This window comes from Neorhizobium galegae bv. orientalis str. HAMBI 540, from assembly GCF_000731315.1.
GTDB classification, from domain to species: domain Bacteria; phylum Pseudomonadota; class Alphaproteobacteria; order Rhizobiales; family Rhizobiaceae; genus Neorhizobium; species Neorhizobium galegae.
The window spans coordinates 2020151-2134604 of record NZ_HG938353.1 but is presented as its reverse complement, the minus strand read 5'-3'; the positions used below and the strand labels follow the sequence as shown (position 1 = coordinate 2134604).

General features: G+C 60.2%; 103 protein-coding genes, 1 tRNA gene, 1 other RNA gene and 1 pseudogene (1 of these 106 only partly in view). 48 read left to right on the top strand and 58 right to left on the bottom strand.

What is annotated here, in order from left to right:
* Nucleotides 1-76: 76 nt before the first annotated feature.
* The 4 genes from RG540_RS10705 to RG540_RS10690 form a co-directional block, all read right to left on the bottom strand.
* Complete coding sequence (locus tag RG540_RS10705; protein ID WP_038587551.1) at nt 77-406, bottom strand: hypothetical protein; 330 nt, start codon at nt 404-406, stop codon at nt 77-79.
* Nucleotides 407-629: 223 nt separating this feature from the next.
* A complete protein-coding gene (locus RG540_RS10700) occupies nt 630-953 on the bottom strand; it encodes a hypothetical protein (RefSeq protein WP_038587548.1) in 324 nt (107 codons plus the stop codon).
* 205 nt (nt 954-1158) lie between these two features.
* Nucleotides 1159-1626, bottom strand: coding sequence for a chemotaxis protein CheW (locus tag RG540_RS10695; RefSeq protein WP_007770391.1), 468 nt, complete (start codon nt 1624-1626; stop codon nt 1159-1161).
* A 1-nt stretch (nt 1627) separates the two neighbouring features.
* A complete protein-coding gene (locus tag RG540_RS10690; protein WP_038593519.1) occupies nt 1628-3592 on the bottom strand; it encodes a methyl-accepting chemotaxis protein in 1965 nt (654 codons plus the stop codon).
* 274 nt (nt 3593-3866) lie between these two features.
* Here RG540_RS10690 and RG540_RS32360 point away from each other — a divergent pair, with 274 nt between their 5' ends.
* From RG540_RS32360 to RG540_RS10680, 3 genes are all read left to right on the top strand, one after another.
* Entirely contained in the window at nt 3867-4022 is a 156-nt protein-coding gene (locus RG540_RS32360) for a hypothetical protein (RefSeq protein WP_155414634.1), read from the top strand.
* A 120-nt stretch (nt 4023-4142) separates the two neighbouring features.
* The gene (locus RG540_RS10685; protein WP_038587545.1) at nt 4143-4742 is read left to right on the top strand and encodes an SCO family protein; all 600 of its coding nucleotides are present in this window, start codon (nt 4143-4145) and stop codon (nt 4740-4742) included.
* Between the two features lie 78 nt (nt 4743-4820).
* Nucleotides 4821-5699 (top strand): 50S ribosomal protein L11 methyltransferase, encoded by an 879-nt coding sequence (locus RG540_RS10680; RefSeq protein ID WP_038587542.1) that lies wholly within the window; start codon nt 4821-4823, stop codon nt 5697-5699.
* A gap of 210 nt (nt 5700-5909) precedes the next feature.
* Here RG540_RS10680 and RG540_RS32840 read toward each other — a convergent pair whose 3' ends face one another.
* Entirely contained in the window at nt 5910-6083 is a 174-nt protein-coding gene (locus RG540_RS32840; protein WP_038549294.1) for a hypothetical protein, read from the bottom strand.
* Between the two features lie 256 nt (nt 6084-6339).
* Between RG540_RS32840 and RG540_RS10670 the strand changes: the two genes are divergently transcribed.
* Nucleotides 6340-8172, top strand: coding sequence for an aminopeptidase P family protein (locus RG540_RS10670; RefSeq protein WP_038587539.1), 1833 nt, complete (start codon nt 6340-6342; stop codon nt 8170-8172).
* Between the two features lie 15 nt (nt 8173-8187).
* On the opposite strand, the gene RG540_RS10665 is transcribed toward RG540_RS10670, so the two are convergent.
* From RG540_RS10665 to pncA, 3 genes are all read right to left on the bottom strand, one after another.
* Nucleotides 8188-8502: an AzlD family protein gene (locus RG540_RS10665; RefSeq protein ID WP_038587536.1), complete on the bottom strand. Its 315-nt coding sequence runs from the start codon at nt 8500-8502 to the stop codon at nt 8188-8190.
* Nucleotide 8503: 1 nt separating this feature from the next.
* Nucleotides 8504-9223 (bottom strand): AzlC family ABC transporter permease, encoded by a 720-nt coding sequence (locus RG540_RS10660; RefSeq protein ID WP_038587533.1) that lies wholly within the window; start codon nt 9221-9223, stop codon nt 8504-8506.
* Nucleotides 9224-9342: 119 nt separating this feature from the next.
* Entirely contained in the window at nt 9343-9969 is a 627-nt protein-coding gene (gene pncA / locus RG540_RS10655; RefSeq protein ID WP_038587531.1) for a bifunctional nicotinamidase/pyrazinamidase, read from the bottom strand.
* A 765-nt stretch (nt 9970-10734) separates the two neighbouring features.
* Here pncA and RG540_RS33005 point away from each other — a divergent pair.
* A complete protein-coding gene (locus RG540_RS33005) occupies nt 10735-12105 on the top strand; it encodes a DUF2778 domain-containing protein (protein WP_051909341.1) in 1371 nt (456 codons plus the stop codon).
* A gap of 27 nt (nt 12106-12132) precedes the next feature.
* Here the strand turns inward: RG540_RS33005 and RG540_RS10645 are convergent, their stop codons facing one another.
* The 3 genes from RG540_RS10645 to RG540_RS10635 form a co-directional block, all read right to left on the bottom strand.
* A complete protein-coding gene (locus tag RG540_RS10645) occupies nt 12133-13278 on the bottom strand; it encodes an amidohydrolase (protein WP_038587528.1) in 1146 nt (381 codons plus the stop codon).
* Nucleotides 13279-13359: 81 nt separating this feature from the next.
* On the bottom strand, nt 13360-14361 hold the full coding sequence (locus RG540_RS10640) for a zinc-dependent alcohol dehydrogenase family protein (protein WP_038587525.1): 1002 nt from the start codon (nt 14359-14361) through the stop codon (nt 13360-13362).
* Between the two features lie 156 nt (nt 14362-14517).
* Complete coding sequence (locus RG540_RS10635; RefSeq protein ID WP_038587522.1) at nt 14518-17001, bottom strand: ATP-dependent helicase; 2484 nt, start codon at nt 16999-17001, stop codon at nt 14518-14520.
* A gap of 286 nt (nt 17002-17287) precedes the next feature.
* Here RG540_RS10635 and RG540_RS10630 point away from each other — a divergent pair, with 286 nt between their 5' ends.
* A complete protein-coding gene (locus RG540_RS10630) occupies nt 17288-18568 on the top strand; it encodes an efflux RND transporter periplasmic adaptor subunit (RefSeq protein ID WP_038587520.1) in 1281 nt (426 codons plus the stop codon).
* Nucleotides 18565-21771, top strand: coding sequence for an efflux RND transporter permease subunit (locus RG540_RS10625; protein ID WP_038587517.1), 3207 nt, complete (start codon nt 18565-18567; stop codon nt 21769-21771). The genes RG540_RS10630 and RG540_RS10625 overlap by 4 nt, the downstream gene beginning before the upstream one ends.
* A gap of 113 nt (nt 21772-21884) precedes the next feature.
* Here RG540_RS10625 and RG540_RS10620 read toward each other — a convergent pair whose 3' ends face one another.
* On the bottom strand, nt 21885-22721 hold the full coding sequence (locus RG540_RS10620) for an NAD(P)-dependent oxidoreductase (protein WP_038587514.1): 837 nt from the start codon (nt 22719-22721) through the stop codon (nt 21885-21887).
* 323 nt (nt 22722-23044) lie between these two features.
* Between RG540_RS10620 and RG540_RS10615 the strand changes: the two genes are divergently transcribed.
* From RG540_RS10615 to RG540_RS10605, 3 genes are all read left to right on the top strand, one after another.
* A complete protein-coding gene (locus tag RG540_RS10615; protein ID WP_038543470.1) occupies nt 23045-23248 on the top strand; it encodes a hypothetical protein in 204 nt (67 codons plus the stop codon).
* A gap of 717 nt (nt 23249-23965) precedes the next feature.
* Complete coding sequence (locus tag RG540_RS10610) at nt 23966-25381, top strand: FAD-binding oxidoreductase (protein ID WP_038587511.1); 1416 nt, start codon at nt 23966-23968, stop codon at nt 25379-25381.
* A 75-nt stretch (nt 25382-25456) separates the two neighbouring features.
* On the top strand, nt 25457-29164 hold the full coding sequence (locus RG540_RS10605; protein ID WP_065814418.1) for an AsmA family protein: 3708 nt from the start codon (nt 25457-25459) through the stop codon (nt 29162-29164).
* Between the two features lie 20 nt (nt 29165-29184).
* On the opposite strand, the gene RG540_RS10600 is transcribed toward RG540_RS10605, so the two are convergent.
* The 12 genes from RG540_RS10600 to RG540_RS10555 all read right to left on the bottom strand — a co-directional run bounded on the left by RG540_RS10600 (nt 29185) and on the right by RG540_RS10555 (nt 36103).
* On the bottom strand, nt 29185-29394 hold the full coding sequence (locus RG540_RS10600; RefSeq protein WP_038587507.1) for a ribbon-helix-helix domain-containing protein: 210 nt from the start codon (nt 29392-29394) through the stop codon (nt 29185-29187).
* A 114-nt stretch (nt 29395-29508) separates the two neighbouring features.
* Nucleotides 29509-29703: a DUF4169 family protein gene (locus RG540_RS10595; protein WP_038543464.1), complete on the bottom strand. Its 195-nt coding sequence runs from the start codon at nt 29701-29703 to the stop codon at nt 29509-29511.
* 21 nt (nt 29704-29724) lie between these two features.
* Nucleotides 29725-30231, bottom strand: a complete 507-nt coding sequence (locus RG540_RS10590; RefSeq protein ID WP_038543462.1) for an SspB family protein — start codon at nt 30229-30231, stop codon at nt 29725-29727.
* Nucleotides 30232-30351: 120 nt separating this feature from the next.
* Nucleotides 30352-30733, bottom strand: a transfer-messenger RNA (tmRNA) gene (gene ssrA, locus RG540_RS31395).
* Nucleotides 30734-30931: 198 nt separating this feature from the next.
* Nucleotides 30932-31216, bottom strand: a complete 285-nt coding sequence (locus RG540_RS10585; RefSeq protein ID WP_038587504.1) for a copper-binding protein — start codon at nt 31214-31216, stop codon at nt 30932-30934.
* 21 nt (nt 31217-31237) lie between these two features.
* Nucleotides 31238-31714, bottom strand: coding sequence for a cupredoxin domain-containing protein (locus tag RG540_RS10580; protein WP_038593511.1), 477 nt, complete (start codon nt 31712-31714; stop codon nt 31238-31240).
* A gap of 30 nt (nt 31715-31744) precedes the next feature.
* On the bottom strand, nt 31745-33103 hold the full coding sequence (locus RG540_RS10575; protein WP_038587501.1) for a multicopper oxidase family protein: 1359 nt from the start codon (nt 33101-33103) through the stop codon (nt 31745-31747).
* 14 nt (nt 33104-33117) lie between these two features.
* Nucleotides 33118-34578, bottom strand: coding sequence for a TolC family protein (locus RG540_RS10570; RefSeq protein ID WP_038593508.1), 1461 nt, complete (start codon nt 34576-34578; stop codon nt 33118-33120).
* A 5-nt stretch (nt 34579-34583) separates the two neighbouring features.
* On the bottom strand, nt 34584-34802 hold the full coding sequence (locus RG540_RS31625; protein WP_080724913.1) for a hypothetical protein: 219 nt from the start codon (nt 34800-34802) through the stop codon (nt 34584-34586).
* Between the two features lie 88 nt (nt 34803-34890).
* Entirely contained in the window at nt 34891-35277 is a 387-nt protein-coding gene (locus RG540_RS10565; RefSeq protein ID WP_038593506.1) for a hypothetical protein, read from the bottom strand.
* Nucleotides 35278-35439: 162 nt separating this feature from the next.
* Nucleotides 35440-35688, bottom strand: a complete 249-nt coding sequence (locus RG540_RS10560; protein ID WP_038587498.1) for a hypothetical protein — start codon at nt 35686-35688, stop codon at nt 35440-35442.
* Between the two features lie 142 nt (nt 35689-35830).
* Nucleotides 35831-36103 carry a hypothetical protein gene (locus RG540_RS10555; protein ID WP_038587494.1) on the bottom strand — a complete coding sequence of 91 codons (273 nt, stop codon included), beginning with the start codon at nt 36101-36103 and terminating at the stop codon, nt 35831-35833.
* Nucleotides 36104-36328: 225 nt separating this feature from the next.
* Here RG540_RS10555 and RG540_RS10550 point away from each other — a divergent pair, with 225 nt between their 5' ends.
* Together RG540_RS10550 and RG540_RS10545 are read left to right on the top strand one after the other, a co-directional pair.
* Entirely contained in the window at nt 36329-37006 is a 678-nt protein-coding gene (locus RG540_RS10550; RefSeq protein ID WP_038587491.1) for a winged helix-turn-helix domain-containing protein, read from the top strand.
* Nucleotides 36993-38342 carry a sensor histidine kinase gene (locus RG540_RS10545; RefSeq protein ID WP_038587488.1) on the top strand — a complete coding sequence of 450 codons (1350 nt, stop codon included), beginning with the start codon at nt 36993-36995 and terminating at the stop codon, nt 38340-38342. Before RG540_RS10550 ends, RG540_RS10545 begins: the two co-directional genes overlap by 14 nt.
* A 71-nt stretch (nt 38343-38413) precedes the next feature.
* Here RG540_RS10545 and RG540_RS10540 read toward each other — a convergent pair whose 3' ends face one another.
* Entirely contained in the window at nt 38414-40315 is a 1902-nt protein-coding gene (locus RG540_RS10540; protein WP_038587485.1) for a multicopper oxidase domain-containing protein, read from the bottom strand.
* Nucleotides 40316-40567: 252 nt separating this feature from the next.
* Here RG540_RS10540 and RG540_RS10535 point away from each other — a divergent pair, with 252 nt between their 5' ends.
* From RG540_RS10535 to RG540_RS10510, 6 genes are all read left to right on the top strand, one after another.
* Nucleotides 40568-41461, top strand: a complete 894-nt coding sequence (locus tag RG540_RS10535) for an NAD-dependent epimerase/dehydratase family protein (RefSeq protein WP_038587482.1) — start codon at nt 40568-40570, stop codon at nt 41459-41461.
* Nucleotides 41462-41561: 100 nt separating this feature from the next.
* Nucleotides 41562-42356, top strand: a complete 795-nt coding sequence (locus RG540_RS10530; RefSeq protein WP_038587479.1) for a thymidylate synthase — start codon at nt 41562-41564, stop codon at nt 42354-42356.
* Nucleotides 42353-42883 (top strand): dihydrofolate reductase, encoded by a 531-nt coding sequence (locus tag RG540_RS10525; protein ID WP_038587475.1) that lies wholly within the window; start codon nt 42353-42355, stop codon nt 42881-42883. Before RG540_RS10530 ends, RG540_RS10525 begins: the two co-directional genes overlap by 4 nt.
* A gap of 140 nt (nt 42884-43023) precedes the next feature.
* A complete protein-coding gene (gene hflK / locus RG540_RS10520; protein WP_038587472.1) occupies nt 43024-44121 on the top strand; it encodes an FtsH protease activity modulator HflK in 1098 nt (365 codons plus the stop codon).
* The gene (gene hflC, locus RG540_RS10515; RefSeq protein ID WP_038587470.1) at nt 44118-45068 is read left to right on the top strand and encodes a protease modulator HflC; all 951 of its coding nucleotides are present in this window, start codon (nt 44118-44120) and stop codon (nt 45066-45068) included. The genes hflK and hflC overlap by 4 nt, the downstream gene beginning before the upstream one ends.
* 222 nt (nt 45069-45290) lie before the next feature.
* On the top strand, nt 45291-46937 hold the full coding sequence (locus RG540_RS10510) for a Do family serine endopeptidase (protein ID WP_038587467.1): 1647 nt from the start codon (nt 45291-45293) through the stop codon (nt 46935-46937).
* Between the two features lie 17 nt (nt 46938-46954).
* Here the strand turns inward: RG540_RS10510 and RG540_RS10505 are convergent, their stop codons facing one another.
* The 4 genes from RG540_RS10505 to serB form a co-directional block, all read right to left on the bottom strand.
* Entirely contained in the window at nt 46955-47536 is a 582-nt protein-coding gene (locus RG540_RS10505) for a GNAT family N-acetyltransferase (RefSeq protein ID WP_038593504.1), read from the bottom strand.
* Nucleotides 47537-47559: 23 nt separating this feature from the next.
* The gene (locus tag RG540_RS10500; RefSeq protein WP_038587463.1) at nt 47560-47847 is read right to left on the bottom strand and encodes a BrnA antitoxin family protein; all 288 of its coding nucleotides are present in this window, start codon (nt 47845-47847) and stop codon (nt 47560-47562) included.
* Nucleotides 47848-47883: 36 nt separating this feature from the next.
* Nucleotides 47884-48081, bottom strand: a complete 198-nt coding sequence (locus tag RG540_RS31620; protein ID WP_244446670.1) for a BrnT family toxin — start codon at nt 48079-48081, stop codon at nt 47884-47886.
* An 86-nt stretch (nt 48082-48167) separates the two neighbouring features.
* On the bottom strand, nt 48168-49061 hold the full coding sequence (gene serB / locus RG540_RS10495) for a phosphoserine phosphatase SerB (RefSeq protein WP_038587461.1): 894 nt from the start codon (nt 49059-49061) through the stop codon (nt 48168-48170).
* On the opposite strand from serB, the gene miaA reads away from it, so the two are divergent.
* Nucleotides 49062-49952, top strand: coding sequence for a tRNA (adenosine(37)-N6)-dimethylallyltransferase MiaA (gene miaA / locus RG540_RS10490; RefSeq protein WP_038587458.1), 891 nt, complete (start codon nt 49062-49064; stop codon nt 49950-49952).
* Nucleotides 49953-49959: 7 nt separating this feature from the next.
* Here miaA and RG540_RS10485 read toward each other — a convergent pair whose 3' ends face one another.
* Entirely contained in the window at nt 49960-52077 is a 2118-nt protein-coding gene (locus tag RG540_RS10485) for an ATP-binding protein (RefSeq protein WP_038587456.1), read from the bottom strand.
* 449 nt (nt 52078-52526) lie between these two features.
* Between RG540_RS10485 and RG540_RS10480 the strand changes: the two genes are divergently transcribed.
* Together RG540_RS10480 and ilvN are read left to right on the top strand one after the other, a co-directional pair.
* Nucleotides 52527-54284 carry an acetolactate synthase 3 large subunit gene (locus tag RG540_RS10480; protein ID WP_244446669.1) on the top strand — a complete coding sequence of 586 codons (1758 nt, stop codon included), beginning with the start codon at nt 52527-52529 and terminating at the stop codon, nt 54282-54284.
* A 50-nt stretch (nt 54285-54334) separates the two neighbouring features.
* Entirely contained in the window at nt 54335-54907 is a 573-nt protein-coding gene (gene ilvN, locus RG540_RS10475; RefSeq protein ID WP_038543428.1) for an acetolactate synthase small subunit, read from the top strand.
* A 73-nt stretch (nt 54908-54980) separates the two neighbouring features.
* On the opposite strand, the gene RG540_RS10470 is transcribed toward ilvN, so the two are convergent.
* Entirely contained in the window at nt 54981-55823 is an 843-nt protein-coding gene (locus tag RG540_RS10470) for an aldo/keto reductase (protein ID WP_038587450.1), read from the bottom strand.
* Between the two features lie 174 nt (nt 55824-55997).
* Between RG540_RS10470 and RG540_RS10465 the strand changes: the two genes are divergently transcribed.
* Genes RG540_RS10465 through RG540_RS10450 form a run of 4 tightly spaced genes read left to right on the top strand, consistent with a single transcriptional unit; the run spans nt 55998 to nt 58264 of the window.
* On the top strand, nt 55998-56591 hold the full coding sequence (locus RG540_RS10465) for a LysE family translocator (protein ID WP_038587447.1): 594 nt from the start codon (nt 55998-56000) through the stop codon (nt 56589-56591).
* A gap of 11 nt (nt 56592-56602) precedes the next feature.
* A complete protein-coding gene (gene nthA / locus RG540_RS10460; RefSeq protein ID WP_038587444.1) occupies nt 56603-57250 on the top strand; it encodes a nitrile hydratase subunit alpha in 648 nt (215 codons plus the stop codon).
* Nucleotides 57247-57906, top strand: coding sequence for a nitrile hydratase subunit beta (gene nthB / locus RG540_RS10455; protein WP_038587441.1), 660 nt, complete (start codon nt 57247-57249; stop codon nt 57904-57906). Before nthA ends, nthB begins: the two co-directional genes overlap by 4 nt.
* Nucleotides 57893-58264 carry a nitrile hydratase accessory protein gene (locus tag RG540_RS10450; protein ID WP_038587438.1) on the top strand — a complete coding sequence of 124 codons (372 nt, stop codon included), beginning with the start codon at nt 57893-57895 and terminating at the stop codon, nt 58262-58264. Before nthB ends, RG540_RS10450 begins: the two co-directional genes overlap by 14 nt.
* 56 nt (nt 58265-58320) lie before the next feature.
* On the opposite strand, the gene RG540_RS10445 is transcribed toward RG540_RS10450, so the two are convergent.
* The 5 genes from RG540_RS10445 to RG540_RS10425 all read right to left on the bottom strand — a co-directional run bounded on the left by RG540_RS10445 (nt 58321) and on the right by RG540_RS10425 (nt 61924).
* Nucleotides 58321-59106, bottom strand: a complete 786-nt coding sequence (locus RG540_RS10445) for an anti-sigma factor family protein (protein WP_038587435.1) — start codon at nt 59104-59106, stop codon at nt 58321-58323.
* Nucleotides 59103-59663, bottom strand: a complete 561-nt coding sequence (locus tag RG540_RS10440) for an RNA polymerase sigma factor (protein WP_038587432.1) — start codon at nt 59661-59663, stop codon at nt 59103-59105. Before RG540_RS10440 ends, RG540_RS10445 begins: the two co-directional genes overlap by 4 nt.
* On the bottom strand, nt 59647-60024 hold the full coding sequence (locus RG540_RS10435; protein WP_038587428.1) for a COG4315 family predicted lipoprotein: 378 nt from the start codon (nt 60022-60024) through the stop codon (nt 59647-59649). Before RG540_RS10435 ends, RG540_RS10440 begins: the two co-directional genes overlap by 17 nt.
* Nucleotides 60025-60164: 140 nt before the next feature.
* On the bottom strand, nt 60165-60644 hold the full coding sequence (locus tag RG540_RS10430) for a DUF2269 family protein (RefSeq protein ID WP_038587426.1): 480 nt from the start codon (nt 60642-60644) through the stop codon (nt 60165-60167).
* Nucleotides 60644-61924: an SDR family oxidoreductase gene (locus tag RG540_RS10425; RefSeq protein WP_038593501.1), complete on the bottom strand. Its 1281-nt coding sequence runs from the start codon at nt 61922-61924 to the stop codon at nt 60644-60646. The genes RG540_RS10430 and RG540_RS10425 overlap by 1 nt, the downstream gene beginning before the upstream one ends.
* Before the next feature lie 180 nt (nt 61925-62104).
* On the opposite strand from RG540_RS10425, the gene RG540_RS10420 reads away from it, so the two are divergent.
* Nucleotides 62105-63229, top strand: a complete 1125-nt coding sequence (locus RG540_RS10420) for an ATP-dependent DNA helicase (RefSeq protein WP_038587423.1) — start codon at nt 62105-62107, stop codon at nt 63227-63229.
* A 13-nt stretch (nt 63230-63242) separates the two neighbouring features.
* On the opposite strand, the gene RG540_RS10415 is transcribed toward RG540_RS10420, so the two are convergent.
* Nucleotides 63243-63929, bottom strand: a complete 687-nt coding sequence (locus RG540_RS10415; protein WP_051909336.1) for a MerR family transcriptional regulator — start codon at nt 63927-63929, stop codon at nt 63243-63245.
* Between the two features lie 340 nt (nt 63930-64269).
* On the opposite strand from RG540_RS10415, the gene RG540_RS10410 reads away from it, so the two are divergent.
* The gene (locus RG540_RS10410; protein ID WP_038587419.1) at nt 64270-65022 is read left to right on the top strand and encodes a pyridoxine 5'-phosphate synthase; all 753 of its coding nucleotides are present in this window, start codon (nt 64270-64272) and stop codon (nt 65020-65022) included.
* Here the strand turns inward: RG540_RS10410 and RG540_RS10405 are convergent.
* The 3 genes from RG540_RS10405 to RG540_RS10395 form a co-directional block, all read right to left on the bottom strand.
* A complete protein-coding gene (locus RG540_RS10405) occupies nt 65019-65966 on the bottom strand; it encodes a bifunctional helix-turn-helix transcriptional regulator/GNAT family N-acetyltransferase (protein WP_038587417.1) in 948 nt (315 codons plus the stop codon). The genes RG540_RS10410 and RG540_RS10405 overlap by 4 nt on opposite strands.
* A 59-nt stretch (nt 65967-66025) precedes the next feature.
* Nucleotides 66026-66742 carry an aspartate/glutamate racemase family protein gene (locus RG540_RS10400; protein WP_038587415.1) on the bottom strand — a complete coding sequence of 239 codons (717 nt, stop codon included), beginning with the start codon at nt 66740-66742 and terminating at the stop codon, nt 66026-66028.
* A gap of 79 nt (nt 66743-66821) precedes the next feature.
* A complete protein-coding gene (locus RG540_RS10395) occupies nt 66822-67706 on the bottom strand; it encodes an SDR family oxidoreductase (protein ID WP_038587413.1) in 885 nt (294 codons plus the stop codon).
* 173 nt (nt 67707-67879) lie between these two features.
* Here RG540_RS10395 and RG540_RS10390 point away from each other — a divergent pair, with 173 nt between their 5' ends.
* Nucleotides 67880-68263, top strand: a complete 384-nt coding sequence (locus tag RG540_RS10390) for a winged helix-turn-helix transcriptional regulator (RefSeq protein ID WP_405029331.1) — start codon at nt 67880-67882, stop codon at nt 68261-68263.
* Nucleotides 68264-68274: 11 nt separating this feature from the next.
* Complete coding sequence (locus RG540_RS10385) at nt 68275-68880, top strand: hypothetical protein (RefSeq protein ID WP_038587411.1); 606 nt, start codon at nt 68275-68277, stop codon at nt 68878-68880.
* A gap of 73 nt (nt 68881-68953) precedes the next feature.
* Here RG540_RS10385 and RG540_RS10380 read toward each other — a convergent pair whose 3' ends face one another.
* Nucleotides 68954-70000, bottom strand: coding sequence for an NAD(P)-dependent alcohol dehydrogenase (locus RG540_RS10380; RefSeq protein ID WP_038587409.1), 1047 nt, complete (start codon nt 69998-70000; stop codon nt 68954-68956).
* A gap of 187 nt (nt 70001-70187) precedes the next feature.
* Between RG540_RS10380 and RG540_RS10375 the strand changes: the two genes are divergently transcribed.
* From RG540_RS10375 to ilvC, 3 genes are all read left to right on the top strand, one after another.
* Nucleotides 70188-71090, top strand: coding sequence for an AraC family transcriptional regulator (locus RG540_RS10375; protein ID WP_038587407.1), 903 nt, complete (start codon nt 70188-70190; stop codon nt 71088-71090).
* Between the two features lie 163 nt (nt 71091-71253).
* The gene (locus RG540_RS10370; protein WP_038587405.1) at nt 71254-71892 is read left to right on the top strand and encodes a TetR/AcrR family transcriptional regulator; all 639 of its coding nucleotides are present in this window, start codon (nt 71254-71256) and stop codon (nt 71890-71892) included.
* 40 nt (nt 71893-71932) lie between these two features.
* The gene (gene ilvC, locus RG540_RS10365; protein ID WP_037082110.1) at nt 71933-72952 is read left to right on the top strand and encodes a ketol-acid reductoisomerase; all 1020 of its coding nucleotides are present in this window, start codon (nt 71933-71935) and stop codon (nt 72950-72952) included.
* 21 nt (nt 72953-72973) lie between these two features.
* Here ilvC and RG540_RS10360 read toward each other — a convergent pair whose 3' ends face one another.
* A complete protein-coding gene (locus tag RG540_RS10360; protein WP_038587403.1) occupies nt 72974-73360 on the bottom strand; it encodes a type II toxin-antitoxin system VapC family toxin in 387 nt (128 codons plus the stop codon).
* Nucleotides 73360-73569 (bottom strand): AbrB/MazE/SpoVT family DNA-binding domain-containing protein, encoded by a 210-nt coding sequence (locus RG540_RS10355; protein WP_038543378.1) that lies wholly within the window; start codon nt 73567-73569, stop codon nt 73360-73362. The genes RG540_RS10360 and RG540_RS10355 overlap by 1 nt, the downstream gene beginning before the upstream one ends.
* 162 nt (nt 73570-73731) lie before the next feature.
* On the opposite strand from RG540_RS10355, the gene RG540_RS10350 reads away from it, so the two are divergent.
* Nucleotides 73732-74958 carry an aminotransferase-like domain-containing protein gene (locus RG540_RS10350; protein WP_038587401.1) on the top strand — a complete coding sequence of 409 codons (1227 nt, stop codon included), beginning with the start codon at nt 73732-73734 and terminating at the stop codon, nt 74956-74958.
* 86 nt (nt 74959-75044) lie between these two features.
* On the opposite strand, the gene RG540_RS10345 is transcribed toward RG540_RS10350, so the two are convergent.
* Complete coding sequence (locus RG540_RS10345; RefSeq protein WP_038587399.1) at nt 75045-76946, bottom strand: CASTOR/POLLUX-related putative ion channel; 1902 nt, start codon at nt 76944-76946, stop codon at nt 75045-75047.
* A gap of 243 nt (nt 76947-77189) precedes the next feature.
* On the opposite strand from RG540_RS10345, the gene RG540_RS10340 reads away from it, so the two are divergent.
* The 7 genes from RG540_RS10340 to RG540_RS10310 all read left to right on the top strand — a co-directional run bounded on the left by RG540_RS10340 (nt 77190) and on the right by RG540_RS10310 (nt 84079).
* Nucleotides 77190-78173, top strand: coding sequence for an ABC transporter substrate-binding protein (locus RG540_RS10340; RefSeq protein ID WP_038587397.1), 984 nt, complete (start codon nt 77190-77192; stop codon nt 78171-78173).
* Between the two features lie 12 nt (nt 78174-78185).
* Entirely contained in the window at nt 78186-79880 is a 1695-nt protein-coding gene (locus RG540_RS10335; RefSeq protein WP_038587395.1) for an ABC transporter permease, read from the top strand.
* The gene (locus tag RG540_RS10330) at nt 79868-80896 is read left to right on the top strand and encodes an ABC transporter ATP-binding protein (RefSeq protein WP_038587393.1); all 1029 of its coding nucleotides are present in this window, start codon (nt 79868-79870) and stop codon (nt 80894-80896) included. The genes RG540_RS10335 and RG540_RS10330 overlap by 13 nt, the downstream gene beginning before the upstream one ends.
* A 48-nt stretch (nt 80897-80944) precedes the next feature.
* Entirely contained in the window at nt 80945-82054 is a 1110-nt protein-coding gene (locus RG540_RS10325) for an endonuclease/exonuclease/phosphatase family protein (RefSeq protein WP_038587391.1), read from the top strand.
* A complete protein-coding gene (locus RG540_RS10320) occupies nt 82051-82785 on the top strand; it encodes an NUDIX domain-containing protein (protein WP_038587389.1) in 735 nt (244 codons plus the stop codon). Before RG540_RS10325 ends, RG540_RS10320 begins: the two co-directional genes overlap by 4 nt.
* Nucleotides 82786-82848: 63 nt before the next feature.
* Nucleotides 82849-83769, top strand: coding sequence for a PhzF family phenazine biosynthesis protein (locus RG540_RS10315; protein ID WP_038587387.1), 921 nt, complete (start codon nt 82849-82851; stop codon nt 83767-83769).
* A 234-nt stretch (nt 83770-84003) separates the two neighbouring features.
* A tRNA-Lys gene (locus RG540_RS10310) sits at nt 84004-84079 on the top strand.
* 543 nt (nt 84080-84622) lie between these two features.
* Here the strand turns inward: RG540_RS10310 and RG540_RS10305 are convergent.
* Nucleotides 84623-85233 (bottom strand): annotated as a pseudogene (locus RG540_RS10305) (L,D-transpeptidase).
* Nucleotides 85234-85446: 213 nt separating this feature from the next.
* On the opposite strand from RG540_RS10305, the gene RG540_RS10300 reads away from it, so the two are divergent.
* Both RG540_RS10300 and RG540_RS10295 read left to right on the top strand, forming a co-directional pair.
* Nucleotides 85447-89691: a sacsin N-terminal ATP-binding-like domain-containing protein gene (locus RG540_RS10300; RefSeq protein ID WP_038587385.1), complete on the top strand. Its 4245-nt coding sequence runs from the start codon at nt 85447-85449 to the stop codon at nt 89689-89691.
* Between the two features lie 322 nt (nt 89692-90013).
* A complete protein-coding gene (locus RG540_RS10295; protein WP_244446649.1) occupies nt 90014-91033 on the top strand; it encodes a HEPN-associated N-terminal domain-containing protein in 1020 nt (339 codons plus the stop codon).
* A gap of 74 nt (nt 91034-91107) precedes the next feature.
* Here RG540_RS10295 and RG540_RS10290 read toward each other — a convergent pair whose 3' ends face one another.
* From RG540_RS10290 to RG540_RS33590, 10 genes are all read right to left on the bottom strand, one after another.
* Nucleotides 91108-91827 (bottom strand): hypothetical protein, encoded by a 720-nt coding sequence (locus tag RG540_RS10290; protein ID WP_038587383.1) that lies wholly within the window; start codon nt 91825-91827, stop codon nt 91108-91110.
* Nucleotides 91828-91875: 48 nt separating this feature from the next.
* On the bottom strand, nt 91876-93147 hold the full coding sequence (locus RG540_RS10285) for an MBL fold metallo-hydrolase (protein WP_038587381.1): 1272 nt from the start codon (nt 93145-93147) through the stop codon (nt 91876-91878).
* Between the two features lie 640 nt (nt 93148-93787).
* Nucleotides 93788-96790 (bottom strand): type I restriction endonuclease subunit R, encoded by a 3003-nt coding sequence (locus RG540_RS10280; RefSeq protein ID WP_038587375.1) that lies wholly within the window; start codon nt 96788-96790, stop codon nt 93788-93790.
* Nucleotides 96787-97977 (bottom strand): restriction endonuclease subunit S domain-containing protein, encoded by a 1191-nt coding sequence (locus RG540_RS31110; RefSeq protein ID WP_157884609.1) that lies wholly within the window; start codon nt 97975-97977, stop codon nt 96787-96789. The genes RG540_RS10280 and RG540_RS31110 overlap by 4 nt, the downstream gene beginning before the upstream one ends.
* Nucleotides 97978-98081: 104 nt before the next feature.
* Entirely contained in the window at nt 98082-100103 is a 2022-nt protein-coding gene (locus RG540_RS10270; protein ID WP_244446648.1) for a type I restriction-modification system subunit M, read from the bottom strand.
* 343 nt (nt 100104-100446) lie between these two features.
* The gene (locus tag RG540_RS10265; protein ID WP_038587373.1) at nt 100447-101499 is read right to left on the bottom strand and encodes a hypothetical protein; all 1053 of its coding nucleotides are present in this window, start codon (nt 101497-101499) and stop codon (nt 100447-100449) included.
* A 350-nt stretch (nt 101500-101849) separates the two neighbouring features.
* Nucleotides 101850-102122 carry a hypothetical protein gene (locus tag RG540_RS10260; RefSeq protein WP_038587371.1) on the bottom strand — a complete coding sequence of 91 codons (273 nt, stop codon included), beginning with the start codon at nt 102120-102122 and terminating at the stop codon, nt 101850-101852.
* A 385-nt stretch (nt 102123-102507) separates the two neighbouring features.
* Complete coding sequence (locus tag RG540_RS10255) at nt 102508-103281, bottom strand: metallophosphoesterase (RefSeq protein ID WP_244446668.1); 774 nt, start codon at nt 103279-103281, stop codon at nt 102508-102510.
* A gap of 148 nt (nt 103282-103429) precedes the next feature.
* On the bottom strand, nt 103430-105412 hold the full coding sequence (locus RG540_RS10250; RefSeq protein ID WP_038587367.1) for an AAA family ATPase: 1983 nt from the start codon (nt 105410-105412) through the stop codon (nt 103430-103432).
* A gap of 21 nt (nt 105413-105433) precedes the next feature.
* Complete coding sequence (locus RG540_RS33590) at nt 105434-105733, bottom strand: hypothetical protein (RefSeq protein WP_038593490.1); 300 nt, start codon at nt 105731-105733, stop codon at nt 105434-105436.
* A 153-nt stretch (nt 105734-105886) separates the two neighbouring features.
* Here RG540_RS33590 and RG540_RS33585 point away from each other — a divergent pair, with 153 nt between their 5' ends.
* The 4 genes from RG540_RS33585 to RG540_RS33130 all read left to right on the top strand — a co-directional run bounded on the left by RG540_RS33585 (nt 105887) and on the right by RG540_RS33130 (nt 109273).
* Nucleotides 105887-106417: a helix-turn-helix domain-containing protein gene (locus tag RG540_RS33585; protein ID WP_407668904.1), complete on the top strand. Its 531-nt coding sequence runs from the start codon at nt 105887-105889 to the stop codon at nt 106415-106417.
* 541 nt (nt 106418-106958) lie between these two features.
* Nucleotides 106959-107282 carry a helix-turn-helix domain-containing protein gene (locus RG540_RS33580; RefSeq protein WP_080724912.1) on the top strand — a complete coding sequence of 108 codons (324 nt, stop codon included), beginning with the start codon at nt 106959-106961 and terminating at the stop codon, nt 107280-107282.
* Complete coding sequence (locus RG540_RS10235) at nt 107168-108307, top strand: tyrosine-type recombinase/integrase (RefSeq protein WP_038587363.1); 1140 nt, start codon at nt 107168-107170, stop codon at nt 108305-108307. Before RG540_RS33580 ends, RG540_RS10235 begins: the two co-directional genes overlap by 115 nt.
* 237 nt (nt 108308-108544) lie before the next feature.
* Complete coding sequence (locus RG540_RS33130; protein WP_051909330.1) at nt 108545-109273, top strand: BA14K family protein; 729 nt, start codon at nt 108545-108547, stop codon at nt 109271-109273.
* Nucleotides 109274-109282: 9 nt separating this feature from the next.
* Here the strand turns inward: RG540_RS33130 and RG540_RS10225 are convergent, their stop codons facing one another.
* From RG540_RS10225 to RG540_RS10215, 3 genes are all read right to left on the bottom strand, one after another.
* Nucleotides 109283-110224 (bottom strand): acetamidase/formamidase family protein, encoded by a 942-nt coding sequence (locus RG540_RS10225; RefSeq protein WP_038587361.1) that lies wholly within the window; start codon nt 110222-110224, stop codon nt 109283-109285.
* A 117-nt stretch (nt 110225-110341) separates the two neighbouring features.
* On the bottom strand, nt 110342-111547 hold the full coding sequence (locus RG540_RS10220; protein ID WP_051909328.1) for an MFS transporter: 1206 nt from the start codon (nt 111545-111547) through the stop codon (nt 110342-110344).
* 231 nt (nt 111548-111778) lie between these two features.
* The gene (locus RG540_RS10215; protein ID WP_038587359.1) at nt 111779-112714 is read right to left on the bottom strand and encodes a LysR family transcriptional regulator; all 936 of its coding nucleotides are present in this window, start codon (nt 112712-112714) and stop codon (nt 111779-111781) included.
* A gap of 157 nt (nt 112715-112871) precedes the next feature.
* On the opposite strand from RG540_RS10215, the gene RG540_RS10210 reads away from it, so the two are divergent.
* Nucleotides 112872-113666: an alpha/beta hydrolase fold domain-containing protein gene (locus RG540_RS10210; RefSeq protein WP_038587357.1), complete on the top strand. Its 795-nt coding sequence runs from the start codon at nt 112872-112874 to the stop codon at nt 113664-113666.
* A gap of 61 nt (nt 113667-113727) precedes the next feature.
* A protein-coding gene (locus RG540_RS10205; RefSeq protein WP_038587355.1) for an efflux RND transporter periplasmic adaptor subunit crosses the window boundary here: on the top strand, nt 113728-114454 show its 5' portion. Its footprint extends 455 nt past the window's final position; the window shows 727 of its 1182 coding nt (coding positions 1-727); its start codon is at nt 113728-113730; its stop codon lies beyond the right edge, outside the window.

The window sequence follows — 114454 nt, the reverse complement described above, 5'->3', positions numbered from 1 at the left end:
GGAGTCAATTCAGGCGTGGCGGCACAAAAAAACAGGCCCGCAAAGCGAGCCTGTTCTTCCGTCGTTGAATGGCCGACTAGCGGACGTAGACGATCTTGCCGCCATTGGCAGCCGTTTCGATGCCCGCCACATGCTGCAACTGGACGTTCTTCTCTTCGAGAGCCGCCATCAGGTTGGAATCAGTTTGGATCTGCGCCTGGGCGGCCTCCGCTGCCTGCGGGTTGGGGGTCGTCAGCGTCGGCGGGATCTTGTCGTTCGACGATTCGCTATCCGTAGCCTCGGTGATGTAGACCACCGTGACGTCCGACGGGGAGGGGGCCGGCGTGGTCGGGGCGAGGTCCTGGGCGTAAACGCCCCCGATTGAGGAAGCGGATATAAGAGTTGCGAGAGCAATAGCCTTCTTCATAACATGTTCCTTTCTCGGTTCTTAGGTGCCGAACACGTGTCTCTTCGGCACCAAGATATAGACGGAACCGGAAACGCCCGGAGATTGTTCCGGGCTTTTCTGAAATCATCTCTAGGCAGCAATGATTTAAGGTTCCATCACCCGCGTAGAGGCGATTGTGAATGGCTTTCGCCGAAACGGGGTCCGGAGGAAAGACACCGGCCCCCGTTTCATCAACGGCGAATCAGCGGACGTAGACGGTCCGGCTGCCATCGGCGGCGGTGTCGATCGCCACGACGTTGTTGAGTTCGACGTTCTGCTTCAGAAGATCGGCTCGCAGCGCACGGTCGGCCTTCACCTCGGCCTGTGCCTTCTGCACCATTGCCTGGCTTGGATGGATGATGCTCTCAGGCACGTCGAGCCGTTTGGCGCTATTGTCGATTTCGGGATCGGTATAGACGATGGCGACATCGCCGGCGGGCTTGGCCGTCATGCCCATATCGCGGGCATAGGCGGTTCCCATCGTGGCTGCGGACATCAGGACTGCGAGAGCAAAAGCCTTGTTCATGGTCGTTCTCCTATCTGGGTAAACCAGCCGAGAGGCGTTTGAGGCGTCGGTTGGGCGTTTAGCGACGGGAGAACGTGGACCCGGTTCCCCGGTTCCGTTTAAAATTGTTACAAATAGGCAATGATTACAATGCGTTAATCTTCCGTCACATTTGCGTGTGACGGAAGACCCGGACATAGTTTCGGACTTTTTTGCGCCTGCGAAATTACGCGGCTTCGCGCGCCAGCTCGTCGGCGATGACGGTGTCCAGGTTCAGGAAGCAGACCATCGTCTTTTCAAGCGCGACGATGCCGCGGCAGAAGGCGCGCTGGGCTTCCGGAATGATTTCCGGAGCCGGCTGCAGGTCTTCACCACGGATGGTCATCATGTCGGAGACCTGTTCGACCAGCAGGCCGACCAGCTTGCCGGCGATGTCGGTGACGATGATCGCGGAACGTTCCGACGGTTCGGTCATCTTCATGCCGAGGCGGCAGGCCATGTCGATGACCGGGATCACCGCGCCGCGCAGGTTGATGAGGCCGAGCACGTAGGACGGGGTGTGCGGCATCGGGGTCACCGGTGCCCAGCCACGGATTTCGCGGATCGCCATGATGTCGATGCAGAATTCCTGGTCTCCGAGATGGAAGGAGACGATTTCGAGGTAGGCGCCGGACTGTTTGATGGCATTGCTCATGTCAGAACTCTTCCCATTTGTCTGAGGATCCCACGGCCTTCGGCTTGGCGGAGGTGGGGCTGTTGCTGAAGGCTCCCGCGAGCTTGTTCATCAAGTTGAGTGCGGGCGATGGTTTGGGTGGCGTGGAAGCGCTCGCAGCCTCGACGGCGCGCGGGCCATTGCCTCCGCGGATCTGGAAATGGCTGATCAGCTGGTTGAGGTTTTCGGCATCGCTTGCCAGCGAATGGCTGGCAGCGGTGCTCTGCTCCACCATTGCGGCATTCTGTTGCGTTGCTTGGTCCATCTGGCCGATCGCGATATTGATTTCCGTCAGTCCGGTCGATTGTTCGCGCGCAGAGGTGAAGATCGCGTGAACGTGATCGTTGATTTTCAGCACGTCGTCGCCGATCCGCGTCAGCGCTTCGCCGGTCGCCTTCACCAGATCGACGCCGGTCTTGACCTCGTGGTTCGAACGGGTGACCAGCGCCTTAATATCCTTGGCCGCGCCGGCAGCGCGTCCGGCGAGTTCGCGCACTTCCTGTGCGACGACGGCAAAGCCCTTGCCGGCTTCGCCCGCGCGGGCCGCCTCGACGCCGGCATTGAGCGCCAGCAGGTTGGTCTGGAAGGCGATCTCGTCGACGACGTTGATGATCTTGCCGATCTCGGCGGTCGCGTCCTCGATCCGCCTCATGGCGGCCGTGGCATCGCGAACCACGTCGGAGGACTTTTCGGTATAGTCCTTGGCATCGCTCACCATTTGCGTCGCTTCCTCGGCGCGGCTGGTGGCGTTGCGTACGGTCGCCGTGATTTCTTCGAGGGCTGCCGATGTTTCCTCGAGCGAGGCCGCCTGCTTCTCGGTCCGCTTCGCGAGGTCGTCGGCAGCGGAGCGCATCTGGTTCGCGTTTGCGCCGATGGAACTCGAGCTGGTGGCGACCTCGGTCATGACGTGGCGCAGACGCTCGACGACCCGGTTGAAATCGGCGCGCAGGCGCTCGAGATCACCACGGAAGGGCCGATCGAGGGCGGCCGCAAGATCGCCTTCGGAGAGGCGGTTGAGGGCGCTTGCAAGCGAATCGACTGCGAAGTGGAGCGCTTCGGCTTCGGCCTTCTGTTCGGACTCGCTCGTCTGCCGCCGGGTTTCGTTCTGGCGGCGTTCGTCTTCAAGATTGACCTCCAGGGTCTGGCGTTCGACGGCTGCAAGTCTGAAGACGTCGGTGGCGCGCGCCATTTCGCCAATCTCGTCGCCGAGATCTATGCCGGGCACGGGGGTGTTGTAGTCGCCGCCGATGATCCGCTGCATGCTGGCGCGAACGCCGTCGATGCCGCGCCGGATCGCGCCGCCGTGAATGCTCTGCAGGAACGCCATGGCGACCAATGCGATCAACCCGCAGCCGAGCTGCACATAGAGCGAGGTCGAGGAAAGCGTATTCGCCTCCTGGACGCGGCTGCGCACCAGTTTCTCGCCCGCGACGGCAGCCGTATCGAGCATTGCGCCAACCCGTTCGCCGGCACCGTCGATGGCGTCGTCGATCTTGTCATAGGCCTCTTCGGGCGCGCCGGTTTCGACCATTTTTCTGAGATCGACCTGGATCGCCGTCGAGAGAGCTGCGAGGTCCGTCTCGAAATTTGAGACGAGGCCTGGATTGCTGATTTCAGCCGCGAGTTTCTTCAGATTACCGACAGAGCTTTTCAGCTTGTCGGAAGAGTCCGCCATCGCCTTCAGCCGGCTCGGCTCGACACGTTTGTCGTCGCGGTCGACGATCGTGTCCATCGCTGCGAGAACGAGTTCTAGGTTGGCAATGCGCATGCCGTCGACCGTATCCACGTGCTCCTGGATATCGGTCGCGCGCTGCAGCGCTTCGTCGAGCTGTCTGCCTTCGTACCAGCCGACAAGCAGCATCGCGCCGATGCCGACAAAGGCGGAGCCTGCCAGCGTCCAGAGCCGGTGATTGACCGACAGCGTCTTGCGAAGGGGTTTTGCCGTCATGCTGTTGAAATTCCTCCCACGCCGGATCAGGTCCGGCAGACTGCAGATAGAGATGGAAACTGAGGGCGAACCGGTGTCGGCGACATCATGTCTTTTCGCGGTCGACATAGCGGCCCCTAGTGCGATGCGTGTTGCATCCTCACTCCCATTCGCCGCTACGAATCGTAAACCACGTTCGCCTTTATAAGATCTCAGACAGGTATTAATCTTACCCTAAACTTGTTCGAAGGTTGCGACCTTCTGAAAAGCCGGAAAGGGTGGTAGATTGAACGTTATGAACAGTACAATCGAGACTTATCGCCTGCCGCTGATCGCCGCCGTAAGCCTGCTCTTGCTCGGGTTCGGTGGTGTCGCCTTTTACGGTTGGCTCCGGTTCGGCTCTTCCATCCTGCTGACGCTTGGCGAAACCGGCCTTTCCTGGTGTTTCTGACCGGCCGCCGTTTCGTTGAGACAAATCAGCGCGATATCTTTCGAAAACGGCTTCTTGAATTGCTTCGCTGCCATCTCGGGTCTATCGATCCGTCATTAGGTCTGAGCTGAAGAGATACCGATGAAAAGCTTTCGCACCATCCTCTGGGTTGCCGTCGTGGCGCTTGCCGGCGTACTTGTCTGGCTGACGATGGAAGTGACGGGGTCGAAACAGCAGCTGGCAGAAGGTCCGTTCGGCGTGCCGTTCGAGCTCGTTGCCCAGAACGGCCAGCCGATCACCGAAAAGGCCTTCCAGGACAAGCCGACGGCGCTGTTCTTCGGCTTCACCCATTGCCCGGAAGTGTGCCCCACGACGCTGTTCGAGCTGAACGGCTGGCTGCACAAGGTCGATCCGGACGGCACCAAGCTCAACGGCTATTTCGTCAGCATCGATCCGGAGCGCGACAGCCCGGAACTGCTCGGTCAATATGTGTCCAATGTCACCGACCGGGTGAAGGGGATTTCCGGTCCGCCGGCCAAGGTCGAGGAGATGGCCAAGGGTTTCAAGGTCTATTTCAAGAAAGTCCCGGTCGATGAGAAGGCTCCGAACGGCGACTACACGATGGACCACACCGCCTCGGTTTTCCTGCTCGACAATGGCGGACGCTTCGCCGGCACCATCGCCTATGGGGAAAATCCCGACGTCGCGGTCAAGAAGCTCGAAAAACTCATCAAGGGCTGATACGTTTGACGTTGAAGCCGACACGGCTTCTGTGGCAATCCTCTCCGCCACCGTTTTGAACAGCTGAGAGACCCTTCCTTGAGCGAAATCCGCCTTTACGTCACGTCCACCGAAAAAGGTGCGGCCGAGATCCTCGATATCCTGTCGGAGGTTTTCGGCGAGGAGGACTTCGCCATCGCCACCACCGAGGTGGACGAGAAAAAGGACATCTGGGAAGCGTCCGTCTACATGCTGGCGGATGACGAGGAGGCGGTGCGCGAGCGTATCGCCGAGGGCCTTGCCCGAGCTTTTCCCGATCTTGAAATCCAAAGGGAGATCATCCCGGATATCGACTGGATCGCCAAGTCGCTGGAAGGGCTGAAGCCGGTGAGGGCAGGGCGGTTCATCGTCCACGGCTCGCACGACCGCAACAAGGTGAAGGTCAACGATATCGCCATCGAGATCGATGCGGGCCAGGCCTTCGGCACCGGCCATCACGGCACTACCGCCGGCTGCCTCGAAGTGATCGAGGAGGTGATGCGCGCAAGGACCGTCCGCAACGCGCTCGATCTTGGAACCGGAAGCGGCGTGCTGGCGATTGCGGTGCGCAAGCTGGCCAATATCCCGGTGCTCGCGACCGACATAGACCCAGTCGCTGTTCGGGTGGCCCGTGAAAATGTCCGCCGAAACGGCATCGCCACCGGCATACGGCTCGAGACCGCGCCGGGATTCCATTCGCCGGCATTCGGTCGGGAAGGACCGTTCGACCTGATCATCGCCAACATTCTGGCACGGCCGCTGATGAAGATGGCGCCGCAGCTCGCGGCACATCTGGCGCCCGGCGGTTCGGTGATCCTCTCCGGCATTCTGGCTACACAGCGCTGGAAGGTGCTGGCCGCCTATAGCGGCGTCCGTCTCGCCCACGTCCGCACCATCTGGCGTAATGGCTGGGTCACGATCCATCTGCGCCACGATTGACTGGTTTGCGGTGCAGTATTGAATTCTTCGCATGACTTCTGGGGCCGGACAGCAAAAAGGCGGCACCGGTGGCGCCGCCTTGCGATCAGTTCTGAAACTGATCTACCCGCGAGCGTGAGGAGGGAGATGCTCGAGCGGGCCTCGTATCCTGATAGCCGGGGCGGGTGAGGGAGGAGAGCCCGCGCCGGCCAAATGATCAGAATACGTAGCTTAGAATACGTAGTTCTGGGCGCCCTTGCGGCGCAGTTCTTCACGGCTGGTGCCGAGGCCCTTCAGCGTTTCGTCGTCAAGGCCCAGCAGGGCGCCGTTGACGTAACGGGCAACCTGACGCTCGCGAGCTTCGACCATGCGGTTGAAGGCATTGCGGAAGAAAGAGTTGGCCATGGAAGCGATCCTTTTGATACGGGCCTTGTTCGGCGCCCGTTCGATGATGTGAATATAGCGATTGCTGCACCGCACAGTGAGAGGGGTTCTCTCATTGGTGGTATGCGTTTGCTGCATATGAAGGCTATGTCGGCGCCAAACGCATTGAGCAGATGCACAATCGCCGATCATCTCCGGCTCGGCTGGCAATGTCTGCCGAAGATCGGCTAACATGATCGCAGCCTCTCGGAATCAAGCAGCCCGGAAACTCAAGCCTATGTTCCAATCCTTCGAAGTGAAGTCCGCCCCGCAGTTCGGCCGCGATCGCGTCAGCGCGCTCAGGGCGAAATTCGCCGATCTCGGCATTGACGGTTTTCTTATTCCCCGTGCCGATGAATACCAGGGCGAATACGTGCCGGCCTCCGCCGAACGCCTGTCCTGGCTCACCGGTTTCACCGGATCGGCCGGCATGGCGCTCATCACGCAACGTGAGGCTATCGTTTTCGTCGATGGACGTTACGTCACCCAGCTTGCCGAACAGGTGGACGGCTCGATGTTCACCGCTGGCGATCTCGTCAACGAACCGCCGCATGTCTGGCTGCCGCGCCACGGCGCCAAAGGTTTCCGGCTCGGTATCGATCCGTGGCTGCATGCGGGCGCGGAAGTGCGGCGGCTGGAAAAGGCGCTTGCCGAGATCGGCGGTTCGCTGGTGCTGCTCGACGCCAATCCGCTCGACGCGATCTGGGCCGATCGTCCCGCCGAGCCGCTCGGCGCCGTGTCGATCCAGAAACAGGAGCATGCCGGCACCCTGGCGAGCGAGAAGATTGCGGCGATTGCGAGCCAGGTGAAGGAGAAGGGGGCGGGCGCGGTGGTCATCGCCGACCCGACATCGGTCGCCTGGATCTTCAACATCCGCGGCGATGACGTGCCGCACACGCCCTATCCGCTGTCGCGGGCGATCATCCCGGCCGAGGGCAAGGCGGAAATCTTTCTTGATCAGATGAAGACCGGCATCGAACAGGCCGCCTACCTGGCTCAGATTTGCGTGCAGCGCCCGCCTTCGGAATTCCTGGCGCGGCTTGCGGCCTTCTCGGCGGACGGCGCAAAGATCCTGATCGATCCCGAGTTGACGCCGCTGGCGCTCACCAAAGCGATCACGGCCGCCGGCGGCGAGGTGGTCGAGGCTTCCGATCCGGCAAAACTGCCGCGCGCCTGCAAGAACCGCGAGGAGCTCGACGGCTCGGCCAAGGCGCATCTGCAGGATGGCGCGGCGATGGTCGAATATCTCTGCTGGCTCGACGCCCAGGCGCCCGGCACGATCACCGAGATCGATGCGGTCAAGGCGCTGGAGGCGACCCGCGCCCGCATCGGCCAAAACATGCAGAACCCGCTGAAGGACATTTCCTTCGATACGATCTCCGGCGCGGGCGAACACGGCGCGGTCATCCACTACCGGGTGACGACCGAGACCAACCGCAAGCTCGAAGCCGGCGAGCTTTTCCTGGTCGATTCGGGCGCGCAATATGTCAACGGCACGACCGACATAACCCGCACGGTCGCGGTCGGCGCGGTGCCCGAAGAACACAAGCGTTTCTTCACGCTGGTGCTGAAGGGCATGATCGGCATCAGCACGGCGCGGTTTCCGAAGGGCACCCGCGGCTGTGATCTCGATCCGCTCGCCCGCATCGCGCTCTGGAAGGCCGGCGGCGACTATGCACATGGCACCGGCCACGGCGTCGGCTCATATCTCTCGGTGCATGAGGGACCGCAGCGGATCTCACGGCTGGCGACCCAGGAACTGCTGCCCGGCATGATCCTCTCCAACGAGCCTGGTTATTATCGTCCCCGCTCCTTCGGGATCCGCATCGAGAACCTGATCTATGTGAAGGCGGCCGAGGATATCGACGGCGGCGACCAGCCGATGCTCGCCTTCGAGACGCTGACCTGGTGCCCGATCGACCGCCGCCTCGTGCTGCCTGACCTAATGACCGCCGAGGAACTCGGCTGGCTGAACGGCTACCACGCCGCCGTGCGCGAAAAGCTGCTGCCGCTGATCGACGACGAGGCGGTCAAGACCTGGCTGGTAAAGGCGACAGAGCCGCTTTCCTGAAGCAGGTGCCGTTAATCAGAAGCCCAGGAGGTGGCGGCAGATCATCGCTGCCGCCCAGCCGGCGCCGAGTAGCAAGAGACCCGGATACCGGATGCCGACCACGAGCGCGGCCAGCATGGCGATCTTGACGTCCCAGCCGCCGTTGAAGAAGGCGGGGGCGACGAGCGTGGTCAGGACTGCTGCCGGCACGGCGTTGAGAGCCTGCTCCATGCGCGGCGGGATCGTCTTCATCCGGGTGATCAGCACATACCCGCCGATGCGGGTAAGGTAGGTCGCGACCGCGGCGGCCAATATCAGCAGAACCATGTCCATCGAGATGAGGTCGCTCATGTCAGCTCTCCATCTCGGCGGCGGCGTTCGCTGGCACGGAATCGGTGGACAGCGGCAGGAACGCTGCGACGACGACCCCGACCGCAGCACCGATGCTGACATGCCAGGGCGAGCCGACGAAATGATAGCCGAGCACCGAACCGAGCGCGCTTGCCACCACCACCGGATAAAAGCCCGGCTTGCGGCGGAAGCCGATGACCAGACCGAGGAAATAGACCGGCAGCAGCACGTCGATCGCAAGCGACCGCGGATCGCCCATCATCCGCCCGAAAAACGCGCCAACGACGCTGAAGAACAGCCAGGGGAAATAAATCGCAGCGCCGAAGCCGATATACCATCGGAAGCTGACGCCCTGGCCGCTTTCGCCGCGCTTCACGGCTTCCGCGAATTGCGGATCCGTCAGCACGAAGAAGGTGAAGAATTTCTGGACCGGCGTGAAATGGGTAATGTATCGGGTCAGCGCCGCCGAATAGAGGATATGGCGAAAATTGACGGCGAAGACGGAGAGCACGATCAGCCACGGCGCCACATGGTGGCCGAAAAGCTCGATGCCGACGAGCTGGCTGGCGCCGGCATAGACTGTCGCGCTCATCAGCCCGGCTTCCATGACCGAGAGGCCGTTGTCGCTTGCCACGGCGCCGAACAGCACCGCGAAGGGCGCCGAGGAGAGGGCGATGATAAGCCCACCCCTGACACCCAGGTTGAATTCGCTGCGATTCATTGGATAAATCCTTTTCGCACCGGCTTTAGAGCCCTGCGGGACCTCGCGCAATTCAATTGGGCTGATGGAACGATCGATTCCGCTGAACTATGGAGCTCCGGCGCCCTCGATGCCGCCGATCAGTCGGCGAGGATGTCCTTGCTCGAAACGATGCCGATGCCTTTTGCTCTCATCTCGGCGATGGCGCTCTTCACGCCTTCCGGATCGATGCCACGGCTGGCATCCTCGATGAAGCGCACTTTTACGCCCGGCAGCATTTCCACGGCGTCAAGAGCGGAAAATTTCACGCAATAGTCGGTTGCGAGCCCGCAAAGATCGAGTTCGGTCACCTGCTGGGCTCCGAGATAGCCGGCGAGGCCCGTTGTTGCGGCCTGGTCGTTGTCGCGGAAGGCGGAATAGCTGTCGACAGCAGGGTTCTCGCCCTTCTGCTGGATATAGTCGACGGCATCGATGTTGAGGTCGGGATGGAATTCCGCATCCGGCGTGCCCTGCACGCAATGGTCGGGCCACAAGACCTGCGGCTGGCCGGACAGTTCGCCCATGTCGAACGGCTTCTTGCCCGGATGCCGTGAGGCAAAGCTGCCATGGTTTTCCGGGTGCCAGTCCTGCGAGGCGACGATGACGTCGTAACCGCCGCCGTCTATCAGCTGGTTTGCGACCGGCACGATCTCGTCGCCGTGGGCCACGGGCAGGTTGCCGCCCGGGCAAAAGCCGTTCTGGATGTCGATCAGGAGCAGCGCTTTCATCGGTCGTCCTCCGAATCCTGGATGGCTGGAGGATGCCAAGGGTGAAGGGCAGGATCAAGGCCGATATGTTTTGCAGCGCAGCAGTCAGCGTGGTTCTGTCGCCCTCCGTCCACCCGGGATCAAGGGTCATCCGGCCGTTTTGTGAGGGCGGAAAAACGCCGCGAGAGGGCGATGGTGATGCGGGCGGAACTCAGTCTCTACAACGCTGTCGAGCATTCAAAGCGAGCTCGGGATCGGGCTGTTTTCGGGTTCGGAGCGACCGGTGACAAGGAGCGGATCTGCTGTTTTCGACCCAAGATTTCGCATGCTGCGGAGACCTGTCCGACCTCTCTGAAAGGCTTCGGTATACACCTCGGGTGCGGGCAGTCATGGACACTGCCAAGACCCTGCTGGTCGAATATGTGTCCGAGGGCCGGCGGAGGGCAGAAAGAGAAATGGTATAAAAATTGTGATAAGCCTTGAAAGAATGAGATTTTGTGGCTAAACAGCAACGGTCGTTGGCTTGACCTGCCTTAAAGCGCGCCGAGGGGGACACCCTGTTGCCGCATTTCGGTTAAACTTCCGACGGCATGCGCTTTTATGTGCACCACCGAAACCAAATCGGGGCGACGTAAAGACATTGGTTACCATAATCGTTCATCCTCACATGCAGTCGATTGGCGGCATTGAGCAGGTTTTCTTCTTGCTCAATGCTCGTCGGGGTTGTTTCGGCAGTCTCGCGGAAGCGATGCCTGCCCGTGTGAGTAACGGTTCGGGTAACGAGTGATGGCGCGTTCGGTCCAGACGTCGGTGAATGGCAGGCAGGCAGGCAAAGTTCCGCAACGCCGCAAGAAATCCCGCTCTCTCCTGGTCAATGTCACGGTCGGTTTCGGCCTGACGGTCGCAGCCCTGATGGGTGCGTCGATGGTTACCATGGCGACCGCGGTGAAGTCGGCTTCCGACGTCAAGTTCGAAACGGCACTGACAAGACCGATCGCCCTTGCGGCTCCCGCCGCCGTTTCGCGTGAGCGAGAAATCGACGTCTCGAAATTCTCCCGCCTGCCCGGCAGCGCGCCCGCCGATCCGAAGGGCAAGCGTCTGGCTGGCGCCGATGTAGCGGCTCTCGAGGCCCGCAAGCCGGATATTTCGGCCGTCAAGCAGACGCTCAATGTCGCGATGGCGAAGGCCGCACGGCATCAGGAACACGAACAGCAGTTTGCCGCTCTCGAAAAGATCCGCCCGGATGCCAACGCCATCCGCGCCGTGCTCGCGCCTGCGATGGAAAACCTCGTCGTCGTGGCGCCGCGCGCCGGCGCAACCTTGCCGGATATGATCCAGGATGCCGAGACGGTCACCACCGTTGCCGGGCTTAAGGACATGAAGCCTGTCGAGATGGCGGCGCTTGACGAAGACGCGGACGACGGCTCCGACGAAAGCGAAGTCGCGGTGGTCGAGGAAGCCGTGCCGGCGGCACCTTCCTACGCCCTGCCGAAGGCCGGCCCGCTGCCCGTGATCCGCCCGGGATCTGCCTCTGACAAGCCCGCCAAGCCGGCAGCGCTTGCTGCCATCGCCGCGGTCGCGCCGCAAAAGCCCTCCAGGGCGGCTGACGGCGACGACAAGCCGACCGCGCTCGCCTTTGCCAAGCCCGACAATCCGATGCGCGAGGAGCCGACCCGTCCCTCGCAATCCGCGCCGGCCTGGCCCGGAATCGGTACGAAAGTGGCCGTCTACGATATCTCCGGCGGCATGGTCTATATGCCGAACGGCTCGAAGCTCGAAGCCCATTCCGGCATCGGCAAAATGCGCGACAACCCGAACTTTACGCATGTGACGATGCGTGGTCCGACGCCGCCGGGCACCTATAAGCTGTCGATGCGCGAAACGCTGTTCCACGGCGTTGCCGCGATCCGCCTGACGCCGGTCGACGGCAGGGCGCCGCAGGGCCGCACCGGCCTGCTCGCCCACAGCTTTCTGCTCCGGGTGCGCGGCGACTCGCATGGCTGCGTCGCCTTTGCCGACTACAACGCGTTCCTGAAAGCCTTCCAGCGTGGCGATATCACCCATATGGTGATCGTACCCAAGTGGGACGGCAAGCGCCCCGGCCGCGGCACCAATGGCGGCTTCGTGGCCAAGCTGTTCGGCAACAACGACGCCTGATCGGGCGTCGTCTCCTCCGGCCCAACTTCAGCCGAGAATATCCCTCGCCAAGCGCATGAAGATTTTCGTGCCGATCGGGATCAGATCGTCGGGAAAATCATAGTTCGGATTGTGCAGGTTCGGCATGTTTTCGCCGGCACCGAGGAAGAACATCGCCGATTTCGACACGGTTGCGAACCGGCCGAAATCCTCCGAGCCGCGCATCGTTTCTCCCGCCTCGTGCGAGATGCCTTCGGCTTCCATCGCCGCGCGCAGCAGGGCGGCAGCTTCCGCATGGTTTTCGCAATGGCCGAAGATGTCGTGATAGTCCATCGCGTATCCGAGACCGCCGGCGGCTGCGACCTCGCGGACTAGGTGCTCGGCCTTGGTCGTCAACGCCTGCATCTGGCCATCGGTCATGGTGCGCAACGTTACCCAGACTTCGGCATGGCCGGGCGCAATCCCGAAGGCCGGTTCGCCGACCGAGGCATGCGTCAACGTGGCCAGCACCATGTCGCCGGTTGCGATCGAGCCCTGGCTCAGAGCCGTCAGCGCCGGCATCAGCGCTGCCACCGCCGGCACCGGCGAAATGCCGGTCTCCGGCATGGAGGCATGCGCGGTGCGGCCGGACAGCACGATCTTCAGGCCACGCGAGGCGCAGTTGACGATGCCGTCCTTCAGCCAGGCATGGCCGAGCGGTAGGCCCGGCATGTTGTGCAGGGAAAAACTATAATCCGGCGCCAGTTGCTGGAATTTTTCGTCGGCGATGACGGCCGCCGCGCCGGCGCCTGTCTCCTCGGCCGGCTGGAAGAGCAGGATGACGCGGCCGCGTTTCGGCCTTTCCCGGCCGAACTGCCGCCCCAGCGCCGCAAGCATGGTCATGTGACCGTCGTGGCCGCACATATGGCCCTTGCCGGGGATTTTCGAACGATGGTCCGGCGTGCCGATCTCCTCGATCGGCAGCGCGTCCAGCTCGGCGCGGAACAGAACGGTCGGGCCGGGAAGGCCGCTGTCATAGATAACCGCGACGCCCGTGCCGCCGAGGCCCGACACAACCCGATCCGGCTTCGTGTCAGCCAGGAACCCTTGCACCTCTGCCGCCGTCGCGATCTCCTCGCTGGAAATCTCCGGCATGGCATGCAGCTTGCGCCGCCATGCGGTGAGCTCGATGACGTCCTGATTGGTGAGAAACATGGGGCCGCTCCCTGATTGCCGGGTTTGACCCGAGGTAACCGGAGCAGGGGTTCTCCGCAAGCAGAACCTCTGCCCGACCGATCACCACGCGATGCCGATCTTGCCGAAATGGCTGCCGCTCATCTCGTATCGGAAGGCGTCGGCGAGTTTTTCGAGCGGGAACACCCGGTCGATCACCGGCCGGACGAGGCCCGTATCGAGCGCCCGGACGAAATCCTGCTGCTGCCGGCGGCTACCGACCAGAATGCCGGACAGAACCGCCTGCTTGCCCATCAGCGCCGCGGTCGGCACTTCGCCGCGCGCCCCGGTCAGTACGCCGATCATGGCGATATGGCCGCCCATCTTCACCGCCTGGATGGACTGTCCGAGCGTCGCGGGGCCGCCGACTTCCACCACATGGTCGACGCCGCGGCCGCCGGTCCAGTCGAAGACCTGCTTGCCCCAGTCGGCTTGGTCCTTGTAGTTGACCGTAAATTCGGCCCCGAGTTTTCTGGCACGCTCCAGCTTGTCGTTCGAGGAGGAGGTGATCGCCACCCGCGCGCCCATGGCTCTCGCGATCTGCAGCGCATAGATCGACACGCCGCCCGTGCCGAGCGCCAGCACCGTCTCGCCGGGCTTCAGTCGCCCAAGCTCCGCCAGCGCCCGCCAGGCGGTGAGGCCGGCCGTGGTGATCGTCGCCGCCTCCACATGGCTGAACCCTTTTGGCGACAGCGTGAAGGCCGCCGCCGGCCGCACCACATATTCCGTCGCGAACCCGTCGATGCCATCGCCCGGCGTGCGCGAAAAACCGCCCGGCAGCGGCGGACCGTCCTGCCAGTCCGGAAAGAAGCAGGAGACCACATGGTCGCCCGGCCTGAACTCGCTCACCCCTTCGCCGACTTCCTCGACCACGCCGGCGCCATCGGCCATCAGCACCCGCCCATCGGTCGGCGTGCGGCCGCTTGCGACGCTCAGGTCATGGAAATTGATCGAACTCGCATGCAGCGCCACCCGGATTTCGCCCCGGCCCGGCTTTCCCGGATCCGGCAGATCGACGAGCTTCAGGGCATCCAATCCGCCCGGTGCAGTGACGATGGCTTTCAAGAATTCCTCCCCTTAAATCCGCGAAAACTGTCGGATTCAACTAAAGAGAATCAGGGAGGCTGACAAGCGTGATGCCAGGGGCGACGTCCTCCGTTCCGCGTGATCGAACTCCACTGTGCCACTTTTAATATTGGTTTGTGCTAGGGCCTAAACGCCTCACACCCGTTCCACAAACCCATCCAGCACCCGCTTCTGCCCGGCCCGGTCGAATTCGATCGTCAGCTTATTGCCCTCGATCGCCGAAATATTGCCGTTCCCGAACTTAACGTGAAAGACCCTATCCCCGACCGAGAATTGCGAGGGCGTGTTGGCCACTGACTTGGCCACCAGTTCGCCGTCGATGGTCCGGGTGCGCGGGCCGCTTTCGCCGTAGCCGATGCGTTCCACGGCGTGGCCGGAGCGGGTGCCCCAGTTGTCGCGGGTGGCGTCGGTCTTGTTGGCCTGGGCGCGTTTCCAGCCGGGTGTGGAATAATTGTTGGCGAAGGGCTCGGCCTTGTCGAAGCGCGACTGGCCATAGCCGCCGCGGCCGCCATAACCGCCGTAATTGCTGTCCGAGGCGGCGACGTCCACATGGGCTGCCGGTAGTTCGTCGAGGAAGCGCGACGGCATGGTCGATTGCCACAGGCCGTGGATGCGGCGGTTCGAGACGAACCAGATGTGGCAGCGGTGCTTTGCGCGCGTCAGGCCGACATAGGCGAGGCGGCGTTCCTCCTCCAAGCCTGAGCGGCCGCCCTCGTCCAGCGCCCGCTGGTGGGGAAACAGGCCTTCCTCCCAGCCGGGCAGGAAGACGGTGTCGAATTCGAGGCCCTTGGCCGAATGCAGCGTCATGATCGAGACGGCATCGAGGTTTTCGTTGTTCTCGGCATCCATGACCAGCGAGACGTGTTCGAGGAAGCCGCGCATGCTCTCGAAGGCTTCCATGGAGCGCACGAGTTCCTTGAGGTTTTCCAGCCGTCCCGGCGCTTCGGCCGATTTGTCGTTCTGCCACATGGCGGTATAGCCGCTCTCGTCGAGGATCTGCTCGGCAAGCGTGGTGTGAGCCATGTTTTCGAGCAGGCCCTGCCAGCGGCGGAAATCGGTCACCACGTCGAACAGCGCCTTGCGCGCCTTCGGCTTCATCTCGTCGGTCTCGATGAGGTCGGCGGCTGCCTGCAGCATGGGGATGTCGCGGGCGCGGGCATAGTCGTGCAGGTAGCGCACGGTGGTGTCGCCGAGGCCGCGTTTCGGGGTGTTGATGATCCGCTCGAAGGCGAGGTCGTCGGAGGGCTGGCAGACCATGCGGAAATAGGCCATGGCATCGCGGATCTCGAGCCGCTCGTAGAAGCGCGGGCCGCCGATGACCCGGTAGTTGAGGCCTAATGTCACGAACCGGTCTTCGAATTCGCGCATCTGGAACGAGGCGCGCACCAGGATCGCCATGTCGTTGAGCTTGTGCTTGCCCCGCTGGAGGTTTTCGATCTCCTCGCCGACGGCGCGCGCTTCCTCTTCCGAATCCCAGGCGGCATGCACCACCACCTTTTCGTCGTCCGGGTCGGAGCGGTCGGTGAACAGGGTCTTGCCGAGCCGGCCCTCGTTATGGGCGATCAGATGGCCGGCGGCGCCGAGGATGTGTTCCGTCGAGCGGTAGTTGCGCTCCAGCTTGATCACCTTGGCCCCGGGAAAATCCTTCTCGAAGCGCAGGATGTTGTCGACTTCGGCGCCGCGCCAGCCATAGATCGACTGGTCGTCGTCGCCGACGCAGCAGACGTTCTGGGGAATGTCCTTCGGCCGCTGCGCAAGCAGCCGCAGCCACATGTACTGGGCAGTGTTGGTGTCCTGGTACTCGTCGACCAGAATATAGCGGAACTTGCCGTGATATTCCTTGAGCAGATCCGGGTTCTTGCGGAAGATTGCGATCGGGTGCAGCAGAAGATCGCCGAAATCGCAGGCGTTCAGCGTGCGCAGCCGCGCTTGGTAGGCGGCATAGAGTTCGCGGCCCTTGCCGTTGGCAAACGCGCGGGCGTCACCTTCGGCGATATCCGGCGGGGTCAGGCCCTTGTTCTTCCAGGTATCGACCATGCCGGCGAACTGTTTTGCCGGCCAGCGTTTGTCGTCGAGCCCCTCGGCCTGGATTAGCTGCTTGATCAGCCGCACCACGTCGTCGGTGTCGAGAATGGTGAAGTCGGAGCGAAGGCCAGCCAGTTCCGCATGGCGGCGCAGCAGTTTCACGCCGATCGAGTGGAAGGTGCCCATCCACGGCATGCCCTCGACGGCGCCGCCGACGAGTACGCCGACGCGTTCCTTCATTTCTCGGGCAGCCTTGTTGGTAAAGGTCACCGCAAGAATTTGTGATGGGTAGGCGCTGCCGGTTGCAAGGATATGGGCGATGCGGGTGGTCAGCACCCGCGTCTTGCCCGTGCCCGCGCCCGCGAGCACGAGAACCGGTCCATTCAGCGTCTCGACCGCCAGCCGCTGCTCGGGGTTGAGGCCTGCGAGATAATCGGGCGCACGGTGCTGGTCGCGCGCCGCCATGGCGCGGGCAGCGATCCCGAGGCCGCCATTGCCCGCGGCCTGTGCCGGAGCGGGGGCCTTGTTGCGCGGCGCCTGCGGGTGCTGCGGTTCTTCGTCGAAGAACGGAATGTCGTCGAAACTGTTCGTCATGCGGCCAATGTAGTGATTCGGACCTGAAAGACCAGAAAATGTTCTGCTTTCATTCCTAGTCTCCACACAAGGCAAGGCTAAAGTGTGAAGAGGCTGCCGGTTGCGCTCTGCGAAAGCGGCAATTTTAGGAGTATTAGGAGTATAAGTATGCTTGCCGTCTAACATACCCGTGAGATTTCGCGAGGTTACATTTTTGTAAGGTTGCCGAAGACCCATTGCGTGAGCACCCGCAAAAAAGGATACTCCCGGGCAATATGGCCTTTTCGTGCCTCCTTCGGAGAATTGAATGCGGATTTGGAAACAGCTTCTGCTCTGTCTCGCCGTCCTGGCGGGAGCGCTGGCTCTTTGGGTTTACCTGGTGCCGAGTGCAGGAGCCACGCTTGCAAAGTTCGGCGTTCCCGGTGAGGTGATTGCCGCCGTAAGCCCGAAACATGCCCCCCAGCCCACGCCGGCGGCAGCCGGCGGAGCAAACGGCAATGCTGCGGCACGCCAGCAAGGTCAGGGCGCTGCACAGGGGAATGCCCAGAACGGAGCCGCGAACGCGGCCCAGAACAACGCGGGCCAGAACGGCCAGCGTGGCGCCGGCGGCCAGGGCGGACAAGGTGGCAACCGCGCCACGCTCGTCGTTGCCCAGCCGGTGGCGATCGGCACCGTCAACGACCGCCTCACGGCGATCGGCAGCGGCGAGGCCATCCAGTCCGTCGTCGTCATGCCGCAGTCTTCCGGCACGATCAACGAGATCAGGGTCGTTTCCGGCCAGAAGGTCACCAAGGGCCAGGTGCTCGCCCGCCTCGACGACGAGGAGCAGACGATCGAGCGCGAAAAGGCGCAGGTCTCCCTGCAGAGCGCCCAGGAAAAATCCGCGTCCTACAAGAACCTCCAGTCGTTCTCGCGCCTCGACGTTCTCAATGCCCAGATCGCCGAACAGGCTGCAAAGCTCGCATTGTCCACCGCCGAACTCAACCTGAAGCGCCGTGATATCGTCGCGCCGATCGAGGGCATCGCGGGCATCGTCGCGGTCAATATCGGCGACAACGTCACCACCCAGACCAATGTGGTGACGATCGACGACCGCACGGCTATTTTGGTCGATTTCTGGGCGCCGGAGCGTTTCGCCGTCGCCATCGAGCCGGGCCAGGCAGTCGACGCAAGCTCGATCGCCCGTCCGGGCCAGGTCTTCTCCGGCAAGGTCGAGGCGATCGACAACCGTATCGACGCGGCAAGCCGCACGATGCGCATCCGCGCCCGTGTCGAAAATCCGGGCGACGTTCTGCGCGCCGGCATGGCCTTCAATGTCGGCATGCGCTTTGCCGGCGAAAGATACCCGGCGGTCGATCCGCTCGCCATCCAGTGGGACGGCGAGGGTTCCTATGTCTGGCAGGTCAAGGACAATAAATCGGTCAAGACCCGGGTGCGCGTCGTTCAGCGCAATCCCGATGCGGTACTCGTGGGCGCCGAGCTCCAGGAGGGCGACAGGATAGTGACCGAAGGTCTGCAACGGGTGAGGGAGGGGGCGTCGGTCCGGATTTTCGGCGCGCCGGAAACCGCTGAGGTGGCGCGCCAATGAAGATCGAACTTCCGGGACATGGCCACGACGACGAGGGGACGGCCAACGCGGAGAAATCCAGCCAGTCCTTCACCGCTCTCTTCGTCCGCCGGCCCGTCCTTGCCGCGGTCCTGAACACCCTGCTCGTCGTTGCGGGTCTTGCAGCACTCGCCGGTGTCGAAGTGCGCGAACTTCCCGACGTCGACCAGCCGGTCATCACGGTGCGCACCAATTACGACGGTGCCTCGCCACAGACGATGGACCAGGAAATTACCCAGGTCATCGAAGGCGCGGTCGCCCGCGTGTCCGGCCTGAAGGCGCTGTCCTCGCAGTCGCAGTTCGGCTCCAGCCGCGTGACCATGGAATTTTCCGACAGCGTAGACCTGTCCGAAGCCGCAAACGACGTGCGCGATGCCGTCGGCCGCGTCGTCAACAAGCTGCCCGACGATGCCGACGAACCGCGCATCGTCAAGGCGGACGCCGATTCCGACGCCATCATGCGTCTTGCGGTCACCTCCTCGAAGCTCTCGATGGAAGACCTGACTCAGCTGGTCAACAACGAGATCGTCGACCGGCTCGCCGCCGTGGAAGGTGTGGCCGACGTCGAACTTTACGGCGACCAGGACAAGGTGTTCCGCGTCGACGTCAACCAGGCGGCCCTTGCCGGCCGCGGCCTGACCGTTGCCGACGTCTCCAAGGCGCTGTCGAGCGCCGCCCTCGACGTTCCGGCCGGTTCGCTGAAGAGCACGACGCAGGACATCGTCGTCCGCGCCACCGCCAGCCTCACCAAGCCGCAGGATTTCGAAAACGTGCTGATCGGGCCGAACGTCCGCATCCGCGACGTGGCGACCGTGGCGCTTGGCCCGGACGACGGCACGACCGTGCTGCGCGCCAACGGCGTGCAGGGCGTCGGCCTCGGCATCATCCGCCAGGCGCAGTCCAACACGCTCAACATTTCCGAAGGCGTCAAGGCCGCCGTCGCGGAGATGCAGAAGACCTTGCCGGAAGGCACCCGGATCGCGGTTACCGGCGACGACGCGATCTTCATCCAGGGCGCACTGCACGAAGTCGAGACCGCCTTGATGCTCTCGGCGGCGGTCGTCGTCGTGGTCATCTTCCTGTTCCTGCGCGACTGGCGCGCCACGCTGATCCCGGCGATCACCATGCCGGTGGCGCTGATCGGCACGCTGGTGGCGATCTATCTCGTAGGCTTCTCGATCAACATCCTGACGCTGCTCGCCATCGTCCTGGCGACAGGTCTGGTGGTCGACGACGCGATCGTCGTGCTCGAAAACATTGTCCGACGACGGGCTGAAGGCATGGGACCGCGCGCAGCCGCCGTGCTCGGCACCCAGGAAGTGTTCTTCGCCGTCATCGCGACGACCGCGACGCTCGCGGCCGTCTTCATTCCGCTGTCCTTCCTGCCCGGCCAGATCGGCGGCCTGTTCAAGGAATTCGGCTTCGTGCTTGCCTTCTCGGTCGCGCTGTCGTCGGTGACCGCCCTGACGCTTTGCCCAATGCTTGCATCGCGCATGCTGACCAAGCCGATGAAGGAAGACCACGGCCTGCTCGGCGCCTTCGGCAACGCGTTTGCCAGCGTCTATGCGTCCTCGCTGCGGTTCTGCCTCAACGCGCCGCTTGTCGTCATCGTCGTCTCGGTGGTCTTCTCGGTCGCCGCCTACAACGTCTTCGGCCTCGTCAAGAGCGAGCTGACGCCGCGGGAAGACCGCGCCACGATCATGCTGCGCCTGACGACGCCGCAGGGCGTCAGCCTCGATTATACGCGCGACCAGATGCAGCGTGTAGAGGAGAACCTGAAGTCGCTGCGCGATTCCGGCGAGATCACCAATGTCTTCTCGATCTCGGGGTTCGGCAGCAACACCAATAGCGGCTTCATGGTCCTGACCCTGGCGCCCTGGGACGAGCGCACCCGCAGCCAGGACCAGATCGCTGCCGACGTCAATGCCGCAGCGCTCAGGGTTCCGGCACTGCGCGGTTTCACCATGCAGGCGAACAGCCTGAAGATCCGTGGCGCCGGCAACGGGCTGCAGATGGCGCTGGTCGGCAACGACTACGACGTCCTGACTTCGACAGCCCTGAAACTCGTCTCGCATATGGAAAGCGAGGGCGGCCGGTTCTTCGATACACCGCGCCTCACCAACGAGCCAACCCAGGCGCAGCTTTCGGTGGCGATCGACCGCGAGCGGGCCTCCGACCTCGGCATCGACATTACCGGCCTGTCGACCGCCATGCAGTCGCTGCTCGAAGGCCGCTCGGTGGTCGACGTTTTCGTCAACGGCGACGCGCTGCCCGTCAAGCTCACCTCGACCACGAGGCCGATCGACGATCCGACCGATCTTGAAAACATCTTCCTGAAGACCGGCGACGGCAAGATCGTGCCGATGTCGACGATCGCGACCCTGAAGGAAGGCGCGGTTGCGCCGCAGCTCAACCGCGAACAGCAGCTCGCATCGGTCTCTATCTCGTCGAACCTGCGCGATGGCGTGGCGCTCGGCGATGCGGTCAAGGAAGTCACGGCGATCGCCCAGCCGCTGCTGCCGGCCGGTATCCGTCTGGTGCCGATGGCGGAGGCCAAGACGCTTGGCGAAAACTCCAACGCCATGCTGCTGACCTTCGGCTTTGCGATCGCGATCATCTTCCTGGTTCTGGCGGCGCAGTTCGAAAGTGTATTGTCGTCGATCATCATCATGTCGACCGTGCCGCTCGGGCTTGCCTGCGCCGCGATCGCACTGGTGCTGACCGGATCGAGCCTCAACGTCTACAGCCAGATAGGTCTCGTGCTGCTCGTCGGCGTGATGGCGAAGAACGGCATCCTGATCGTCGAGTTCGCCAACCAGCTGCGCGACCGCGGGTCAAGCGTGCGCGAGGCGATCGAAACCGCCTGCGCCCTTCGCCTGCGCCCGGTGATGATGACGATGATCGCCACCGTCATCGGCGGCGTACCGCTGCTGCTGGCTCAAGGCGCCGGCGCGGAAGCCCGTATCGCGCTCGGCTGGGTGATCGTCGGCGGCCTCGGCTTTGCGGTCATCGTGACGCTCTTCATCACCCCGGTTGCCTATCTTCTGATCGCCGGCTTCGCCAAGCCGCATGTGCACGAGGAAGCGCGGTTCCATCAGGAACTGGCGCATGCCACGCGTCGCAAGCCGGAAAAGCAGGACAACGAGGAAGAGGACGGCAAGGAGCGGCTGCTCGCTGCCGAGTGATGGCCGGGTGAGGCCCACCCCGTTCGAGAGCGCGGGTACTTCGCTTCCTCCCATCCTCCCTGTCCTCGGACCTGATCCGGGGACAGAAGAGATAATATCAGGTTTTTCGCGACCTAGCGGCCCAGCAAGGCGTCGAGCTGATCGGCAAGCTCGCCGCCACCGGCGCGGTCCTCGGCCATCTTCTGGAACAATCCCGCCATTCCCCTGAATATCTGCGAAGCCGGATCGTCTTCGCCGAGGAACGCGGCAATCTCCTCCATCTCCGCCACCCAACGATAGGCTTTTGCATACATGTCGGGAATGGCGCTTGAGAGTTTCCGGTCGAGATCGGGCACGCTTTCGGCCATCTCCCGCTTGAGGCTCTGGTCCGCACCCGATCCGATGGCGGCGAGAAGCATGGCGGTGCCGAGCCCGGTCATGCCCTTGTTGATGCCGGCATAACACATCTTCAACGCCGAGGCTGCTCCGACAGCTCCTTCGATCCGGCGGACGTGAAGCCCGTGCGCGGCGAGAACGGCGCTTTTGTCCGCCCGGTCGCCACTGATATAGAGTTTTGGTCCGGCCTTTCCGGGCTGCGGCGGCAGGCCGATGATCGAGCCGTCCAGCACGTTCGCCTGGCCGGGTCTGAAAGCGGCTGCGACCGCATTCATCGTCTTTGGCGAGATCGCGTTGCAGTCGACGAATGTCACTGGGCTTGGGCGCTCTCCGATCGCCGCGGACAGACGTTCGGCAACGCCGATCGCCTCGGCGGGAGGAACGATCGACAGAACGATCTCCGCCCCGATGATGTCTTCAAGCGAGGCGGGTTCCATTCCGGCGGCCCTGGCCCGCTCGTGGGTCCCGGGTGAGCGGCCTTCCAGATAGGTCAGCACGCTTGCGCCGCCCTCCGCCAACTGCCGGCCGATCCCGCTCCCCATCGCGCCCGCGCCGATGATTGCAATTGTCGCCATCGCTGATCTCCTGAAATTTGATAAAGGCAGAACCTGATTTAAAGCATCGATCGGCGACTTGCAGGTGAACTATTTTGCGCCGAGACAAAAAGACCTGTCCGTGGCGCGGAGGCCCTGCCGGCGATTCGCGTCCGGCTCCCGGAAACTCACCCTGCCGGGGCGCAAGGACTTACCGGCACGGGAGGCTCATCGCCGACATCCCGCTGCGGTGGTCGGTTTCGAGACTTCTTGTAGTCATAACGGTCACGAGCCGGGCCTGTTAAACTTGCGGCAACCTTGTGCATGGCATGGCATATCCCGCCACGCAGCAGAAGGAGAGACGTATGGCGCTGATCGGCTTCAAGAATACCCATAACCAGTCCGTATACATCAATCCCGCCCAGGTGCTTTACGTCACGACCTTCGAAGAGGAAGTCACCATCGTCGCTCTTGCACTTGCCAGCACCGGCGGCAAGCCCACGGCCGTCTATGTCCGCGGCAATGTCGATCAGGTACAGCAGAGGCTGAGCGTAGCCATAGCGGGCTAGGTTCGGCATCAGGTTTCGCGTCCGGCATCCTATTCGAGTTCGTTGGGCAGCGCCGTCGCGGGGATGTCCCAAGCTTCACCCGCCTGTCGGCTCAACGACTTAGTTTAATTTTCTACCCCTCTCATCCCCGCCCATCCAACCCGTGCCTAAAATCCCCCCGTTCCGTCGCGGATACACCGGCAGGCGTGCCGGCGAGGCGGGACCGGCGCCGGGTGGGAGGAAACGACGTAAGTCCTTCCATTCGGGGTTCGCGGAAAATGGTCTCCCTCCGGCGACAACGGGGAGAGGTGAAGGCAAACGGACCGAGCCTTCGTCTCTTGATGCCCGAAAGCGCGCGCCGGACGTGCCTGTGCGGCACACATGTTGGCTGACCGGATGGTGTCGCCGGATTTTCAAAGTCCGACCGATACTATCGGAGAAACCGGCGGAGATCCGTGGAAGCCTTTCCGATCAAATCGGATGGGGCGTCCCGGGTCATACGAACACCGTCCGGAAAGGCCACGGCAGAGGGACCGAAGTCGCGGATATTAACCGCCGAACGGGGCGCTGAGAGGTGTCACTTATTACTTATCTTACGAGGCAGCTTTCAGCGCCCCGTCCGACACAAAAACCGAAATCGCTAAGGCGGGACTCCGCCCGGTCCATCGCTGTTCCGTCTGGACAAAACCCGACCCGTCGCCTAACCAATCCCTTGAAAAGACAAGGAGGAGAATGGCCATGGCGATCAAGGACGTGAAGGCAGGCCTTCGCAACGAAGAGGGCATCTCGACGGTCCTCGGCATCCTCAAGCAATCCTTCGGAGAGCGTTTTCAGACCGGCCAGTCGTTTCGCGAGCAGCACGCCCATACGACGACCTATCTGCCGGCTCAGCTTCCGGATGGCGTCGTCTTCGCTGAAAGCGCCGATGACGTCAAAGCCGTAGTCAGGGCTTGTGCCGAACATCGGGTACCGGTCGTGCCCTTCGGCGTCGGTTCCTCGCTCGAAGGCCAGGTGAATGCGCCGTCGGGCGGCATCTCGATCGATTTCAGCCGCATGAACAAGGTGCTCCGCATCAGCCCGGCCGATCTCGACGTGACGGTCGAGCCCGGCATCACCCGCGAGGAACTGAACCGCGAGCTTCGCGACACCGGCCTGTTCTTCCCGATCGATCCCGGTGCCAATGCCTCGATCGGCGGCATGACCGCCACCCGCGCCTCCGGCACCAATGCGGTGCGCTACGGCACGATGAAGGACAACGTCCTGTCGCTCACCGTCGTCACCGCCGACGGCGAGGAAATCCGCACCGCGCAGCGGGCCCGGAAATCCTCGGCCGGCTACGATCTGACCCGTCTCTTCGTCGGCTCGGAAGGAACGCTCGGCGTCATCACTTCGGTGACGTTGAGGCTGCAGGGCATTCCGGAAAAGATCGGCGGCGGCGTCTGCGCCTTCCCGAGCGTGAAAGCGGCCTGTGACGCCGTGATCATGACCGTCCAGATGGGCATTCCCGTCGCCCGCATCGAACTGCTGGACGACGTGCAGATGCGGGCCTGCAATGCCTATTCAAAACTCTCCTATCCGGAAAAGCCGACGCTGTTCCTGGAATTCCACGGCACCGAGGAAACGGTGGCGCTGCAGTCGGCGCAGTTTGCCGAGATCGCCACCGAGTGCGGCGGCGACGACTTCCTGTGGACCGCCAATGCCGAGGAGCGGGCAAAGCTCTGGCATGCGCGGCACAACGCCTATTGGGCGAGCCGGGCGCTGGCGCCGGAACTCGACGGCCTTTCGACCGATGTCTGCGTGCCGATCTCGCGGCTTGCCGAATGCGTCGCCGAGACCCAGGCCGATATTGCCGAGCAGGGGTTGCTGGCGCCGATCGTCGGGCATGCGGGCGACGGCAATTTCCACGTCCTGGTGCTCTTCGATGGCAAGGATCCGGCCTCGGTCGAAAAGGTCGAGGCGTTCATCGGCCGCCTCAATCACCGGGCACTTGCCATGGACGGAACCTGCACCGGCGAGCACGGCATCGGCCAGGGCAAGATGTCATTTCTGGAAGAGGAACTGGGCGGCGCCGTCCACCTGATGCGGACCATCAAACAGGGGCTCGATCCCAAGAATATCTTCAATCCCGGCAAGATCTTCAGGAATGCCGAATGAGATGCTCCCGCAAGCTTGACTTGCCTGCGAACCCAATAGAACTAGTCTCTTAGCAAGATCAGGGAGACGGATACCGTGCTCGGACGCATCCTGTTGGCATTCGGCGGATTGGTGGTGGTGGCGCTGTTTACGGCGCTGCTCGCTCCGTTGTTCGTCGACTGGGCGAGCCTGCGGGTAAGCTTCGAGGAACAGGCAAGCCGCATCCTCGGCAAAAAGGTCACCGTCCACGGCAATGTTGACGCGCGTATACTGCCGTTTCCCTCAGTCACCCTGCACGACGTAAGGGTGGGGGCCGATACGGATGGCCAGCCTTTGGTGCAGATCGCGCAATTCTCGATGGATATGGAGCTTGCGCCCTTCCTCTCCGGCGAGGCGCGGATCTTCGACATGCGCATCGAGCAGCCGAAGGCGCGGGTCCGGCTGCTGAAGGACGGCACGCTCGACTGGATGCGCGGCAGCCGCGCCGCGATCCCGGCTCATACCGTCGTCATTGAGGACGTGCATGTCACCGGCGGCGAGATTGACCTGATCGACGAACAGTCCGGCCAGTCGCGGCAGATCACCGGTTTTGTCGGCGACTTTTCCGCAGGTTCGCTGCGCGGCCCCTGGCGCGGTGAGGGCAATGCGACGCTCGACGGTTACGAGACCCGGTTCAACCTGGCGAGCGGCACGGCGGATGCCGAGGGCAAGCGTATGCCGCTGCGCCTCAGGCTCTGGCCGGATGCACAGCCCGTCGAGATCAATCTCGACGGCGAGCTTACCGTTGCCGACAACAGGCCTGCCTATAACGGCAACTTCACGCTCGATTTCCTGCAGGAGGAGGACGAGACCGAACCGGTGACGCCGCCACCGCCCGGACCGCGCTTGAAGGGTGGTTTCGAAGTCACCAATGAGCGCATCCGTATTCCGCAATACCGGCTGGAAGTCGGGGCGAGCGACAATCCATACGTGGTGACCGGTGAGGCGACGCTCGATACTGGCACCAAGCCTGAATTCCTGCTGACCGCCGACGGCCAGCAGATCGACGTCAACCGGCTGGGCGACGGCGCGCGGGCCAAGACCGGTCGCGATGCCGCCGCCTCGGCGCAGCGCCGCATTAACAATTTCATCCGGCTGGCGGCGTCTATCCCTATTCCGCAGGTGCCCGGCCGCGCCAGCCTGAGGCTGCCGGCGATCGTCGCCAACGATACGACCATCCGCGACATCAGGCTCGACATACGGCCGGCGGGCCGCGGCTGGACGGTGGACAACGTCGTGGCGACCCTGCCGGGCCGCACGCAGCTGGAGGCGAAGGGCAGCCTCGTGCTTCGCGACCGGACGTCCTTCGTCGGCGATATGCTGGTCGCTTCCAGCCAGCCGTCCGGCCTTTCCGACTGGCTTTCCGGACGGGTGGCACCCGAACTGCGCCAGCTCCGGTCAGCCGGCTTCTCGGCGAAGGTCAATCTTACACCCGACCTGCAACGGTTCGACAATCTCGAACTGGCGATAGGGCCTGCGACGCTCAAGGGTCGTCTGGAACGCCAATCGACCCAGGGGCAGACGCCGAACCTGTCGCTGAGCCTTGCCGGCAACGAGATCGATATCGACGCCATGCGGGCGCTTGCCTCGCTGTTGACCGGCGACGATGCGGGCCAGGATGTGCTGGACCATCGCGTCGCGGCGACGCTGAAGGCGGACCGGTTCACCGCCTTCGGGGTTGCCGCCAACAATGTTGATACCGCTTTCACCGTGGCTGGCGGAGCGCTCTCGCTGGAGCGCCTGACGGTCGGCAATATCGAAGGGGCGACGATATCGGCACGAGGCCGCGTCGAAGGCTCGCTGCTTGCCTATTCTGGCACCGGCAGCCTGTCGCTGCGTTCCGGCGATCCGACGGCCTTCCTGACCATGCTGCGCGACCGCCTGCCTCCGCATCCGGCTCTGGCCCGGCTTGCCGCAAACGGCGCCTGGTTCGCCAACACGGATCTCGGTGCAAACTTTACGGTCGGCGGAAGCTCGAACGGGGTGGAGATCGTTCTCAAGGGCAAGACGAACGGCAGCGCGGTCAATGCCGACCTCAAGCTTCCCGGCCTGTTCGACCTGACGAGCGACCCCGACATGACGCTGGTCGCCTCGCTCGACAATTCCGACCCGATGGTTCTTCTCGGCCAGGCGGGTCTCGATCCCCTGCCTTTCGAAGGGGACGGCACCGGCGAACTGCTGCTCAACGTCCATCAGGGGCCGGGTGCCACGGCAAAGACCGCGCTGTCGTTCACAACCGCAAAGACCTCGCTGGACGTCAAGGGCGACATGCGGATCGGCAGCGACGGTTTTGGGGAGGGTAGCGGTCACGTGACGCTGCGGAGCGCCGATCTGGAACCCTACCTGCTGATGAACGGTATCGCGCTGCCGCAATTCGGGACCGGCCTGCCGATCACGCTCGATGCGGATGTCAGCATGACGCCGGAGGCGGTCAAGATTGCAGCGCTCAGCGGTGCGGCGGACGGCAACGTGATCAGCGGCGATATCGCCGTCGATCGCAAGGCGCCGGGCATGCCGGCGACGGGCTCGCTCAGCCTCGACAACCTCGATCTCGCCTGGCTAGGGGAGGCGATCTACGGGCCGGTCAGCGATCCGAAAAGCGGTGCGTTTTCTTCAAAACCCTTCGCTCCGCCGGTCTTTTACGGCGCGGATGTCGCTCTCGACGTCAAGGCGCGCACGTTCTACACGGGCGCGTTCGGCAATATCGGCGATTTTTCGGCCCGCGTGACGCATCGCAGCGGCGGCATCACCATCGAGAATGGTGTTGGCAACTGGCAGGGCGGCCGGCTCGCCGGCCGGCTGCTGATGTCGAACGGTGACGGAACGGGACTTCTGCAGGCCCGGCTTTCGGCTGAGAACGCCGATCTTGCGCCGCTCATCTGGACGAAAGGCGGAAAGCCGGTTGCCGGCGGAAAGCTGGATTTCAACATGTCCGCCGAATCGACCGGCAAGACCTTGGCCGAGCTCTTGGGTGCCACGAGCGGCTCGGCCGAATTGCGGCTGAAGGGCCTGACCGTCGCCGGCATCAATCCCGATGCGATGAAGCCCCTGATGGCCGGGGTGGACAAGCTCGGCGGAGAAATCACGGAAGCGAGGGTCCGGCCGATCGTTTCCAGCCTGCTGCATCAGGGAAATGCGGCGATCGGCAACGTCACCGTTCCGGTGACGATCACGGCGGGCGAAGCGCGGGCGCAGAATATTGCAGCCGCCGTCGGCACGACAAAACTGTCGGGCGAGGGGCGCTTCGATCTGCTCGACGACCGCCTGAGCGCGAACCTGGCGATCACCTACGATGCCGGCGACGAGGCGCTGGCCGGCGGCGATCCGACAATCCGGCTCGATTATTCGGGAGATCTTGCCGCGCCCACCGAGCGGATCGATATTGCGGCGATGGCCAATTTCCTGTCGCAACGCGCCTTCGAGCAGCAGCGGCGGCGTGTGGAAACCCTGCAGGCGAGTGTTCTGGAAAAGCAGCGCCTTCGTCGCGAGGTGGCGCTTTATAATTTTCAGGCAATCGAGCGGCAGGCGGCTCGCGAAAAGGCGGCGGCTGAAGAGCGCACTCGCCAGCAGGCCGCCGAAGCGGAACGCCAGCGCCAGGGCGTGGAGGCGGCGGCCCGAGCGGCGGAAGAAATGCGTCAGCGTCAGATCAGCCAGCCGCCGCAGCTCATCGTGCCGCCCACCGACGACGCAATCCGTCAGAACTTCCCGAGCCTTCCGTCCGCGGGCACGCCCAACATACCGAGCCTGCCGGGGGTGCAGCGATAGCTGCCGCCGCGCGTTCGGGTCTAGGAGGATTTGAGCCACGTCAGGACATGGACGCGCAACGCAGACGAGAGATTGCTGTCGGCACCTCGTTGATCGTCGATCTCGGCGATCAGGGTGGCCAGGCTGATATCGCGTTTTGCGGCGATCGCTTTCAGCTCGAGCCAGAATTCGTCTTCGAGCGAAAAACTGGTGCGATGACCGTGAAGGGTCGCGGAATGTTTGCGGATCACGAAACTCTCCGGACCTTCTGAACAAGCTCGCTTATTCAGACTGTGGTACTTCCGGCGTCAAGCCGATCGGCGCAAGCCTGGTTAGCGGATCATTAATATGCACCGGACGGAAACTCAGTCGTCCTTGCCGGGCTTTTCCAGGTGGCCCTGCTCGAGCCCCTTCTCCGCCTTGTCGTTGCGTGCCTTGGTCAGCGATTTTTCGGCCTTGGTACGGCCGAAGGTGAGGCGGTTCTGTTCCGCCTCCTTTTCCTTTTCGCGGCGTTCCTTAGCTTTGCGGAACTGGCGAAGGTTGACGATTTCGGCGCTCATGGCTGACGCGCCTCCCGGCGCTTACTGCTTCTTGCGGAAGGAATCGAGCGAGATGACGGAGCCGGGCTTCTTCTCTTCGCCGGGCTTGGCTTCGGTATCGGTGGACTTGGAAACGGCTTCGACGGGGATGGCCGTGATTTCGGCGGTGGTGTTTTCGTCCTCGTCGGCGAGCGGTACCTCGAATTCGAGTTCGAAATTCACCGACGGATCGTAGAAGCCGCGAATGGCATTGAAGGGAACGACCAGGCGTTCCGGCGTGTCGGAGAAGGAAAGGCCCACTTCGAACTGGGTTTCGGAGACCTTGAGGTCCCAGAACTGGTGCTGGACGACAATGGTCATCTGTTCGGCATATTTCGCCTTGAGGTGCTGCGAGATGCGCACGCCCGGGGCGCCGGTCAGGAAGGTGATGAAGAAATGATGTTCGCCCGGCAGACGGCCGGTGGCCGCAACCTCGGTCAAAACCTTACGGATGACGCCGCGCAAAGCGTCCTGCGCCAGAATATCGTAACGGATGTGGTCCTGCCCCATACGGTCCTGTCTTTCCATTCTCTCGTCTTTTAGTCAGACGCGTTATGCCATGCCGGCCCGGTGCGGGGAAGCCCCGACGAGCATCCGAGTCAGTTCCATAGTATTCGACTGGGGAGCGAAGGTGAAGGCTTCTGTTGCCAGGTGCCTTCGGACCCCGCCTTAAAGTGCTACCTCTAAGGACTTAGTTCGGATTTCCCGCACCGCCATTAGGCAGCGAGAGCATAACCCTTAGCGTTGTTGTCGTTTGCAACTACACTTTTTGACCCGATGACGGTGGTATCATGCCGAGCAAAAGTTCGATCTTTAAGCCCTTGTCGATCCTATTTCGCCCCCATCAAAAGCCGGTCCTCATGGTTTCCCAATGTGACCGACCGGTTTTTGGTGGAGGCGCCGGGTACCGCCCCCGGGTCCAATAGGTTTATTACACCGGCCGTTTATTGCCATAGCCGGACCGAAGTCCGGCAACGTTGATATAGGCGCATCGCCCGCCGGTGAAAAGGGGTGGCCGGCGTGAAAGCCTTCGATAATCCGATCGTTACGACGATTTTTGCCGCTGGCCTGGAGGAATTGAGGTTTGGTCGGCTATTTGCGGTTATTCAAGTGGGATTTAACCCGTGCAATCGATCGCGCCATGGCGCGGTGGTTCCATATGGCCTGCCGAGAGGTAAGGCCGCGCTCCCCGTGGAAGCGCGGCCTTGGGTCACTTTACCTGCGTGACCGTCAGCTTGCCGTTGACGCGCTCAGCGACGAACTGCACCTTCGCGCCTTCCTTCAGCTTGGCCAGCAAGGTGTCGTCGCCGACCTGAAAGACCATGGTCATCGCGGGCATTTCGAGACCCTTCAGCTCCTCGTGGATGAGCGTGACCTTTTTGGTCCCGGTATCGAGCTTCTTGACGGTGCCTTTGGTGAATTCCTGAGCGAATGCCCCGCCGGCGGATGTGAGGGTGAGTGCTGCGACGACAGCAAGTTTGGGAACGGTTTTCATAGGCTTTTGCTTCCTTCTTGCTTACTTGTCGGCGACCGTGACATCGCCGTGCATTCCGGCGTCGTAGTGGCCGGGAACGAGGCAGGCGATCTTGAAGACGCCGTCATTGGTGAACTTCCAGACGATATCCCCGGACTTGCCTGCCTTGAGGCGGATCGCGTTCGGATCGTCATGTTCCATGTCTGGGAACTTCTCCATGACCGCCTTGTGCTCCATTACCTTGGCTTCCTGGTCGAGGACGAATTCGTGGTCGAGCTCGCCTTCGTTCTTGATGGTGAAGCGGACGGTCTGGCCCTTGCGAACCTTGAAGTCATTCGGGGTGAAGATCATCTTGCCGTCCGGCATCTCCTTCATGCTGATGCGGATCGTCTGGCTGACTTTCGACTTGTCTCCAGGTTCTCCGGCGGCCATCTCGCCGTGGCCGCCCGCGTGACTGCCCGATGCCAGGACCGGAGTTGCGAGGGTGGCCAGGAGGAGGCCGAGAATTGCAGTTTTCATGGTCATGTCCTTTTGCTTGGGAGTGTTGGATCAGCCGTGACTCGAATGTTTCGAAGGCGGCTGCGTCTTTGCGTCTTTGGCCTTGGGCGCGTCCGGGAGGTTTCCCGTCCACTCCCAGGCCTGTGTACCGGGTGGGTTTTCGTACCAACCCGGATCGGTGAAATCGCCCGCCGAGATGCCCTCGCGGACCTTCACCACCGAGAACATGCCGCCCATCTCGATGGGGCCGTGAGGTCCCCAACCAGTCATCATGGGAACGGTGTTCTCCGGTATCTCCATCGACATTTCGCCCATATCCGCCATGCCGGCGGTGCCCATGGGGACGTATTCGGGACGGAACTGTCGGATTTTCTTTGCGACTTCCCTTTTGTCGACGCCGATGAACGTCGGGATTTCGTGTCCCATCGCGTTCATCGTGTGGTGCGACTTGTGGCAATGGATCGCCCAATCGCCGACGTATTTCGCATCGAACTCGTAGGCCCGCATGGCGCCCACCGGAATGTCTATGCTGACCTCGGGCCAGCGGGCCTCGGGTCTGACCCAGCCGCCGTCCGTGCACGTCACCTCGAAATCGTAGCCGTGCATGTGGATCGGATGGTTGGTCATCGTCAGGTTGCCGACGCGGACGCGGACCTTGTCGTTCTTCGAGACCACCAGCGGATCGATGCCGGGGAAGATGCGGCTGTTCCAGGTCCAGAGATTGAAGTCGGTCATCTCCATGACGCGCGGCACATAGGTGCCGGGGTCGATGTCGTAGGCGCTGAGCAGGAAGACGAAGTCGCGGTCCACCGGCATGAACTTCGGGTCCTTGGGATGAACGACGAAGAAACCCATCATGCCCATCGCCATCTGGACCATCTCGTCCGAATGCGGGTGGTACATGAAGGTGCCGGACTTCACGAGATCGAACTCGTAGACGAACGTCTTGCCGACGGGAATGTGGGGTTGCGAAAGGCCGCCCACACCGTCCATCCCCGACGGCACGATCATGCCGTGCCAGTGGACCGTGGTGTGCTCCGGCAACTTGTTGGTGACGAAGATACGAACGCGATCACCTTCGACGGCCTCGATCGTCGGTCCCGGCGACTGGCCGTTGTAACCCCAGAGATAGGCCGTCATGCCTTCGGCCATCTCGCGTTCCACCGGCTCCGCAACCAGGTGGAACTCCTTGACGCCGTTGTTCATCCGGAAGGGGAGGGTCCATCCGTTCAGGGTCACGACCGGGTTATAATCCGGACCGACGGATGGCCGAACCGGCGCCTGGGTTGCGGCCGAATCCATGACCGCCGCCTCCGGCAGCCCCATGTTCGAGGTCTGTCCCCAGGCCTGGGAGGAGACGAGTGCGGCACCGGCGGCACCTGCTCCGAGCAATTGTCTTCTGTTGAACATTCTCGTTTCCTTTCTCAATGTCCGCCGCTTGTCGCTTCTTCAGCCGAAGCGACCTTGGTTTCGGCCGAGGCTGAACCGGTGCCGCCGCCATAGACGACGGGGGCAAGGCTTGCTTCGGCGAGCCAGAAGTCGCGCTTGGCGTTGACTGCGAGGATGGTGGAGTCGATCTTTTCGCGGCTGTCGGCGATCAGTTCGAAGGTGCTGGTGATCATGCCGTTATAGGTGAGCATGGACTGCTGCTCGATTGCATTGCGCAACGGCAGGACGTTGTTTCGGTAGTGGCGTGCGATGTCGTAGTTCGACTTGTAGGCGAGGTAGGTGGAGCGGGCTTGCGAGCGGGCGTTGACCGCAAGTTCCGCCAGCTGATTGGCCGCCCGCATGTAGGCGAGCTCACCCTTTCGCAAACGAGCCTGGCCGGAATCAAAGATCGGGATCGTGAACTCCAGCGAGGCAGTCTTGGCGACGTCCGAAAGGATCTTGCCCTCGTCGCGCTCGCGTTCCTTTTCGTAAGTGCCGACGAGTTCGATGTCGGTGACGATGCGGGTGACATCTTCGAGCTTGTAAGACTGAGCAGTTGCCTGAAGCTCCAGGCGGGCGACCTGCAGATCCATGCGTTTGTGAATCGATTCAGCCTCGATGTCGTCGCGTTTGACCAGTGTCTTCGGCAGCGTCGGAAGGCGGTTCGGAATCTGGAAATCGATGTCGGAGCCAGAGAGGCCCATCAGCCTGATCAGCTCTTCCTTGGCGAGCTTCGCTTCGAGCCTTGCCTTGGCGGTCTCGCCGGTCAGCTCCGCATAAAAGACGTGTTCCCGGGCTTGTTCCCCCTTCGGCATCGATCCTGCTTCGCCGATCTTCTTGGCAAGTTCGGACGCAGCGTCGGCGGCTGCCTTCGCCTGGTTGAGGTAGGCGACATTCTCCCATGCCGCCACGGCGTTGATCCAGGCGCGACGCGTTTCGGCAGCCAGAGAAATCGTGGCTATGGCTGCGTTGAGCTGGGCCTGACGGAACCGTGTATCGGCCAGCTTGATGTTCTTGTCGTAGGTTGCCAGCGCCAGGATATTGGCGGCGACGGCACCTTCAAGAACACGATATGCCTCAAGCCCGGGAGTGCCTATTCCGGTCAGGCCGACGGAAAAGGTCGGCAAAACCGAAAGCTGCGTCTGCCATGCATCCGCAGCACTATCGCCCAAATCGGCGTAGGACGCCTGAAGGCCCTTGTTGTTCAGGAGAGCGATCTGGACGGAGGTCTCGACGTCGATGGTCTTCCTGGCCATCAGCGCCTTCCCGCGGTCGCGGACTGCCTGAGCCTGCTGTCGGTTTTGCACCCAAACGGTCTGTTTGCCGGTTGCCTCGCTGCTCTTCGACGAGGCGTTCGTGAATCCGGCGTCTTTGGCCGAATAGTCCGTCGTCACGCAACCTGCGGCGATGAGAGGGAGCACGACGGCGGACACGAGCTTGATGTGACGTGTAATCATCGCGCTCATCCTTTTTTCGGCGCCTGGGCGTCGTTGAGACCGCGCCAGGGCTTCGGGTCGACGGGCATGCGATGGGTGTAGCTGCCAATCGAGCTTTGATAGCGGACTGGCCTGACGGCGGATGGATTGTCGGCGTAGTCTGTTGAAGCAACGACTTCAGGCAATGTGGATGCACATCCGCTGGCAAACAGCGGCAAGGCAACCACCAGGAACAAACGTTTCATGGTGAAAATCCGAGAATAAGATCGCAATTGCGCCGATGCGCCGACTTGCGCACAGGCACAGCAAGACCCGCGGTGCGGGTGCTAGTTCTCAGATATTGGGTGGACGATGAAGGCTTGGCCTTTGCCCGACAGTGTCCGTGTCGTCAATAAACTCGCGAATGGAAACCACGCGCGGATGGCTTAACGAGGAGCCGGAGCATGTGATGGCCGCAACACCGCAATAATCCTTACAGCAGGAGTTCTTGGACTTCTCCGGGCTGCCGTGGTCGTGCTGGTCGCCATGATGATCTGCATCCGCCATCGCAACGGCGTCGTCGCCATGGCGAGAGGAATGATCATCCTGGATCTGCGAGATCTGGGCGGGGCTTTCAGGATGCATCGCGGCGTTGACAGCAGAAAAGCTGTACCCGGCCAGTGACGTGATCATCACCAGCCTGAATATCAGTGCCATCGCTTTAGATGTGATTCGATACATCCCACTCATGCCTATGAGGATTGCCAGTGCCTTCGAGCTTGTCAATCGACGCCTTTTCCAACCACTGTTTCATGTCGTTCGTGTGGCATTGCAACAACGCAATGAAGGCAGGAAGGGCGACCCGCTGTATGTGAGGTCCAGCGGGCACCGATTGCAGTGGCTTTAATTGGGCCGGTCCGAACCCCCGTAGTAGTCGCCGCTGTTGGTTGTCTTCGGGCTCGTGTCCCAACCGTTACGAAGCGCCGGATTGTTGATCGATCCGGTATATCCGTAGCTGGCGTCCCGGGCTGCTGATGCTTCCAGCGGAGGGTTGCGGTCAGCCCCTTCGTAGTAATTACCTTCCTGGGCCAGGGCGGCGGCGCTCAGGAAAATTGCGGCCAAAAGCGCGGCAGCGGAAGCTGCTTTCATCATTGTGGATATTCCTTCAGAATTGCCGACCACTGGAGTTAGCGACCACGGTCGACGAGTTGCCGATGTCTTGAATGTTGAGCAGGGAATGGCCGATCGGCGGCAGTTGAAAACCCGTCTGCGCCGAATTGGACGGTGCCAGAGGTCAGCGGTTGTCGCGGGATTTATGCAGTTCAGCAAGCGGATTGGTTACGGAAACGATCCCGAACCGCTTGTTGGTGCGCTCAACGATGCCATTGTCGAGGACGCGGAAAGTGACGTTGCTATTTGACTTGGCAACAGCGGTTTCTCCGGGTTTGCCGTGGCCCTGAACAATAGCATCCACATGAGACGCTCCGGAGGCCAACGGGCCGTTTGCCAGAGCGGGGACTGCAATGGCTGCGAAAGCAACCGATAGGATTAGGAGCTTGGAATTCATGATCTTTTCCTCGTTCGACTGCGTGGTGCAGCGTGAGGACGTTACATCGCGGCTTTGTCGACCGCCTTTCGCCAAGTTTACAAATTTGTAAGGTGGAACAGCTTGCCGCCGCGGCTGTCACGGGTTAGGCGGGGCTGAGATCCTGCCGCAACAAAACCTGAATTGTGCCGCTTGGAGCATCGCAGAGCGCCTGACTAAAATACCGCTCTACAAACCGGAAGCCCCATGAAAATCCTCCTCATAGAAGATGACGAGAAGACGGCCAGCTATATCGTCAAAGGTTTTACGTCGGCTGGACATGTCGTGGATTGGGTTGTCGATGGCAGGGATGGGTTGACGGCCGGACTCGATGCTTCCTACGACGTGATGGTCGTAGACCGGATGGTTCCAGCTCTAGACGGACTGACGCTCGTAAAGAGCCTTCGCGCAGCCTCCGTCCGAACCCCGGTTCTTTTCCTCACGGCCATGAGCGGTGTCGATGACCGCGTTGAGGGTCTCGAAGCCGGGGGCGATGATTATCTCGTAAAACCTTTCGCCTTTTCGGAGCTGACGGCGAGGATCAACGCGTTGCTCAGGCGTCCGCCAATGGCTGCGGAGAAGACGAAGTTGCGCGTCGGTGATCTTGAACTCGATCTGGTCAAGCGAACTGCCGAACGGGCTGGGGTGCTTCTTGAACTGCTGCCGAGAGAATTCACGCTGCTGGAGCTTCTGATGCGAAACGAGGGAAGGGTGCTTACCAAAACGATGCTTCTGGAGAGGATCTGGAACTTCAATTTCGATCCGCAGAGCTCCGTGGTCGAAACTCATATCAGCCGGTTGCGGTCGAAGATCGATAAACCGTTCGATTTCCCGCTCCTGCACACCGTGCGCAACACCGGCTATAGCCTGCATGCGCGGCGGTAGCTTCTTCAAGAGCACGGCTGTCCGGCTTGCCTTCCTCTACATATCGCTGTTTGTCGTCTCCTACCTGGCAGCCAACGTCATCGCCTACCAGATGGTGCTGAATTTTCTCGACGACCGGCTCAACGCAAACGTTATGGAGCGATACAGGGAAATCGGGTCAGCCTACGAGGCTCGCGGTCTCCCAGGCGCAGTCAGCATGATCAACAGCCATGGTCCGGCGATCCGAGGCGAAGAGACGATCTACACGCTCCGGAATTCACCCGGAGCGCTGATTGCCGGAAACGCTGAACTGAAAGGCGTTGCAAAAGGCTTCTCCACCCTGAGGCCGAAAGATCAGCATCAAAGCGATGCCAACTACAAGCTGTTCAGGGGCCAGCTCGACGGGAACGACCTGACGGTCGGCATCAGCTACGGCGACACCGATGAACTGGCTCGGATCGTGCTGATCAGCTTCGGGTGGGCGACCGCAATCGTATTTGCAGTCGGACTGGGCGGAGCCGTCGTCCTCAGATATCGCACTCGTCGGCGGATCTCGGAGCTGTCTCAAACCGCTCATGCCATCGGACGCGGCGAGCTTGCGAGGCGACTGCCGGTCTCGTCGAGGATGGAGGAGATCGACATGCTATCGTCGGAGGTCAACGTTGCGCTGGAGCGTCTGGAGGCGAGCGTCGCCACCTTGCACCAAGTAACAACGGACGTTGCTCATGACCTGAAGACGCCCATCGGTCGCACGTTCCTCATTCTGGACGATGCCCTGCAAGCAGAAACAATGGAAGAGGCCAAAAATGCGGTAGAAGCCGCTCTCGCTGAACTGACTGCGATAGCGAACACGTTCGACGCACTCCTGAGGATTGCTCAGATTGAGGCCCGCAACAGGACTGCCCATTTCAAGGCAATCGATCTCACGGCGCTGGTCCGCGACATCTACGACATTTACGACGTGATCGCCGCGGAGGCCAGCTACGAGCTTCGTATACAGGAAGCGGGAGAGGAATGTCAGGTTCGCGCCGATCCAGATTTGATAAGGCAGATGTTGGCCAATCTGCTCGCCAACGCGCTCCGTCATACCCCGTCCGGGTCCACCATCACATTGGGCTTGACGCATCGCGGTGGCGCGATCTGCCTGAGCGTATCCGATGACGGCCCAGGCATTCCTGCGGAAGAGCGGGAGCGGGTCTTCGATCGCTTCTATCGGCTGGAAAAAAGCAGAACCACTGTCGGATCAGGTCTTGGCCTCAGCCTCGTAAAAGCGATTGCAGAGCTTCATGGTGCGAAGGTCGAGTTGCTGGACAATGCGCCGGGACTGTCCGTGGTTATCCTGTTTCGCAGCATCTGAGGCTGCTCCGCGTGCGGCATGATCCCGCTGATATGGGCGCGATCAGCGTGGGCGAAGTCGACCTGAAACAATCACGGTTGCACATCGATCACCAGCATCAAGCCGCCACCGCCATCGACCTCGACATTGTTGTTGGTCGTGTGGTGGGGGATATGGCAGTGGACGAGCCATTTGCCCCGCCGCTGGGCGGTCCATATGACATCATACCGTTGTCCGGGAGCAACGTTGACCGTATCAGCCAGATAACGGGCTGGCGGCGGTAGCGTCTCGCCGTCACGCGCAGCGACCTCGAACGGGCCTCCGTGAATGTGCATCGGATGGATGGCCGTCGTGTGTGAACCGACGAAGCGCACCTTCAATTTCTGCCCGACCTTCATCCTGATCGTGTCGGTTGCGGGATAAGATTTCCCGTTGATCGTAAAGAAGTTGGGCAGGGCGCCTTCCATCGGCATGGCGGGATATGTGAGCCACTCCCGCTTCACCCATTCCTGAAGTTGCATCGTATATTCGAGATCGGCAGGAATTTCATTGGCCGCATCCTTGGGATCGATGATCAGTGCTCCGTAGAGGCCAAGGGACTGCTGCCGATCTACATGGTCGTGCGTGTGGTAGAAATATGTGCCGGACTGCCCGACCGTGTACTCGTAGGTGAAGGTCTGCCCCGGTTCTATCGGCTTCTGGGTGATCTGGGCCGGCCCGTCCATTTCGTTTGGCAGGATCAGGCCGTGCCAATGGACGGTCGTGCTTTCCGGCAGCCGGTTGGTGACGTTGATCCGGACCTTGTCGCCTTCCGCGACCCGCAAGGTCGGGCCCGGAACCTGATTGTTGTAGGCATAAGCCTCCACCGTTTCGCCAGGCAATATCGACCATCGGATCACCGAGGCAGTCAGGTCGAAGACCTTGACGTCGCCCTCGATGCGCGGCTGAAGGACTTCGCCGCCAATCGCCGTCTCCCGCGCCTGAAAACTCGTGAGACGCGGATCGACAGCCGCCATGTCGCGCATCGCGTCGCCGGGCGTATCGAACGCCATGATCATCCCCGGGGCCATGATCGCACTCCCGACATCGTGGGCGCTCAGATGCATGTTCACCCTGGTGAACGGATAGGCGAAGCCGGCGACCAGCATGATCGACGTGAAACTGGCCATCGCAGCGATCTGGACGCGGGTAGGGGCGAATGCACGGTTTGGGTGATCTTGCCCCGACCCGTGATGCTGATGGCTGCTGGCTTCCTCTTGTCGGTGCTCGTCTTCGTGGGCATGTGCGCCCTCCTGCCGGTGCGGCCCATGCATGTCGCCGGCCATTTGGCCTCTCTCCGTCATCAGCCCGTGCTTCAGTCCCTTGGCGACCAGCCAGACATTGAACGGGTAGGCGATCGCAAAACCTACCCCGATGCCCAGGGCCATTACGCCCCAGAAGAGCATTTCTCCCGGCCACATGGCCCTCATGTCGCGGCCCATCATCAGGATCGCCATGACCGGAGCCATCCCGGCCATCATCGCATTCATGCTGATGAATTCCGGCATGAACGAATTTCGGACATTCTGCCAATAGGAGCCGCCCATCATGTTCTTCATGAACAGAGCCTGGAAGATGAACAGGCCGAGCGTGAAACCGGCAATGTATTCGATGATGATGTCGATCCACATCGGCAGGCCGAGAAGAGCAGTGATCGCGGCGGCGATGATGATGCCCGTGGCGTCGCCGGCAACGCAGTGGATGGTGGAGCCGATCCCCTGCTTCCACAGCGGCTTGATGAACTCCTCATGCGTTCCGGGCACAGGTTCCTTGTCCGCCAGGATGTAGAGAAGCAGGCCGATCGGCCCGAGGTAGAGCGTGACGAGGATGAAGCCCCATTTCATCACCGCCGGTTCGGGATTGTTCCTGAACTGGTCCCAGGCAACGTACAGAGTGCTGAGGCCAGCCAGGATGAACCAGACGAAGAGAAGGTAATCGATTGGCTGGATGAACATGGCTTCCTCCACATCGCGAAGTCACGAGATGGAGCGGACGCTACAAGTTTCCAGCGTTGGAAGGTCAAACGCTTCCAGGCGTATTTCAGGCGTTCTGCTTTTGCGTGATCGACGTTGACGGGCTGGCGGTGCCATGCTTCATCATCGACCCAGACAGGTCGTTTTCGGCTGGCGATACCGGGCTCGCAAAAGGCAGGCGGACGATATCGACAGTCGCGACAGGGCCCGGATGGGATTTGAGGAGGCGCGGTCATGGGCAAGCGGATCGTATTCACCGGCGGCAGCGGCAAGGCCGGACGGCATGTCGTGCCGTATCTTCTTGGGCAAGGGCATGAGGTGTTCAACCTCGACCTGGTGCCGCTCGATTGCCCCGGCGTCAACACTCTCATTACCGATCTCAGGGACGGCGGCGAGACTTTCAATGCGCTTTCCATGCATTTCGGATTCAAGGGGCTGGAAAGCGGCAAGGGGCCGGCGCCCGTCGATGCGGTGGTGCATTTCGCCGCCGTGCCGCGCATCCTGATGCGGCCCGACAACGCGACGTTTTCGGCCAACACGATCTCCACCTACAATGTCATCGAAGCGGCGATGAAGCTTGGCATCTCCAAGGTGATCATTGCATCCAGCGAGACGACCTATGGCGTCTGCTTCGCCGAAGGCGACAAGAACTATCATTCGTTTCCACTCACCGAGGATTACGATGTCGATCCCATGGACAGCTACGGTCTCTCCAAGGTCGTCAACGAGAAGACGGCGCGGGCCTTCGCCATGCGTTTCGGCGCAGATATCTATGCGCTGCGGATCGGCAACGTGATCTCGCCGGAGGACTACAGCCGCTTCCCCGGCTTCCTGGCGGACCCGCCGTCGCGCAAGCGCAATGCCTGGAGCTATATCGATGCCCGCGATCTCGGCCAGATCGTGCATCTGTGCGTTGAAAAGGACGGGCTGGGCTTCCAGGTCTTCAATGCGGTCAACGACACGATCACGGCGCGCGAGCCGACCAGATCCTTCCTTGAGCGTTGGGCGCCCGGAACGCCGATCACCGGCGAGATCGGCGAATTCGAGGCGCCGATCAGCAACCGCAAGATCCGGGAGGTGTTGGGTTTTGCCGAAAATCACAACTGGCGGAATTACGTCTCCGACTGATCCGCATCGCTAAAACAGGGGAAAGCCGTCAAACGAGATTGGTCGTGCCGAGCTGTGCTACTATATGATTCCATGACGATGGAATCGGCGGCCTGACCCCATGAAACAATATCTCGATCTTCTCCGGCATGTGATGGAAACCGGCACCGACCGGGGCGACCGGACCGGCAAGGGCACCCGCTCGGTGTTCGGCCACCAGATGCGCTTCGACCTCGCGGAAGGTTTTCCGGTCCTCACGACCAAGAAGCTGCATCTGAGATCGATCATCCACGAGCTCCTGTGGTTCCTGAAGGGCGACACCAATATCGCCTACCTGAAAGAGAACGGCGTTTCGATCTGGGATGAATGGGCCGACGAGAAGGGCGAGCTTGGGCCCGTCTACGGCTACCAGTGGCGCTCCTGGCCCGCCCCCGACGGCAGCCATGTGGACCAGATCTCGCAGCTGATCGAGGGCCTCAAGGTCAATCCGAATTCGCGCCGGCATATCGTATCGGCCTGGAATGTCGGCCAGCTCGACGACATGGCGCTGCCGGCCTGCCACTGCCTGTTCCAGTTCTATGTCGCGGACGGCAAGCTCTCCTGCCAGCTCTACCAGCGCTCGGCCGACGTTTTCCTCGGGGTGCCCTTCAACATCGCCTCCTACGCGCTGCTAACGATGATGGTGGCGCAGGTCACCGGCCTGAAGCCCGGCGACTTCGTCCACACGCTCGGCGATACGCATATCTATTCGGATCATTTCGAGCAGGCGAAGCTGCAGCTGACCCGCACTCCCAAGGCGCTGCCGACGATGCGCATCAATCCCGCAGTGAAGGACATTTTCTCCTTCCGCTTCGAGGATTTTGCGCTCGAAGGGTATGAGGCCGATCCGCATATCAAGGCGGCGGTGGCGGTGTGAGCAGGCCTCGCCTCGTCATCATCGCCGCGGTTTCGCAGGACGGCGTCATCGGCCGCGATGGTGACATGCCCTGGAGGCTTTCGACAGATCTCAAGCGCTTCAAGGCGCTGACCTTGGGCAAGCCGGTCATCGTCGGGCGCCGAACCTTTGATTCCTTCGGAGGACGGCCGCTTCCGGGTCGGCCGCATGTGATCGTCACCCGCAACCCGGATTTTTATTATGACGGCGTCGATGTGGCTGCGTCGCTTGACGAAGCCATTGAGATTGCCGGCCGCAGGGCGCAGGAAACCGGTTCGGACGAAATCTTCGTGCTGGGCGGTGGCGAGATTTACGCGCAGGCGATCGGGATCGCCGACATGCTGCGCATCACCCATGTCGAAACCGGGATTTCCGACGGCGATACGCTCTTTCCGCCCATCGATCCGGATCTCTTCGATAAGGTGGAGGAGATAGCGGTTCCGGCCGGCGAGAAGGACAGCTATCCGACCCGTTTCGCCACTTATGTCCGTCGAGCCGCGACAAACTGAAACATTTCGTTACCGTTGAACGGGAAGTTATTGAACCTGCGTTGAAAGCGGGCCTCCCCATCCCTATAACGGGCAATAGCCAGATCGATGCCGCACGGCAGGGTCGCGGCTTGGGAGCGAATACGAACAAAGAGGTTTTGATGCCCTGGAGCAATCAGAATGGTGGCGGCGGTGGCCCTTGGGGCGGCGGTGGCGGTAATAATCAGGGGCCCTGGGGACAGGGACCGAACCGCCCGCGCGGCGGCGGGGGAAGCGGCGGGCCGCCGGACCTCGAAGACATCATAAGGCGCAGTCAGGACAGGCTGCGCGGCATGATGCCCGGCGGCTTCAACGGCGGCGCCTTTGCGATCGTAATCATCGTCATTTTCGCCTTCCTCGCCTTTCAGTCCATCTACACCGTTCAGCCGGACGAGCGTGGCGTCGAACTGCGTTTCGGGCGGCCGAAGGATGAAATCTCAATGCCTGGCCTGCATTTCCATTTTTGGCCGCTCGAAACCGTCGAGATCGTCAAGGTCACCGAACAGCAGCAGAATATCGGCGCGGCGCGGGGCTCCAGCTCCAATGCCGGCTGGATGCTGACCGGCGACCAGAACATCGTCAATGTGCAGTTCTCGGTCCTGTTCACCGTCACCGATCCGAAGGCCTATCTGTTCAACCTCGAAGGCCCGGCCTCGACGCTGCAGCAGGTTTCCGAAAGCGCCATGCGCGAAGTCGTCGGCCGCCGCCCGGCGCAGGACATCTTCCGCGACAACCGCGAAGGCATCTCGACCGAAGTGCGCAATATCATCCAGGGTACGATGGATACCTACGGCTCGGGCCTTTCCATCAATGCCGTGCCGATCGAGGATGCAGCTCCGCCGCGTGAAGTGGCCGATGCGTTCGAAGAAGTACAGCGCGCCGAACAGGACGAGGATCGTTTCGTCGAAGAGGCGAACCAGTATGCCAACCAGAAGCTCGGTCAGGCGCGCGGTCAGTCAGCCCAGGTCCGTGAAGAGGCATCCGCCTACAAGGACAAGGTCGTCAACGAAGCGCAGGGCGAGGCGCAGCGCTTCGTCTCGATCTACAACGAATATGCCAACGCGCCTGAAGTGACGCGCCGGCGGATCTTCCTCGAAACCATGGAAACGGTGCTGAAGAATTCCCGCAAGATCATTCTGGACAACAAGGACGGCGTGGTCCCCTATCTGCCGCTCAACGAGATGATCAAGCCGCAGACGAACCAGGGAGGCACACGATGAACTCCAATCGACTCCCCGCAATCCTGATCGGCCTCGCCGTTCTCCTCGTGCTGATCTATTCGTCGGTTTTCGTGGTCAACGAGCGCGAACAGGCAGTCGTCGTCCGCTTCGGTGAGATCCAGGACGTCAAGCGCGCGCCTGGCATCTATTTCAAGCTGCCATTTGCCTTCATGGATGCCGATCGTGTCCAGTATGTCGAGGACCGGGCTTTGCGCTTCGATCTCGACAATATCCGCGTACAGGTGCGTGGTGGTGCGTTTTATGAAGTCGACGCTTTCGTCGTCTATTCGATCGCCGATCCGCGCCTCTTCCGGGAAACGGTCTCGGGTGATCGCGATTCGGCCGAATCGCGGCTTCGCACCCGCCTCGATGCAGCGTTGCGCCGTGTCTACGGTCTGCGCAATTTCGACGCGGCACTCTCCAACGAGCGCTCCTCGATGATGCAGGAGGTTCGCACCGACCTCACTGCTGCGGCGGAAACCCTGGGGCTTGCGATCCGCGACGTTCGTATCCGCCGCACCGACCTCACCCAGGAAGTCTCTCAGCAGACCTTCCAGCGCATGAAGGCCGAGCGTCTTGCCGAGGCTGAACTGATCCGCGCCCGTGGTAACGAGCAGGGGCAGCGGCGTCGTGCCATTGCCGACCGTCAGGTCGTCGAGTTCGTCTCAGAAGCGCAGCGGGATTCGGAAATCCTGCGCGGTCAGGGTGATGCCGAGCGCAACAAGATCTTCGGCGAGGCCTTCCAGCGCGATCCGGCCTTCTTCGAGTTCTACCGCACGATGCGCGCCTATGTGGCCGCACTTGCCGATAACGGCACGACGCTGGTGTTGTCGCCGGATTCGGAATTCTTCCGGTTCTTCAACTCGTCCGCAGGCCAGGCACTTGCGCCTATCCAGACACCTGCACGGCCGGCATCGCCTGCTGCACCTGCAGCGCCGGCGAACTGATCCGACAGACTGGGGCGGCGCAAAAGCCGCCCCTTTCATAACAAGACCGTCCACAGGCGTGACGGGCAGAGGGTGCAATCCTCACGAAAAGGTAATTTCCACCGTCGTCATTCCGCCCTATGCTCTGCCGAAACTCCGCCCGATTCAAAGGTTCCTATAGCCTGCCCGGGTCGAGACCGCTCTTCCGGGGTGATGCGGACAATCCAACAGCGAGGACGCCAGATGGCCCATTCGGTTCGATCGACCTTCAAGCGCACCGTCACGCTTGCGGCAACTTTTGCCGTGTTGGCGGCACCCTTGCAGGCGATTGCCCAGACACCGGTCCCTGCTGCTCCGGGGCAGAATGCCAATCCGCCCGCCGCCGGTTCTCCCGGCGTCATGCTGCCGGCCCCGCCGACACCGTCGCCGAGCATCAATCCGCCTCCGGCTCCAGGGCCGATGGCAGGCGGCGGCCCGGCCTCGATCGCCGATCTCGCCGAGGGCCTGCTCGATGCCGTCGTCAACATCTCGACATCGCAGAGCGTCAAGGACCAGGGTGCCGGCCCACAGCCGCAGATCCAGGAGGGCTCGCCATTCCAGGAGTTTTTCGAGGACTTCTTCGATGGCCAGGGCAAGCAGAACGGCAATCAGAAGGTTTCTTCCCTCGGCTCCGGCTTCGTGATCGATCCCTCCGGCTACGTGGTCACCAACAACCACGTCATCGAAGGTGCCGACGACATCGAGGTGATTTTTCCGAACGGCATGAAGCTCAAGGCCAAGCTGGTCGGCACCGACACCAAGACCGACCTTTCGGTGCTGAAGGTCGAGCCCAAGGCGCCGCTGAAGGCTGTGCGTTTCGGCGATTCCCGCCGCATGCGGATCGGCGACTGGGTGATGGCGATCGGCAACCCGTTCGGCCTCGGCGGGTCTGTGACACTGGGCATCATCTCGGCGCGTGGCCGCAATATCAATGCCGGTCCCTATGACAACTTCATTCAGACGGATGCGGCGATCAACAAGGGCAATTCCGGCGGCCCGCTGTTTAACATGCGCGGCGAGGTGATCGGTATCAACACGGCGATCATTTCACCCTCCGGCGGTTCGATCGGCATCGGTTTCGCCGTGCCGACGGAACTCGCCGAAAATGTTGTGCACCAACTGACCGAATTCGGCGAGACGCGTCGCGGCTGGCTCGGCGTGCGCATCCAGCCAGTAACCGACGACGTCGCGGCAAGCCTTGGTCTCGACCGGGCACGTGGCGCGCTGGTGTCGGGCGTGGTCAGCGGCGGGCCGATCAAGAACGGCGAGATCAAGGCCGGCGACGTGATCCTGAGCTTCGACAGCCAGGCAGTCAACGAGATGCGCGACCTGCCGCGCATCGTGGCGGAAAGCCCGGTGAGCAAGGAAGTCGACGTGGTGATCCTGCGCGACGGCAAGCAGCAGACCGTCAAGGTGACGCTCGGCCGCCTCGAAGACAGCGCCGAGCCGCAGGAGGAAGACGACCAGCCGGCCCTGCCGGAAGGCCAGGGCGAGAACAAGGCGCCCAACAACAATGCGCCCGGCGACCAGAAGGGCGAGCTCAGCCAGGATCCTGCTGCAGCCTTCGGCATGACGCTCGCCGTGCTCGACGAGGACCGCCGCAAGAGCTTCAGCATTGTCGAAAGCGTCGAGGGCGTGGTGATCACGGCCGTCGCGCCGAATTCGCCCGCCGCTCAGAAGGGGCTGAAGGTCGGCGAGGTCGTGGTCGAGGTGGCGCAGGACTTCGTCGAAAGCCCCGCCGACGTCGTGAAACGGATCGCTGTGCTGAAGTCCGAAGGCCGCCGCAACGCGCATGTGATGGTGTCCGATCCTTCCGGCAACCTGCGCTTCGTGGCGCTGCCGCTGGAGTAAGCTCAAGAGCGAGGCGGTCAGCGGGTGCGTCCCGCGGCCGTCTTCTGTCGATGCCATTCGTCGCGTGTGACCGCATAGACCACATGCGGTTTCAGATGCGGATGCGTATCCGGCACCCGCGGATGGTCGAAATCCATACCGGTGATCCGGTGCAGGCCGAGCCGTTTCATCACCGCGGTCGATCGCCTGTTTTCACCGACCGCAAAGGAGACGACCGCGTCGAGATGCTTTTCGCCGAAAGCGAAGTCGAGCAGGGCGCGTGCTGCCTCCGTGGCATAACCGTTGCCCCAGAACCGGGTCGCCAGCCGCCAGCCGACCTCCACCGTTTGCAGCGGAAAGATATCCGGCATGTTGGCGAGGGAAAGGCCGCAGAAACCCATGGGCTCCTGCGTTTCCTTCAGTTCCAGCGCGTAGAAACCGAGCCCCGTCTCGGTGATCGTGTCGTTGAGCTTGACGAGAAATGCATCCGCCTCTTCGTGGGTGCGGCGGAACGGAAAAAATTCCATGACCTTCGGATCGGAATTGATCTCGCGAAAGAGATCACGGTCGCTGTCGATCCAGCTCCTGAGGCGCAGGCGTTCGGTTTCGAGGATGATCATGGGAGACATATCTTGGCGCAATTTCAGGCGGACTTCTTTTCCTGCTGCGCGACGTGTTGGCGAAGCACGCTGTTTATCTCGGTCTGGTAGCCGCTGCCTGTCGCATGCTCTTTAAACCATTCGATGACATCGGCATCCAGGCGAATCGTCACTGACTTCTTCAAAGGGCGATAGAGATCACCGCGCCTAGCCAATCGCCATTGCTCATCGGTGATTTCCGATATGTCATTTGTGTCGATTTCATCGTCGGGGAGCTTTTCGAGGGCGTCGAGCTCTTTGCCGCGTCTATCGTCAAGACCTTTCGTGCTCATAACGTCTCCTCTCGTGAACAGTTGCTTTTCGGGCGCTTATGATACGGACGACTTCACCGAAATCGGTGTCGCGGTAGACATGAGCCGCGACCAACACTTAACAGCACCGACCGATCCGATTGCCAACCACCGTTCCTCGCCATCGTAGATTGCATCAGGAATGATCATGTGAACCTGATCGTCCCAGATAAGCTCTGCAAGTTCGAAAGAGACGCCGTGTTTGGCCTTATTGATCCGAGCCTTTTGCGGATCCCATTCGAACCTGGGAATGACGATCCCTATTGTACATACAGATACGTAAACATCAATGGGAAGAGCTGTCAGATAACCTCAACAAAATCCGTCCTGCGATAGCCCTGGATATAGAGCAGGGCGGTCAAGTCGCCGTGGTCGATGCGCATCTTGGCCTGGGCGGCAACGGTGGGCTTGGCGTGCAGCGCGACGCCGGAGCCGGCGATGCCGAGCATGCCGAGGTCGTTGGCGCCGTCGCCGACGGCGATCGTGTCTTCCGGGGAGATGCCGAGCTTTTCCGCGATGGCGAGAAGCGCGTCGATCTTGGCCTGTTTGCCGAGGATGGGTTCGGCAACCTCACCGGTGAGAATGCCATCGTTTTCGAGGAGGATGTTGGCGCGGTTCTCGTCGAAGCCGAGGGTCGCGGCGATGCGGCTGGTAAAGACGGTAAAGCCGCCCGACACGAGGGCGGCGTAATGGCCTTTGGCCTTCATGGTGGCGATCAGTTCCGGCCCGCCTGATGTCAGTGTAATGCGCTTGGCGATGACGTCGTCGACCACGGTGATAGGCAGGCCCTTCAGAAGTGCGACGCGCTCGCGAAGCGCGGGTTCGAAAGCGATCTCGCCGTTCATGGCGCGAGCGGTAATCGTCGCGACCTTGTCCTTCAGCCCCACGACGTCGGCAAGCTCGTCGATGCACTCCTGACTGATCATGGTCGAATCCATGTCGGCGATCAGGAATTTCTTGCGACGCGTATCCGCGTCCTGGATCACGAGATCGATGGGCGCGCTGCCGATGAGAGCCCTTAGATCGGCCTCGGTTGTCTGCAGATCGGTGCCGTCGCGCAGCGCGATATCGCAGGCGATACCATCCGCCAGCCAGTAGAGGCCCGAGGCTTTCACTGCCTCCGCCGCTTGTTCTCCGAGCTTTTGCGTGAGAACTGGGTTTGACGGATGGGCAATGAGCGTGGCAACGAAAGCCATATGAGCGACCTTATCGACAATTTTGATGCGATCCTGATAACCGGGCCGACGGCCAGCGGCAAGTCGGCGCTTGCATTGCGCCTGGCGCGCGAGAAAAACGGTGTGGTGATCAATGCCGACAGCATGCAGGTCTACGACACGCTGCGGGTCCTGACGGCGCGACCGGCGGAGGACGAGATGGAGGGCGTGCCGCACCTGCTCTACGGGCATGTGCCGGCGACGCGCGCCTATTCCACCGGGGAGTGGCTGCGGGACGTGACGGCGCTTCTGCCGGAACTGAAGCGCGAGGGCCGACTGCCGGTCTTCGTCGGCGGTACCGGGCTTTATTTCAAGGCGCTGACCGGCGGGCTGTCCGACATGCCGGAAATCTCGCAGGATGTTCGCTGTGAAGTGCGCCTGCGCCTGAAGGAGGAAGGCCCCGAGGCGCTGCATGCGGAGCTTTCGGCACGCGATGCGACGGTAGCGGCAAGCCTGGAGCCAAAGGATGGGCAGCGGATCGTCAGGGCGTTGGAGGTTCTGACCGAGACCGGTCGCTCCATCACCGAATTTCAGGGCAGGCAGGGGCCGATGGTGATCGACCCTTCGAGGGCGAAGAAGCTTGTCGTCCTGCCAGACAGAAAGCTGCTGCAGGAACGGATCAACCGCCGTTTCGAGGCAATGCTGGAGACTGGGGCCGTGGATGAGGTGAGGGCGCTGCTGGCGCTCGGTCCCGCACCCGACTTGCCTGTCATGAAGGCGATCGGTGTTGCGCAGATCGCCGAGATGCTGGAAGGCCGCATCAGCCGGGAAGAGGTTATCGAACGCAGCTCGGCACTGACCCGCCAATATGCCAAGCGGCAGATGACCTGGTTTCGCAACCAGATGGACGAAAGCTGGGAGCGGCTGGCCTGAGACCTGCTCAGTCCTTGTCGTAAAGGCTGCTCAGCGGTTTCTTCAGCAGGCTTTCGCGCAGCGATCCTTCGCGCCGGAGCAGCGGGTTAGGGCGCGGCGCGCCTTCGGGCGCCGGCGGACGCTGGAATGTCGGAGGCGCGGGCTGGTAGGGCGGCGGCTCAGGCGGACGGTCGCGGCGCAGTTCTGCGAAACGGTCGGGGCGGGGCGCTAGGGGTTGTTCGGGTGCCGCCGCGCGCGGCAGCATTTCCGGCCGATAGGGTTCCAGCTGAGGGTTGGTCGCCATGGGCGGTGTCGGGTTGATCGTCACATGGCCGGTCGAGCGGATCTCCCGGTTCCAGCGATCGAGTTCGGCATCACCTGCCGGCGGGAAATCGTCATCCGCGTCCTCCCGGGCATCGGAAGCGCCTTCCGGAAAGGGCGCCGTCGTCGTGGCATAGCTTTGTTGGAAGGCGGAAATATCCGGGCCGCTGACGGCGCGCATGCGGGCGATCACGGTGCGCAGATCGACCGTATCCGGCGTGTCCTCAGTTCCCTTGTCGGCGACACCGTTGGCCTTGGGCAGGTATTTCTTTTCGACGCGGGAAAACCGCATGCGCATTGGCACGGAGATCGCCTCGCCGAAAGCGATCGCCTCACCATTGCCGATCGACGACAGAAAACTGGTCGTCGAAATCGACGAATTCGGGATCGCCGACTTGATGATTTCCTGGTCGCGGTCGTTGGACAGTCGCATCGCGAACACGGTCGAGCACTGCGACAGGATCGTCTGGTCGAGTTCGCCGGGACGCTGGGTGATGACGCCGAGCGAGACGCCGTATTTGCGGCCTTCCTTGGCGATGCGCGAGATGGCCTGCCTTGTCGGGAAGAAACCGAGTTCTCGGTCGGCCGGCACATAACGGTGGGCTTCTTCGCAAACGACGAGCATATGGATGGCGCCATTGCTCCAGAGCGCCAGCTCGAACGCCATACGGCAGAGGACCGAGGCGATGGAATTGACGACTTCGGAGGGAATGCCGGCGAGCTGGAAGGTCGAGATCGGCCGGTCGTCGCCGGGAATGCGGAAGATATAGGCGATCGTCTCCATGATCGTGTCGTTGATCGTATTGTTGGAGAACATGAAGTGATAGCGCGGATCGTTGATCGCCGACAGGATGCGCATCTTGAGCGACCGCAGGAAGGGTTTTTCGCCGCGGCCTTCCAGGCGGCCGATACGTTCGTCGATCAGCGCCAGGAGGTCCGCCATGCGGTAGGGAACGGGCGTGTCGGCAGTTACCGAGCTTTTTTCGGTCGAGCGGCGCATCAGCGACGTTTCGTTGCCGCGAAAGGCGCGTTTCGCATCCGGGATGAGATCGCGCAGAATGTCCAGTTCTTCGGCCACGGCCGGACGACCGCGAAAAACCACTTCGGAAAACTCTTCGAGCCGCATCAGCCAGAAAGGCAGGTCGAGCGTTTCGGTATCGATGACGACCGCGTGATCGGGAAAGGCTGCGGCAAATTCGTTGTGCGGATCGAGAATGAGGACGCGCAGCTTCGGGTCGGTCTCGATCGCCTTGTGAAGGAGCAGGGAGACGGCGGTGGACTTGCCGACGCCGGTCGAGCCGACGATGGCAAAATGTTTCGACAGCATCGACGGGATATGGATCGCTGCGTCGATCGTGTCGTCCTGAGTCAGCTTGCCGATCACGCAGGTTTCGTTCTTGCCGGTATCATAAATACGGGAAAGGTCGGCGGCACGAATACGGTGCGCGACCGCGCCGAGATAGGGATAACACGAAATGCCGCCGGTGAACTCGTCGCGGCCATCGGGTCCCTTGCGCACCTCGCCGAGCAGCTCGGCCTCGATGTGGAAACTGGTGTTGCCGTTTTCGCTCCATTCCTTGCCGCCGGTCTGCATTGCATAGGCAAGTGCCACGACGCGGTTTTCGCCGACGCTGATGGAAATCAGCCGGCCGACGGACCACAGTTCGGTAAGATCGGTCTCGCCGTGTTCGGCAACGGCGGAAATGGTGGCGTGCGAGCCGGTGCAGGCGACGACGCGGCCAAGCATGCGGTTGCCGGGCCTTTGGACGTCGCGACGATCCTGCTCTCCTGCAGATGCGGAACGTTGCAGATCGTTGTTCAACAAACTCTGGCCCCTATCATTGGGGGTGGCGGATCGGGTCAAGGCTCGTCCGTCGGGTCGCTACCCTCCAAACAGGAGGACTATATTGTGCCGGCCTTAACAACTCGTGTAGGAAAGCGCGCGGCCGAATGCGTGGAAACGGAGCAGCAAAATCAGACTGATGACGATTTTTGGCGCATGCCCACGTTGACGAACGACATTTATCTGGCTAACACTTCGCGCCATGAAGATCTCGATCGCTCTTATTGTGGTGGGAACGCGCATGGGCAGGACGGTGTAACCGTCCGGCGATAGCCACCCATGCGCGGAAAGACAGGCTCCTCCTAGGGGCCTTTTTTTATGCCTTCAATCCGGCTCGGAGGAGCCGCCGGTAAAAATCCAGCAGCGAATGGACCAAGACAATGACGGATACGAACAACCAGATGCCAGATGATCAGATGCCAGATAACCGGATGACTGGCGCGGAGATCGTCCTGAAGGCTCTGAAGGACAATGGCGTCGAACATATCTTCGGATATCCGGGCGGCGCCGTCCTGCCGATCTATGACGAGATCTTCCAGCAGGACGACATTCAGCACATTCTCGTGCGCCACGAGCAGGGCGCCGGCCATGCGGCCGAAGGTTATGCCCGCTCCACCGGCAAGGTCGGGGTCATGCTGGTGACCTCCGGTCCAGGCGCCACCAATGCCGTCACCCCGCTCCAGGATGCGCTGATGGATTCGGTTCCGCTGGTCTGCCTCTCGGGTCAGGTCCCGACGACGCTGATCGGCTCGGACGCCTTCCAGGAATGCGACACCGTCGGCATCACCCGGCCCTGCACCAAGCACAACTGGCTGGTCAAGGACGTCAACGAACTGGCCGGCATCATCCACGAGGCCTTCCGCATCGCCCAGACCGGGCGGCCAGGTCCGGTCGTCGTCGACATCCCGAAGGACGTCCAGTTTGCGACCGGCACCTATACGCCGAAGCCGGAGATCGCCCAGAACACCAGTTATCAGCCGCGCACCCAGGGCGACATCAACGCTATCCAGGCGGCCATCGAGCTGATGGCCTCGGCGCGCCGGCCGATCCTCTACACTGGCGGTGGCGTCGTCAATTCCGGTCCGGAAGCCTCGCGGCTGCTGCGCGAGCTGGTCGAGATCAGCGATTTCCCGATCACTTCGACGCTGATGGGGCTCGGTACCTATCCGGCTTCCGGAAAGAACTGGCTCGGCATGCTCGGCATGCACGGCTCCTACGAGGCGAACATGGCGATGCATGACTGCGACGTCATGGTCTGCATCGGCGCCCGTTTCGACGACCGTATTACCGGCCGCCTCAATGCATTTTCACCGAATTCGCGCAAGGTCCATATCGATATCGATCCGTCCTCGATCAACAAGAACGTACATGTTGACATCCCGATCCTCGGCGATGTCGGCAGCGTTCTCGGAGACATGATACGCCTGTGGCGCGCCCTGCCTAAGAAGCCGGCCAAGGCGCAGACCGAGGAATGGTGGAGCCAGATCGACCGCTGGCGGGCTCGCAAGAGCTTTTCCTACAAGCATTCCAACGATGTCATCATGCCGCAATATGCGCTGCAGCGCCTTTTCGAGGCAACCAGGGGGCATGACACCTACATCACCACGGAAGTCGGCCAGCACCAGATGTGGGCGGCACAGTTCCTCGAGTTCGAGGAGCCGAACCGCTGGATGACCTCGGGCGGCCTCGGCACCATGGGTTATGGCCTGCCGGCGGCGATCGGCGTTCAGGTGGCGCATCCGGACGCCCTCGTCATCGACGTTGCCGGCGACGCATCGATCCAGATGTGCATCCAGGAAATGTCCTGCGCCATCCAGCATAACCTGCCGGTCAAGATCTTTATTCTGAACAACCAGTACATGGGCATGGTCCGTCAGTGGCAGCAGCTGCTGCACGGCAACCGCTTGTCGAACTCCTATACGGAAGCGATGCCGGACTTCGTCAAGCTCGCGGAAGCCTATGGCGCCGTCGGCATCTACTGCGACGATCCGAAGGAGCTCGACGACAAGATCGAGGAGATGATCGCCGTCAAGAAGCCGGTGATCTTCGATTGCCGCGTCGCCAATCTCGCCAACTGCTTCCCGATGATCCCCTCGGGCAAGGCGCATAACGAGATGCTGCTGCCGGACGAAGCCACAGATGAAGCGGTTGCCAATGCCATCGATGCCAAGGGTCGCCAGCTCGTCTAAGGCGGGCTGCACATCCTTCAACAAATTTCTGAGGAAATGGACCTAAGATAATGAATGCGCATCAGCAACCGACTGGATCTGCCTACTTCATCGCTCCCGAGACGGCGAAAGCCGAAAGCCACACGCTTTCGGTTCTCGTCGCCAACGAACCCGGTGTCCTCGCACGGGTAATCGGCCTGTTTTCCGGCCGCGGCTACAATATCGAGAGCCTGACGGTTTCGGAAACGGAACATGAAGCTCACCTATCCCGCATCACGATCGTCACGCGCGGCACGCCGACGGTGCTCGAACAGATCAAGGCGCAGCTCGAACGCATCGTGCCGGTGCACCGGGTCGTTGACCTGACGGTTCGTGCCTATGCACTCGGCCAGGAACGGCCAATCGAGCGCGAGGTGGCGCTGGTCAAGGTTGTCGGCCAAGGTGACCACCGCGCCGAGACGCTGCGGCTCGCGGATGCCTTCCACGCCAAGGTCGTCGATGCGACCGTCGAGCATTTCATCCTGGAAATCACCGGCAAATCCTCCAAGATCGACCAGTTCGTGGCGATCATGAAGCCGCTTGGCCTGGTTGAAGTCTGCCGCACCGGGATCGCGGCGATGAACCGCGGTCCGCAGGGGATGTAACGGGTCGGGCGGAGAGCGATGTCTTGCGGGCGTTCGACACGCTGATGGCGAAACGTCGAACGCCTGATCTCGACTAGATCATCGCCAATGGCGCCTTGCGCGACGGTGGCGGGAAGGCGGCGTCGAGGGCCGTCCAGTCCGCCTCGCTGAGATCCAGGTCGACCGCCTCGGCGTTTTCCGCGACGCGGTCAGGATTGGCGGATTTGGGGATGGCGATGACGCCGTCGCGCTCCAAGAGAAAGGCGAGCGCCACCTGTGCCGGCGTCGCCTGATAGGCCTTGGCGATGCGGATCAGTTCGCCGCTTCTGGCAAGCCGGCCCTGTTCGATCGGCGAATAGGCCATCACCGGGATGCCGCGTTCCTGGCACCAGGGCAGAAGATCGTATTCGATGCCGCGGCGGGAGAGATTGTAGAGCACCTGGTTTGCGGCGCAGTTTCCGCCATCCGGCACCTCCATCAGTTCCAGCATGTCATCGAGATCGAAATTGGAGACGCCCCAGGCGCCGATCTTGCCGGCCCGGCGCAGTTCCTCGAAACCGGCGACGGTTTCGGTCAGCGGATGTTCGCCGCGCCAATGCAGGAGATAGAGGTCGAGCCGGTCGGTCTTCAGCCGGTCGAGGCTGCGTTCGCAGGCCTCGACGACACCCTTGCGGCTGGCGTTCCAGGGATAGACCTTGCTGACCAGAAACACCTGGTCCCGCCGGCCGGCGATCGCTTGTGCCGTAATCTTCTCGGCGCCGCCCTCGCCATACATTTCTGCCGTGTCGATCAACGTCAGGCCGAGATCAAGGCCTCGCTTCAGGCTCTCGATCTCTGCCTCGGCCTTGCGGCTGTCCTCGCCCATCTGCCATGTGCCGAGGCCGAGCGCCGGGACCGAAATGCCGGAGGGCAGGGTGACTGTCGGGATGTCGGACATAGCGGGCCTCGATCTGTCGCGTCTGGAGAAGTCCATCCTACTCAGATATGGCTTCGATTGAAGCTGCCAAGTTCCGCTTGAAGATCATGTCCAACGATCTTATCACGAAAAGACAGGCCATCCGGGAAACGAGATGGTCGAGATAACCGGGGCGGATTGGCGTTAGGAGAAAATATGTCGCTGGAGACCTTTCTGGCCCTCGTCCTGTTCGCCTTCACCACCTCGATCACGCCGGGGCCGAACAATATGATGCTGTTCGCATCGGGCGTAAATTTCGGCTTTACGCGGACAATTCCCCATATGCTCGGCATCGGTATCGGTTTTCTGTCGCTGCTGATCGCGGTCGGCCTTGGCCTCGGCGCGCTGCTGCATTCGGTGCCGGTCGTCTATACGACCCTGAAATTCGCCGGCGGCGCCTATCTGCTCTGGGTCGCCTGGAAGATCGGCACGTCACGCAGTCTCTCGGATGGCAAGACGGGTGCCGCACCAATGACGTTTATTGGCGCGGCGGCCTTTCAATGGGTCAATCCGAAGGCCTGGGTCATGGCGGTCACGGCCATGGCGACCTATACGAACCCGGAATATTACCTGCCGACCGTGATGCTCGTCGGGCTGGCGTTCGCCGCCGTCAACGTGCCGAGCGTTTCGACCTGGGCCGGTTTCGGTTCGGCGTTGCGCGAATGGTTGTCGGTGCCGGCGCGGCTGAAATGGTTCAACATCACCATGGCGCTCTTGCTTGTCGCAAGCCTCTGGCCGATGTTGAAGTGAGGGAGACAACCATGTCTACACATCATCACCACGATCACGACCATGGGCAAGACCACCAGCAGGGCCATGACCACGACAACCGCTACAGCGACATGCAGGCGCGCGTAAAAGCGCTCGAAACCGTGCTGACCGAAAAGGGGTTGATCGATCCGAAGGCGATCGATGCGATCGTCGAGACCTATGAGACGAAGATCGGCCCCCGCAACGGCGCCCGAGTGGTCGCCAAGGCCTGGAGCGATCCGGATTTCGCCGAATGGCTGAGAACCGATGCGACCGCGGCGATTGCCAGCCTCGGCTATACCGGCCGGCAGGGCGAACACATGCGGGCGGTGTTCAATACGCCCGACACCCACAACCTCGTCGTCTGCACGCTGTGCTCCTGTTACCCGTGGGCGGTGCTGGGCCTACCGCCGGTCTGGTACAAGGCGCCGGCCTATCGCTCGCGCGCGGTCATCGATCCGCGCAATGTGTTGGCCGAATTCGGCCTGACCCTGCCGGAGACCAAGAAGATCCGCGTCTGGGATTCGACCGCCGAACTGCGCTATCTGGTGATCCCCGAGCGGCCGGAGGCTACGGACGGTTTGAGCGAGGAGGCGCTTGCCGACCTCGTCAGTCGCGACGCGATGATCGGCACGGCAGTCGCCGGAGTTAAGCCATGAACGGGCCGCACGATCTCGGTGGGCAGATGGGTTTCGGGCCGGTGGCGCCGGAAAAGGACGAGCCCTATTTCCATGCGGAATGGGAGAAGCGGGCTCTGGGGCTGACGCTGTCGAGCGGTGCGTTCGGCGCATGGACGATCGACGAAAGCCGGCATGCGCGAGAAAGTATCCCCCCATCGGAGTATCTGGGCGCCAGCTATTACGAGATCTGGACGCGGGCGCTGGAAGTGTTGCTGGAACGCCATGGTTTCGCATCCAAGGCCGAAATCGATGCGGGCCACAAGCAGATGGAGCCGGCTACGCCGAAGCGCATCCTGAGGGCGGACATGGTGCCCGGCGTGCTGGCCAAAGGCGGTCCCTGCGACCGGCCGGTCGGGACCGAGCCACGGTTCCAGCCGGGCGACCGGGTGCGGGCACGCAACTTCAACCCGGAGACCCACACGCGGCTGCCGCGTTATGCCCGCGCCAAAATCGGTTTCGTCGAGGCCGTGCAGGGTTCCTTTGTGTTTCCGGACGACAATGCGCATGGCAAGGGCGAGAACCCGCAATGGGTTTATACGATCGTGTTCGACGGCGCAGAAATTTGGGGCGAGGGCGCCGATCCGACGCTGACGCTCTCGATCGATGCCTGGGAGAGCTATCTTGAGCGCGTGTGAGACACCCTCGGCATTGGTGCAGTCGCCCGGATTGCCGAAGTCACCAGAGGGTGATCCGGTGTTTCCGGAGCCCTGGGCGGCGGAAGCCTTTGCGATGACCGTGCATCTGCACGAGCGCGGACTGTTCACCTGGAGCGAATGGGCCGAGGCGCTTTCGAGCGAGGTCCATAAGCCCGGCAGGGCCGAGGACGGCAGCGACTATTTCGACTGCTGGGCCGCGGCACTCTCCGGCCTGCTGGTGGGCAAAGGCGTGGCGGACGGCGAGACGATCCTGGCGCTGCAGCGGAGTTGGCAGCGGGCCGCCGAGGCGACGCCGCACGGCAGGCCCATCGAGTTGGCCAACGATCCGCAGCGGTAGGGAGATTCGGCGCAGACAGGGGTCGGAGGAGGGGCTTTCGAAAGGCCCCTTCGCGGTCAGGACGGAAACTGCCGGTAACATTCCTCGGCGATCCGGCGCAGCATGTCGCGGGAGATTTCGCCGGTGACCGCATAGCCGAGTTCGCCGTCGATCCAGTAGAAGGTCTCGACAGTGTTGGCGGAGGCGAAGCGGAAGCTGGTCGTGCGGTTTTCCTTGTTGCGGCCGACGAGCACGGTCAGGCGCTGGCCCGTCTGGTCCTCGTACATGAACATGGCGCCCGGCTTGCCGCCGACCGGTAGCAGGCGACCGCCGACCAGCTTGAAGCCCATCGTTTGCAGGTTCGGCACTTTGAGATTGGCGATCGACAGTCGCTTGCCAAGCCAGTTGGCGAGATGCGTCTCTTCGTTGGCGAACACTTCGACCGGATGGCGCACTTCGCTCGCATAAACGAGGAAGGCGTTGCGGGCCTCGCGGGGCAGGATTTCGGTATCAGCAAGCTGGATATCCGGGCTCTGGAACAGAATCGGGCCGTAATGGCCGCCCAGCGCGCCGGCTGCGAAGATCAGAACTGCGGCCGCAGCGAGCGCGAAGCGGCGGGACGGCCGGGTATGGGCGCGCGCCAGACCGCCGGTGAGAAGCTGGATATCGGTCGGTTTCGATCGTTCGTGTCCGGCGAAGGCGGCGTGCAATTCGTCGTTCTGCTCCTGCCAGTCGCTCACCATCTGCGCGGCCTCCGGGTTTTCGGCCAGAAAACTCTGCACGCGGGCACGGTCGGCCTCGTCGAGGAAGCCGTCGACATAGGCGTGCAGTTCCGCTTCGGTTACGGATCTGACTTCGGTCATCGTGGTCTCCGCAATGGTATGACGTTTTCCTCCCGCATTTTTTCCCGCAAGGCCTGGCGCGCCCGCGACAGGCGCGACATGACGGTGCCGACCGGAATTTCGAGCATGTCGGCGACTTCCTGATAGGCATAACCTTCGACGACCACCAGCATCAGCACCGCGCGCGCATCCTTCGGCAGCGTTTCCAGTGCCTGGACGAGGCGGTTCTTTTCCAAGGGATCGTCGGCGCTCGTGCTTGCAGCCACGGTCTCGGCCTCCTCGATGCCGACGGAGGGACGCCGCGCGACCGACCGGCGCGCGTTCAGATGAAGATTGGTCATGATCCTGTAGGTCCAGGACTTGAAATTCGAACCGCGCCATTGGGCACGGCTCAGTAGCGCCTTCTCGACGCAATCCTGCAGCAAGTCCTCGCTCTCCGTGTCCGAACGCGTCAGGCTACGCGAATAGCGCCTGAGGGTGGGCAGGAGCGCGAGGATCTGTGCCTCGAAGGAAAGCGGCGCGGGAGCCTGTGCCTCGCGCGCCGTTCCGGAGGTGGATTGATCAGGGTTTTGCGACATCCCACACGCCGTTCACGCCGTCACCGGTGGTGTCGCCTTCCTTGGTGTCCTTGACCCAGTAATAAAGCGGCATGCCATCCTTCGCCCACTGCTTGGCCCCGTCCTTGCGGGTCACGATGGAGTATGCACCATCAGCCTTCGCATCGGAAGCGGCCATGACCGGCGGCCAGTTGGTGGCGCACTTGTCGTAGCAGTTGGAGGTGCCGGGCTTGTCGTTCTTGAAGGTGTAGAGCGTCATGCCCTTTTCACCGGCCAAAACCTCGCCTTTGGTCGAGGTCTTGACGGTCTTGAAAGGACCGGCGGCAAAAGCGACCGAGGTCAGCGCTGCGAGCGCGAAAGGCACGAGAATGAAGGTTTTCATGGATCGTCTCCCTGGTTTTGAATGGCGGCCTCACATCGGCCACCTAAGTCAAGACACCGGCAGGGGCGGATTTATTCCGTCGATCGCCAAAGATTTTCGGAGATGATGATGCCTGTCTCTTGAGCCGGGTGTTCCGGGCGTCAGAACAGCGGGATATCCGGCTTCGTCAGCATCAGCCAGAAGATGGCGATGACCGCGAAGAAGGCCGGGAAGCCGCAGGCAAACCAGATTCGGTAGAGCCGGTACCATTCTGGCGGAAGCGGCGCGGAGTCTTCGCAGGCGATGCGGGCGATATCGCGCAGCTTGATCTGGATCCAGACGACCGGCAGCCAGAACAGTCCCGTCACCACGTAGAGAATGAGCGACAGGGCGACCCAGCCATCCGTCAGCGACCAGCCGATGCTTTTTGCCAGCAGGTAGCCGGTGACCGGCTGCAGGATAACGGCGGTGGCGGTGAAGACGGTATCCGCCAGCACGACGGTGCCGGCGGTGTGGGCGATCAGTTTCGGATCTTCCGTTCGCCGGGCGACGACCATGAAAAAGGCGATGCCGGCGCCGGTTCCGAGCAGCACCGTGGCGCCGATCACATGCAGGAGCCGCAGCAGGCTTTCGGCGTCCATCAGCGTTCGTCCAGAATGGCGAGGGAGACGAGGGTGAGGAAGATCGACGGCAGGACTTTCACGAGGGGACCAAGCGGATCGAGCCAGAGTTGCGGCGCGAGGATCGAGCCGCCTGCCAAGTAGGCGAGGCTGGTGAGGATCATCCCGAGCATTGCCTTGCGGGCATAGGGGCGGACGAGGACGGCGGACCCGAGCAGGATGTCGAGGAGACATGTCGCGACCGTTATCACGGTGGCGACGGAGGCCGGCACGATGGGCGAAAATTGGGCTGCCGCGGCGTTCAGGTCGAGGAGCGGGATGAGGCCGGACAACAGCCAGAACAGCGACAGCGTGAGGATGATGACCGGCTTCAGGAGATACAGCCGTGCGAACCAGAGGTCCTGGACGCCGCTCGGATGGGCGGCGAGGGTCTCTGCCGCGTCTGCCAGAACGAGGCCGCTAGGTTTCGGCCTCAGGCTCCTGACGCCTTCCGACATCACCGTCATCGCCGTCGAGCGAAGGGGCGAACGCCAGCCGAGTCGTCCGGCGAAATCGGCGGCCCAGGTGACGGGTTTCGCAAGCGCTGCTGGCAATGCGATGACGGTGGCTGTAGGCAGGCCGAGCCAGGTGCGATGAAGCTTCACGAGGTCGGACAACGTCAGGGTCTTGTCGGCGGCGAGATCGAGATCGCTGCCGGCCGGGATGGTGCCGTCGACAGCAAGGGAAACCGCGGCGGCGACATCGTCGAGCGAGACGGTTTCGACCAGGCTTTCCGTATGAATGAGCGGCAGCAGGCCGGGAAGGCTCGCGAGCGATCGCAGAAGAGCCGTGCCGCCATGGGCATTGCGGCCGATGACGAGCGCCGGCCGCAGAATGACGAAGGGCAGGCCGTTTTCCGCAAGCGCCTCGTCGGCACGGCGTTTGGTGGTGAGGAAGGGCAGGTCAGCGGCTGCGCCATCCGTGCGGGCGGAGATCTGCACGATAGATCTGCCACCGAGGGCCTTTGCCGCTTCGTAGAGCGCCAGCATGGCCTTTTCTTGGGTGGCCCTAAGATCATCCGAAAGACCGTCCTGGAGGGCACCAGCACAATTGACGATGACATCCTGATCCTCGATCAACGGACCCCATGCGGCGGCAGACAATTCCGTCAGATCGGCTTTTACCCATCTGGCCGCAGGCAATTTCAGACGGGCCTTGTCCGGGTTTCGCCCGAGGCCGGTTATCTGATGGCCATCGGCAGCGAGCCTTTGCAAGACCGCCGAGCCGATAAAGCCGGTTGCGCCGAGAATCAGGATCTTCATACGGCGATCATAGGAGGTGGCGATGAACATTGAACAGCGGCAATCCCGGCGACACGGCATGGATACACCGGGCCGTCAGCAGAACTCCTGATGAAGGAGAACACCGCTCATCCCGGCCTTTGATTCATCTTTCGTTCTTTTTCAGTTGCGCTTGGCTGCAGAATCCTGCCAAGTCCCGCCATGCAATTTGCACCGCAACAGGACGAGGCCCTCAAGGCCGTTTCACAATGGCTGAAAGAGGGGCGCAGCCAGGTCTTTCGGCTGTTCGGTTATGCGGGCACCGGCAAGACCACGCTTGCCAAACATTTCGCCGAAAATGTCGATGGCGAGGTGCTGTTCGCAGCCTTCACCGGCAAGGCGGCCCAGGTTCTGCGCTCGCGCGGTGCGCGGAACGCAAAAACCATCCACTCGCTGATCTACAGGCCGCGGGGCGAGGAGGCGGTCGAGGACGATGCCGGCAAGACCTCGATCTCGCCGATGTTCTCGATCAACCGGCAGAGCCCGGTCGCCAAGGCGGCGCTGATCATCATCGACGAATGTTCGATGGTGGACGAGGCGCTCGGCAAGGACCTGATGAGTTTCGGCACGCCGATCCTGGTGCTCGGCGATCCCGGCCAGTTGCCGCCGGTGACCGGCGGTGGGTTCTTCACCGAACAGGATCCGGATTACCTGCTGACGGATATCCATCGCCAGGCGCGCGACAACCCGATCATCAAGCTGGCGATGGATGTGCGCGAAGGCAAGGAGATCATGTATGGCGACTACGGTACCGCCAAGGTGATCTCCCGCAATGAGGTGACGCAGCCGCTGGTGATGGAGGCGGACCAGGTTCTGGTCGGCACCAACAAGACCCGCAAGCGCTACAATCAGCGGCTCCGGGAACTAAAAGGCTTTACGGCCGACTATCCGCAATCCGGCGACAAGCTTGTCTGCCTGCGCAACGACCCGGCGAAGGGCCTGCTCAACGGCTCGCTCTGGCAGGTGATGAGCTCGTCGCGCGAGACGGTGAAGCCCGGCATCAACCTGATGATCCGGCCGGAAGACGACGACATGGATCGTGGCGCCGCCAAGATCAAGCTTCTGAAACAGGCCTTCGAAGAGCAGGAAGGCGAAATTCCCTGGACGACCCGGAAACGTTACGACGAGTTCGATTACGGTTATGCGCTAACCGTTCATAAGGCTCAGGGGTCGCAATGGAACAATGTCGTGCTGTTCGATGAAAGCTGGGCTTTCCGGGATAGCCGGGAGCGCTGGCTTTATACTGCGATCACCCGCGCAGCCGAGACGCTGACCATCGTTCGCTGAGGCGGCTCCGGGGTCAGTTCGGCACGAAACCGAGCAGCATTGCCTTGGCGACCGCCTGAAAGCGGTTGGTGGCCTGGAATTTCTGGATGATGCCATCCTCCATCCGGCGCAGATCCTCGAATTCGAGATTGAGCGCGCGGGCAAGCCTTGGCGCCGAATAACCCTCCGCCATCAGTCCCAGGCACTGTTTCTCGATGTCGCTCAGCACTAGGGACATCGGCTTGGGGCTGGCAAGCGCCTGCTCTTCTTCCTCGGCCACCAGCAGGTTTTCGATCTGCTGCATCTGCCGGCGGATATTGGAAATGTCGGATGTGAGCTCCCGCTTGCGCCGGGCCAGCATGTTGTGGAACATCTCGTTGGCTTCCGTCTCCGACGTCGCGCCGGCAAGCTCTTCCATCAGTTCCTGAATGACCGCCACCGGAATGCCGATTTCGCGGCAGGCATTGATGACCGCCATGCGATGGATCTGGACCCTGTCATAGACCCGCATGCTGCCGGAGCGGCGGGCGGTGATCAGGCCCTTTTCCTCGTAGAAGTGAAGGGTGCGATGGGTGACGCCGAAGAGATCCGCCATTTCGGCGATCGCCACGGGCTGGCTAGGCATTTCAAACGGAAGGGAGACTTGGGGAAGAGGAGGGAAATAATGGGCTCGCGCCGGAGGCGCATTTTCGGTCATGGCCTGCATGGTATCGCTCCGCATCGAGTCCCCTTGCGCCTGAAGTCGGCGGTATGGTCGAATATGCACCTAAAGGTTGCGACATCGCGTCGGACCTCTCGGATGGAACCTCGGTACTGAAAATGCGGACCCGATTGAAATGAGTGGCAGAATTCGCTGCTCAAACCGTATTCCGCCGCCTTTTGGCCTGCCCGGCGAACTCTGTTAGATATAGATTAGCTAAAACTTTAGGAAATGGTAGCCCCTGCTGCCTCGTGAATTCTCGTCCATCAAAACTCTTTATAGGTGCATTTTTCTAAACCCGGTGGCATTGCGAAGGCGCATGGCCTAAAAGCGGATCGACCTTTCAAAACCGGGTATTGCCATGCCGACCAAGCTTTCCGTGAACCTCAATGCCATCGCCATGCTGCGCAACCGCCGCGATCTTCCCTGGCCGAGCGTCGAAGCGCTGGGGCGGATCGCGCTGCAGGCAGGTGCGGCCGGCCTGACGGTGCATCCGCGCCCCGACCAGCGCCATATCCGCTTCACCGATCTGCCCGTTCTTCGGGCGCTGATCGACGACGAATTCCCGGATGCCGAGTTCAATATCGAAGGATATCCGAGCGAGGATTTCCTGGCGCTGTGCGAGGCGACCCAGCCGGAGCAGGTGACCCTGGTGCCGGACGATCCGACCCAGGCGACCTCCGACCACGGGTTCGATTTCCGTGCCACGGGCGAGATGCTGAAGCCGATCGTGGCGCGGCTCAATAAGGGCGGCATGCGGGTGTCGCTATTTGCCGATGGCGACGGCGATGTCGAAGCGGTGAAGCTCGCCAGGGCGACGGGTGCCGACCGTATCGAACTCTATACCGGGCCCTATGGCGGCTGTTTCGACAATCCGGTGCTTGGGGCCGAAATCCTTGAAAAACTCGGGCGGACGGCGGATGCGGCACTTGCCGAAGGGCTCGGCGTCAATGGCGGTCACGACCTGACCGTCGCCAACCTGCCGGCATTGGTGAAGCGTATTCCGAAGATGGCGGAAGTCTCGATCGGCCACGGCCTGACGGCGGATGCGCTCGAATACGGCATGGCGGAAACCGTGCGCCGCTTCCGCCGCGCCTGCGGCCAGGTCGTCTAATTCGACGACAGTTTTGCCTCGCAGAGCTCGAGCTCCCAGGTCTGGCCGTTGCATTCCGGCCCGAACAGGTTGTGCTTTTCTTCCGCGACGAGCCTGAAACCGGCCGTTTGATAGATGCGGATTGCGGCGCTCAGGCAATCATTGGTCCAGAGCGACAGCTTTCTGTAACCGGCGAGCGTCGAGAACTTGATGCATTGTTCGACGAGCGTCCGGCCGAGGCCAAGGCCGCGGGCGGCGGGATCGAGGTAGAGAAGGCGCAGCTTGGCTGTGTCGCCGCCGCCATCCGCCACGACCACCGAGCCGACCCGCTTTCCGTCGCGTTCGGCGATCCAGCAGCGTTCGCGCTCAGGGTTGAAGCTGGCGATGAACTTGCCGGCGACCTCGGCGACCAACCCTTCGAACTTGTCGTTCCAGCCGTATTCCCGGGCATAAGCGACCGCCTGGGCTTCGACCAGCCAGCCCATGTCACCGACACGATGCGGACGGATGACGACCGGCGATGTAGGCGCGGTCGACTGCGGATCGAGAATGGCGCGGATCACCTGCATCGAGCCGATCAACCTTTCATGGCCGAACGTGTCCACCTCCCTGAGATCCTTGGCGATCTGCTGGCGGGAACGTTCGCCGAGTGTCTCGTATTCGGCCTGTCCTTTGCTGGTGACTACAAGGATCTGGCTGCGTTTGTCGTCGGGATCCGGCTCGGCGTCGATGAAGCCCGCCTCGCGGAATTTCTTCAGCAGCCGGCTGAGATAAGCGGGATCGAGGCCGAGATCGCGATTAAGCTCGGTCGCCGAAACCCGTTTGCGGGCGCCCATCTCGTAGAGGATGCGCGCTTCGGTCAGCGTGTAATCGGTGTCGAGATAGCCCTTGGCGAGAACGCCGAGCTTGTTGGTGTAGAAACGATTGAACGCCCGGACGGCATCGAGAACGGCAGGATCGGTCATCGACAGAGTCTCCTTTAGGGAGACTCTGTCAGATATTTGTTGGACTGAGTCAAATAAATTTACGCTGCGGCCTGTTTTGCCGCCGGCTGGCCAAGCGCGAAATCGACGGCTGCCTTGGCATGGATGGCGGTGGAATCGATGCCGGGCAGGGGCAGGCCTGCCGGATCGAGCAGAAGGCAGATTTCCGTGCAACCGAGGATGATGCTGTCGGCGCCTTCAGCCTTCGCCTTTTCGATCATGGCGATGGCCCGGGTGCGGGAGGTATCGAGAACCGTGCCGGCGCAGAGTTCGTTGAAGATGATGTTATGGATATCGGTACGATCGTCCGCATCCGGCACCATGACGTCGATACCGAGCGCCTTCATGTGATCGGTATAGAAGCCGTGCTCCATCGTGTAGCGTGTGGCGAGCAGGAGCGGGCGGTTCAGGCCGTGCGTTTTCAACGTCTTGGCGGTCTCGTCGATGATATGGATAAGGGGTATGTCGATCGCGGCCTGTACCTGCGGGGCGACGAGATGCATGGTGTTGGTGCAGATCAGGACGCATTCCGCGCCGGCCGCCTTCAGCCTGCGCGCGCTGCCCGCAAGATGCTCGGCCGCCAGATCCCAGCGGCCGGCCTTCTGCATGTCGACTATTTCCGCAAAGTTGACGGAATGGAGCAGGAGATCGGCCGACGCAAAACCACCGAGGCGTTCGCGCACCATCTCGTTGATCAGCCGATAATACACGGCAGTGCTTTCGAAACTCATCCCGCCAATCAAGCCGATTTTGCGCATTTTTTCTCCAAATGAGATGGAATTTGGCAACTCCATCTCATTTATCGCGAAATTCGGAGAACCGCAATCCGGCAAGGGGCTATGCGGCGAGGGCGGCCTTCTGGGTGTCGAAATAGGCGGCGAGGGTCTGCGGCTTCTGGCCGGTCAGCGTCTCGTAGTCGCTCGTCACCTGTTCGAAATTACCGGCGCGGATATTGGCATCCGCCGAGACCAGCATATTCGCGACAAAGGCGGGCAGGCCGGCGCCGGTAAGGCCCTGGGTCAGCTGCTCATCGGTGACATCAACGACATCCAGCGGCTTGCCGGTGGCCGCGGACGCGCGGGCGGCGATTTCTGCGGCCGTCAGGGTTTCCGAGCCGGTGAGGGTAAAGGTGCGGCTGCCGGCCGGCGGATTGGCAAGGGCTGCGGCTGCGGCACGGGCGCAGTCGTCGCGGCTGATCGTTGTGATCTTGCCGGTGCCCACGGACGTGTACCATTTGCCGACCTGAAGATTGTGCGGCATGCCCATCAGATAGTTGTCGTGATACCAGGAATTGCGCAGGATCGTGTAGGCGACGCCGCTCGCCTTGATGGCCTCTTCCGTGCCGAGATGATCCGGTGCGAAGGTGACCAGCGACTTGTCCGGGTTCGGCATGGACGTATAGATGATGTGTTTGACGCCGGCCTTTGCGGCGGCGGAAACGGCGTTCCTATGCTGCGTGATGCGCTTGCCGGGCGTTGCCAGTTCGTCGGTGGAAATGATCAGCACGCGGTCGACACCGGTGAATGCCTTCACGAGCCCGGCTTCGTCGTCGAAATCGGCTGCGCGGGTTTTCAGGCCGCTGGCGGCAAGGTCGGCGAGCTTGTTCGGATCACGGCTGGCAGCGACGATGTCGGCGGCAGCGACCTTGGATGTCTCCAGCAGGTGACGCAGCACTGCGCGGCCCAGATGGCCGGCGGCGCCGGTGACGAGAAGTTTGGTCATGCGGTTTCTTTCCTGGCAATGGCCGGCCTGTCGGCGCGGCGATTATTGTTGGTCTCAAAAAGAGACTAGCACTAGAATAGGAATTGACTTCGATCTGTAAAGGAGGCAGTTTCGAGGGAGATCGTTACTTCAAGGGAACCACCTCTATGGCCCTCAATGCAAGCCGTAAGCCGATGCTGGACGGCAAGGAATGCGATACGTCCGGATGGAACATGGATAATTGTCCGGTCCGGGACGTCATCGACCGGATCGCGGGCAAATGGTCGACGCTGCTTCTCGGGGCCTTGGCGCGCCAGCCTTACCGCTTCGGTGAGCTTCGCCGTCTGGTGCCGGATATTTCGCAGCGGATGCTGACCCAGACTTTGCGTGACCTGCAACGCGACGGTTATATCGAACGTGAGGTGTTTCCGACCAAGCCGCCGAGCGTCGAATACCGGATGACCGATCTCGGCCGCTCGCTCTTCGAGCCGCTTTCCAAGGTGCTGCAATGGGCGGAAGCCAATCATCCGTCGGTGAAAGCCGCGCGGGTGAAATACGACGAGAGCGAACTCGCCTGATCGAGCCCGCTATGGATCAAGGCCTGTCAGGCATATTGATTGCCGGAAGCTCGCATGTCGGCAAAACGACGCTGGCAAAACGCCTGGCTGCGGCGCTCAACTTGAACATGGTATCGACCGATAGTCTCGGGCGGCATCCGGGGCGGCCGTGGCCGAGCGTCCGTCCACCTGTGGCCGAGTATTATAGGCGCCTTTCGCCGGAGACGATCTACTGGTTCCTGAAGGTGCATCACGAAAACATGTGGCCCGGCCTGAAGCGAATGATCGACGGCGAGATAGAGGCTCGAAAACCATTTGTGCTGGAAGGATCGGCACTGCGGCCTGAATTCATCGCGCCGCTCGTTTCGGAGGCGCTTGTCGGGATATGTCTTCATGCCGATGCAGATTTCCTACGGGAGAGAATGCGAGCCGAGGCGGGATATCTGCAGGCCGGGGAGGGCGACCGGGATATGTTCGACGCGTTTATCGAGCGTTCCCTTCACGACAATGCGGAAATGCACAAAGCGGCTCGGGAAAATGGGCTGAGGATCGTTGATGCGGCTGACCCGCATACCGTGAATAATCTTTTCGACGAATTGGTGCGGCGCGGGCCGTCTTTGAGTTCGGCCGGAGGTTAGGCTTTGCGGTCAGTACACCGTAGGCTGGCAGGGCGGCCCGGAAGCCGCCCTGTGTTTGTTGGCGCGGTGGTGGTCAAGCCGCCAGCGAGGCGATGTCGATGACGAAGCGGTAGCGCACGTCGCTCTTGATGACGCGTTCGTAGGCTTCGTTGATATCCTGGATGTTGATCTTCTCGATCTCGGACGTGATGCCGTGCTCGCCGCAGAAATCCAGCATTTCCTGGGTTTCCTTGATCGAGCCGATCATCGAGCCGGAGAGGCTCTTGCGGCCGCCGATAACCGAGAAAGCATGGACCGGAACCGCATGTTCCGGGACGCCGACCAGCACCATGGAGCCGTCGAACTTCAGGAGGCCGAGATAGGCGTTCCAGTCGATCGTCGTGCCGACAGTGCAGATGATCAGGTCAAATGTGCCGGCGAGCTTGGTGAAGGTCTCGGCGTCGCTGGTGGCGTAATAGTCCTTGGCGCCGAGCCTCAGTCCGTCTTCCTTTTTCGACAGCGTCTGGCTGAGTACGGTGATATCGGCCCCCATGGCCGCGCCGAGCTTGACGCCCATATGGCCGAGGCCACCCATGCCGACGATCGCGACCTTCATGCCGGGACCGGCCTTCCAGTGGCGTAGCGGCGAGTAGAGCGTGATACCGGCGCAAAGCAGCGGGGCGCCGGCGTCGAGCGGAATATTGTCCGGGAAGGAGAGGACGTAACCTTCCTTGACGACGATCTGGTCCGAATAACCACCGTAGGTCGGCGTCGTGCCATCGGCCTCGACGTCGTTATAGGTCTGAGTGAGGCCCGGCAGGAAATGTTCGTAGTCGAGATCGCGGGTAGCGCAGCCGATGCAGGAATTCACGAAGCAGCCGACACCGACACGGTCGCCAACCTTGAACTTGGTGACACCAGAGCCAATGGCCGAAACGACGCCGGCCACTTCATGGCCCGGCACCATCGGAAAGCGGGAATTGCCCCATTCGTTGCGGGCCTGGTGGATGTCCGAATGGCAGACGCCGCAATACTGCACCGAGATGACGACGTCGTCGTCATTGGGTTCGCGGCGCTCGAAGGTGAAAGGCGTCAATGGTTTCGACGCGTCGGTCGCGGCATAGCCTTTTGCGATAGCCATGGGAGCTCCATTCATCTGTTGGGTTGGGAGGGAATTGGACGGGCGGACTATGCCCCCGGGCATGGCAACAGCGTTAGAGCGATCCTGCGAGCTTTTTGCACGATCCTGCAAATGTGATCGCCCGCCTGTTGGTTTCAGGCGCAAGTCGGCATAGGAAAAGCAGTCACCTGCTCATTCCGGAGGCTCCATGACACTGCCCTTCAATCCCTATCACGAGGCAGCCACGATTGCCGCGCGGCACGTTCAAAAGGATGGGGAAGTGTTCACCGCCGTTGGAAATCTGATGCTCAGCCGGCGGACGGTCCCAACCGCACCGCTCTATATGGACTACCGGCCCTGCCTCGGTTTGGTCCTGCAAGGCACTAAGAGCGTCAAGCTGGGGGACGAGATGATTGCCTACGGCGTCGGCGATTATCTTCTCACCTCGATCGAATTGCCGGTGACCTCGCGCGTCACGGTCGCAAGCCCGGACGTGCCGCACTTATGTTTCGCCCTTGCCATCGATACGGACCGCCTGTCCGCGCTGCTGGAGCGGGTCGACGTTCCACGGCCTGGTTCCGACACGGATGCCATGCGCGGCATCGTCTCCAATGTCGCGCCTCCGGAATTGCTCGATGCAGCCACGCGGCTGCTTCGCCTCCTGGACCGGCCGGCTGACATAGCGGCCATGGCGCCGCTCATCGAGCAGGAAATCCTCTATCGCGTGCTTTGCGGTCCCGACGGCGCAAGGCTTGTTCATATCGCGACCGCCGAAAGCCGCAGCAACCGCATCGCCCGCGCTGTCGCCTGGCTGCGCGCCAATTTCCACCGCACGCTGCGGATCGAGGACCTGGCGGACCATGTGGGCATGAGCCCGTCTTCGCTGCACCACCATTTCAAGTCGGTGACCGCGATGACGCCGGTGCAGTTCCAGAAGAAGCTGCGCCTGCACGAGGCGCGGCGGCTGATGCTGCTGGAGGGGCTCGATGTCGGCAGCGCCGGCCACCGGGTCGGCTACCAGAGCCCGTCGCAGTTCAGCCGCGAATACAGCCGGCTCTACGGCGTGTCACCGCTGCGTGACGTGGGTGCTATCCTGGCTGCCGCGGAATAGCGAGGCTTAAAACCCTCGTGAATCGGCCGGGAAATTTCAGCGCATTGTCGTTGCGGCAGCTCGAAGAACGGACTTGACGGCCGCGGCGGATGCTTTATACGAGCAGAACCGTACCGTACGGTACGCAAAAGGATTTAAAACCGTGAGAGCCGATACCTCCGACATGCCCGAGTTTTCGCCGCGCCAGAACGCCGTTCTGGAACAGGCGCTTCGGCTGCTCGTGGAAGGCGGCGAGAAGGCGCTGACGACTTCTGGTCTTGCCCGCGCCGCCAATTGCTCCAAGGAAAGCCTCTACAAGTGGTTTGGCGACCGCGAAGGCCTGCTGGCGGCGATGATTGCCCATCAGGCGAGCAAGGTGCGCACCTTCGAGCGTTCGGGCGAACGGCTGACCGACGATCTCCTGCGTGATCATCTCGAACTTTTTGCCCGCGATCTGCTGGTGGTTCTGGCCGGCGACGTTTCGCTGGCGCTGAACCGGCTGGCGATCGGCCAGGCGACCCGGGAAGGGTCGAAGCTCGGGAAGCTTCTGCTCGAACACGGCCGCCGGCAGATCGACCGCCGTGCCATGGCGCTGATCGACCAGGGGAAAAGGGCAGGGCTGCTGCGTTTCGACAATGCGGATGCCGCCTATCACACGCTTTACGGCCTGATCGTTTCCGACCTGCATGTGCGCATGCTGCTCGGCGAACCCGGCCTCAAGGACAATGCGCGCCAGGCGGAGAGGGCGGTCGGTTCGTTCCTCACGCTGCACGGCACGCAGAAACAATCGGCAGACGTGCTCGGCGTCTCCGCTGGACGATAATAATCATCAACAGACCTCACGCATAGGGAAGGAAAAAACGATGCGCGTTTATTATGATCGGGATGCCGATATCAACCTCATCAAGTCCAAGAACGTTGCCATCATCGGTTACGGTAGCCAGGGTCGTGCGCATGCGCTGAACCTCAAGGACTCGGGCGCCAAGAACGTCGTGATCGCGCTGAAGGCCGGTTCCGGGACCATCAAGAAGGCCGAAGCCGACGGCTTCAAGGTGATGACCGTTGCCGAGGCCGCCAAGTGGGCCGACCTGATGATGATGGCGACCCCGGACGAACTCCAGGCCGACATCTACAAGGCCGAAATTGCCGGCAACATCCGCGACGGCGCAGCGATTGCCTTCGCACACGGCCTCAACATCCATTTCGGCCTGATCGAGCCGAAGACCTCGGTCGACGTCGTCATGATCGCGCCGAAGGGTCCGGGCCATACGGTTCGCGGCGAATACCAGAAGGGGGGCGGCGTTCCCTGCCTCGTTGCCGTTCACCAGAACGCTTCCGGCAACGCGCTTGAACTCGCTCTCTCCTACGCCTGCGGCGTCGGCGGCGGCCGTTCGGGCATCATCGAAACCAACTTCCGCGAAGAATGCGAAACCGATCTCTTCGGCGAACAGGTCGTTCTCTGCGGCGGTCTCGTCGAGCTCATCCGTGCCGGTTTCGAAACCCTGACCGAAGCCGGCTACGCGCCGGAAATGGCCTATTTCGAATGCCTGCACGAAGTGAAGCTGATCGTCGACCTGATCTATGAAGGCGGCATCGCCAACATGAACTATTCGATCTCCAACACGGCCGAGTGGGGCGAATACGTCACTGGTCCGCGCATCATCACCGAAGAAACCAAGGCCGAGATGAAGCGCGTCCTCAAGGACATTCAGACTGGCAAGTTCACTTCGGACTGGATGCAGGAATACCGTGCGGGCGGCTCGCGCTTCAAGGGCATCCGCCGCATGAACGACAGCCACCAGATCGAGGAAGTCGGCGCCAAGCTGCGCGGCATGATGCCTTGGATCGGCAAGAACAAGCTGGTCGACAAGAGCGTCAACTAAGACGAATGAGCCGGGGCGGAATCAGGTTTCCGCCCCGGATTTTGGAATATAGGTGACATGCGGCAGGTTTTCGAAATGCCGGTCGCAGGTCAGCAGATCGGCGTCAAGGAGCCTTGCTGTCGCGTAGATGATGGCGTCTGCGGTCGAGAGCTTGAAACGGAGGGAAGCTTCGGCGGCATCCCAAGCTACCTCGGTGCCTAGTTCAACGACGATACATTCGGTCGTATAGGACATGAAGCGTTCGGCGGATTCCTCGCCCCTCTCCCTTATCAACCATTTGCACATTTCCATCTGAACGATCGTCGGGACGATCAATTCGTGCGGTTCAGGTATCTCGCCCGCCAGGCGTGAAGCCAGGGGACTGTCGACCAGCCACTCGATCCATGCCGAACTGTCGATGACGCGCATCAGTAACGATCGTCCCTGTCCCGATAATTGCTCGTGTCGGCGCCTTTTGCTATTCCTCTCAGCTCGTCTCGTGTCGGTACCGGGACGAGAACGACGCTCTTGCCCTTAGGGATGAAGGCAAATTGCTGCCCAGCTTGCCAATTATGCTTTTCGCGAATCTCTTTGGGTATCGAGATCTGGAATTTGGAGGACAAAGTCGCCGTCGTCATGATCTTACCTTCTGCGGATCGATAGACTATGCGTAAGATAGTGTCATTGCGGGCAAAATCAAAGGCCAAAAAACTGCAGCAACCTAATAGGTCAGCCTTGCTGACCTATCGATCTTTGTGTAAAGATCGGACATAGAAAATTGAAATAAGAGGAAACATCCCGTGCTTGATTGGGAACAAATCTTTGCGACGCGCTCCAGCCGCATGCGCGCCTCTGAAATCCGCGAGCTGCTGAAGCTGCTCGACCAGCCCGATATCATCTCTTTCGCAGGCGGCATTCCGGATCCGGCGCTGTTTCCGGATGTGGCATTCAAAGAGGCCTATTCGGACATTTTTTCGAGTGCGCAAGTCGGGTCGGCGCTGCAGTACTCGGTCAGCGAAGGCTATAAGCCGCTGCGCGAATGGATCGCCCGCGATGTCGCCAGGATCGGTATCGACTGCACGCCCGACAACGTCTTCATAACGTCGGGATCGCAGCAGGCGCTCGACTATCTCGGTAAGCTGTTCCTGTCGCCAAACGACACGGCACTCGTGACCTGGCCGACTTATCTCGGCGCACTTTCGGCCTTCAATGCCTATGAGCCGAATTACGACCAGCTTTCGCTGAACGGCAACCGCACCCCGGAAGCCTATCGCGACACCGCGGCCAAAACCGGCGGCGCCGTCAAGTTCGCCTATCTGTCTGCCGATTTTTCCAACCCGACCGGCGAGACGATCGACCTGGCGGCCCGCGAAAGGCTGCTGGCGCTTGCCGACGAACTCGATATTGCGATCCTCGAGGACGCCGCCTACCAGCACTTGCGGTATGACGGTGAGGCCATTCCTCCAATCATGGCACTCGACATCGCCCGCCGGGGCGGCATCGAAAACACTCGCACGATCTACAGCGGCAGCTTCTCGAAGACGCTGGCGCCGGGCCTGCGCGTCGGTTTCGTCGTCGCGGCGATGCCGGTTATTCGCAAGCTGGTGCTGATGAAGCAGGCGGCCGACCTGCATTCTTCGACGATCAACCAGATCGCCATCGAGCACGTCGCCTCGCGCGGTTTCGACGCCCAGGTCGCCAAGATCAGAGCCGTCTACAGCAAGCGCCGCGATGCCATGCTGGCAGCACTCGACAAATACATGCCGAAGACCGCCACCTGGACGCGTCCGGAAGGCGGCATGTTCGTTTGGGTGACCTTGCCGGAAGGCATGGACGGCGCCGAGTTGCTGGCGAAATCGATCGCCACGGAAAAGGTCGCCTTCGTGCCAGGCAAGGCCTTTTATGCGGACGGCAGCAATGCCAATACACTACGCATGAGCTTCTCCTGCGCCGACGAGGCGATGATCGACGAGGGTATCAAGCGGCTCGGCCGCCTGATCTCCAGCGCAATCCGCGCCGCTGCCTGATCTATCAAAACATTCGAGCATAAAAAAGCCTGCCGCAGAACGGCAGGCTTTTTTGTTTGCCGGACCTCTGCCTGTTCGGCTGTCCGTCAGTCGGCGGCCAGGACGATAAGCATGTCGCTGTCGGCATAGGTGGTCATTTCGGTGCGGGGCGGATTGACGACCACGCCGCCGAGGTTTCTGGCATCGGCATCGCCCGGCCGCTGGCGGCGGTGACCGATGGCGATTTCGCCGCGGCGAAGGGCTGCGAGCGCCACGGTGAAGAAGTTCACCGGCTTCGAGATGTCGACATAGTCGCCCATCGGCCGCATGTAGATTTCGGAACCGGCCTCATCCAGAAGCTCGTCGAAGATCGCCGCCATCGATTCGTTTTCGGATGCCTGGGCGAGCATCAAGCTGACCAGCTTGTTGCTGACGACGAAATCCTCGGCGCGGGTGACCTCCGCAAGCTCGCGGTTACGCACGTCGATCATTTCGCTGACGACGCTGATGTGCTTGCCAGCCGTCTCGCCGATCTTGCGAAGCTGCAGCAGGGTGATCAGCGTGCGCGTGTCGGCCGATTGGGCCATCATGCTGTCGCTGTAGCCGAGAACAAGGACGTGGTCGTAGGACGGGATGTCGAGCGCGTCGAGCGCCGGGCGGCTGCTGGTGTCGATCACCCGGTGATCGACGGCAAGCACGGACCTGTCGAGGTTCAGTGAAGCGACTTCCCCTTCGAATTCCGGCGTGTCGGCAGCAATCGTCAGCCGCGAACCGGGCGCCACATAGCGGGCAAGTTCGGTCGCGATGATCGGTCCGCGGCGATTCCAGCCGAGGATCAGCGTGCGCTCCGCGGTCTTGACTCGCTTGACGATCGTCTTGATGGCATTCTTGTCGATACCCATGTCGCCGGACCAGGTTTTGATCGCACCATCGTCTTCGGCGATGATGACCGCGCGATCACCGGCGGCGATCACCTGGTTGGGATTGGGGTTGAGATGAATGGCGCCGTCCTTGTCGCAGAGACCGATCAGGGTGCTCTTGTCGTAGGCCAGCACCGCATTGCCGAAGGATTTTCCGACGAGGTCGGGCTGTTCGAGCGTGTAGATCTCGCAGCCGTCGAAATCGAGCAGTTCGGAATAGACCGCACTCAGGCCTGCCTGACGGCTGGTATGAACGACGATGCGGGCGATCAGGTCGTCGGCGAGCACCAGCTGCATTTCGCCGCCGCCGACGATCCTTGCCACTTCGGCATTGTCGGCATCGCGAATTTCGGCGGCAATCATGTATTTTTCTGTCCGCCGGTTCGGATCGTTGACCAGCGCTAGCACGGTCTTGATCACCTGCGGGTCCGCATCCTCGCCTTCCGGGGAGAGAACGATGATCGACCGCGAGGTTTGCGGATTGACGATGCCGAGATCGTAGAGATCGGTCGGATCGCCGCTGCGGCAGATGATCTTGGTGTTCTTGCGATCGACGACTTTGGTGGCGATCTCGTCTTCCATCTCCACCTTGTCCTTGTTCGCCATGATGACGATGCGAGGGGTGCGGCGGCTCTGGTTGGCGATGACGAGTTCCGAGATGACGTCGAAGATCGAGGGCGACCAGTTGAGGATGATCGTATGCTCGGTCTCGAGCACGCGCGAACGGCCCTTGCGCAGGTCGTCGAGCTTGTCTTCCAGGCCGGACGAGATGACGCCGATGAGTGCCGAAAAGACAAAGATGCCGGCGATCGTAACCAGCAGCATGATGATGCGGAAGCTCCAACCCTGGTCGGCGCCCATGGTGCCGGCATCGAAGGTGCGCATCAGCGATTCCCACGTGCCTTCGACGAAGCCCAGCGGCTCGGCACCTTCCGGCGCAATGCCGGTTACGGCGAGAATAGCGCCGGCGATCATGATCACCACCAGCGATATCAGCGCCAGCCAGCCGATCAGCGCGATCGCGCCGCCCGCCATGCTCTTGTCGAACCCATAGCGCAGCTGCGCGCCCCAGTTTGCTCGGCTTTTCATCTTGTGTCCCCGAAATATACCCTGGTGGACGAGATGGCAGGATTAGGTTGCGAAACAATTGAAGGCCCGCGTTTTGCGCCGTCGTTGTGCGGGAATGATCTGAGCACAGTAAATTTAGTCTTCGAATCTTGTAAGCCGCTGGTAAAACACGCCGCAAGATCGGCGTTGCTCCACAGCCTGTCACATGGCTGTCAAGCAGGAATGCTTATCGTCCGCACCTTATGTTCGAACAGGGACGCTCCGATGAAGAACCTTCTTTCCGCTTTCACCGCCCTCGTGGCTTTTGGCATGATTGCCGGCGCCGCCGAGGCCGCCGATCTGGTGCTTTATACCAGCCAGCCGAATGAAGACGCGCAGGCGACCGTCGATGGTTTTAAGGCTGCCAATCCGGGCCTCGACGTGCAGTGGGTGCGCGACGGGACGCCGCAGATCATGGCGAAGCTCAATGCCGAGATCCAGGCCGGCAATCCGGCAGCCGACGTCCTGCTGATCGCCGACACGGTGACGCTGGAGCGGATGAAGCAAGCCGGCCAACTGATGGCCTACAAGTCGCCGGAAGCTGCCAATTACGACAAGACACTCTACGACGCCGACGGCTTCTACCATTCGACCAAGCTGATCACCACCGGCATCATCTACAACACCCAGGCCGCGATGAAGCCGACCAGTTGGGCAGACCTTGCCAAGCCGGAGGCCAAGGGCCTCGTGACGATGCCGAGCCCGCTCGCTTCGGGTGCAGCCCTCATCCACGCACAGACGCTCGCCGGCGTGTCCGGCCTTGGCTGGGACTATTACAAGAACCTCAAGGCAAACGGCGCGATTGCCGCCGGCGGCAACGGCGCGATCCTGAAGTCCGTCGCTTCGGGCGAGAAGGCCTATGGCTTCGTGGTCGATTACCTGCCGATCCGCGAAAAGGCGAAGGGCGCTCCCGTCGAGTTCGTGTTCCCGAAGGAAGGCGTGTCTGCCGTGACCGAGCCGGCAGCGATCCTTTCCTCCACCAAGCATGCGGACAATGCCAAGAAGTTCATCGACTACGTGCTCTCCCAGAAGGGCCAGGAAGGTTTCCTGAAGCTCGGCTACATTCCGGCACGCAACGGCATGGCCGTACCGCCCGGTTTCCCGGCTCGCGAGACGATCAAGGTTCTGCCGATCAATGCCCCCGAGGCGCTCAAGAACTCCGAGAAGGACGTCAAGGGTTTCGCGGATATTTTCGGCATCAAAGGCTGATATAAGCGCCTCATGAGACAAACCCGAAATCGGGGAAACGGCCAGCCACGCTGGCTGTTTCCCTTTGTCATAACCGTGATCTTCTGCCTGAGCGTGCTGCCGCTCGGCCGGCTTGCCGCAACCGGTATCATGTCAGCCTTCCACGGCGGGGCGAGCGAGTTGCTGTCCGATCCGGGCCTGTGGCGGTCGGTCTATGATACGTTGTCGACCTCCTTTTTCGGCATGATCGCGGCCGTGGTCCTCGGTGGTGGGTTTGCGCTGCTGCTGACGCTATTCGACATCCGCGGCAAGGCTCTTCTCGGTTTCCTGTTCATGCTGCCGACGATGATCCCGCCGCAGGTGACGGCGCTGTCCTGGATTGGCATGACCGGGCCTTCGAGCGCGCTGCTGAAGGCGATCGGGCTGGCGCCGCCGCTCGGGTCGCCGCAGCCGCTCTATTCGATCGGCGGCATCGCGCTGCTCTACGGCGTGCAGAATGCGGCGCTCGTCTACCTGTCGCTCCGGGCCGGGCTTCTGGCGCTGCCGCGCGACGCGGTCGAGGCGGCGAGGCTTTCCGGCGCATCGTCCTTTCAGGTCTTGAAGGACGTCATCTTGCCCTTGTCACTGCCGGGTTTTGCAGCGGGCGCGGCCATCGCTTTCGTCTCCTGCGTCGGCAATTTCGGCATTCCGGCGATCCTCGGCATTCCCGCCGGAATCTACACGTTGCCGACCCTGATCTATTCAAAATTCGCCGCTTTCGGTCCTCGCACGTTCGCGGATATCTCCGTCCTGTCCGCCTTGATCGCCATCCTGTCGGTCGTCGGATTGATGGTCGAGGCACGGGTACTGCGCGGCCGAGACTATCGCGTCATCGGCCTGTCGGGACAGGTCGCGGTGTTCCGGCTCGGCGCCTGGCGCTGGCTTGCCGAACTGCTGCTGTGGCTGACGATCTTCCTGATCCTCGCCATGCCGCTGATCGCGCTTGTCGCAAGTTCGCTGGCACCGGCCTATGGCGTGCCGCTCAGCCCCGCGACCGTCACCATCAAGGCCTATGAGGAAATCCTCGTGCGCCAGGCGGCGACGCGCATCGCGTTCACCAATTCCCTCTCGCTCTCGCTTGCCACCGCCTTCGGTCTCCTAGTGGTGACGGTGCTGACTGGCTATTTTTTGGTGCGCAGCAAGAGCCGCTTTGTCGGGCTTATTTCGGCGCTTGCGGAAATTCCCTACGCGCTGCCGGGCATCGTGCTGGCGGTCGCCTTCATACTGCTGTTCGCGGCACCCATTCCGGTGATTGGCATCTCGATCTACGGGACGATTTGGATCATCCTGATTGCCTATTTTTCGAGTTTCTTCGCGGTCAGCCTCAAACCCGTCGTCAGTGCCTTCCGACAACTCGATCCTTCGCTGGAGGAGGCGGCTCGGCTTTCCGGCGCGGGTTTTACGCGCCGGTTGGCCGATATTCTCGTGCCGCTGGTTGCGCCGGCTGCCGGCGCTTCGGTGATCCTCGTGTTCCTGATCGCCTGCAACGAACTGACGGTCTCGGCACTCCTCTGGTCGGCAGGCACGCAGACGCTTGGCGTGCTGATCTACAATCTCGATGACAGCGGCAGCTTCAACATCGCCGCCGCACTTTCGGTCCTCGTGGTCATCATGGTGATCGCGATGATGGTGGTGCTGGAACTGATGGCGAAACGGCTGCCGAAAGGTGTGGTACCGTGGCGAAGCTGATCCTCAACCGCCTCTCCAAGACGTTCGACCTGGGTGGGCGGGCGGCCGTCAACGACGTATCGCTGACGGTGCGGGAAGGGGGCTTCCTGGCGCTGCTGGGACCTTCCGGCTGCGGCAAGACGACGGTACTTCGGATGATCGCCGGCTTCGAACAGCCGAGCGACGGTTCGATCCTGCTCGGCGAGCGGGTGTTGGCGGATGCGGGTGAGATGGTGCCGCCGGAACATCGCAACATGGCGATGGTTTTCCAGTCCTATGGGCTCTGGCCGCATATGAGCGTGGCGGAGAATGTCGGTTATCCGTTGAAGGTGCGCGGCATTTCCGGCGAGAAGCGCGACCGCAAGGTCAGGGAAGCGCTCGCCGCCGTCCATCTCGAAACCTATGCGGACCGACGCCCGGCGGATCTTTCCGGCGGCCAGCGGCAGCGCGTGGCGCTCGCCCGCTGCCTCGTCACCGAACCTGACGTCGTGCTGCTCGACGAGCCGCTTGCCAATCTCGACCGGCATTTGCGCCAGGAAATGGAAGAGACGTTTCGCGAGTTTCATGCTCGGTCCGGCGCAACGATGATCTATGTCACCCACGACCAGGCGGAAGCGATGGCGCTAGCGACCGACGTTGCCGTGATGTCCGAGGGCCGGCTGCTGCAGGTGGCGACGCCCGAGGAAATTTATGCGCGGCCGGAGGGCCGGTTGGTAGGTGGCCTCGTGGGGCAGGGGGCGATCCTCTCGCTACCGCCACCGTTCGGTGACAGGCGGCTTTTCGACTGGCCCGCCATGCAGGAGATCCTCGCCGGACTGGCACAGGAACCGCGTGCCGATATCCTCGTCCGTCCGCAGGACGTCGAAATTGCGGCGGAAGGACAGGTGGCCACGGTTCTTTCGGTGCTGTTCGAAGGGGAGCGCTATGCGCTGCGCCTTGCCCTACCGGACGGACAGGCACTGCGCGCCTTCAGCCGCCAGCCGGTCAAGGTCGGCGATGGTTTGTCGATCGTGATCCGCGCGGCCTGGAGATTGTAGCCAAGCGTCGCCATGGTTATGGTGTTGGCAAGAAAAGGAATCCCTCTCATGTCACTGCGTCTCGGCACCTTCAACATTGAAAATCTGATGACGCGCTTCGATTTCTCCGGCTGGCGCAACCAGCTTCGGCAGGACCGGGTGCTGCGGCTCTACGACGTGCAGGACAAGGCCGTCTACCAGCAGCTCGAGCAGGCCCGGATGATCGCCGAGACGGACGACACGCGGCAGCTTTCGGCGCTGGCGATCGTCGACGCGGATGCCGACATCCTCTGCCTTCAGGAGGTCGACAGCATGCCGGCTCTGCAGGCCTTCGAATATGGCTATCTCTACCGCATGGTCGGCAACGGCTACCGCCAGAAATATCTGGTTGAGGGCAATGATTCGCGCGGCATCGACGTCGCTGTGCTGATGCGTGAGGAGACCCGCAGCGGCGAGAAGATCGAGGTGCAGGACGTGCGCAGTCACGCGATGCTGACCTATCAGGATCTCGGCCTTTTCAACGACGAACTGGCGCTCAGCAACCAGGCGCATGACAAGATATTCAAGCGCGACTGCCTGGAATTGGAGCTGACGATCGGGGGCAAGCCTTTCTCGCTGTTCGTCGTGCATTTCAAATCCATGGGCAATGCCCGCGACGGCCAGGACGGCCGCACGGGCACGATGGCGATCCGCGTGGCGGAGGCGAAAGCGGTGCGCCAGCTCGTCGAGCGCCGTTTCGGTAAGGGCCGAACGGCGGACAAGAACTTCGCCATCTGCGGCGACATGAACGATTATCAGGAAAAGGTGCAGGTGATCGGCACCCGCCGCGAAGGTTATCGCTTTGAACCACGGCGCGAGGAGGTCAGTGCACTGAATGTCTTCACCGACGACAGCTTCGTGGTGAACCCGAGTACGCGCCGCGACGTGATGGATCGCTGGACGCTCTATCATGCACGCGGTCCGGAGGAGCAGCATCTCTGCCAGCTCGACTATATCTGGCTGTCGCCGGCGCTCGCCGAGCACAACGCCGACAGCGTGCCGGAGATCATCCGCGGTGGCCAACCCTATCGCACCGTCTTTCCGCCCGGACAGGAAGTGGAACGGTTTCCGCGCATCGGCTGGGACCGGCCGAAGGCATCGGACCACTGTCCCGTCGTGATGTCGCTGGAGCTTCGATGACCATCCAGACGATCAGCGACTGGCCGCCTGAAAATACCGTCTTCGAAGTCGAGGCTTTCGATCTTTCGGTCCTGCCCGGAGCGCATCCCATCTACGTCGCGCACCGGAACGATATCGAGGAGAACTGGGCGCGGGAATCAGCGGCCAATCCGCATCTCTTCAATGGCCAGATGGTGCTGCAGAACAGGCTTTCGTTTCGCGACGGCGTGATCATCGGCGAAGCGCATGTCATCCCCTATTCGACGCTCTTGTGGTGGCGGAAACAGCCTGATCCCGCCGGCGCCTTCCATCTCTTCGGCTTTGCCGTGCCCGTTTCGTCCGACGGGGCGATCATCGCCGTCCGGATGAGCGAAAGGACCGCCAATCCGGGCCAGGTCTATTGCGCTGCCGGTTCGCTCGATCTTCTGGACATCGTCGAGGGCAAGCTCGATCTCGAGGCCAATATGCGCCGCGAAGTGCGGGAGGAAACCGGCCTCGATCTCGTCGAGGCGAGGGCAGACCGGCAGCTCTTCGCCAGCTACAGCGGGCACCGGGTCGTCGGTTTCCGCTTCTATCGCTTCGATCTTACGGCGCAGGAGATGCTGGCACGCATCGCCGAGCATATGGTGCATGACGAGGAAAAGGAGATTGCCGGAGCCGTGGCGATCCGCTCGGCCGATCGCGGTGCGCATCCCTACAGCCCGTTGATGTTCCCGATTCTCGACCTGTTTTTCGGTCATTCGAAGGACTGAACAGGGTTGCTTTGAGCCGACCGGTCGGGCAGTTTGGCGCCATCGAAACACGAGGAGGTGTGGTTGGCCCGTCGCTACAGCATCTATGATGTCTTCACCGATAGACGACTTGCCGGCAATCCGCTGGCGGTAATCGTCGATGGAGACGACCTTGCCGACGAGACAATGCAGGCGATTGCCAGGGAGATGAATCTCTCCGAGACGGTGTTCGTCCAGTCTTCCGCGAATGCCGCCTATGCAGCCCGTCTGCGCATCTTCACGCCGGGCCGCGAATTGCCTTTCGCCGGGCATCCGACCGTCGGAACGGCGGTGGCGCTCGCCGAACTCAATCACGGGTCTGGTGGGCAGCTCGACATGGACCTTGTCTGCGTGCTGGAGGAAAATGTCGGCCCGGTGCGCTGCGCCGTGCGGTTTCGTGCCGGCGAGGCGGGGTTTGCCGAATTCGACCTGCCGCGAAAGCCGGTGCGGATCGAGCTTCCGCTCGACCGACAGGGGCTCGCCGATGCGCTCAGCGTCAAATCGACGGATATCGGTTTCGAGAACCATGTCGCCTCCATCTGGAGCGCCGGCGTGCCTTTCCTGATGATCCCGCTGCACAATCTGGCGACGGCCCAGAATCTCGAATTCGACACGGCCTTGTGGGAAAAGGCGGCGCCGTTCGTCGAGGGCTCGCTTGCGTCGGCCTATGTCTATTGCCGCAGCGGCGTAAATCATCAGGCGAAGTTCCACGCCCGGATGTTCTCGCCCGACATGGGGATTTCCGAGGATCCGGCCACGGGCGCTGCCGTTGCCGCACTCTCCGGCGCGATCCGGCATTTCGATGCGCTGCCGGATGGCCATCACCCGGTGCTGGTGGAGCAGGGGGTGGAGATGGGGCGTCCGTCCCTGATCCATCTGCATATCGACGTGAAGGAGGGAGAGATCGCCAGGGCCCGCATCGGCGGCCAGGCAATCAAGGTTGCGGAAGGCACGCTCTATCTTTGAATTTCGCCGTCTTGTCGGCGATTGCGATATTGTGACGCATTAAGACTTTGAAACTTTTCGTTTTTGCGTCGCCTATTGAGCTGCGGAGAGGTTTCCGTCAGGGGCAAAATCCGACCTCATGGATTTTTTGCCCGGTCGGGCGAATAATTTTAGCCGAGCCGCTGGACAAGCCGAACGATCCCCTTTATACGCCCCTCACACCGCTGGCGAGCACGCCTCGCACAGATGGTTCTTGGGTGATTAGCTCAGTTGGTAGAGCAGCTGACTCTTAATCAGCGGGTCGTAGGTTCGAGCCCTACATCACCCACCATTTATCTTTCGGATTCGATTAGTCTATTTCCGGTGGCTGGGCTCGGCCCTGTGTTGCAGTAGGGCAGTTAGCGAGTGCCGGAATATGCCCCTTCGGGAACGCAAAATCCCGAAAAACTTCCGAAGGATTTGGTTCTGCTAACATCGCGCCTGGCGCGGAATCGACGAGAACCCATCGACCCTTTTTGATTGATGAAGCTCGGAAGATTGAAAACGAAAAGTAGGCGACGGGCTAACGTGCGGAGCGCCCATCTGCGAAGTCACGCACTTCCGATTTACAGGAAAATCTGCATTCGAGCATCGGGCGAATTTAAGGGTGACCTTTTTGTCGGAACTGCTTGCTCGCGCCATATGTGCACGGATCAAGAAGCCGTGGTTGTAGCCGACCTTGCTTCCAGCACCGTCTATCTTGCTTGGAAGCCGTCTGGATAAAAGATCAAAGTGAACCCGACCGCAAAGATGTGGCCGGAAAAGGCGAAGGCTGAACTCCGTCAGTGGGCAGCGAAATGGAAATGACGGGACAATTCGGTCCAGCGGAATTCGATTACCGCTGGACGATCACCTGCGTCCCCGGCTGGACCATCTCGTAAAGCTCCTCGACATCCTCGCGGTACATCCGAAAGCAGCCGCTCGATGCATTGGTGCCGATGGAGGAGGGGTCGTTGGTGCCGTGGATGCGAAGCAGCCCGTCAGCAAGATAGATCGCGCGGGTTCCAAGCGGATTGGCCGGGCCGGGCTTCACGACTGCCGGAAGCGTTGGATTTTTCTGCCGCATGCTGGCCGTCGGCCGCCATTCAGGATGCGATCGTTTCGATACGACCCGAGTTGTTCCGTACCACTGTTTGCCCTCACGGCCGACGGCAATGGAGTAAGCGAACTGCTCGCCCCATGGCGTCGTGTCGATAAGTGTATGTTCGCGCGTGCGATGATGATGGTTCCTCTCGCGCTTCGTGTCGATGGCTCCCGACGTTCTTGCAAAGGTTCCCGATACCCAGGTTCTGGCTCGTAACAGGGAGGAGGGGGATAGGGGCTGTAAGGGTCATCATAGCCACAGCCGTCGTATTCATCGTATCCATCTTACGGCGCGTAAACTTGGGCTTTGGTATGCACCGCTGTCTGAAAGAGGGCCGCAGCAAGGAAAACCAGCAATCTCATTCTTCGCCATCCGCTTGTTATACAGGCATGATTCGGCGGAATTCTGTGTCGGCACTATGGCGGGTTCGATCTGGATTTCACGGTGTCTTTCATCGCTCCCTAGAAGAGCCGGTAACCAGTCGAACGTGTTGCCGCCACAGGTATAAAGAAGTTCCGAATCATCTTAGACCGTTAAAACCTGAGATTGTTCCAGGGTTCCGGAGGCTGTTGCGGATGAGTTCACTAGGCGTTGACCCAGAAATCGGTTCCTCCACACAAAACGCAGAGTGGGGCGATACCTCGGCGGAAGAATGGAAATCATTCCTTCTTGACGAGATGGAGGCCACTAAAAACGCCTATTACGCGAAACCGCCGCTGCTCGTACGTGACTACAATGCGGAGAAGGCCACCGTTCAAGACTACGCTGATCGAGAGTTATTGGAGTTGGTGCAAAACGCGGCAGACGCGGCTACGGAAATTGGGGGCGACGGTCGGATCAGAGTTGAGATCAAGAAAAATGGTTTGCTGGTTGCTAACACAGGTCAGCCCTTCAGAACGACCGGCGTCCGGTCTTTGATGACATCACACCTTAGCGACAAGCCTGCAAGGCAGCGATCACTGATTGGAGCGAAAGGTCTTGGTTTCCGATCAATCTTGAATTGGACCATGGAGCCGATTGTTCTGAGCGGAGCATTGCAACTGGCGTTTTCGGCTCAGCATTCCGCCACTGTCTTGTCGGAAATGTCTGCCCTGCATCCCGAATTCGCGGATGCATTGGGAGATGTTTCACAACGCGTGGCACCCATCCTACCTTTTCCTGCGTTCGGCAATCAATTTGATCGGGCGCTTGCGTCAGGCCATTCAGCTGAGCTTTTAAGTAGGGCCATCAGCGTCAAAGAGGATGGCTATGACACAGTGATTGCGGCTGGCTTTTCAAACGAAAGTTCATTCGCGAGAGCCGCTCAGCAGGCGGCCGAATTCCGACCGGAGTTCCTTTTGTTTGTTCCTTCGCTTCGACAGATCGAGATTTGCGTTGAAGGTCAAGTGGATCAACGATGGACCAAGTCTAACGTTTCCCGCGATGTCTGGACCTTGGAGATCGTGGCCGGGCACGAGGTTAGTTCACAGAAATGGATATGCAGGCATTCAACGGGCGAAATTCCTCGACTGCCGGATGCCGGATCGGAAGCAGCTACTCGCTACGAGGCCTCTGTTGCGTTCAGAAGCGACGAACCGAGCAAGCCAGGCATGCTCCATTGTTTCTTCCCAACAAGTACGCAGATGCCTCTCCCTGCATTGTTTCATGCGACGTTTGAAGTAACCTCAAATCGGAAGCAGCTCCAAGATGCTTCGAAAGTGAACGTACATGTGTTGGAAAGGCTTGCGGAATTGTATGCTCATGCGGTCTCCGACCTGGTTTCAGCAGGAAGGATGAATGCGCCACTCGGGTACCTTTCGGCGTCGGGGGAGTTTCCGCCCGCCCTGAAGGTGTTCGAAACACATCTGTACTCCATAGCAGGTAGATACCCGGTTATTCCGACATTGGATGGAAGCTTCGTCGATGCCTCACAGACGAATATTGGCCCCGAGGGCTATGGTGTCTTTTTTCCGCCTCGCTTGTTTCCGAAGTCGGCCAACTGCAAAACGTTTAGAGAAAGAGCGCTGCTCCAGTTGATCGGCGTTTCTCAACTTGAAACCGGAGCCACCTTGTCGAAGCTGGCAAGGATGGACCTGACGCTTGAAGAGCGAGCCGACGTGATTGTCGGCTTAGCCAAGCAAGGCAGTTCGTTCTCCGGTTCCCGGAGTTTTCTTATCGATGAGAGTGAACGCCCATTTGGCAAGAGGAATTCATGTTTTCCTCCGCCCATAGGGTCGAAAATGCCTACGCTACCCCGTTGGGCCCAGAGGCGGTTTATGCACCCCGGGCTTTGGCAGCTGATCGTGAGCAAGCTCGAATTATCGAGACGTGACATCATCGCCAAACTTCGGAATTTCAATATCGAAGAATACAATCTCGACGGGGTGACACGCTCACTGGTGAGACAAGCTGAAGAGTTGATCTCGCGGCACCCAGGAAGTGAGGACAGTGTTCGAACGGAGACCCTACAAACTCTTCAACGACTTTATCGGCGTGAAGGTGAGAACCGGCCAAAGTTTCCGCAATTGCGCGTCAAGGTGCGCACGCAAGCGAACGCTTGGAGCGCCGCTGACGAAGTTCATCTGTCGGAGAGCTATGGTCTCGAAGGCCGGATCAATCAAGCGCTTTACGTCAGCCATCCTGAAGTCCTTCTGGAGGCTGCTGATCCGAGCCTATTCATTTTAGACGAGCTGCAGGCCTTCTATGAGTGGATAGGAGTAAATCGATGGCCTCGAATGGTGATGCAAGAAACGCCTTTGTCCATGCGAGCCGCCGTCTTAGCGTCCCTCCCGGAGCAAGTGACGGTGACAGACGGCTTCACCATGCAAACAATACCGCGTGGCGAACTAAGTTGGACACACACCGCCAAGTTTGCAATGCAGACGATTGACCGGCTCGATGGCATTTTAGCCACTGCGAATGGGGATTCCATTTTGGCGTGGGTCGCCAGAGACCCTCGATTTAGTGCGATCAGTCCCGCGACGTTTTCACTGAAGCTGCAGGCGAGGAGGTCTAACTCAAATTATCGACCTTACGACGGCCCCTTACCTGATCCGGTTCGCTGGCAAATTAAGAATGTTGCCTGGCTCTCGTGCACAGATGGGAAGCGTCGGCCTCCAATCCAAACTATGCGGGATGCAGCCCGGCTTCGGGGAGTTTTCGCTCAGCCAACGAGGCCTGCCGAAGGATCAGAGGATACTCTCGGATTAGACGATGCTGCTTGGGCGAGGGCGCTCTTAACGGTCGGGGTTCCGACCAACATTGATGATCTCACTGAAGCTCAAGTGTTTACGCTGCTCACCGAGCTTAAGGATCGAGGGCTGGAACCTGATGTGGTCCGCCGCCTTTACATGCAGATTCTGGAACGCGAGATTTTTCGCGCGGATCAAGCTCCTAGAGAGAAAGCTTCGTTCGAGAGAGGCGGCTATGTTCAATGCCGTCATAGGGGTCAGTTTGCTTGGGTTAAGGTGGCTGACGCTTACTATGCTGATCGAGACGGGCTACTGGCCACGGCCCGAGATCAACTTGCCTTGATTGACCTTCCAACTCGGCGAAATGCAACAAATGTGTTCAATCGTTTTTGTGTTGCCCCACTCAGTCGGCAGGGTCTCGTAGTAAGCGTCGTTTCAAAGCTTGAGGCACGTCAAGCTACGGATTTGATTGCTCACAGATTCAGTTCCGCACGGCCGTTTATCCGCGCGTACAGATCACTGATTGCGCCGGATGCCACTGCGATTCGTCGATTTGATCGCCTGTCGGTGTTAGCGGTTTCAAAACTTGATATCGAGATCAATTTGGGAGGTGGGGCATATCGAGGCGAACTTCCTGCGTGGTCTCATTTGATTGAGCATGAGCAACTTATTGTAATCGTGGACGACACGATGGATGCTCAACAGTTGCTATTGTTAGCATCTGAGGCGATTGGCGACGGTCTCGCCGACATTTTCGAAGTACAGAGCGGAGCAGATTTTACAAAACTGCTTTCTCCTGAGCAAGATTCGACAAGACGGCTACTGCTTCACCGCATGCTGCCAAACTTTTCCGATGCAGAGGTGGACGCGCTGTTTGAAGACCAAGTCGAACCTGTTGATACAGTTTTATTTAATCTCACTTTGCTCGAAAATCCGAACCCGAATCCACCGCCGAACCCACCCAATGGCAATGGCTTACCAACGGAGTCCGCAACTGCCAGCGGGTCGCCAACGACCCCAATGACGCCAACGCCCCCAAGTGGCAATTTGCCTTCGCATGAAGCGCGACGATCTCCGGATGCTGTGACAGCGCAAACTATTGCCAATCCACCCTCTGCAGCGACGGGGCGAAAACTCGACATCCGTGTCAGTAGTGGTGGCGGCTACTATAGCTCGGGTTGGTCAAGTGACGTTGATAACTTCAAAGCGGTTGATGCAGAAGAATGGGCCGTATTATTTGAGAAAAGCGAAAAACGCTTCCCGTTGAAAGTTGCTCATCTACAGGGAAGCGCAGCCTTCGGATGTGATGTTCTCTCGTTTCAAAGCCAAGAAGAGTTTGAGCTTTTCAGGCTCGATGGTGATCGCCGACGGATTGCCCGGTTTATCGAGGTTAAATCTGGCGGCGTGCGCCTTACCGAAAACGAGACGCGTTGCGCGAGGCAGGTCAAGTCGAGATTTTTCATTTATCGGATTGTGTTTCCGGACACATCGCGCACGACAGCGACGCTAACCTGCATTCAGGACCCACTAAGATATGCCTCAGCACTCGCTCGCGAACTGAGCATCGACATTGATGAGGTCGCTGACCGAACCACCTTCAGTGTTAGCGCGGTTGAGTCAGTAGAATATGGCGAGGAAGGCGTCCATTGAGCTGGATCAGCTTGCGCAGTTTTCATGAAGCGTCAGCACGAAACCGCTAAACTCTCAGCTAAGGCTGGAACGTCGGTTTCAGGAAGATTGTGGCGGCCGAAGCTTCGATCCGTAAGGGTCGTCGGTGTCTAGCTGTATAGTGAAAAAAGGGAAGTTCCGGGCAGGAAACGCCTGAGTCTGGCCCTGAATTTAAAGATGAAGAAGGCATTTAATGTCGAATGTTTGCTATCAGTGCTTCGGGGACGATGACCTCCGTTTCTTGATCCGAATGCACGCGGGCCCTCGCGGCTGTTATTTCTGTGGGCGGAAAGACGCTGCCACGATGCCCCTTGATGACCTAGCGGAATTCATTCGTGAGCGAATAGAGGGGTCATATTCGAAAGCCGCAGATGACCTTCCATATGAGTCCAGGGAAGGCGGTTATCAGGCTTGGAATATTGATAGCTGGGACATGATCGGCGACGAACTCGCCCTCGATCTTCCTCGTGACAGTTCTGGCAGCTTGTTCCAAGCGCTCGTCGATGGAATTGGTGACGATCAATGGTGCAAATACGATTGGCTGGTGCTCGAACCGGACGAAAGCCTTCGTTTTTCATGGAGCCGGTTCTGTGAGATCGTCAAGCACCAGCGTCGCTTCTTCTTCCACAACATAAACAAGTCTGATGGCTTTGAGCCCGACCAACGCTCTCCGCTAGAGTTCCTTATCGATGTTTGCGGCCACGCACAGAGCCTTGGCCTTATACTTGAAAAGCCAACCAGCCTCGCCCTTTTTAGAGCGCGACCACGGGAAGCCAGACGTCCATTTTGGACGCCTGCCGAATTAGGGCCGCCACCCGAGGAGTATGCGACCCAATCGAACCGCATGAATCCGCCAGGAATTCCAATGTTCTATGGAGCGGACCAACAAAAGCTTGCGGTAGCGGAAATCAGGAACACGATGGCGTCGGTCGGCCGATTTGAAACGACACGGCCGGTCCGAATATTGGACCTGGCATCACTGCCAAAAGTGCCCGGGTTTTTCTCAATGGCTACTCGTATGGATCGATTGATCCTTCGCTTCCTCCGGCAGTTCGCGAAATTGATCATACAACCGGTGGAACGAAATGATCGCGTGAACGTCGATTACATCCCGACCCAGGTTTTCACGGAGTTTCTCCGCGACTTCGAATTTGACGGCGGTTGCATAGATGGGCTGCGTTATCGAAGCGCGACTGGTGAAAAGGGTACGAACTACGTGTTGTTTGCAAACCAATCTGACGTCTTCGACGCCGTGACGCCTGAACCTTCCGAGCAGTCAAATCCGTGGCTTCGTTTGGTCGGGGTCAAACAGATGAGAATATAGGTCTAACTCGTTCCGAATCGTAGCGATCAGTTTGGGATTTTCGTTGGCGCAAAGTTTCCGTCGCGATGCGAACTTCAGAAAAGACGGCACTTTTCCTTCAACCGCTGAATCCACGGCGGCGGCTTGAACTCTGCAATTTGAGAGTAAAAGAATGGCGAATCCTCAAAGAGCCGCCTTTGCTCACCGTAAAATAGCCGCTCGTACGGCTGTCCGCCGTAGTCGAAATGGAGGTAGAGGTGCGGCTTGTGATAAAAATTGTCGCCATCGGGATTGAATGACTCGATTACTTCGTAAGGCACTTCAGCGAGAAGGATCACCTTTATGACGTCATCTGGCCCGTCGAGCTGATATTCATGCCAATTGTCATCTGCGCCCTGCTTCAAGTACGTCCATCTAAGCCCAAGCAGGATGCCGCGTTGATAGGTTCCCATGAAGCCCACGCGAAACCATGACGAGATGCCGCTCCCCTTTTCTTCGACGTCGGGATAATGATCGAGGCGGGCGACGTCATGCACGATGACATCCGTGCGATAGCTGTCACGAGCGGTCCTCAGGAAAAAATCCTTAAAGACTGGCCCCCATTTGTCGCGCAACTCGATCTTCTTTTCCGGCGTCAGTTTCCGACGACTCCCACGACCAAGCGGAAGGTCCTCAACATTGGTCACAATCCCGACGACGCCCGCTATCAGGGCGATGACTGGCTCGAAACCTGGGTCGTAGTAGGCCCAGAGGCCGAAGCCGACGAGGGCGGCCCAGGAACCAACGTGGACGATAGAATTTCTAAGAAGCGACATCCCAATGACCTCGTGCGAGCTTAAATCCGGATGTCACGCGCTGCTTGGTCAAGTGAAGTAACGGTTATCTCTCGGCCTTGAAGGGCGACGTGCCGTTGTTCTCCAGTGGCCCCAACCGGCCAAAGTGTGATGCTGCTGTGTCGCGTCATGTGGATGCCGATAGGAATTACCAAGTCCATAGGAGACTGCAGCAAAGCCCGTTTTGCTCGCTCGCTCAATGGGCGTGCTCCCCTGGGCCATTGCTGCACCGTGGTGTGTTACCAACAGAAAATCGGCGGGAGCTTTCAAGCTCATTGGGATATTTGAATAGTCTGCGTCGCCGGATAGCAATGCCTCGGTACCACTCTGCAGTTTCGCGCGTAACGCCAAGCCGGTGTTGTTCGCATTCCTGGGCGAACCCTTACATTCTGCTATCCACATGTGCGAGCCGTTGAACGTTTTACCCGCTGGCCAAACGAACAGATTGCCTTTTTTTGCAATTGCCATGGCAAGACGTGCAGCCCCAGGTCCAAGCCTTTGGCTCGGCACAATCCATTTAGCGTCTAGAAGCTGCTTGATGCTGAAGGCGGCGTGCAGATGATCCCAATCCCAGTGGGAGAGCACAACCACCTGTTCGTTCGCGAATGTTATCCCAATCGACTTCGGAGCCGTATGGGCATTCCAAGAAACTGGTAAGCCGGTGTCGAAATGGAGATACGATTGCTCGGCATCATTGAGAAACGATGCGAAACTGGCCTGACCCACGTCACGGATAACAATTTTTTCGGGCGGTGGCACCGCTTGCAGGATTTGTTCAATAAGGGTCCAATCCGTCCCCACTGTGAAGCGGTTTGAAAGCTCGGCGATGCTTGTCGGTAACGGCTCTTTCGCTACCGCTGCGCCAAGAGACCTTGGCGAGGGACCACGAGGCGGTTCCAAGGGATCGAGCAGTGGTCCGCCACCGGTCGTCGACATTCTGCTTTGTGCATAATAACCGTCAGGCCCCATTTGGGCCTGCCAGGTCATCAGACCGGGACCCTGTGGTTCGATCCTCAGTCGAAACCATGTGCCTACGGCCGGAGGAGCGCCCAACACTTCTTCGAAGCGCCTTCTTGTAGTAATGATACGGATCAAAGCGAATGGCAGATGAGAAGACTCAGTAAACAATCTCTCCTCGACATCCGTTATTCCATCAACCTTTTCCGCATCGATTCCGTCAAACTCAATTGATGCACGCTTGTATTCGCTATCGCTCAAATAATCGAGGCGCGTAAGCCGCACGTAGAGGACGCGTGGAAAATCTGCCTCGCCTGGCCGCGATCTTGGGATTTTGATAAACAACTTTAGCTCACTTAATCATTTCCCGTAACGATTGCACAATCCGTTGACTGAATGTCAACAGCGACTATTGGACTCAAGAAGATTCACGCGAAAAGATGTGAGGCAGGGCCGCAATCAAGTTATTCATCATGAAGAAAGCACATTTAAACCTGCCGCTGACGGCGCTGTTTAGTCACCTCATCAGCCTTAGCGTTGCATCGGCCGGAACCGGCGTTCTTCAAAGGGTTCGCAGAGATTAGGCCGACTTCACTGGATGAAAGTCCCTCTTGCGAGAGTTGATCCATTCGACTTGTGGAGTATGCATCATGGCCGATGAGCCGAATGATCGACTGACGATAACATTTGCAGGTTTTGAAGCGTCTCTGTTTGGTCGGTTTCCTATATGCTTCGGTATAGTTGCACTATGCTTGTTGGCGTTGATTGCAGAATGGCAAAGCTGGATATAGCAGCCCGTCCGACCAATTTCTTGTGAGATCGCATCGGTGCGGCGAACTCGCATCTGGCGTTTAGGAAACCGGCATTCCCGTTCACGGGCTTCATTGGGGTTGGCGGGCCTACCATGATGACCGCTGGCCAAGTCTGGCCGTGGTCCCATCAAGGTGGCAAAGCAATGGCATTTACGCCGAATGTGCTCGCGCCGTTATACCGAGGGCGGGGGGGTGTCTCGCACTTGCCGAAGCGCTCGACTGAAGAAATGGCGTGTTGCTTTGTTCCGAGCATCGGCGTCGGAGAGGACGATGTTTCGCATTTCGTTATCGCGCTGGAACATCCGGATTGCACCCTGAAAAAACGCTTGCGCAAAGGCGGTGTAGACCACGTCAGGAGGATTGTTGCGGAGCATTTCCGAGAGGTCGGCATCGAGGATTTCATTGTTCACGGATTCAAAGCGGATCATGTCAGATTCCGTGAATTGCGTGCCATGCCGCTCGTTGAATGCCTTCACAATCTCGGAAAGTTCTTTCCGCTCATCTTCGGTATATGGCTTCGCGCCGAACTCGCTGATGGCTTTGAGCGGCATTCGGTCGCCTGCCGAAAGTGAAGCGTCGCTCTGCTCCTTCTGCTCTACCTTGAACTTTTGAAGGCGGAGCATGTCGTCGGTAATCTCAATTTCCGGTGGAATTTCCCGATTGGGAAGAAGTCGAGAAAGCCACCCGCCATAAGCGGACAATTTCTCTAGGCTCGTATCCTCCAGCTTCATGACCTGGGAGATAAAGCTGTAGAAGCGCATGTAGCTCCGCAAAAGTTGGCGGAACTCTTCCTGCCGCCCCTCGTCGTCGTCTGCCTCGAAGCGAGCGACAGCCTGGCGGACAAGTCCTTCAAGACGGGCACGGTCGCCGCCGTCCAACAGCCCTTTGAAATAGGTCTGCGCGAAGCGCTCGATCTCCTCCTTGTCGAGATAGCCGAATTTGAAGAGGCGGCCTTCGAGGGCGTAAACAAGGTTAGGGTCGGAATTGGCCTCCAGTGCCGTGACCTCATAATAGGGGCGGAAGGCGTTCTGAATGTCCTCGATAGTATTCTGGAAGTCGAGAATGAAGGTCTGGTCTTTCCCCGGCCTCGTGCGGTTCAAGCGCGAAAGGGTCTGAACGGCTTGCAAGCCCGCCAGTTTGCGGTCAACATACATGGCACAAAGCTTCGGCTGATCGAATCCGGTCTGATATTTTTCGGCGACGATCAGGATTTGGTATTGCTCGGGATAGGCCGTACCATCGGGCTTGAAACCGTCGAAGCGGCGAGGAAGCTCTGTCTCGGCGAAACCGTTCATGTCCGCCTCAGTGTATTTCTCGCCGTCTAAGGGGAGTTCGCCCGAAAAAGCGACGAGGGCGCGTAGATCGGTATAGCCTCGCTGTGCGATGTAGTCTCGCACGCCTAAGTAATAGCGCAACGCGTGATCACGGCTGCTGGTGACGATCATCGCTTTCGCCTGCCCATCTAGCAGCCTGGCGACATGGCGACGGAAGTGCTCGACGACGATCTCGACCTTTTGACCGATGGCGGTGGGGTGAAGGTTGGCATAGCGGGCGACCTTACTCTGACCACGCCGTCCGCTCAGTTTCGGGTCGTCCTCCACCGCCTTTTCAAGCTCGTAATAGGCCTTATAGGTCATGTAATTCTGGAGCACGTCCAGAATGAAGCCTTCCTCGATTGCCTGACGCATGGAATAGAGGTGGAAAGGATGCGGCAAGCCCTCCGGTCCCTTGGTGCCGAAACGCTCCAACGTGACGTTACGCGGTGTCGCCGTGAAGGCGAAAAAGCTGATATTCGCCTGCGGGCCGCGTGCCTTTTGATAGGCGGAAATAATATCTTCGATGTCGTCGCTGGAATCGGCTTCGCGGGTTAGCGCATCAGTCATGGCTTGCGCGGTCGCGCCCGATTGACTGCTATGAGCCTCGTCAACGATGACGGCGAAGGTGCGGCCCGACTGGCCGGAAATCTCGCGCAAATGCTCGGTCGAAAATTTCTGGATGGTCGTGACGATGATGCGTACGCCGCTAGCTATGGCTTCCTTCAACTGGCGGGAAGTGCCGTCAATCTTGCGCACAATGCCCTGCACCTGCTCGAACTGCGAGACAGTGCCTTGCAACTGGCGGTCAAGCACGATGCGGTCGGTGACAATAATTGCAGTGTTGAATACGGCCTGGTCCTGCGCGTCATGCAAGTTGATGGCGTGGTGGGCAAGCCATCCGATGGTGTTGGATTTGCCCGAACCTGCAGAGTGTTGAACGAGATAGTTCTGGCCCGTGCCGAACGTCCGAGCATGGCTCATCAGCTTTCGCACCGCGTCAAGTTGCTGAAAGCGGGGAAAAAGCATGACTTCTTCCCGGCCGGTCGTGTCGAGGTGCATGAAGCGCCCGATGATGTCGAGCAAAACGGGACGGGAGAGAATTGCGTCGCCCCAAGTGCCGGAGCGATAGAGATAGGCTACACGAAACTCGCCCTCTACATCGGGATTGCCCGCCCCGCCGTCACGGCCACGGTTGAAGGGCAGAAAGCGCGTGCGCCCATTCTGCAGCCGCGTGGTCATGGATACGTTGTCTTCATCCAGTGCGAAATGCACCAAAGCGCCCCGCTTGAAGGTCAGCAAAGGTTCCCCGGCGGGCGAGCGGTCCTTGCGATACTGTTTTTCGGCGTGGCGAAAGTTTGAGCCGGTCAGAAGATTCTTGGCCTCCAGCGTGGCCACGGGAAGACCATTGAGGAAAAGTGCCACGTCCAGTCGATTGCCGTGGCGTTCACTATATTCCACCTCCTTCATGACTGAGAGAATGTTGGCCTCATATTCGGCTACGCGCTTTGGCTCCAGGGCGCTCGCAGGACGGAAATAGCAGAGCGTGAATTTGATGCCAGGGACGATCTTGATGCCCTGCCGCAGCACGTCCAGCAGCCCTCGATCCTTGAGCGCCTTTTCAAGCTGCTTGAAATACGTCACCTCGGCGGAAGTCGAATAGTGCCGTTCCAGCTTCGCCCATTCCTCGGGCTGGGTGCTCCGGACAAACCGCAACACAAGCGCCTTGTCCATCGAATGGGCACGGTCGTAATCGGTCCGGGGGTCACGTTGCTGATAGCCCTCGCCCGCGACAAGCTGGACGATCAGGTGATCTTGAAGAACCTGCTCCTTATGGGCGTTGTGGGCAGCATGTGCGGTCATGCGAAAGCCTCCTCAATCTGGTCCAGACAGCGGTCGGCGCGGCCCTTCTGACCCCACGTCGCCACGTCGACCTGACCAGTAACGGCGGCGGTGATGAGTCCGGAACGGAGTTCACGAAGTCTATTTATCGAATTTGAAACCCTATCCGTCAGAGTGCGATATTTCTTATCCGACAGTTCTAATTCGGAAATGATCTTTATGGCCTCGTTTTTTTCAGGGGCAGGAACTGTTAAATTCCCGAGGTCTTCCATTGCAAGATTAGGCTGCGCAGACTGAACACTTGTTAAGCGTATTTCTTGCTGCACTCGCCTTGTCTGTATCGCTACTGAAACGATGGGGGCTAAATAAGGCTTCCAAAGCCTGATGAATGATATAGCTTGATTTGTATTAGCGGGAATCTGAACTTTACGTATTACTGCCGATTTTCCCGTGGTTGCACCTGCGATTACTACTAGAACATCATTCTCTTCAAGAGCAGAACGCGCCATAATCTGGTGGGTCTCATCTGATATAAAATGTTGCGGGCTATCTGTAACGATACCGAACCAGATGTTTTCTGCCCTAAGAAATCTCACGCCTTCTGATGCCATCTCCGCACCAAGTGTTGACGGAGTAGTTCCTTTCGAAATCGTTTTAGCAAGGAACTTGAGCTTTGATGCCTGCATCAAACCCTCGTCGACGCGACCGAAAAGCATCTTGTCTGTTTCCACGGCTCGCTTCTCATCAACCAGTACCACCAAGCGCTGCTTCTTCTCGATCAACTGGTCAATCCGGGCGGTCTCGCGATCGAGGAAATCGGCAATGGATTTTTGGGTTTGCGCGTCGGGGGTTGCGAGCCATTCATTCGGAAAGTCAGAGAATTTAACAGACTGACGAACACCCCCGCCAAGCGAATAGTAATATTTTGCCAAATCGAGGGCGAGGAGCGCGTAGGCCCAAAACCTCGGGTCACTATCCTTGTCTACTTCCAAGGCATCATAAGCGGAAGTGATGATGCCGCGCTGCATAACCAAGCCTTGGCGGAGACTGCGCTTGTCGTTCTGCAAATCAGTCAGCCGCATCACGATGTTACCCGGCTCTACGATCTGATAGGTTTCAAAGCTCTCCGGTAACAACCCTTCGGCAGAGTCAATGTCTTTCCGGATGATGCGGCCATAGCTAAGGGAAAGCAGGTTATTCTCCCGCATACCCGTGTTCTTTGTGCCCTTACGGACACGAAATAGATTGTGAAGCTTGTTCAATCGCCAGTCGGTCGGGGGTGTGGTCCCGTGAACGCGTTCTTGCAATGTAATCACGCCACAACCTCTCGCAGCAGCCCAGCGATTTCCGCTTCCAGCGCCTTTAACTCCGCATCGATCTCCTCAAGCGAGCGCGGCGGAACGTAGCGGTAGAAATAGCGGTTGAAGTTGATCTCGTAGCCAACTCGCCCAATCTCGCGGTCGCGTGCGTCGCGGTAGCTTTCATCGACCCATGCGCCGGGGACGAAGGGGGTGACTTCCCGCGCCACATAGTCGCGCCAATCCTCTTTGAGCGGCACAAGTTCATGGTCGCGCAGGTCGGTGTCCGGCTCGGGATACCCGTCCTTATCGATGCAGATGTCGGCACCCTCGTCGCGCTCGGAGAGAGCTGCGAGGATGGCTTTTTTGACAGGACCGCCGATTTTGACGGCTTCAGCCTTCAAAGCCTTGGCCAGGGCTTTCTCGAAAGCATCACGGTTTGTGAAGCGCTTGTCACCAAGGGAGAGCAAGACAACCTCAATCTCCTCCCGCTCGTCTTCCGAGAGGCGTATGAAGGTCCTGTCGTCACGAAACCTTGCAACGCGGTCGGCGCTCGCCTGAAAGTTCAGGCGCAACGGGTGCTCGACGCGGATTTCGCGATAGCCGAAATCCGTGATGTCGAAGATTTTGGCAACGTCGCCTTCCCCGCTCCCGCCGTTGAGGAAGCCCTCGTAAATGCGCACAATGTCGGCGCGGGCCTCGTCGGGAATCTCGCGGCGCTTGGAGCCAAGCGACTTGCGGATGGGCTTCCAGAACCGCTCGCCCGATGCGTCGATTAATTGCACCTTCCCTTGGCGGCTAGCGGGCTTGCGATTGGTGAGGAGCCAGACATAGGTTTGGATGCCCGTGTTGTAGAAAAGGTCGGTGGGCAGGGCCACGATTGCCTCGACCCAATCGTTTTCGAGCATCCATCGGCGGATTTCACTTTCACCGGAGCCTGCCCCTCCGGTGAAGAGCGGGGAGCCGTTCATGACGATGCCAATGCGCGATCCTTCCTCGTCGTCGCGCATCTTGGAGATCATGTGCTGGAGGAAGAGAAGCTGCCCGTCCGATATACGGGGCGTTCCAGCCCCGAAGCGGCCGGAGAAGCCGAGCGTGTCGGACTCCTCCTTGATCGGCTCTTGGTATTTCTTCCAGTCCACGCCGTAAGGTGGGTTGGACAGCATATAGTGGAAGCGCTTGTCCTTGTGCGCGTCCTGCGTAAGCGTGTTGCCAAAGGCAATCTGTTCAGGATCGTGGCCCGTCACCAGCATGTCGGATTTGCAGATGCCGAAGGATTCACCGTTGATCTCCTGCCCGAACAGCTCGACTCGGATCGACGGGTTGAATTCCTTCAACGCTTCCTCGGTCAGCGCCAGCATCCCGCCCGTTCCGCACGCCGGGTCATAGACCTGCCGAATGATGCCACGCTTGGTGAGCTTGGTGTCGTCGTTGGCGATCAGCAAATCCACGATTAGTCGGATGACCTCGCGAGGAGTGAAGTGCTCGCCTGCCGTCTCGTTGGAGATTTCCGAGAAGCGGCGGATAAGCTCCTCGAAGAGGTAACCCATCTCAATGTTCGTCACGCGGTCTGGGTGCAAGTCGATCTCGGTCATACGCTGGAACACATTCCAGAGGATGCCGCCGTCTTTGAGTCGCTTGAGCTGGTCGGTGAACAGGAATTTGTCGAGAAAGATGTCGCGGACGTTGCCGGAAAACTTCGTGATGTAATCCACAAGATTCTGGTGAAGCTGGCCGGGGTCTTGACCCTTGAGCGTGGCGAAGGTGAAGCGAGACAGGTTGTAGACTTTCACGTTGCCGCCGACCGCGCCGAACAAGATCATGTCGCGCGTGGCCTCGTCCACGCCGTCGGGCAGGGTCTTGGCGGCATCGAGCACCTGGGGTTTCGACGCTTCAAGGATGCAATCGAGGCGGCGCAGCACAACGAAGGGGAGAATAACCTTCCCATATTCCGACTGCTTGAAATCGCCGCGCAATATGTCGGCAACAGACCAGACAAAACCGCCCAGCGAGCGAATTTCTTCCCTTTGCATCATTCACCTTTACTCGTCTCGGCACCCTTTACCGGGTTCGCTTCGTGTCCCGTATATCCCTTGCGGGCTCATCGCGTCTCGTTTCATTTTTCAATCAGACCACAATCTCTTTACGAAATATTCCTGCCCGAGCTACTGGGCAAAAGGCTTTGAAAGTCAGTGGGTGCTGGTCAACGTCGAATACGTTGTTGCCACCATATAAGGTCACGCCTTCTGCGGGATTGTAGGTCTAGATAGAGTCCCGCAAGAGCGCGTCTATTGGCGAAGAGAGACGTTGGTTTTGCTTTGGCCGGGCCAGTACTGTTCTAATTGAGCCGCATTCAAGGAGGTTGGCCTGGTCGACTGATTAGAATAGGTCATCAAACAAAGATGGCTCGTCGCGGCGAGCGGTGATTGCCTTATGTTGGCCAAGGATGGCATCGAGTGCATCGGCCTTAAGCGGCTCTGCTAGCTTATTCTCGTTGTATTCAAGAACCCTTACGACCCGGCGGTTTTTAGGTCTTCCGTCGATTATCTGGCACGCCCACTGGACTTTGAGATTATCCAGGACGTCTACATGGAGGTCCTTCTTTTTAACCAGTGACCAGAACTCCGCGTCGTCTATTACGAAGTAGCAATCGCGTCTGGATTGATCCTTGCCTTTCCAATGCCGAACCCGCTGATCATCCTCGTCCCAGTTGGGGGAGGTGACATAAATGCTCTCGATTGAGACGGTCCATTCTGGAGGCTCGTCCTCCTCTGGCATTCGCGAAGGCTTTTGAGCCCTTTCGGCGAACGAGCTTCGTGGGATCGTAAAAACATCGTCTGGCGTAAACCCAACGCGGCCAACATCACCATCGTGGATACATGCGGCGTAGAATTCCGCCCGGGCATCTAACGCGTCGGTTAGCCTGCCCACGCCCATGCCGATCTTCTTGAGTTCGCTCGTGTCCTTTTCCAGAACACCCCGCGTCATCGCCACCACAATGGAGGCGCTAAGCTGACAGGCTGCCTTGTGCTTGGCCGGTTTGCCTTCTGAAGAAATGGCCACATAAGCCTTCTTGCCTGTTTCTTGGTTGGCTTCTCCGAACTCCTTTGCCCATTCGGCCGGAGACTTACCAGTTAGCCCGTCAATATACGCAGCTACAATGTCGCTGTCCAAAAACTGGATTATGCCCCATCCAATGCCAACCCAGATCGCTAGCTTTGTAAGAAAGCTTCCCTCATCTGGAGGAAGAACGATGAGTTCGTACTTCAACGATTTGTTGAACAGATTTTCGTTGAGGGATGCGACGACCTTGCGGGCGCTGTCGGCAGTCTGGATGAAGGTCTCCAGTTTTAGATGGTGCTCTTCAACATCAAAATGGAAATAGAGGTAGTCTGAGCCACCCTTCAAATCGTCGACTTTTGCCTGGTCCATCAGTAGTTCCCCACCTGAGGGGAGCGTATTCTGCGAGATGTACGAACGACAAGGAAATAGTCTTCACAGAGGAAACAACGCACAACTTATAGGCTCAATGACCGCCGTCTTCCGCAACGCGACCAGTTTTGCACGATTACTTGGTGAAGGTATGCGGTACGGGGTAGTCCAAAATCATCACCGACTTAGAGCGCCCCGTCGAAGCCCATCACCATTGGCATAAACAATCAGATGCCGTCGAAAGGAGCAGCACAGAGACACTCCGAACACGCATGAGTTGGCCCCAAAAAAACTATGTCCGGGAAAGCATAAATGCCGACGTGGGCACGAGTGTTCAGTTGAACTCCAGCTTACTTCACAGCAAGCGGCGAGAGGGTTCCCGCAAGAACGACCGTCCATGCGACAAAACCGACAAGGAAAATAGCGCTGAACCCCGCGAGCCTGAGCCATAGTTCCCAGGACGAGCCCACCTTTTCGTCGTCGGACTCCTCAAGAAAATAGGCTTTCGGACTGAACAGAGGCCGACCTGCGTCTGTGACCTTAAACCACAAAGTGATGAGCGGGTAGGACGCGAACGCCAGCACGACAATGGTTGCTGCCATGGTGATTTCGGTAGGTAACATTCTTTTTCTCTTTGAAAGCGTCCGAGGAACGGCGGGTCGGTGTTGACAAGGGGGCGATCAAAACAACCTTTTCATTATTGCATCTGAGTTTACAAAATGGCCTACTTTTCCAACGGTCTTGATCTGGCCTCCGACTTGTAGCCAGTCAATTTCCTTGACGAAGCTCAAAGAGAAGGTTGACAGTCGCTTTAGGGCTGCGGACGAAAGTGAACTCGATTTAGTCGCGAAACGTTGGATGTCTCATTCCCGGCGGTCGGGGCAGAACTTCTCTGCAATGACCGAGGATCATTCCTACGAAATCGCAGCCCCGCTCGTCGAGCATCGTGGCCGCCCGCACCGCGATCTCACTGAAGGTGACCTGTCCTGAATTGCCCAACGCTTCCGGCTACAGATCAATTACGAAGCTTGGGCGAAACCCAGACGTCCCCCGCTCGTCACCATACCCGTGCGGATTACATATCACCCTCGTCTTTGAAGCCATGTAATCTCTGAATCGGTGGACATGGCCGTGAATCCATACATCTGGACGTCGCCGCTGGATCAAATCCGATAGGTCGCTGACGAAAGCCGCCGACGTCGCTTGCCCGAAGAATCGTGGGTCCAAACTATTCATATGTGGGGCATGATGGGTCAGTACGACAGTACGACCGGAGAAGGGGATGCCGAGCGTTTGATCGATGAAACCTCGGCTAAACCTGTGCCGGGACAAAATCTCATTCGTCGTCACCATGCCGTTCTCATTTCCTTGCCTCTCATCCGACCGAAAGATTTCGAAGAAGTCGGCGATATTTGCGCGGACGACACTGAGGGCGAAACTTCGGCGCTCTTCAGGAGAGATGTGCTCGTCGTCACCGACCGAAACGGCGAAATCTGTCCACAGTGTCGCGCCGACGAAACGGCAATCGTCAATAACAGCGGTCTGATTTTCAAGCAGTTTTATACGGGTGCCTTCAACGAGGCGTCGCGACCGCTCAAGGGCGAAATCGATACTGGTGCCATAATAGTCGTGGTTGCCGAGAGTTAGCACCACAGGCATGTGGGGCTCGATGAAGCGCAGGATGTACGAAATGCTATCTACTATTGCATTCGTGATGTCGCCAGCGCAGATACAAACGTCGGCTTCTGGGACTAAGAGACCATTCCCCCACAAAGCGTCCATCCGCGTGTGATGGATATCGCTGATGATCCAAGCTCGCATATCTATTCCGTCCGTGCAGGCAAAGGCCGGGACCGCGCCGTAATTTCAACGGCGTTCCCTTAGCTCGTTTATTCTTGATTTCCTTGAGAGTCGCCGGAGCGAAGCCGCGCTATTGCCGCAACACACTCGTATGCTTCGGCGCACCTGGCCAATAAGGTTCTAATTGGGCCGCATCCAAGGACTTTTCTTTCACGAGCGCATCAGCAAGCTTGAGTAAGGTGGGTCGCAAACCGTCAAGCATGTCTCTTGCTCGCTCATACCGCTCTTGTAGGATTTCGCTGACCTCGTCCCGCAATGGCAAATCCTCCCAAAGCTCGGAGGCCGACTCAATGTCGACCGAACCGGGAAGGAAATATAGCGAATTGCCGAAGCCGTATTCCGTCACCATCTGGATTGCCAGAGTCGTCGCCCGAGAGAGGTCGCTGTCCCGAGTGCCGGACGACCAACTGGACCGGTGACCCAACACCAAGTCTTCTGCCGCAGCTCCAGCGAGATGCATCGTGATCATCTTCATCAGGTCCCATCGCGTCGTGAATTCTTTCGCGGGTATCTCAGTTACGGTTATTCCGTTCGAGTCCTTGAGCGTCGCGAAGCGATGCACGTTGTCATAGATTTCCACACGTTCGATTTTTCCGATAAAAAGAGCATGTGCAACGATGGCATGGCCTGCCTCGTGAATCGCCACTCGGTGCAAAGTGGCAGCGTCGAGCGGCGGAGGGACCTTTATCCTCGCCCTGACATCGTTGATGGTGACAGGCCGATTTTCGCGACGCGCAATACGTCTTGCCTCCCTTGCCAACCGTTCGATATCGGCCCCACTTTTACCCGGCAACCGGGCTCCGATTTCCTTGAGAGCGGGCTCTTCAGATAAGCTGGGAAGATGAAATGCAAGTATTTCTGAGCGAGCGACCGCGTCCGGCAAAGGAAATGCGACATGTTTTTCAAGCCGACCACTCCGCAATAACGCGTGGTCGATTTTCTGCGGATGATTACACGCTCCTAGTATGACGACGCCCTCGCGGCCGCCGATGCCGTCAATGCATTCTAAAAGAGCATTTACAACCGTTGTGGAGTAGGTTTCATGTCGCGACGGGAATTTTGATCGATCCCCTATGGAGTCGAACTCATCAATAAACAAAAGAGCGGGAGCATCTTCTCTAGCGGCGTCGAACGCTCGATACATAGCCTTGAGCATGTCACCCAAGTCACCATCCTTAAAACTCTGCCATTTCGAGATCGTGGTCGCCTCAAGGTGAAGCCCACATTCAGCAGCGAGTGCAGCCGCAAATCGCGTCTTCCCAGTCCCTGGCGGGCCATAAAGCAAACATCCTTTATCTACCTCGGACCATGGTAGTTTTCCTTCACGCCAATCTTGGATATCTCTTTTCAACTCCTTGGCCCACACGCCTGCTTCGCCGAAGCCTTTCGACAGGTCGAGGTGCTGTGCGGGGCGATCAATTGATCGGCTACGACCAGCCATGAGCCTTTCAGCCGCGCGGGATGCGGGTTGCCCGCGCCGGAAGATCGCTTCCATTCTTGCCGATGGCTGCTGCCCGATCACTGCGACCTGGTCGTCTGAAAGATCGCCACATATTCGCAGCTTGCTAAGTGCGCGGATATGTCTGGCATCGCACAAGCTAAGCTTATCACGAACTGTCGCAGCTAGTTCGAAATCCTCGTGGACCACCGAACCTGCCTGCACAAAAATGATCAATTTGTCTAACGCAAGGAGTTCCGCTGCGTCGATCTCCCAACCGCGCTTGTGTTTGGATGTCGGGTGAAGGCAGATTTTGAATTCCTTCGCGCTGTTGAAGATTATCTTCGCTGCATTTTCGACAGCGGAAACTGGCCAGTGACTTGGCACACTGACCAAGGCTACGCAGGAAGGTTGCGATAGGCTGCCGATATTCCGTCGAACGAATTTGATCAGAGCGCAGTAGGCTAGGAAATCCTCTGCGGATTTCTGCGCGACAATTGCGTTGTTGCGCTTTGCTTGAAGCGATACGCCGGACCGGGGAAGCTTCAGGTTTCGCGAAACGTCCTGAAGCCTGTTGATGTACCGATCAAGACTTTCGGTGAGGGCCTTATCCATCGATGATCTCCAAATGCCAAATCAAAGAAGACCTTGGTCGAACCGATACCAGTGGCTGAGCGTCCTAGCTAACTGGCGTTTCCGGTCGAGATAGAAAAGTTCGCTCGTAATCCCTGGTCCATTTCTGATGTGCGGATGCCCTGTCATCTCGCCGATTAGGCAAGGGACGGATCGTTGCGCCATCATGCAATGTCGAATGATCACTGCGTCGTTGACACCTGCGAACTGATTTGGAACGGCAAGATTTTCGAGATCGGTAAGAAGTGATCTCAGCCGAGGAATGATCACATCGGGCGGTGTGCCAAGCCATTTGTCGTTCATCGGGAATGCTCCTTTTGATTCGATCCACATTTCCTTGATAAACGCGAAAAACGATTCTCGCAACAAAAGTCGAAACCGCGCTACAAAATCAGTAACGCCCGCAATACCTGTAGATATGTTGACATTTCTGGTGGTTGGCATTTGTTCCGCAGAATGGCGGGCTATCCAACTCACAGTCAGATCAGAGCGGCGCGTTCGATGCTTGGCCTTAAACAGGCGGACCTGGCTAGCAAAGCCCATGTCACTCGAAGTGTCTTGTTGGGTCTTGAACAGGCAGGGCGAAAGCACCCTGATAACTCCGCTCTCTATCAATTGAGCGGAGTTTTTCGGGCGGAGGGGCTGGTCCTTATTGAGGCCACCGAAAGTGCGGGTGAGGGGGTGAGATGGAGCGAGCCCACCGGCAAGATTTGGATTGACTGCCTTCGTCATGCCAGGGCGATGCTAGGCTACTCATTGGACGAACTGGCCGAAAAATCGGGTGTCGGCCGATACGTGATCAGCCGTTTGGAAGGCGGAAAGCTCCGCAGAACGCCGGAGCAGTCCGTGCGTAGGCTGCGAGATGCGCTCTTCGAAAATGGGGTCATCATTCTCAGTGAGGACGAACGCGTAGGTGCGGGAGTTCGACTCCGATTTGGTTTTGGAAATCAGGATTCGTTGGCCCCGGGCGTTTGGCCTTCTGTGTGACGAGCGAACGGCCTCTGGCGGCCTCATTTACACACTGAGACTTAGTAAATCGCGCTGACGTTTCTGGTGAGACGACAATCCCTTGCTGAGCGCCTTCCCACCCTCTCGCGACTCCGTTTCGATGGCCTGCAGAGTGAACTTCACCACTTACATCCCCGATCACGACGTTATTACGACCTGTAATAATAAGTTACTGGACTTATTTTCTCGCTCATTTCCATGCGATGGCCCATCGATTCGCGATATCGCGAAACGTCAACGTTATTTCCATGTGGCATTTATTTCTAGTAACGATAACAACGGTGTTCAAGGAAATGTTGTTTAAATTCGCAGCGTTTTTCACAAAAGGAAATAATATCAAATAATAATTAAATTATCCTGAGGTAACTTTGGCGTGAGACCGATGGGCTTGCTGTGGCCGCTCCACGGTTGATCTTTACATATATTTAGACAACGAGCAATATCTCCCCACTGTTGCCAGACGGCAACGGTTTGTTCGGTTGACCTCTGGCCTTGAGGTTCTGAGAGCGGAGAACGGCAAATGCTAATCCCACTGGCAAATGAGCGCTTGCTGACTGCCGCTGAAGCTGCGGCGCGTCTTGCGATTTCAATCAGGACCCTACGGCGACACGTTGCGAACGGTCACCTGCGTTGCGTCAACATCGGCACTGAACGACGAGTCCATCTCAGGTTCGCGATTTCTCAGCTCACCGATTTCGTGCGTAACCGTCAACCATTGGAGGCATCGACATGTCCGTCTATAAACCCAAAGCGAGCCCGTACTACCTCTACGATTTTCAAGTCAGCGGCGTTCGCATTCACGGCTCTACCAAAGCCAGGAACAAACGAGATGCGGAGGCAGTAGAGCGCACGCTCAAGGAGAAGGCCAAGCAAGATGCTGCGCAGAGCCGAAAAACGGGAAAGGCTCCGCTGACCGTCGACGTGGCCGTTGGCCGGTATTGGACCGAGGTTGCGCAGCACCTCGTCAACAGCCGAGAATATTTTGCGCTACTTGGGCGGCTTGTGGATTATTTCGGGAAGGATCGTCGATTGGATGACATCGATGATGAGGAAATCATCCGTCTGGTTGCCTTCAAACGACAACAGTTGCGATGGGGAAAGAGTGTATTAAAGAACGGTAACCTCAAAACGCTTTCTAACGCCACGATAAACAGAACTGCGCTTATGCCGCTGAAGTCAATTTTCAGGCGTGCGAAAACGCTGTGGCGCTACCATTTGCCAAACGAGCCATACTGGAAGAAGCACATGTTGAAGGAGCCTCGCGAGAGGGTCCGCGAGCTGCACCAGGCGGAACAAGAGGCGCTAGAAGCCCACATCCGGGAGGATCATCAGCTGTGGTTCCGATTTCTCCAGCTCACTGCCAGGCGCTTCCATGAGACTTTGATAAGATGGTCGGACGTCAACTGGGAGGCCGGTGTGATCATGACTTTCGGCAAGGGCGGGCGAGAGGTATGGACTCCCATCACTGCCAGCATTCGTGAGATACTGGAAGCGTGCATTGGTCACCATGAAGAATTTGTATTCACATACGTGGCCGCACGAACAGAGAATGGAAAAATCAAAGGTCGACGCTATCCGATGACTTACAGTGGGACGATGGTTCGATGGCGTCGCGATGTGAAGGCATCGGGGGTGAAGAATTTCCGCCTGCATGATAATCGGCACGACACAGCCACCAAGACGCTCCGCCGGGAGCATAATATAAAGATTGTGCAGCGCCTTTTGAACCACGCGGACGTCGCGACGACTGCCAAATACGCGCACGTCTTTGACGAGGACGTTGCCAAGGCTCTCGAAGCAAACGCGAAGTCCCGAAGAGAGTCCCGAAGTGGTAAAAGCCTCGGTACTCAAATAACCGGAAAGCATTGACTTTCCGCAGTGTTGCCTCACTGTGCCCAAGAAATAGAGTCTATGTCTCTTAATCAGCGGGTCGTAGGTTCGAGCCCTACATCACCCACCATCTCCTCTTTCGAAGAGTTGGACGAAGACGGGCGCATGTCGCCCTGTCATCATCCGTGATCTCCAATCCTGCTTCTTTTGCTTCCTCGACGGGAACTCCGGCGCCTGATCGGCATTTGGTCTGCAAAACGAAATGGGAGCGCGGTCGTGAAGCCAATCCTCTTGCTTTTGGGCAGCCTTGTCCTGCTCGTTCTGGTGTTCCTGAGCGGCGTGATCATCACCGCCAACGTGATCGCCGAACCCGAACCGCATAAGTTCGCCAATATGGACACGCCGGACCTGTGGACCTCAAAACCGAAGGCCATCGACACCGTCAGCCAGGATTATCAGCGCCTGCCCACCGCGACGCCTCCGGCTTCAGTTGCAGCCGATACGCAGACAACGCCCGCTGTCCAGCAGACCGCTGCAGCGACGGCCGTCGACCATACGGTGACGGCGTCGATCGCTCCGCAGCAGCCGCAAGAAGAGCGGAAAGCCATGCTCGATCCCGCCCAGGCCGACTGGTGCTCCGCGCGATACAAGTCCTATCGAGCCGAAGACAACAGCTACCAGCCCTTCAGCGGTGGCCCCCGTCGGCAGTGCCAGGCACCCGGCGCCGCCGCGACCGGGACCGTTGCCGCGGCACCGGCGCCGGATCAGCCGCAGGCCCAGGATGAATTGCAGCCGCTTCCGGAAAGACCGGCTGCCCGCAGCAACCAACGGGCCGACGACGGTGCGGCAGGCTATGCACAGTCGCAGGCGATCGATGCCGACGCTCCGGCCGGATCCCATGAGGAATGGTGTTTTGCCCGTTACCGGTCCTATCAGGCCGAGGACAACAGCTATCAGCCCTCGGCAGGCGGCCCGCGCCGCCAGTGTCAATCGCCTTTCGGTTGACGGCCAGCTTCAGACCGCGGGGTCGACGAGGGTTTTTGCCATCATCATATGCACGCCCTTGCAGCCGTTGACGGTCTGGGTGATGCGCAGGTCACCGGCGAGGCTGCAGAGCGTGTAGGCATCTTCCCGCGACAGGCCGCCTTTTTCGCCGAGCAGCACGATCATGTCGCGTAGCGCCATGACGGTACACTGGTCGAGATCCGGATCCATGCCCATGGTGATGTAATGCGTCGGCGTTTCAGCCCGTGGATAGACGAAATCGAGATCGTCGCGCACGGTAAGCTGGAAGGTGCCGCGCAATGCCGTCTCGATGGCGGTGATGCAGACCTCGCCGTCGCCCTGCGCACCATGACCGTCCCCACAGGAAAACAGCGCGCCCTCGTTGAAGATCGGCAGATAGAGCGTGGTGCCGGCGACCAGCTCCTTGTTGTCGATATTGCCGGCGTGCGAACGCGGCATGATCGAGGTGATGCGGCCCCAGTTCGGGGGCGGAGCGACGCCCATAACCCCGAAGAAGGGCGCCAGCGGCAGGTCGAGACCCCAGGGCAGGCGGCCGACATTCCCCTGCTTGTCGAGCGGGATGGTGATCATTCGCGATGTCTCGAAATCATAAGGGAGGGTGCCGGCGAGCGGGCGGATGACGTTATAGCCCCAGTCCTGGCGCAGCTCGACATCGAGGATTTTCACCTCCAGCACCTGGCCGGGCTTGGCGCCGCGCACGGCGACCGGGCCGGTCAGGATATGTCCCTGCATGATCGGCCGGCAGTTTTCGTGGATTTCGAGATGTTCGGGAAGGATGGTGAACCCCTCCTTGGGCAGAACTTCTACTGGGCCGGAGACCGTGTCGATCACCACGGTGTCGCCGCTGTCGATGGTCAGCACCGGCTCGCGGGCGGCGTCGAAATAGCCCCAGGCGCAGGTTTTGGAAGAGGCGGCGACGTGATGTTTCATGATCTGGCTCTCTTTTTTGATCAGAGAGGAGACTAGTCGATTTTACTTTGCCCGCCAGCCCGCAAATGCAGGCCAGCTCGCGACGATTGACTTGCTAGTTGGCCGTTGCCGCCCGTCTTAGGCCGTTCCGGCGGCCTCTGGCCCCGCGGCTGCGATGCGGCGTTCGGTCTGGCGCAGGCAGAGCGCCAGGACCAGGCCGAGCCCCGTTGCGGCGGCAATGTAGAAGGGGGCACCTTGCCAGCCGGATGCCGCAACGATCGAGGCGAGCAACATCGGCCCGAAGACCTGGCCGATATTGGAGCCCTGCATGACGAAGCCGCTGAACGTCCCCACGAGGTCGCGGCGCGGTGCATAGACGGGCAGCGAGCCCATGATGGTCGCCGGCAGGACGCCGCCCGACACCGCGTAAAGCACCGAGGCACCGTAGCGCATCCAGAGCGGAAAGCTGTGGCCGAAGACGACGAAGGCAGTCAGCGTCAGCATCACGCAGGGACCGGCGATCAGCACCCAGCGCGGGGCACCCCAACGCGCGAAGACGCCGCCGAATATGTTGCCGACGCCGTTCGCGAGCACTGCCAGCGCGGTCATGATCGACGCCGCCGCGAGGCGAATTCCCATTTCCTCGATCAGCAGCGTCGGCAGGAAACCGAAGACGGACATGAAGCTGGCGCTGTAGGCGGCGAAAATTCCGGACAGTATCCAGGACATCGGCCGAGACGCGGTGAGCCTAACCGCCGTCAGCAGCGACGTTGTCGGATGACCTGCCGTCTGAGGTTTCGGCACGCGCATCGTCAGCAGCGCCACCATCGGAATGAGGCTGAGCATGGCGGCGAAAATCCAGGAACCCTGCCAGCCGAAGCTCGGCAGCAGGAAAGGCGAGATCATCATCATCACCGCGACGCCGACCGGCATCCAGATACCCCAGAGCGCGAAGGCGAGGCCGGTATCGCGCGGCTCGATCGAGGCCGCAATCAGGCCCGGGGCCGCGACCGAGACCATGATGAGGCCGACGCTTTCGAGCACGCGGCTGGCGAAGATCACCATTTGCGAATGGGTGAGGCCCCCGATCAGGCTGCCGGCGATCAGCAACGCAAGGCCGAGGATCATCGCGCGCCGATGGGTCAGGTAATCGGTGAAACGGCCGATCAGGATGCCGCAGGCGGCGCCGAGGGCGCTTGCCAGCCCCATCAGCCAGCCGGCAGCCACGAGATCGATGCCGAGTTCGGAGCGCAGCATGGGGATGGCTGGCGGTACCTTGCCGACGTGCAGGGCGGCGGCGATGCCGCCCAGAACGGCGATTGTGACATGTCCCCAACGCGTCATGCTGACTCTATTCCAATCATCGAACAAACATCCAACCGCTTTATCACCCGTGTACGAACCGAGGCATAAATTCCGTCGCGGACGGCATGATTTCTTGGCCTAGGCAGCAGACGCTGACGGAAAGGTGGCCTTCATTGCCTTCTCGGGCGACACCTCGCCGGGACAGCAATACTCAGTCCTCAAGACGCCGCCTGACATTCGGGCTTTCGTCGCCTCGTTGGTAAAACGGGCCTAGCTTGCCTTGCGCATCTGCTCGCGGCTTTCCTCGACCTTAAGGTTTTGAACCAGCTTGGCGAGCCAATCGACGAAGACCCGCACCTTGTTGGAGAGGTGGCGGGTCTGCGGATAGACGATGTAGAGGGGTAGCGACGCGCAGTGCCAGTCGGAGAGAACTTCGACCAATTCGCCCTTCTCCACCGTCTCCTTCACCATGAAGCGCGGCGACTGGATGATGCCCATGCCGGAAATCGCTGCGTTCACATAGGTCCGGGCATCGTTGACGGAAACGACGTATCGGGGCGTGATTTCCAGGTTTTCGTCGTCGCGACGGAATTCCATGGATCTCACCCGGCTGGACTGGGCGTTCAGGTAACCGACGGCCAAATGGTCTTCCAGCAGGTCCTGCGGGCGTTCAGGCGTGCCGAAGTTGCGGATGTAGAGAGGTGCTGCATAGGCCGACATGCTTATCTCGCCGACCTTGCGGGCGATCAGCGATTGGTCGGTCGGGGTGCCGGCGCGCAGAGCGCAGTCGACGTTTTCAGCGATATAGTCGACCAGCCGGTCGCCGACGCCGATATCGAGCCTGATCTGCGGAAAACGCGCATGGAAATCGCATAAATTCGGAATGACCAGCAAATCGGCGAAGGCGCCGGCCATCTCCACGCGCAGCCGGCCGGATGGCTGGCTCTGCGAATTCGACATGCTGCCGTCGAGCTCGTCGAGCTCGGAAATTATCTGCATCGCGCGCTCATAATAGAGCGCGCCGTCGGTCGTCACCATGACCTTGCGGGTGGTGCGGTTGAGCAGCGTCGTGCGCAGATGGCTCTCGAGGCTCTGGACGAGATTGGTCACCGTCGTTTTGGGCATATTGAGAGTGGCCGCGGCCCGGGTGAAATTGCCGGTTTCCACGACGCGAACGAATACGCGCATTGCCGAAAGCTGGTCCATTGTCTTGATTCCTGCTGCGCCGCAACATTGTTCCGAAATATGGAATAGTGTTGTCGAATGCCGTTAGCTTGTGTGTTTTCACCCGAATAATAATATCAGGTTCAAGATTGACGGCAAGCACCCCGTTTTTACTAGGGGTTTGCCCGAGGGTTTTTCAATGATTGCGCAGTGGGAAAATATCGCATTTGACAAGTCGGCCAAGCCGGCTGTCCCCATGCGCGTTTATGAAGGCGCTGCCAAGGGCAAGGTTCCGCCGCTTGTGCTTTACCTGCGGGGCGGTGCGTTTCTTAATGAGCAGCGCGGCGAAAACGAACGTCCGGTCGCCAAGGCGCTGGCGGAAGCAGGCGCCGTGGTACTGGAAGCCGATTACAGCAGCGTTTCGCACAACATGTTTCCGCAGGCTATGGAATGCGCATTTGCGGCGCTCCAGTGCCTTGCCGGCCGGCGCAAACAGTTCGGCAGTGCCAAGTCCCAGCTTTTTGTGGCGGGCGACGAGGCGGGCGGCAATGTTGCGGCCGGCGTGGCGCTCAAGGCGCGCGACCTGATGCCCGGCGAGCTGAACGGCCAGATACTGCTGTCGCCGATGATCGACCCGATGATGGCCACCCGATCGTTTCGCAAGGCGGACGATATCGGCATGGGCGAACGTTGGGCGGAAGGCTGGAGCCATTATCTCGGCTCCCATTGCGGGTTCCAGCATCCTTATGCGGCACCCTGCCTCTGTTCGCGGCTTTCGGGTGTCGCGCCGGCTCTCATCGTGACATCGGAAGACGATCCGCTGCGCGATGAAACGGTTGGTTATGCAACGCGCCTGAGCGAGGCCGGCGTTTCGGTCAAGCAGAAGATCTTCCCTGCCAGCTGCGGCTGGACGGGCATTTACAGAGAGGGCGACGGCGAATGGATGACAGCACTTTGTGCCGAATTCACGAGCTTCGTCCGAGAGTTAAGTTAGTAGCATGATTTATTTTGAAGGCAAATAACGGTCAATTCCCAAGGCCGTAAGGAGACTACCAATGACCTCGAAGATCAAAAGCTGGGCCCTATGGGGCACTGGATTGGGCACCGCTGCGCTGATTGCGGGCGCCTCTGTCTATCTCGATCTGCCGCAGGGCGCCCATGCCGCGCCTGCAACGGCTGCTGCGGCTCCGGCCGTTCCCGTGACGGTCGCCACCGTCGAACCACGCAATGTTTCAACCTGGCAGGAGTTTTCCGGCCGGTTGGAAGCCGTCGATCGCGTTCAAATCCGGCCGCGCATCACCGGCACCATCCAGTCGGTGCATTTCCGCGAAGGCGGGCTGGTGAAGCAGGGCGACCTGCTCGTCCGCATCGATCCGGAGCCCTATCGGGCGGCGGTCGCACAGGCTGAAGGCCAGGTGGCATCGGCGCAGGCGAAGGTCGAGCTTGCCAATACCGAACTCGATCGCGGCAAGAACCTCGCTTCCAAGAATACCATCTCGCAAAGCGATCTCGCCCAACGCCAGAGCGCCCAGAGCGAGGCGCTTGCCAATCTTCAATCCGCCAAGGCGGCCCTGAAGACGGCGCAGCTCAATCTCGACTATACCGAGATCCGGGCACCGATCGCCGGCCGGGCCGGCAGGCTGGAAATCACCGTCGGCAATCTGGTGGCAGCGGGTTCCGCGTCCGCTCCGCTGACGACGCTGGTTTCGGCCGATCCGATCTATGCGAGCTTCGACGCCGGCGAAGAACTGGTGTCCCGTACGCTCAACGACCTTCCGCTCG

Excerpts from the sequence above, each read along its gene's own strand:
- RG540_RS10705 (WP_038587551.1), bottom strand. The coding sequence starts at position 406 with ATGAAGAAGGCTATTGCTCTCGCAACTCTTATATCCGCTTCCTCAATC.
- RG540_RS10700 (WP_038587548.1), bottom strand. The coding sequence starts at position 953 with ATGAACAAGGCTTTTGCTCTCGCAGTCCTGATGTCCGCAGCCACGATG.
- RG540_RS10695 (WP_007770391.1), bottom strand. The coding sequence starts at position 1,626 with ATGAGCAATGCCATCAAACAGTCCGGCGCCTACCTCGAAATCGTCTCC.
- RG540_RS10690 (WP_038593519.1), bottom strand. The coding sequence starts at position 3,592 with ATGACGGCAAAACCCCTTCGCAAGACGCTGTCGGTCAATCACCGGCTC.
- RG540_RS32360 (WP_155414634.1), top strand. The coding sequence starts at position 3,867 with ATGAACAGTACAATCGAGACTTATCGCCTGCCGCTGATCGCCGCCGTA.
- RG540_RS10685 (WP_038587545.1), top strand. The coding sequence starts at position 4,143 with ATGAAAAGCTTTCGCACCATCCTCTGGGTTGCCGTCGTGGCGCTTGCC.
- RG540_RS32840 (WP_038549294.1), bottom strand. The coding sequence starts at position 6,083 with ATGGCCAACTCTTTCTTCCGCAATGCCTTCAACCGCATGGTCGAAGCT.
- RG540_RS10670 (WP_038587539.1), top strand. The coding sequence starts at position 6,340 with ATGTTCCAATCCTTCGAAGTGAAGTCCGCCCCGCAGTTCGGCCGCGAT.
- RG540_RS10665 (WP_038587536.1), bottom strand. The coding sequence starts at position 8,502 with ATGAGCGACCTCATCTCGATGGACATGGTTCTGCTGATATTGGCCGCC.
- RG540_RS10660 (WP_038587533.1), bottom strand. The coding sequence starts at position 9,223 with ATGAATCGCAGCGAATTCAACCTGGGTGTCAGGGGTGGGCTTATCATC.
- pncA (WP_038587531.1), bottom strand. The coding sequence starts at position 9,969 with ATGAAAGCGCTGCTCCTGATCGACATCCAGAACGGCTTTTGCCCGGGC.
- RG540_RS33005 (WP_051909341.1), top strand. The coding sequence starts at position 10,735 with ATGGCGCGTTCGGTCCAGACGTCGGTGAATGGCAGGCAGGCAGGCAAA.
- RG540_RS10645 (WP_038587528.1), bottom strand. The coding sequence starts at position 13,278 with ATGTTTCTCACCAATCAGGACGTCATCGAGCTCACCGCATGGCGGCGC.
- RG540_RS10635 (WP_038587522.1), bottom strand. The coding sequence starts at position 17,001 with ATGACGAACAGTTTCGACGACATTCCGTTCTTCGACGAAGAACCGCAG.
- RG540_RS10630 (WP_038587520.1), top strand. The coding sequence starts at position 17,288 with ATGCGGATTTGGAAACAGCTTCTGCTCTGTCTCGCCGTCCTGGCGGGA.
- RG540_RS10625 (WP_038587517.1), top strand. The coding sequence starts at position 18,565 with ATGAAGATCGAACTTCCGGGACATGGCCACGACGACGAGGGGACGGCC.
- RG540_RS10620 (WP_038587514.1), bottom strand. The coding sequence starts at position 22,721 with ATGGCGACAATTGCAATCATCGGCGCGGGCGCGATGGGGAGCGGGATC.
- RG540_RS10615 (WP_038543470.1), top strand. The coding sequence starts at position 23,045 with ATGGCGCTGATCGGCTTCAAGAATACCCATAACCAGTCCGTATACATC.
- RG540_RS10610 (WP_038587511.1), top strand. The coding sequence starts at position 23,966 with ATGGCGATCAAGGACGTGAAGGCAGGCCTTCGCAACGAAGAGGGCATC.
- RG540_RS10595 (WP_038543464.1), bottom strand. The coding sequence starts at position 29,703 with ATGAGCGCCGAAATCGTCAACCTTCGCCAGTTCCGCAAAGCTAAGGAA.
- RG540_RS10590 (WP_038543462.1), bottom strand. The coding sequence starts at position 30,231 with ATGGGGCAGGACCACATCCGTTACGATATTCTGGCGCAGGACGCTTTG.
- RG540_RS10585 (WP_038587504.1), bottom strand. The coding sequence starts at position 31,216 with ATGAAAACCGTTCCCAAACTTGCTGTCGTCGCAGCACTCACCCTCACA.
- RG540_RS10580 (WP_038593511.1), bottom strand. The coding sequence starts at position 31,714 with ATGAAAACTGCAATTCTCGGCCTCCTCCTGGCCACCCTCGCAACTCCG.
- RG540_RS10575 (WP_038587501.1), bottom strand. The coding sequence starts at position 33,103 with ATGTTCAACAGAAGACAATTGCTCGGAGCAGGTGCCGCCGGTGCCGCA.
- RG540_RS10570 (WP_038593508.1), bottom strand. The coding sequence starts at position 34,578 with ATGATTACACGTCACATCAAGCTCGTGTCCGCCGTCGTGCTCCCTCTC.
- RG540_RS31625 (WP_080724913.1), bottom strand. The coding sequence starts at position 34,802 with ATGAAACGTTTGTTCCTGGTGGTTGCCTTGCCGCTGTTTGCCAGCGGA.
- RG540_RS10565 (WP_038593506.1), bottom strand. The coding sequence starts at position 35,277 with ATGTATCGAATCACATCTAAAGCGATGGCACTGATATTCAGGCTGGTG.
- RG540_RS10560 (WP_038587498.1), bottom strand. The coding sequence starts at position 35,688 with ATGATGAAAGCAGCTTCCGCTGCCGCGCTTTTGGCCGCAATTTTCCTG.
- RG540_RS10555 (WP_038587494.1), bottom strand. The coding sequence starts at position 36,103 with ATGAATTCCAAGCTCCTAATCCTATCGGTTGCTTTCGCAGCCATTGCA.
- RG540_RS10550 (WP_038587491.1), top strand. The coding sequence starts at position 36,329 with ATGAAAATCCTCCTCATAGAAGATGACGAGAAGACGGCCAGCTATATC.
- RG540_RS10545 (WP_038587488.1), top strand. The coding sequence starts at position 36,993 with ATGCGCGGCGGTAGCTTCTTCAAGAGCACGGCTGTCCGGCTTGCCTTC.
- RG540_RS10540 (WP_038587485.1), bottom strand. The coding sequence starts at position 40,315 with ATGTTCATCCAGCCAATCGATTACCTTCTCTTCGTCTGGTTCATCCTG.
- RG540_RS10535 (WP_038587482.1), top strand. The coding sequence starts at position 40,568 with ATGGGCAAGCGGATCGTATTCACCGGCGGCAGCGGCAAGGCCGGACGG.
- RG540_RS10530 (WP_038587479.1), top strand. The coding sequence starts at position 41,562 with ATGAAACAATATCTCGATCTTCTCCGGCATGTGATGGAAACCGGCACC.
- hflK (WP_038587472.1), top strand. The coding sequence starts at position 43,024 with ATGCCCTGGAGCAATCAGAATGGTGGCGGCGGTGGCCCTTGGGGCGGC.
- hflC (WP_038587470.1), top strand. The coding sequence starts at position 44,118 with ATGAACTCCAATCGACTCCCCGCAATCCTGATCGGCCTCGCCGTTCTC.
- RG540_RS10510 (WP_038587467.1), top strand. The coding sequence starts at position 45,291 with ATGGCCCATTCGGTTCGATCGACCTTCAAGCGCACCGTCACGCTTGCG.
- RG540_RS10505 (WP_038593504.1), bottom strand. The coding sequence starts at position 47,536 with ATGATCATCCTCGAAACCGAACGCCTGCGCCTCAGGAGCTGGATCGAC.
- RG540_RS10500 (WP_038587463.1), bottom strand. The coding sequence starts at position 47,847 with ATGAGCACGAAAGGTCTTGACGATAGACGCGGCAAAGAGCTCGACGCC.
- serB (WP_038587461.1), bottom strand. The coding sequence starts at position 49,061 with ATGGCTTTCGTTGCCACGCTCATTGCCCATCCGTCAAACCCAGTTCTC.
- miaA (WP_038587458.1), top strand. The coding sequence starts at position 49,062 with ATGAGCGACCTTATCGACAATTTTGATGCGATCCTGATAACCGGGCCG.
- RG540_RS10480 (WP_244446669.1), top strand. The coding sequence starts at position 52,527 with ATGACTGGCGCGGAGATCGTCCTGAAGGCTCTGAAGGACAATGGCGTC.
- ilvN (WP_038543428.1), top strand. The coding sequence starts at position 54,335 with ATGAATGCGCATCAGCAACCGACTGGATCTGCCTACTTCATCGCTCCC.
- RG540_RS10470 (WP_038587450.1), bottom strand. The coding sequence starts at position 55,823 with ATGTCCGACATCCCGACAGTCACCCTGCCCTCCGGCATTTCGGTCCCG.
- RG540_RS10465 (WP_038587447.1), top strand. The coding sequence starts at position 55,998 with ATGTCGCTGGAGACCTTTCTGGCCCTCGTCCTGTTCGCCTTCACCACC.
- nthA (WP_038587444.1), top strand. The coding sequence starts at position 56,603 with ATGTCTACACATCATCACCACGATCACGACCATGGGCAAGACCACCAG.
- nthB (WP_038587441.1), top strand. The coding sequence starts at position 57,247 with ATGAACGGGCCGCACGATCTCGGTGGGCAGATGGGTTTCGGGCCGGTG.
- RG540_RS10445 (WP_038587435.1), bottom strand. The coding sequence starts at position 59,106 with ATGACCGAAGTCAGATCCGTAACCGAAGCGGAACTGCACGCCTATGTC.
- RG540_RS10440 (WP_038587432.1), bottom strand. The coding sequence starts at position 59,663 with ATGTCGCAAAACCCTGATCAATCCACCTCCGGAACGGCGCGCGAGGCA.
- RG540_RS10435 (WP_038587428.1), bottom strand. The coding sequence starts at position 60,024 with ATGAAAACCTTCATTCTCGTGCCTTTCGCGCTCGCAGCGCTGACCTCG.
- RG540_RS10430 (WP_038587426.1), bottom strand. The coding sequence starts at position 60,644 with ATGGACGCCGAAAGCCTGCTGCGGCTCCTGCATGTGATCGGCGCCACG.
- RG540_RS10425 (WP_038593501.1), bottom strand. The coding sequence starts at position 61,924 with ATGAAGATCCTGATTCTCGGCGCAACCGGCTTTATCGGCTCGGCGGTC.
- RG540_RS10420 (WP_038587423.1), top strand. The coding sequence starts at position 62,105 with ATGCAATTTGCACCGCAACAGGACGAGGCCCTCAAGGCCGTTTCACAA.
- RG540_RS10415 (WP_051909336.1), bottom strand. The coding sequence starts at position 63,929 with ATGCGGAGCGATACCATGCAGGCCATGACCGAAAATGCGCCTCCGGCG.
- RG540_RS10410 (WP_038587419.1), top strand. The coding sequence starts at position 64,270 with ATGCCGACCAAGCTTTCCGTGAACCTCAATGCCATCGCCATGCTGCGC.
- RG540_RS10405 (WP_038587417.1), bottom strand. The coding sequence starts at position 65,966 with ATGACCGATCCTGCCGTTCTCGATGCCGTCCGGGCGTTCAATCGTTTC.
- RG540_RS10400 (WP_038587415.1), bottom strand. The coding sequence starts at position 66,742 with ATGCGCAAAATCGGCTTGATTGGCGGGATGAGTTTCGAAAGCACTGCC.
- RG540_RS10395 (WP_038587413.1), bottom strand. The coding sequence starts at position 67,706 with ATGACCAAACTTCTCGTCACCGGCGCCGCCGGCCATCTGGGCCGCGCA.
- RG540_RS10390 (WP_405029331.1), top strand. The coding sequence starts at position 67,880 with ATGCTGGACGGCAAGGAATGCGATACGTCCGGATGGAACATGGATAAT.
- RG540_RS10385 (WP_038587411.1), top strand. The coding sequence starts at position 68,275 with ATGGATCAAGGCCTGTCAGGCATATTGATTGCCGGAAGCTCGCATGTC.
- RG540_RS10380 (WP_038587409.1), bottom strand. The coding sequence starts at position 70,000 with ATGGCTATCGCAAAAGGCTATGCCGCGACCGACGCGTCGAAACCATTG.
- RG540_RS10375 (WP_038587407.1), top strand. The coding sequence starts at position 70,188 with ATGACACTGCCCTTCAATCCCTATCACGAGGCAGCCACGATTGCCGCG.
- RG540_RS10370 (WP_038587405.1), top strand. The coding sequence starts at position 71,254 with ATGCCCGAGTTTTCGCCGCGCCAGAACGCCGTTCTGGAACAGGCGCTT.
- ilvC (WP_037082110.1), top strand. The coding sequence starts at position 71,933 with ATGCGCGTTTATTATGATCGGGATGCCGATATCAACCTCATCAAGTCC.
- RG540_RS10360 (WP_038587403.1), bottom strand. The coding sequence starts at position 73,360 with ATGCGCGTCATCGACAGTTCGGCATGGATCGAGTGGCTGGTCGACAGT.
- RG540_RS10355 (WP_038543378.1), bottom strand. The coding sequence starts at position 73,569 with ATGACGACGGCGACTTTGTCCTCCAAATTCCAGATCTCGATACCCAAA.
- RG540_RS10345 (WP_038587399.1), bottom strand. The coding sequence starts at position 76,946 with ATGAAAAGCCGAGCAAACTGGGGCGCGCAGCTGCGCTATGGGTTCGAC.
- RG540_RS10340 (WP_038587397.1), top strand. The coding sequence starts at position 77,190 with ATGAAGAACCTTCTTTCCGCTTTCACCGCCCTCGTGGCTTTTGGCATG.
- RG540_RS10335 (WP_038587395.1), top strand. The coding sequence starts at position 78,186 with ATGAGACAAACCCGAAATCGGGGAAACGGCCAGCCACGCTGGCTGTTT.
- RG540_RS10325 (WP_038587391.1), top strand. The coding sequence starts at position 80,945 with ATGTCACTGCGTCTCGGCACCTTCAACATTGAAAATCTGATGACGCGC.
- RG540_RS10320 (WP_038587389.1), top strand. The coding sequence starts at position 82,051 with ATGACCATCCAGACGATCAGCGACTGGCCGCCTGAAAATACCGTCTTC.
- RG540_RS10300 (WP_038587385.1), top strand. The coding sequence starts at position 85,447 with ATGAGTTCACTAGGCGTTGACCCAGAAATCGGTTCCTCCACACAAAAC.
- RG540_RS10295 (WP_244446649.1), top strand. The coding sequence starts at position 90,014 with ATGCCCCTTGATGACCTAGCGGAATTCATTCGTGAGCGAATAGAGGGG.
- RG540_RS10290 (WP_038587383.1), bottom strand. The coding sequence starts at position 91,827 with ATGTCGCTTCTTAGAAATTCTATCGTCCACGTTGGTTCCTGGGCCGCC.
- RG540_RS10280 (WP_038587375.1), bottom strand. The coding sequence starts at position 96,790 with ATGACCGCACATGCTGCCCACAACGCCCATAAGGAGCAGGTTCTTCAA.
- RG540_RS31110 (WP_157884609.1), bottom strand. The coding sequence starts at position 97,977 with ATGCGGGAGAATAACCTGCTTTCCCTTAGCTATGGCCGCATCATCCGG.
- RG540_RS10270 (WP_244446648.1), bottom strand. The coding sequence starts at position 100,103 with ATGATGCAAAGGGAAGAAATTCGCTCGCTGGGCGGTTTTGTCTGGTCT.
- RG540_RS10265 (WP_038587373.1), bottom strand. The coding sequence starts at position 101,499 with ATGGACCAGGCAAAAGTCGACGATTTGAAGGGTGGCTCAGACTACCTC.
- RG540_RS10260 (WP_038587371.1), bottom strand. The coding sequence starts at position 102,122 with ATGTTACCTACCGAAATCACCATGGCAGCAACCATTGTCGTGCTGGCG.
- RG540_RS10255 (WP_244446668.1), bottom strand. The coding sequence starts at position 103,281 with ATGGACGCTTTGTGGGGGAATGGTCTCTTAGTCCCAGAAGCCGACGTT.
- RG540_RS10250 (WP_038587367.1), bottom strand. The coding sequence starts at position 105,412 with ATGGATAAGGCCCTCACCGAAAGTCTTGATCGGTACATCAACAGGCTT.
- RG540_RS33590 (WP_038593490.1), bottom strand. The coding sequence starts at position 105,733 with ATGAACGACAAATGGCTTGGCACACCGCCCGATGTGATCATTCCTCGG.
- RG540_RS33585 (WP_407668904.1), top strand. The coding sequence starts at position 105,887 with ATGGCGGGCTATCCAACTCACAGTCAGATCAGAGCGGCGCGTTCGATG.
- RG540_RS33580 (WP_080724912.1), top strand. The coding sequence starts at position 106,959 with ATGCTAATCCCACTGGCAAATGAGCGCTTGCTGACTGCCGCTGAAGCT.
- RG540_RS10235 (WP_038587363.1), top strand. The coding sequence starts at position 107,168 with ATGTCCGTCTATAAACCCAAAGCGAGCCCGTACTACCTCTACGATTTT.
- RG540_RS10225 (WP_038587361.1), bottom strand. The coding sequence starts at position 110,224 with ATGAAACATCACGTCGCCGCCTCTTCCAAAACCTGCGCCTGGGGCTAT.
- RG540_RS10220 (WP_051909328.1), bottom strand. The coding sequence starts at position 111,547 with ATGACGCGTTGGGGACATGTCACAATCGCCGTTCTGGGCGGCATCGCC.
- RG540_RS10215 (WP_038587359.1), bottom strand. The coding sequence starts at position 112,714 with ATGGACCAGCTTTCGGCAATGCGCGTATTCGTTCGCGTCGTGGAAACC.
- RG540_RS10210 (WP_038587357.1), top strand. The coding sequence starts at position 112,872 with ATGATTGCGCAGTGGGAAAATATCGCATTTGACAAGTCGGCCAAGCCG.